Below are 114,077 nucleotides of genomic sequence, written 5' to 3'. Positions count from 1 at the left end.
CCGAGATTCTTGCGGTTGCGCACGGCGTTGCGCCGAAGCCTGTGCAGCTGGATGGAATTGACGCCGCCGGGTACGTCAGCACCTTGAGCCCGGAGCAGAAGAGTTGGGTCCTCTCCGCACTCGAGCGTGCAGTTTCCGACAGCGACACTTCGGAGTTGTACGAGTTGTGGGAAGAGAACGGTCCGGAAGACCTCGCAGCTTGGCGGGCACCGATCCTGAGCAGATTGGCCAGCCTCAAAACGGTGGGGTAAGCGTCACTAGTCTGCAGTCCCTTGCTTACTCGGAGTTCGACGAGGACAGACTCCCCTTGACGTACCGGGTGGTGTCGTCAGCGAGGATCTCGGCGAGCCCGCTTTCGATACCGTCCAGTGCTTGCGCGGCGACGTCGGCAGGATCGATCTTCTGTTCGGCGGGTACGCCAGCGGCCATGTCGGTATCCATGTATGCGACATGCAGTGCCGATACGGAGATTTTGCGCGGCGCAAGTTCTTCTCGAACGGCGTCGGTCATCGCCCAGGCCGCTGCTTTCGACGACGCGTAAGACCCGAGCGCGGCTGGATGGAACCAGGACAGCACCGACAGAACATTGAGTATTGTTCCGCCGTCGTTGTTTTCGATGACAGGAGCAAACGCCCGGGTCACGGCGAGCGGGCCGTAGAAGTTGACGTCCATCTCTCGTCGAATGTCATCGATGTCGCCCCCGATCAAGGGCGCCGAGGTAGAGATACCTGCGTTGTTGACCAGCAAGGTCACATCCGATGCGATTTGCGCGGCGGCGGTTATCGATTCGGCGTCCGTCACGTCCAACCTCAGGGGGATGACACCGGGTAGATCGACAGATTCCGGATTGCGCGCAGCCGCGTACACCTTTGCGCCGCGCTCGACGAGTCCCGCAGCCAGATGGCGTCCGAGCCCGCGATTGGCTCCTGTGACGACCGCAACCGTCTTGTTCAGGTCCATGATTCTCCCAGAGTTGTGATTGCTCGTGACATTTAGATTGTGAATCAAATCTAAGTATCAGCTAGGATAGATGTCAAGTGAAATCCAAACTGGAAGGCGTTGTGATGGGCCGCGTATCGCAGCAACAAGCGGAAGAGAACCGTCGGCGCGTCGTGGAAACCGCAGCCCGACTGTTCCGAGAGAAGGGCACTCACCTCAGCGTCGCCGACCTGATGAAGGCGTCGGGGCTGACCCACGGTGGCTTCTACAAGCAGTTCGCGTCCAAGGACGCTCTCATCGACGAAGCGACCACCCACGCCTTCAAGGAACTGGCTCAGCTGCACTCTGCGGGACTCGAAGAGTATGCAGGGCAACGTGACTCCGCCCGAAAAGCTTTGATCGATACCTATCTCTCGGTGGCGCATCGCGACAACCCGGCAGACGGATGCCCCGCTGCTGCGCTCGCCGCCGACATGGCGCGCGAGCCTGCAGACAGCGAGGCCCGTCGGGTTTACACGGAGGGAGTGGGGGATTTTGCCGCAGCTCTTGCCGACGACGAAGCTGTCGGTCTCCTCCGGCTCTCCACCATGCTCGGTGCACTGGTTCTTTCGCGAGCTACCAAGGGTTCCCCGCTCTCCGAGGAGATTCTCGATTCCGCGCGCGTCGAACTGATCAGAGGGCTTCGAGAGCCGCTGTCATCTTCTTGACGGTCTCGGGTGCCCCTGGCCGCGAATCCCGCTTTCACGAGGTCCAGTGCTCGCGGTTCCGAGAGTCGGACTCTCGATATGTCGATTGAACGCTCTAGTTGATTCCGACGACTTCCTGGGCGATCGCTGCGAGTCTTGCCTGGGCAGCGGATACGACGCCGTGTCGGTTCTTGTGCGCTTCCTCGTACGCAACGATGTCCCGCACCTGTGCGGCGTCGGTCAGTTCCTTCACGGCGGAGACGGCTTGGGTGACGTTGAGTTCGTCGAAGTCTTCGATGGGAAGTTCAGTGGGGTCGAGTAGCCCACTCGACTTCCGTACCGAACGGAAGACGTCGGCGGCACCGTCAGCACCTTCTCGGCGAGTGACCTTCTCAGCCGTGGCGATGGCCGCATCCCTACTGGCCGAGAGTGTTTTCACAGTCACGTCACCGGCATATGCGCCCCAGCTGATCAGCTCACCCAGTACCGGCGGTGAGGTGCGAACAGCGTCGATGGCACGGTCGAGACTGCGGGTGGACCAGGAGACCGGAATGTTGACCAGCCGTATCGCCGCGCCGGTGGCAGCTTGCATCGGTGTGCGGCGCAAAGCTGCCGGTCCACCGAGTGCCTCTTCGGCCAAGACAGTCGTGAGCCAGTCCACGGTCGCGGAGTGTGCAGCGATGAGGCGGTCGGCCAACGCCGCGACGGTCTGATCGCCGCCGGCAGTGGCCAGGGCCTTGAGGTAGCGGGAGCGGTCGAGGAGTTGATGTTCGAGCGCAAGGTCTCCCAATACCGCTTCGTCGAAGGGCTGAGCCTGTTCGACCATCGCTTTCACTCCGGCTGTCGCGCGTCCGATGAACGGACCGACCAATTCCGGCACGCCCCCCAGATCGCGAATCGTGGACTCTATGGAACTCGCCCTTTCACGGCCGTTCTCTGCGTTTTCCGTCAATTCGCGTCGAACAGCCTCGGTTCTGGCCTGTGCGACGCGCGTTTCGGCGACCTGGATCTCGGTGTGCGTCAGACCGAGGAGGATGCGTAACTGGGTGATCAAGGCGGACGTGGTTTCGGAGTTGCTCATATCGGGGTCGTCCCTTCGTCGGTGCGTGCTTTACGTGATGTTCAGCTTCTGCTCGACGAGTGCTCCGCGGGTCGCGGAGCCACCGCCGCTACGCGGGCTACCCCGACCTACCGCGTAGTAACCACAACGAACAAGTGGGGTCGACGCACCGAGATCGTCGGCGCCAGGATGAGTGAGACCCCGGCCACCCCGAGGTTTCGATTTCTATTCGGCGGGAAGGAGGCATGTGCAGTGCATCCATCCAGAAGCCCGCGAGAAACTGCGTCACCCGAGGAGTATCGATATGCCGGACCAGTACGCAATGCAGGACCCGACCACGCGGTTCCCCGCTCCTGTGCGTGAGCGGCAGGCGGAGATCGCACACCCCGGTCTCACCGCAGACATGATTTCTCCTCCCGACCACGGTGAAAACACCTATCGAGGGAGCGGTCGACTCGAAGGAAGGCGTGCGATTGTCACCGGAGCAGATTCGGGCATCGGACGTGCGGTCGCGATTGCATTTGCCAGAGAAGGTGCGGACGTTGTCCTGAGTTATCTCGACGAGGAAGAACAGGACGCTCGGGAAACCGCTCGCTGGGTCGAGGAGGCAGGTCGCAAAGCCGTCTCGGTGCCGGGAGATCTCCGAAGCGAGGAACATTGTTCTGCTTTGGTCGAAACCGCGGTGCGTGAACTCGGCGGACTCGACATCTTGGTGAACAACGCCGCGTTTCAGATGGTGCAGATGGGCGGCATCGCCGATATCACCACCGAACAATTCGACCGTGTGATGAAAACCAACCTCTACGCACTATTTTGGCTCTCCAAAGCAGCGATCGCGCAGATGGAGCCCGGATCGACGATCGTGAATACCTCGTCCATCCAAGGTGCGTCCCCGTCGCCCGAGCTGCTCGATTACGCCACGACAAAGGCGGGCATCATCGACTTCACCAAGGGGCTGGCCGCCGATGTCGCACGGAAGGGAATCAGGGTCAATGCCGTTGCACCTGGACCGATTTGGACGCCACTGATTCCGGCGACGATGCCCAAGGAGAAGTTCGAGACGTTCGGGGACGACGTTCCGCTCGGGCGGGCAGGTCAGCCGGCCGAGCTTGCTCCCGCCTATGTATTTCTCGCCTCTGGCGAATCCAGTTACACCACTGGGGAAGTCATCGGCGTGACGGGTGGAAAACCGCTCACCTGAATGTGCGACTAGACAAGGCGTACGACGACGGCGTAACGGTCAACCGTTGTCGAGGCCCGCGGCGACCATCGCTGCGGCGGTCTCTCGTTCGGAGAATGAGCCCTTCTCCAGACCCCGGATGACGCCGGAGCGATCAGCGGGGGAACGGTTTTGATTCAACTTCGCTTTTCCGTAGACACGGGCCACGTGCAGTTCGATCCCCACAATCCCTCGCAGCTGCGCATCGACGAACTGCGGCGGCGCGTCGGTGACCTTCCATTCGTTCTCACGGCCGGATTCATGTCGAGCTGTCAGTGCGGTGACGTGCGCACGCAGCCACTGCTCGTCGTCGTGCGCAACCAGTTGGCCGTAGACGTAGAGAACTTCGTAGTTCCACGTCGGGACGACCTTCCCATGGACGCTCTTGCTCGGGTAGAACTCGGGGCTCACGTAGGCGTCGGCGCCGGGGAGGATCACCAGAGACTCCGATGTCCCGGTGTATCGCCAATGCGGATTCGTCCGGGCGAGATGCCCCTCCAACACGTTTCCTTCGGCGTTGTACAGCAGTGGCATCGACGTGACTTCGAGGGTCTCGGGGCCCGGTGTGACCAGGTGTCCGAATCCACCGGCGTGGAGAGAGTCGGCGACCGCGTCGTCGGAGAGGCGGAATTGTCCGGGCAGAATCATGTGTCTCCTCACAGATTTTTTGTCATGTGACAATGTGTCACAGCGTGGAGGTTTTGTCATGTGCTAATAGAGTGAGCCTGTGACCAGCACTGTGGCGGACCAGGTGAGGCTCTATGTCGTCCGCGGGACAGCGGGCGAGATTTCCGAGGGCATTCGCAATCTCATCAGTGCTGGGGTACTGGCTCCAGGGGATGCGTTGCCGCCCATACGGGCCTTGGCCGACGATCTCGAGGTTCACCGGAACACAGTTGCCGGAGCCTATCGCTTGCTCGTGGCGGCGGGAGTTGTGGAGACACAGGGCCGGCGCGGCAGCTTCGTGCGAGCCATACCGTTCCTGGAAGGAGAAGGCGGTATCGCTCTTCCTGGCAGCGTGGATCTCGCCAGCGGAAATCCTGATCCGGCATTGCTGCCTGATCTCAGAGCCTCGTTGGACCGGACCACTTACACGCCCCGGTTGTACGGCGCCGCAGCCACCGAGCCTCTACTCGATTCCTGGGCACGTTCCTCGATCGAGGACGAGGTTCTAAGGCCGTGCTCGATCACCATCACCAACGGTGCCGTTGACGCGGTCGAGCGACTGTTGACCGCTCATTTGACCCGAGGTGACGCCGTCGCGATCGAGGATCCGTGCTTCCTGGCGAGCATCGGAACGCTCAAAGCCAACAGCTTCCGAGCGGTACCGATGGACATCGACACTTCGGGTATTACCCCGCAAGGGCTGCTGCGTGCTCTCGAAAGTGGTGTGCGCGCGATTATTTGCACCCCTCGTGCGCACAACCCCACCGGGGTCAGCATGAGCGCCGACCGAGCGGCGATTCTCGGAAGCATCCTGGCCGAGTTCCCTCACGTTCTGGTAATCGAGGACGATCACCTCTCTGCCGTGTCCAGCAATCGGTACTGTCGGCTCGCTCCGATGAGCACGACGCGGTGGGCGCTTGTTCGTTCCGTGTCGAAATTTCTCGGGCCCGACCTGCGCGTGGCAGTGGTCGCCTCGGACCTCGACACCGGCATTCGGCTGAGCACTCATCTCCGGTCGGGCGCCAACTGGGTCAGTCACCTGCAGCAGCGCTTGAGTGCTGAACTGCTGAGTGATCCGACGGTGATCGACGGCCTCGCCAATGCTCGCGCTGTCTACGAGCGCCGCCGAACCCTTCTGAAATCTGCACTGTCAGAACATGATATCGAGGTTCCTGACACTTTCGACGGACTCAATGTCTGGGTTCCGCTGGATCGGGATTCCGAACCGATTGTCGAGCGACTCGCCGAGTCTGGCTGGCTCGTGCGGGACGGAAGTCAGTTCTCGGCGACGCCGGGTCAGTGCCACCGGGCACTTCGTGTGACCGCCTCCACCATCACCTCTGACCAAGCACGCGAGTTCGCCAGTGCCCTGGCTGAAATATTGGCGAGCCCGTAGTTGTCCAGCTGCACTACGGTGCGAATCTGAGTCTCTCGCTTCTCGACGAAACTACCGGCGACGGCTGGATCGATAGGATCGGTTCGAGCGACGACGAAGGGTGTAATTGTGGCGAGGGCGGTTGTTGTCGGTGCGAGCCGAGGTCTTGGTCGTGCTTTGATCGAGGGTCTGAGGAGCGATGGCGACGAAGTTCTCGGCATATCGCGTCGGCGTCCTGACGGGTTCGACGTCTCCGAGTGGATCGAAGCCGACCTGACCGATCCTGTTACGGCAGCGAATTCGATCGATCAGGAGCTTGTCGGTGGTGTAGATACCCTGATCTGCAACGTCGGAATTTGGGAAGGGGATGCCTTCACTTCCGATTATGCGTTCACAGATCAATCCGATGTCGAAATGCTCGAAATGATCAACGCCAACATCACGGCCACAATTCTCCTGCTCAAGCGCCTGATCCCGAGAATGATCGGCCGTCCTCGACCTCGGATCATCTTGACCGGGTCCACCTCGGGACTCCCGCGAAGCGGTAGGCCGGAGGTTGCGTTCGGTGCATCGAAGTTCGCGATCAACGGCATTGCCGACGCGTTGAGAGAGGGCTATCGGAAGGACAGACTCGCAGTGACTGTCCTTCATCTCGGATATCTCAATACAGAAGACGGACTCGACGTGCCCCGAGACGTCGCTGCCGCCAGGGGAGAGGGATCTCTGGTCCCGGTACATGACGTTGTGGATACGGTGCGCTCGATCTCGAGTTTGTCGTCTTCGACGTCAGTGCGGGAAGTAGTCCTCACTGCGATCGACGATCCGCGATTCTGATTTGCGGCTGTCGACTCAATCTGGTTGCTGAACAGACGTATTCAGAGAATCTAGACCCCGATCAAGAAGTAAGCTCCGGTCAGATACGTCAGGGTGAGGCCCGCCAAGGTCCACGCCATGTACGGCCGGATGTAGAGGCGCCGCAGGCGGTGCAATCGCAGGGAGGCTCGCAAGAACGCGCCCACGGTCCCGAGCAGCAACATCAGGCTCGGGACGAAGACCGCCAGTCGGCGATCCTTCTGTGAGCACAGCAAGGTGTCGGTACCGAAGCATTCGCCCCGCCGGGAGCCCAACCACACGATCGCGATAACCAAAACCGCGGTAGCCAGAACGACTGACACGCCGTACGTCAGGGTTCGCCTGTTGATCTTTCGCTCTCGACGCTGAATTACATCTGACGCGTCAGAACTGTCGGTCATCACACCGGCTCCTGTACATCGCACCTCACTTCGTGGATCGGCGGTGGGAGAGGGCGTACAGCACTACTCCGACGGCCAAGAGTAATGATGCGCGTAACCACGTCGCAGCGCTCTGCTGGGTGAGCAACGCAACGCACGTACCGAGAGCGAGGATCGGGAAGATGATCGGCGTTCGGAAGTGTTTGTGTTGCACTGCGTCACGGCGCAGAACCAGGACGGCGATGTTGGTGCTGATGAATACGAAAAGCAGCAGGAGTACCACCGTCTCCGCCAGGGCTGACAGCGATCCGGTGACGCAGAGAGCCATGGCAACTGCTGTGGTCGCGATAATCGCCACCCAGGGGGTCCGTCGCTGCGGCAGTACCCGAGCGAAGACGCTCGGGAGCAAGCCTTCCGATGCCATCCCGTATGTCAGCCTGCTCGCCATGATCATTGTCAGCAGTGCGCCGTTGGCGACGGCGACCAACGCGATCAGGCTGAACAGGCGAGGCGGAACGCCGACGTCGGCAGCTGACACAACTTCCAGCAGTGGCCCGGAGGATGCGGCAAGTTCGTCGGCGGGCAGGACCACCGAGACAGCCAGGCCGACAAGGACATAGGCGGCGCCGGCTGTCAGTAATGCTCCGAACAGTGCGCGTGGGTAGACCTTGCTCACGTTCTTCACTTCTTCGGCGACGTTCGCGGACGTTTCGAAGCCGACAAAAGAGTAGTACGCGAGGAGTGCCGCAGCCAGCACCGCGAGTGCAGGCGATCGGCTGTCGTCGAACTCCACGACGCGGCTCAGGGTTCCGTCGCCGCGCCCGAGAACTATGCAAGCGAGGACGACAACGAGGACGAGCCCGGTGACCTCCACGACTGTCATGACGACGTTGGCGCGCATCGACTCCTTGATGCCTCTGGCATTGAGAAGTCCCACCAGGAGCAGGAAGACGAGCGCCGCTGGAACGGTTGGGACGTCGATGAAGGCTTTGAGATAGTCGCCCGAGAATGCGAGGGCGAGTCCCGCCGCACTGGTTACGCCGGCCGCCAGCATCGAGAAGCCGACAAGGAACGAGATCAGTGGTTTCCGATACGCCCGTTGGGCGAAGACGGCTGCGCCGCCCGCTCGCGGATATTTGGTGACCAGTTCGGCATACGACGTTGCTGTCAGCAATGCCATGACGAGCGCTACGAGCAGTGGTACCCAGACGGCTCCACCAACTTCACCGGCGATGACGCCCACCAACGCGTAGATACCGGCGCCCAGAACATCTCCGAGGATGAACACGAAAAGGAGTGGGCCGGTTATCGCCCGGGTCAGAGTGTTCGTACCGCCGCCTTCGTCGCGGCGTGCGGTTTCGTCCACGTTCTCGGCCCTCGCGGCGCGTCGCATGTGCAAGGTTCATCCTGTCTTCATGGTGACGTGCCGCCACCTCAGGAGCAGTCATGTACCCATTGGCCGAGGTTTCAAACGTAGGTCGCCCGCCTTCCCGTGCTTTGCTTGTAGGGGAATCGCAGAAGTAGTGACTGGAGGACGAAGTGGCCGAAACGACGGTTGCCGCGGTGATGGACGAGTTGGCTGCTCTCGAAGATCCGAAGGCGCGTGCGGTGAACGAGAAGCACGGTGACGATCACGGTGTGAACCTCACAAAACTGCGCGCTGTTGCGAAGCGATTGAAGACTCAGCAGGAACTCGCACAACAGCTTTGGGCGACGGGCGATACCGCGGCGCGATTGTTGGCCCTTTTGATCTGCCGCCCGAAGGCGTTCGAGCGTGACGAGTTGGATGTCATGTTGCGAGAGGCCCGCACTCCGAAGGTGCAGGACTGGCTCGTCAATTACGTGGTGAAGAAGAACCCGCATGCCGAGGAGTTGCGGGTGGCCTGGACCGCTGACCCTGATCCTGTGGTCGCTAGCGCCGGGTGGGCTCTGACCACCGAACGTGTCGCGAAGAAGCCCGAGGGACTTGACCTTTCAGGGCTACTCGACGTCATCGAGGCGGAGATGAAGGATGCTCCTGACCGCCTGCAATGGGCGATGAATCACTGCCTGGCTCAGATCGGGATCGAACATGCCGAGTACCGCGCCCGGGCAATCGAGATCGGTGAGCGACTGCGGGTGCTCGAGGATTACCCGACTCCACCGAACTGCACCTCGCCGTTTGCGCCCATCTGGATCGCGGAGATGGTGCGACGACAGAGGGCAAAGTAGAGCGCACGACAACTGAGGGTAGGGTTACCTTCGTGCTACGTTAGGCGCCGTCACCCGCTCGGGGTGTCTGAGCAGGTCGATCGACCGGGAGGTCCTGGCGTGGCAAGAATTTTGGGACGAGGGCTGTCAGAGCGACGACGTGGTGGCAGCCGTGTCCGCCGGATGGTGGCCGTCCTGGCGGCGTGCGGCCTGGCGGCCGGAATGGCGGCCTGCAGCAGCAACGGCGACAAAGACAGCACCGACGACAAAGACAGCACCGACGACAAAGACAGCACCCGGACTTCATCCGCAGTCGACGCCGCGTTCCCGGTGACGATCACGTCGGCCCTCGGCACGGCCGAGATCAAGGAGGAGCCCAAGCGGGTCGCAACCTGGGGATGGTCCAATCAGGACGCCCTCCTGGCGCTCGGCGTCGTCCCGGTCGCGATGCCCACTTTCTCTGGACCTCAGTACGGGGCCGACGCGCAGGGCATTCTGAAGTGGGACGCCGAGGCACTCGACAAGCTCGGTGGCGAGCAGCCCACCTTGTTGTCGGGTGACGGAACGGGCGAAGCACCTGTCGAGCAGTTCGCCAAGGCTGAACCAGATCTCATCTTCGCCCCGTACTCCGGGCTCACTCAGCAGGAATTCGACGCACTGTCGAAGATCGCGCCGGTGGTTTCCTTCCCGGACGAGCCGTGGACCGCGTCGTGGCAGGACCAGGTGACCATCGCCGGTCAGGCGCTGGGTAAACAGGCCGAGGCCGGCACGCTCATCGACAAGACCAACGCCGCGATCAGCGCGACGGCTGCGAAGAACCCTGCGTTGCAAGGTAAGACCGTCACCATCGGACTCCCGAACAGTCCGAGCACCTTCGCGGTGAGTAAGAACGCCGACGTGCGTGTCGAGTTCCTCGAGCAGCTGGGTCTGAAGAACGAGCCGACGATCCAGCAGGCCGATCCCGCCAAGGATCCCGAGGCCGTGTACTTCGAGCTGAGCACCGAGCAGGCGCCGCTGATTGCGTCTGACGTGCTGTTCGTGGTGGCCTACGACAAGGACTCTCTGAACGCGTTCCTCGCCGAGTCACTGGTGGCAGCTCAGCCGGTGATCGTCGATGGGCGTACGGCATCCACCAAGGACTTCAGCGTCGACAAGAACTTCGCGTTCGGCGGACTGACGGTCCTGACCATCCCGTACATCCTCGACGACGTCGCCACAGTTCTGAACACCGCTGCCGGCAACGTCAAGGGCTGACCGGCCCGCTAGCGGGAAGTTCGAAACTGTGTCCGGTACCGCTGTGGGCTGGTGCCGACCAGGTCTCGGAAGCGTTCGCGGAACGTGGTGACGGCATTGAATCCGACCTGTCCCGCAACACGTTCGATCGAGTGGTCGGTAGTCTCGAGCAGAAATTGCGCTTGGCGGAGCCGTGCGTGATGGAGCCACTGCAACGGCGTCGTACCGATTTGTTCCTGGAATCGGCGGTTGAGCGTGCGAGTGCTCATCGTTGCCTTGGCCGCGATTGTCGTGATGTCGAGTTGCTCCCCGAGGTTCTCTTCCATCCAGTTCAGTAGTGGTCGAAGGGTTGTCCCGCTGGGTACGGGAGGCTCGTGGACGATGAATTGTGCTTGCCCTCCGGCACGTTCGAGCGGCATCACACTCAGCCGCGCCGTGTCGGCGGCGACCGCGGACCCGTAGTCCTGACGGACCATGTACAGGCACAGGTCGAGTGCGGCCGCGGCGCCGGCGGAAGTCAGGACGTGCCCGTTGTCTACGTAGAGAACGGCGGCGTCGACGTCGATAGCCGGGTGCCGGCGGGCCAACTCCGACGCAGCCGCCCAGTGCGTCGTCGCGCGAAGTCCGTCGAGCAGGCCTGTATCGGCGAGGGTGAATGCGCCGACGCACAGTGAGGCGATGCGCGTGCCGCGATCCGCGGCAGTTCTGAGGGCTTCGATGATCTCGGGGTCGATCGGCACATCGAGATCGGCGGTGCCCGGGATGATGATCGTGCTGGCCTGGGCGAGACGTGACAGTCCGTGCGGTACGCGCATCGTGAACGTTCCGGTCTCCACCTCCTCGGTGAGCGCGCACACGGCGGTCCGGTAGGCCGGTGCGCCTGAGGGAAGCCTGCATCGTCCGAAGACTTCGAGGGGTGCTGCCAGGTCCATCGGCACCACTCCGGGCAACGCGAGAACTGCAACGTCATGCATGTCTGAAACGTAGCGTATGTGGCGCGAGATTCTGTGATCTCGTGTCGTGAAATATCCTCTCAACTGGTATTTCGTAGAATATGTGAGGTTGGCTGAAAGCCGTCGAAGGTTGGCTTTCAGCCGTCGCCGCTGAGGTCAACTTCCTCCTACTGTCGTAGGAACAGCGACGCGCACAGGAGCGCGTCGCACAAAATCGGAGGTTGCAGTGCACGCGCAGATCGTGTTGTTCGACGGATTCGATCCCATGGATGTCGTGGGTCCGTACGAGGTGCTCTACGCCGGGGGTCTCGCCAGCGGTGGGGCGTTGAGTGTCGAACTCGTCAGTGCGGAGGGGCCTGGGACCGTCCTGAGCGGAAGTGGTGAACTCGCTATGACCGCCACTGCAACCCTCGATGTCGAACACGCGGATCTGATCATCGTTCCCGGAGCATCGGGTCTCTTCGAACCCGATGCGGACCAGCCGGGCACCAGTTTGCCGGAAAGGCTCGCGGCCACAACGGAAACCGAACTGCCTGTCATGATGCGGCGTGCACTCGACGATCCTGGTGTTCTTGTTGCGACCGTCTGTGGAGGATCTTTGGCGCTGGCGATGGCGGGGCTTCTCGAAGGGCGCCGCGCCGTGACACACCATCTTGCCGTGGACGCACTGGCGGCCGGCGGCGTTATTCCGATCCAGGCGCGGATCGTCGACGATGGTGACCTGATCACCGCCGGCGGTGTGACATCCGGTCTCGACCTTGGCCTGTACCTGTTGGAACGATGCCTCGGGCCCCGGATAAGTCTCGAGGTCGAAGCGCTCTTCGACTACGAGCGTCGTGGAACGGTGTGGTCGGCCAAGGGCGCCGAGCCTGTAATCACCTTCGCCCCGGACGCTGCGTGAATACGCTTGTGCGTACCGAAACGCGAGAAATCTCATGACCGGAATCCTGCTGTCCCTCCACGTGATTGCGGCCATTCTTGCCATCGGCCCCGTCGCTGTGGCGGCGAGTATGTTCCCGGTGGCGAGTCGCGCCGCGCTCGCCGATCCGGACAGCGCCAGTGTTGCGACGACGGGCATGCTGCATCGCATCGTTCGGGTGTATGCCACGATCGGCGTTGTCGTTCCGATGCTCGGTGTCGCCACCGCCGTCAATCTCGGAGTGCTCGGTGACCTGTGGATCCTCACCTCGATCGCACTCACCGTCGTTGCCGCCGTGATACTCACCGCGGTCGTGCTTCCCGCCCAACGGCTGACAATGGCGGCGATCGAAGGAACCGGGTCCGTTGTGGATGTCGCAACGCGGCTCACCCGTCGACTGGGCACAGCGACGGGGATCTTCAATCTGCTCTGGGTCGTTGTCGTCGTGCTGATGATCTTTCGGCCAGGATCGACAACCGGCGTGTGATCCGAGGCGATATTTCCCGTGTCGGAGACAGCGACGCTTGACCTTGACACAGTGACAAGGACTCCAATGGTCGACGAAGGAGGTGGTTGTCGTGAACACAACCAACCATGGTGGGCAGAATGCTCACCTCGTCGACGCATTGGCCGCGGCTGATCCCTCGGTTCGGCTGCGCGCCGCGCTCGCTGTCGGCACGCGCCCGGACCCTGAGCTGACGGATGCCCTGATCGATCGGTGCGCCGTCGAGCCGGACTTCTTCGTCCGCGACATGCTGACCTGGGCATTGTGCCGCTTGCCGGCCGAAATTACGGTGCCGAGGCTGATCCGTGAGCTCGGGTCCGATGGTTCGCAAGCCCGCAGTCAGGCGCTCCACACCTTGTCCAAGATCGGCGATCCGATCGCGTGGCCCGAGGTCTCTGCGCTGGTGCACGACCAGGACGACGAGGTCGCGCGCAGTGCGTGGCGCGCCGCAGTGGCACTCGTGCCGGCAGGAGTCGAGGGTGCACTCGCAGCGGATCTGGCGACCGAACTCGGGCGGGGCGAACTGCAGATGCAGCTCAGTCTGAGCCGTGCTCTGACCGGGCTCGGCGAGGCTGTACTCCCGGTGCTCGACGCGGCCGGAATGAGCCCGAATCCGCGTGCCCGGGCGCATGCTGATGCTACAAAGCAACTCTGGCACGACCCCGACGGTGGGTTCGCACTCTCACACGAGTTGGCGAAGCGCGTCGCGGCAATCGGCCCGGACGCGTAGGAAGGGGAGACGGATGTTGATCGGCGAGGTCTCGCGGCGTTGTGGTGTCAGCACACGGATGCTGCGTCACTACGACACCTTGGGACTGGTGAAGCCGACGGGCCGCACGTCCGGCGGTTACCGGGAGTACTCCGCCGACGACATCCGTCGACTCTTCCACGTCGAGAGCTTGAGGACGTTGGGGCTCTCGTTGAACGAGGCCAAGCGTGCACTGGACGAACCCGACTTCGCGCCGGCCGATTTGGTGGGTGAACTCATGCAACACACTCGGCAACGGATCGCGGCGGAGGAGGAATTGCTGACCAAACTCGAAAGGGTCGATGCCAGCGCCCCTTCGGAGTGGGACGACGTCCTGCGCATGGTCTCGCTGTTGCGTGCACTCGAATCCGAGTTCGCTGCTCATCGTCAGCAAGCGATCCTGTCGCAGGAGCTGAATGCGGCGTTGCCCGTCGACGCACTCGTCGAGGCCATCCTGTCGGAGAAGGATGCCAACGTGGCCGGAGCGTTGCAGTGGGCGTTGGCGAGGACCGAAGGTGCGGGCCTTGCAGGTCTCACGAAGGGGCTCGAATCGGAGGACGTCGAGGTTCGACGCCGCGCGACGTCGGCCATCTCCGGGATCCACACCGAGGAAGCAACTCGGGCGCTGAAGCGAGCTCTCGATGATTCGGACGCGATAGTCCGCGCTGATGCCGCTCTCACCCTCGGATCTCGCGGAGAGGCCGTCTCGATGCCCGCTCTCCTCGAGATGGTCGCCGACGGGCGACGCGACGTCGAGGCCGGAGAGGTGCTCGGTCTTCTCGCGGAGCACTCACCGACAAGCGGTGAGGTCGTCGATGCCGTGCAGGCAAGACTCGACGGCACTGACGACGCCCCGACGAGGTTGCGAATCACGCAGGCACTCGCTGAGATTCCCGGCGCGGCGGCCCGGGAAGCGCTCGCCCGGCTGACACGCGACGACGACAAGACGGTCGCGTCCACGGCAGCCGCGATCCTCGAGATGCGGGACCGTGGACCACGCCGGCGCGAACGACCGCGTATCGGGAACTGAAATCGGAGAACTAGGGCACCTCTGACAAATGCGGGCCCGGGTGGTCAGCGCCGCAACGATTTTGCCGCGGCGTTGCCCTTCAACGCTGCACAGAGCAGGACAAGGAGCACCGCTAGAAACACGACTGTTGAGGCGACAGCCGACACCACAGATCCGAAACCTGTCACGACACCGATGGCGACCTGCATGCACAGTCCCACTACGGCTGTCCACACCGTCCGGCGTAGAAGGGGCCACGCAATCCGATGGGCCAATTGCCACGCCTCGGGGCTCGAGATCGTCGCCTTCGTGCGTATGCCGACAACGGGATTCGGTTCATCACCGACGACTCGCGGAAGAATCCCGGCAACGAACGCGAGGACAAGCGTCGACGACGACAGCGAGGCCGTCAGACCCAGTAAGTCAGGCGATCCCACCCGTCCAGCCCCCCTGTCGGCAGATTTGACACAGCGGACATTCCAGTCTGGGGTGCCGCTGGGACACATCCGACTGTATGCGAACGAATGTATGTACTGCTGATCGGGTGACGCACTTTCAGGCTTTGTCGGATGAGCAGTGGACTCGATCTCGGACTAGTTTTCAGACAAGCCCTAGTGTGGATTGCCTAGGCAGAAAAGGTTTCCCGCCGGATCCGCCAACACGTGCCGGATGATCCGCCCGAATCAAGTCGAGGTGAACCGTATTCCTTTGGCTGTGAGCCTGATCCATCTCAGGCAAAGCCTCGAAGCTGCTGCGCACCCGCTGCGCGGTGATCAACGGATATGGTCTCTCACGTGGTGGATCAACGGCGAATGAGTTTGCGACGCAGGTACCTGAGCCTCGGTCTTGGCGAACTGGCCGCCGCGGGAGTGTTTGCCGCCGTGGCTGTCAGCGTCGTGATGCCTCGGCTCGAAGGTCCGAAAGACTCCGCGGCGCTGTGGTCGGCGCTGGCCCCAATGCTCGTGGTTCTCGTGCAAGCGGGTGTCTATTGGCTGCTTGCCCGAGGCTGGGTCGAGCAGGCGCCGATGCCTGCCCGCCTCGCGGCGCTCTACCGTGTGTTTCGGGTCCTCGACATTGTCGTCTTGGCGGTCGGTCTCCTCGGCGTGCTCATTTGGCTACCAGATCATTTCGTCACTGCGGCGGCCATCATGGTGGTGTGGGCTTTCGGCGTCGTCGAATACGTCAATTACTTCGTGGCCCGTCTCGCTTATCCGCTGCGGCGGTGGCCGTTCGAGGTCGGCAAGTTGCGGAGGCCCCAACTTGTGCACGACCTGCATTCGGCGCGGTGATACCGGCGATGAAGCCTGCCTTTGCCGCAACGGCAAAATTTGATGCGGGATCGGAGTGAATTCGGAAGGATCGGTTCTGCCCACCCAGGAATGAAGCCTCTATGTCGTTCTTCACCGAGTAAGGAGAACCACCATGGCAGCGTCGCGTCGCAGCCGCCGTGATGCCCCACCACCCCGGTCCGGAAATAGCGAGGTCGATACGCTACGCGCGTTTCTCGACTACTTGCGTGATTCGATCGCTGCCAAGGTCGAGGGTGCTCCGGAACCTCAGGTGCGCACCACAATTGTTCCGTCTGGGACAACCTTGCTCGGGCTGGTCACTCACTTGACCTTTGTCGAACGATCGATGTTTCTCGCAGAAAACGTGACGGATTGGAAAGCGACGTTTCAGCCGTCATCGGAAGACAGCGTGGACGGTGTCGTCAGTCGCTATCGCGAGACGGTCGAGCGTGCCAACGCAGTTCTCGACGGATGCACAGATCTTGCCGCGCCCATCCCGCGACCGGGGGCGAAACGACCCGCTCCCAGTGTCCGCTGGGCGCTCGTGCACATGATCGAAGAGACCGGGCGCCATGCCGGGCACGCTGACATCCTCCGCGAACTGATCGACGGTGCGACCGGCCGGTGACATCGCAACAATAGTTAGAATCCGTCGGTGCAAGTGGCAGATCCTGGACGACAACCGTGGCGGTGAGGTCTTCCATCTCGCCCACAGCTTCCGCGATTCATCGAGGCAGATGTCCACGACCGCCCACTGGTACAGCGTCGACAGTTCCGTCGGGAGTCGTTACTTCCCAAGCTAGTCCGGTGGCGGCCGAGGGAATGAGCCCGTCGATCCATTTGGCCACGACACCGACGACAACTTTCTCGAGTTCCACACGTGACCACTTTCGCGGTCGATGCGGAACCGGCGGTTCCCAGCCTTCCTCGCCCCAGATCACGCCGAATAGCTCTCTCTCGTAACCGATTTGCTGATTCAGGCTGAATGCGTCAGGACCCTCGAATCGTGCCCATACGCCGAATGTTCCCTCGCCGTCCTGATCGACCGAGACATCGATGACGATCCCTTCGGTGCGCGGGGTTGCCGCGTGGTGAATCGCAGCCAGTCGATCGCTCACTACCGCCGACACGGTATCGAGGACAGACCTCAGCGCGTCGCTGTACTCAGCAGGTTCCATCGGCACAGGATATAGAAATTCAGGCAATCGACTTCGAAGTCAGTGCCCCCGACATGGCCGCCCATTGAAGAAGAATAACCGTCTTACCGTCGACGATTTCTCCGCCGGAGATCATGTCGTGTGCCGTGTCGAACGGCAACTCCAGGACTTCGATGTCCTCGCCTTCGTCTGGCACCCCGCCACCACTGCCGGTTCTGTCCGCCGGGCTGTATCGGCCGGCGTAGAAATGCACTCTCTCGGTGACGGATCCGGGGCTCATGTACAGATCGAACAGATGCTGCACCTCACCGATCGCGACGCCGAGCTCTTCGCTCGTCTCTCGCCGAATGGCTACTTCCGGCGTGTCGGCATCGAGCAAACCGGCTGCGGTCTCGATCAGCATTCCGTCGGGGTGTGCGTTGACGTAAGCGGGAAAGCGGAATTGCTTCGTCAACAGGACGGTGCGCCGTTCGGGGTCGTACAGCAAGATCGTCGCGCCGTTCCCACGGTCGTAGGTTTCTCGTTGCTGTGTCTCGAGAGTGCCGTCCCGTCGCCGGTACGTGAAGGTGCTGCGACGCAACACATGCCAACCGTCTGAGGTGACCTCGACTCGTTCGACCTCGACGTTCGGATTACCGTGCAGCCCGAGACCTGTTCGGTCGAGGCCGGTGCGACCCCGGCTGTCCGGAACGTCGACGCCGGCACAACCCGCCGTTGCAGTCGGGTGTATCAGCTTGTCGCTGTCAGGTTCGGTCATGTCATCCACCGTAGCGAAGATCGGCACCTCGCCGTTATTGGGCAACAACAGCTTCAGCGTTGAGCGGCGTCGCGGCGGAAACTCTCAGTCCAACTGAGAAGTCCCGCCCCCGTCCGGAGACGGGAGCGGGACTCGGGTGTCAGCGAACTCGGCAGCGCGTCAGACTGCTTCCTTTGTCGCCTGCGCTGCGAGGGTGAGCGCGATGTCGACGATCATGTCCTCCTGACCACCCACCAGACGGCGGCGTCCAGCTTCGAGCAGCAGTGTGCGAACGTCGATTCCGTAGCGCTCCGACGCAGCTTCGGCGTGGCGCAGGAAGCTCGAGTACACGCCGGCGTAGCCGAGAGTGAGGGTTTCGCGATCGACGCGGACCGGCCGGTCCTGCAGTGGTCGGACGATGTCGTCGGCGGCATCCTGCAGGGCGAACAGGTCGCAGCCGTGCTCCCACTCTTCGATGTTGGCGACGGCGATGAAGGCCTCGAGGGGGCAGTTGCCGGCACCGGCGCCGTGACCGGCAAGCGAAGCATCGACGCGGGTGACGCCGTTCTGCACTGCGACAACGGAATTGGCAACCGAGAGTGAGAGATTCTCATGGGCGTGGATACCGATTTCGGTGCCCTCGTCCAGGATGTCGCGGTATGCACGAACACGATCCGCGACGTCGTTCATCACCAGACGTCCACCCGAGTCGGTGACGTAGACGCAGTGCGCGCCATACGATTCCATCAACTTGGCCTGCTTGGCCAGTTCTTCGGCAGGCGCCATGTGGCTCATCATCAGGAAGCCCGAGACGTCCATGCCGATCTCGCGGGCGGTTTCGATGTGCTGCGCGGAGACGTCGGCCTCGGTGCAGTGCGTGGCAACGCGAACCGAGCGAACACCGAGGTCGTAGGCATGCTTGAGTTCACTGATCGTGCCGACACCCGGAAGTAGCAGCGTGGTGAGACGAGCGTGCTCGAGTACCTCGGCCGCTGCTTCGATCCATTCCCAGTCGGTGTTCGAGCCGGGGCCGTAGTTGAGCGAGCCGCCGGCGAGGCCGTCACCGTGTGCTACTTCGATCGCGTCGACGCCGGCAGCGTCGAGAGCTGTGACGATCCGCTTGACGTCGGTGGGCGAAATGCGGTGGCGGACAGCGTGCATGCCGTCACGAAGGGTGACGTCCTGGACGAAGATCTTGCGGTTGCTCACTTGGTTGCTTCCTTCTGCTGGGCGATGCGCTCCGCGATCTGCATTCCGGCGGACGTCATGATGTCGAGATTGCCGGCGTACGCAGGCAGGTAGTGTGCCGCGCCCTCGACCTCGAGGAACACCGACACCTGGTGGGTGGGGCGATTGCCGTCGACGAGCAACGTCTCGACCGGCTGGTCGGCCGGGATCTCGGTGATCTGGACTTCCTGCTTGAGGCGGTAGCCCGGGACGTAGGCCGAGACGTCGCCGACCATCTTCTCGATCGACTGACGGATCTCGTCGTGAACAGCCGGATCCGGTGCGTCGACGAGGCAGAAGACCGTGTCGCGCATGATGAGCGGCGGCTCAGCGGGGTTGAGGATGATGATGGCCTTGCCGCGACGAGCGCCGCCGACTGCCACGATCGCCTCGGAAGTGGTCTCGGTGAACTCGTCGATGTTGGCGCGCGTTCCGGGACCGGCCGACTTGGAGGCGATGGACGCGACGATCTCCGCATACGCCACCGGGACGACCCGAGAAACAGCGGCAACCATCGGGATGGTGGCCTGGCCGCCACACGTCACCATGTTGACGTTGGGTGCGTCCAAGTGCTCGTCCGCGTTGACGGCCGGTACGACGTACGGTCCGATCGCGGCAGGCGTCAGGTCGATCATGCGCTTGCCGAGGGGAGCCAGCCGCGCGTTGTTGGCCACGTGAGCCTTTGCCGAGGTGGCGTCGAAGACGATCTCGATCTCGTCGAAGTTCGGCAGACCGACAAGGCCTTCGACGCCTTCTGCCGTGATCGGCACGTTCAGACGCGCCGCGCGAGCGAGGCCGTCCGACGCGGGGTCGATACCGACCATCGCGCCCATCTCCAGATGGTCGGAGTTACGCAGCACCTTGATCATCAGATCCGTGCCGATATTGCCCGATCCGATGATCGCGACCTTGACCTTGCTCATGCGTTGTCCTCTTCGCTGGAGAAACTGGTGGTGACGGAACCGAGCCCGGAGACGGTCACGGTGACTTCGTTGCCTGCGGTGACCGGTGCCATGGGGCCGAGAGCGCCGGACAGGATCACCTGCCCTGCGGTCAGCGGCTGCCCCAACTCACGTGCAGTGCGGGCGAGCCAGACGACGGCTTCGATCGGATCGCCCAGGCAGGCGGTTCCGACGCCGGTGGACACCTCGGTGCCGTCGACGGACATCGACATGACGACGCCGGCGGGTTCCACCTCGTCGAGGGTGCGTCGTTCGGTTCCCAGGACGTACACGCCCGAGGACGCATTGTCGGCGACGGTGTCACCGAACTTGATGTCCCACGACTCGATGCGGCTGTCGCAGATCTCGATCGCGGCGACGGCGTAGTCGATCGCACCGCGCACCTGCGCACTGTCCAGCGGTCCGTCCACGAGGTCGGCACCGAGCACGAAGGCAACTTCCGCTTCGACCTTGGGCTGGATCAAACGGCTCATGGGGATGGCGCCGCCCGCGGGGAACTCCATGTCGGCGTACAGCACGCCGAGGTCGGGCTGGTCGACACCGAGCTGCTGCTGGACTGCCACCGAGGTCAGGCCGATCTTGCGGCCTACGACCACGGCCCCCGCCTGCCGACGGATTTCGTCGACGCGGCGCTGGACGGCGTAGGCGGCGACGAGGTCGTCGGCGCCGATCAGATCGCGCACGGGCGCGCAGGGAGTGCCGCTCGCGATGGCGGCTGCGAGGCGGTCCGCAGCAGCTGCGATGTCGGTCTCGCTAGCTGTACTGGTATTCGTGGGCTGGCTCATGGCCACTACTTTCGCCGCGGCACCGAGATTGCGCCAGGGAACTGTCTCACTCAGCGATACGCTGGGGAGGTGACTGGCAGCGCAAACCTCGACACCGTGCTCGGCAAGGCGGTGACGATCCTGCGCGCCTTCCGGGCCGACGACCACGTGTTGCCTCTGGCCACCCTGGTCCAGCGGACGGGCCTGCACAAGGCGACGGTGCACCGCCTGGCCAACGAACTGGTCGCGAACCGGCTACTCGACCGTATCGACGGTGGCTACCGGCTCAGCGGCGGCCTCTTCGAACTCGGCATGCTCGCCTCTCTCGAACGTAGCCTCCTGGAGATGGCGATGCCGTTCCTCCAGGACCTGTACGAGCGGACCCACGAGACAGTCCACCTGGGGGTCCGTGACGGCCACGACGTCGTGTACGTCGCGAAGATCGGCGGACACCGGCAAGCCAACTCGCCGTCCCGGACCGGCGGCCGGATACCGCTTTATTGCACCGCGATCGGCAAGGCGCTCCTGGCATTCTCCGACAACGAGTTTCGCCGCGAGGTGCTGTCGGAACCGATGACGCGCCGAACCCCGCACACAATTGTTGCGCCCGGCATTCTCAATACCCAACTGAACCGAGTGGTCGAGACCGGTATTGCGTTCGAGCGCGAGGAATCAGCGCCGGGTCTCGCGTGCGTTGCAGCGCCGGTTTTCGGAACCAACGACAAACCCGTCGCCGCCATCAGTGTCACCGGTCCCACCAGTCGCTTCGTCCCCGAGAGCCAGGTGTCCTACGTTCGCGCCGCTGCCGAAGGCCTACACAGCACCATCGCTCGCCGCGAACGACTGCGGTGATCTGGCCGTCCCGACCCGGACGAGCCCGGTCAATGCGTGCGGCAATGGCCCCTCGTGTAAGACGCCGAGACGTTGGGTTGCGCGGGTGAGGGCGACATAGAGCTCCGAGGCGCCACGTGGACCGTCGGCGATGATTCGCTCCGGTTCCACGACGAGCACGGCATCGAACTCGAGGCCCTTCGTTTCCGAAACCGGCACAGCGCCGGGCACACTCGCAGGTCCGATGACGACGCTCGTACCCTCGCGTCCGGCCTCGTCCTGATTGAATTCGTCGATGGCGGAGGCTAGTTCGTCGGCGGAGATTCGCTTGGACCACGGTTGGACCCCGCAGGCGCGGACGGACTCGGGTGGCTGGACGTCTGGCGCGAACTCGGCGAGCAAGGCGGCGGCGACGCTCATGATCTCGGCGGGGGTGCGATAGTTCACCGACAGGGATCGGTAGATCCAGCGGCCGGGAACGTACGGCTCCATCATCGTCGCCCACGAGCGAGCACCTGCGGGTGAACGTCGTTGCGCGAGATCGCCTACCACCGTGAAAGACCGGTCCGGGCAACGGCGCATCAGGACTCGCCAGTCCATCTCGGACAGCTCTTGTGCCTCGTCGACCACGATATGCCTGTACGTCCAGTCTCGGTCAGCAGCAGCGCGTTCGGCGAGCTCCCGGGTATCGCGTTCGACGAAACGATCCGCCAGGTCCTCGCCGTACAGCATGTCCTGGGCGAGGAGATGATCCTCGTCGTCCATCAAGTCTTCGCGACTGATCATCATGTCCAGCACGCCCGCTGCATACGCAGCCTCGTCGCGGCGTTCACGTTCGGCACTCTGGTCGACGGGCTTGTCCCGGCCGAGCATGTCCACCAATTCGTCGAGAAGCGGAACGTCGGACACCGTCCAGGCATCGCCCTCTCGGCGCAACAGTGTCTCGTCTGCGCCTGCCTTGCGTAGGCGTTCCGGCGAAGTAAACAGCTGTGTCAGTAGCTCTTTCGGTGTCAGGATCGGCCAGAGTGCGTCGAGTGCGGCGGCAAACGCGTCATTCTCCGCCAACTCTGCGGTCAGATCTGCGCGCACTTGTTCCCAGGCTTCACGGTCACTGCGTGTCAACCATCCCTTACCGATCCGCGCTATCGCCCGCTCGGTCAGTGCCCAGGTGACGATTTCGGTGAACACAGTCCGAGCGTCGTTGTGGGGGAGTCCGCTCGAACGAGCTTCTTCTCGGGCCCATTCCGCAGTTTCGGCGTCGATTCGCACTGTGACGTCCGCCAATTCGATCAACAGTGGGTTCTCGGGCAATCGTTGGTGATCGGCAATCGCTGCGCCGAGAACGTCCAGGATCTTCAGCGAACCTTTGAGCCCAGCGGCCTCCGGAGTGTCCTCGGCGGTGACGCGTAGACCGGGAACGAGATCACCGGTGGTCATGAACACCACGTCGGACTCGCCCAGTGAGGGCAGTACGCGGCCGATGTGGTTCAGGAACGCCGGGTTCGGCCCGACCACGAGAACGCCGTGACGTTCCATTCGCTCACGCTGCGTGTAGAGCAGGTAGGCGACGCGGTGCAAGGCGACGACGGTTTTCCCGGTACCGGGGCCACCTTCGATCACCAGCACCCCGGGGTGTTCGAGTCGGACGATGTCGTCCTGTTCGGCCTGGATCGTGGCCACGATGTCCCGCATTCCCTCACCGCGGGGTGCATTGACTGCTGCGAGCAAGGCGGAATCGCTGTGGGTGTCGTGTTCCGCGCCGTCAGGGCGCCCGAGTACCTCGTCGGTGAAATCGACCACGTGTCGACTGCGTGTGTGGAACTGACGGCGTCGACGCATGTTCTCCGGGTTTGCAGCGGTGGCAACGTAGAACGGGCGAGATGCCGGCGCCCGCCAATCGAGCAGCACCGGTTCGTAGTCGTTGTCCGCATCGAGAAGGCCGATTCGGCCGATGTACGAAGTCTCACCCGACAGCGAGTCCAACCGGCCGAAGCACAGGCCGTTGTCGGCTACGTCCAGCCTCTTCACCTCTTTGGCGAGCGCGCGCACCTCGGCGTCGCGTTCCATGAGTGCTTCGCCGTTTCCGCGCAGAGCGGTGTTGTACCTGCCCTTGACTCGGGCGCGCTCCGCATCGAGGCGAGCGTAGAGCCCCTCCACATAGTTCCGCTCGGATCGCAGTTCTTCTTCGTATCCCTGGGTTGGCACGTGCCCTCACTTCCGCTGGCTGTTCCGATCCCGTAGTGGGTCGTGCGGGATCGGAAGAGCCATTCTGCGGCACTACCCGGGCCTTGCCGCAAGGCCCCCGGTGCGATATACATTGATAGTGGAAGGGAGTGTCGATCCTCCCCCGGCTTTTTCCCACAGATCCTCTCGCGACCCCCCAGCCTGATGCACGGCTCCCAGCCTGGTCGATGTTTGGACCCCGAGTGTCACGGGTACAAATCCAGTGACCGGTGTTCCAAAAACGGTTCCCCTCATGAACTTACGTGGATCGAGGGATTGTGAAGGCGATACTGGCAACGGCCGCGAGCATCCTTCTGGTGGTTGCCTTGGCCGTCGCCGTCTTGCTTCTCCTTTCCGGATCACCGCGCGAAGGTACTTCGCACGAGCTCGCCGATACGGTTCACACGATCGGTGGGAAGCCGACAACCTGCACCGAGTTGTTCGGTGAAACATGCAGCTTTGCTTTGCAGTCGGACTACAACCAGTGGGGACAAAACCTCGAGGGTTTTGTCAATGCCGGGATCCTCGGACCTTTCGCCCGCAGTATCGGCTTCGTGGCGGAGGCGAAACTGAGCTTGCAGGCATGCGAGGTCAGCGCAACCGCCGGGCGGACGATTCTCGATTTCTACACTCTCGCCGAGATCGACCACCCCACGGCCACCACCACCGACCTCTTCCCCTTCTGGAACGAGTCCCGCCAATTCCTGTGCCCGGTAAACAGTTTCTGAGAATGCTGTTTGCTATTTGAGATGTTCGAGACGCATCGCTCGATCGGAGCCAGGTTGGGCGCAAGCGCGCGAATCGTGGACAGCGTTCCGCCCACGGGGGGATCGGTCTGTAACTGGCTCATGAGCACTGAATAACACACGAGAGTGAACGGCACTCCCCTCGGTGGCCGCTTCTTGTACGCGTTGCGGCGTGTCGGTGCACGGATGTTTATGCGAATTTCGACGGGGTAGGGCCTTCTGTGGGGGATTCCTACCTGTGTGGGATTCCTGAGCAACAATCCGAAACGTATTGGAGGGTCAACGTGCCAGATGACAAGAGCGGTCCCAGCGAGGGAATCAAAGGCGTCGTAGAGGACGTCAAGGGTAAGGCCAAGGAAGCCGTGGGTGCGGTTTCCGGAAACGACAGTTTGACCCGAGAGGGCCGCGCCCAGCAGGACAAGGCCGAAAGCCAGCGAGAAGTCGCGAAGAAAGAGGCAGAAGCCGAGAAGGCTCGCGCAGAAGCGGCCGCGGACGAAGCGCGACAGAAGTCCGAGCAATAGCCCTGACGCACTCGTCACCCTCGGCCTGGGATTGATCCCAGCCGGGGGTGAGTCGTGGCTCCGCGTTCAGTTTGAAATCTCTACTTACATAAGGCGTAACAAGATTCTTGCGCCCAGCATGACGATCAAGAGGAGCTGTTCGATGCCTTCATCTCAGTCCGTCCCAGGTGCACCGGCCCCGAAAGCGCCGGACCTGAAAGAGCCGGTCAAGCCTCGACAGCCGTTGCCGCCCAAGGATGACCAGCGGCAGCCGGAGGTGCGTACCGTCGCGGGTGCCGAGGAGAAGGTGAAGGGAAACGGTCGCGGCCAGCGGGGGGAGTACCTCACCACCGCAACCGGTACACGTCTCTACGAGACCGACCACTCACTCACTGCCGGCGAGCGCGGCCCGACTCTTCTTCAAGACCACCACCTGCGTGAGAAGATTACACACTTCGATCACGAGCGAATTCCGGAGCGCGTCGTCCACGCCCGCGGGGCGGCCGCACACGGAACGTTCCTGGCGAATGGCGCGGCCGAAAACATCTGTAAAGCATCGGTGTTCGCTTCCGGTGCTCGAACCCCGGTGTTCGTGCGGTTCTCGACGGTGCTGGGTTCACGAGGTTCGGCGGACACCGTACGCGACACACGCGGTTTCGCCACCAAGTTCTACACCGACGAAGGTGTCTTCGACCTGGTGGGCAACAACATCCCGGTGTTCTTCATCCAGGACGGCATCAAATTCCCGGACATCATCCATGCCGCGAAGCCCCACCCGGACCGCGAGATCCCGCAGGCGCAGAGCGCGCACGACACATTCTGGGATTTCGTGTCGCTGCACACCGAGGCCACGGCGCACACATTGTGGAACATGTCCGATCGCGGCATCCCGCGCTCCTATCGCATGATGGAGGGCTTCGGTATTCACACGTTCAGGCTCGTGAATGCCGACGGCGAGACGAATCTGGTGAAATTCCACTGGAAGCCGGCCGCCGGAGTGCATTCACTCGTGTGGGAGGAAGCGCAGATCGCCGGCGGTGTGGATCCGGATTTCCATCGACGCGATCTTGCCGACGCCATCGAGGCGGGCGCATATCCGTCCTGGGATCTGGGCGTGCAGGTGTTCCCTGATACCGAAGACGAAATGTTCGAAGGCATAGATCTATTGGATCCCACCAAGATCGTGCCCGAAGAACTCGCGCCGGTTCAGGTCATCGGAACGATGACACTCGACGCCAATCCGACGAACTTCTTCGCCGAGACCGAGCAGGTTGCATTCCATCCGGGTCACTTGGTTCCGGGTGTCGACATCACCAACGATCGTCTCCTGCAGGCACGTTTGTTCTCGTACCTCGACACCCAGATCACGCGACTCGGTGGCCCCAATTTCGATCAGATCCCGATCAACCGGCCTCACGCGCCTGTCAACGACATGCTTCGCGACGGCTTTCATCAGGACGGTGTACATACCGGAGTTGCGCCGTACCATCCCAATTCGTTGGACGGTGGGTGCCCGTTCTTGGCCTCGGCGGAGAGCGCGGCCTATATCGAGGTGCCCGAAGAAGTTTCAGGGCGAAAGGTGAGGCAGGCGCCGGCATCGTTCGACGATCACTTCTCGCAAGCTCGACTCTTCTATCGCAGTCTCTCCCCTGTCGAACAGGAGCACGTCGCGCAGGCGTATACCTTCGAATTGGGTAAGTGCTACGAGGAGAACATCAAGACCCGGAATCTGGGCATCTTGGCAAATATCGACGCGGGTCTCGTGTCGATCGTCGCAGGGGGGCTTGGCCTTCCGGTTCCCGAACCGACCGAGCCGTTGAGTGATCCGGAGCTCAGCCCTGCACTGTCCCAGGTTGGTGCGGAATGGCCGGTAGACGGAAGGATCATCGCACTACTGGTCGATGAGAACTCCGATCTCGAAACGGTTGTCGCCGTTCGAGACAAGATCTTCGACGCCGGCATGGTGCCGCTGATCCTCGGCCCGCACGGCGGAACCATCGGGGACGGTGACGACGCGGTGACGGTGCAGCGAACGTACCTCACAGCTCGTTCGATCGAATTCGATGCAATCCTGCTGAGCGGCGACGTTTCTCGGATCGGCGAGGGCAAGTTGGATCCACGGGTGGAGACTCTGCTGAACGAAATGTATCGTCACAGCAAGGCAATTGGTGGTTGGGGAGAGAGCATGAGTGCGCTGGCTGCGGCCGGTATCGACGAGTCTGCATTGGGAGTCGTCGTCGATGCAGACGCGGAAGGAGCGCTCGCCTCGCTGGCTCAGCTTCTGAAGACGCACCGCGTGTGGGGGCGTTTCGAGGTGCCGCCTACATCCTGAGTGCCGACGTACGTTCGAACCTGCGGTGTGGCCGAATTGCCAGTTCGGCCACACCGTCGGAGTGAAGACGAGTGAAGGGACGAAACAGTGGCTCGCAAGGACTCACAACCTCAACTCAAGGATCAAGAACTCTACGAAGAGCTACGCGAGAAGGGCGATTCCAAGGAGAAGGCGGCCCGAATCTCCAATGCGGCCGCCAATCGAGGGCGGTCGAATGTCGCCAAGTCCGGCGGACAATCCTCGCCGTACGAGGAGTGGACAGTCGACGAGCTGAAGAAACGTGCCAAGGAACTCGATCTGCACGGCTATTCGAAGCTGAACAAGGGTGAGCTGATCGAGCAACTCCGCACTCACTGAGCTGTGTTCTGCTCGAGTCGTATTCTGCTTGTGCAGAATACGACTCGAGCGGTCGGTTCAGTGCCCTTCTTGATCGAAGAGTTCCTGACCTTCCAGTCGTTTGACCCGTCGGTGTTCCATCAAGATGGCCAGTGTTCCGACGATGAAGGACACCACGCACACGACGCCGGCAATGACTGCCCAACCACGAAATCCGTAACCTGCTGCCACCAAGGTCAATCCGAGTGTTGCCAGACCCAGCCCGATCAGCAGGTATCCGGGATAGTTGCGACCGTCGCTGATTGCCTCCCCTACGTGCGATCGATTTGTGTGTTCGTCATCTACCGGTGAACTTTCGCTCGCGTTTGTCACGGCACACTCCATCCTGAGCTCATGAAGACTTGCGATTCTTCGCTCGTCGTCGGTCCACAGGGCAACTACCCGATCGGTGACTGGATGAAACGGTTGGAGTAGTGCCGAAAGGGGTAGAAGGTCGTACGCTCGAAGTATCGGAAGTGGATGAAAACCGGTGCGAGGAAGGCCTATGAACGCGAAGCCGACTCCCGACATATTCTCGGTAGGTACACCGACTCTCGGTGTCGAAGAGGAGTTCTTGCTCTGCGATCCGCAGACTGGACATCCCGCTCTGCGCAACTCCGAGGTTGCTGCCGCCGGGCGGGAACTCGGTATCTCGCTGCAACTCGAACTCACGCGCTGTCAGGTGGAGACGTCCACGTCGATCGGAAACCATATTCGTGATCTTCGTGATCAACTCTGTGAGTCGCGTGCCGTCACCGCCGACGCCGCTGCCCGTGTGGGTTGTCAACTCATCGCAGTCGGGACGCCGTTCTACGATCCGCCGGTAGACGAGATCACTCAAACGTCGCGATACCAGCGAATGGCCGGTCAATTCGGAGCGATCACCGAAGGTGTGATGTGTGGTTGCCACATTCATGTCGGTGTGGAAGATCGAGAACGATCGGTCCAGATCATCAACCATCTGCGCCCATGGTTACCGACCTTGTTGGCACTGACGGCGAACTCTCCGATCAGCGCCGGTCGCGATACCGGTTATGCGAGTTGGCGTTACGTTCTGTTCGGCCGATGGCCCAGTTCGGGTCCGCCGCCCTACTTCGAGTCCGTGGCGCACTACGAAGATGCTGTTGCAGCAATGCTGGAGACAGGGGTCATTCTCGATCCACACATGGTCTATTGGGATGTGCGCATGTCGGATCACCTTCCCACCGTGGAGATTCGGATCAGCGACGTGCCCGCCACCGTGGAGGAGACGATGACTCTGGCCACACTGGTGCAGGCACTCGTCGGTACCGCATCCGCCGCGATCACGAAAGGTGAAGCAGCGCCTGCCGTCGATCACGAGCTACTCCGCGCGGCTTGCTGGCGGGCGGCGCGTGACGGACTCGACGGGAGGTCGCTGGACGTGGAATCCGTGCGCTTGCTGACTGCACACCAGGCGGTTCGGCAATTGGTGGATCACGTCGAACCTGCGTTGACTGCATTCGGAGAATTCGAGCAGGTCACGGCCTCCTTGGACAAGGTGTTCAGTAACGGAAACGGGGCGATCGTGCAGCGCCGTCAACTCACGCGTCGGTCACGTGTAGCTGATGTGATCGACGAGTGCGCTCGACGCACTTTCGAAGGGTGCAGTTCGCAAGGGGGCAGTGAGCTGTAAGGCACGGTTGGAATGGGCATTCGAGAACTTTCAATGTCTTGTCGAAGTCACCGATCGGACTGCAGGAGGAGGAACATATGAATGGCGATCCACGACCCGAGCTTCCGTCGGACAAGGATCTCGACGATATGTGCAGGCAATTGGCTGCGGCAGTAGAGGAACACGGTCTGTCGGTGGCGACGGCGGAATCGTTGACTGCCGGGAACATCGCCGCACATCTGGGAAAGGCGCCGGACGCCGGATCGTGGTTTTGTGGTGGGATCGTCGCGTACACCCGCGAGGTGAAACATTCCGTACTTCATGTTCCGGACGGGCCAGTGGTCTGCGAAGAGGCAGCCAGGGTCATGGCGCACAGCACCGCCACTCTGATGGGTGCGTCGCTGGCGCTGGCCGTCACCGGTGAAGCCGGTCCTGATACCCAGGAGAACGTTCGACCCGGAACTGTGTGGTTCGGAGTCGTCGACCATGGGACCGCCGAAACGGAGAAGCAGGTTTTCTCGGGCGACCCCGAAGCTGTCCTCGGTGCAACTGTCGAGCACGCGATCCAACTACTTCTGCGTCACGCATCCGGTCGCCACACACCGAGTTCGAGAGTTGTGAACTAGTCGAGTTTTCAACTCTTCGAACGGTTCTTCTTGTGACGACCTGTGTGTTTCGCAGGCGCCTGCGCGGTTGGAACCAGATGACCGTCGGCCGTGTATTTTTCGACTACGAGGTTCTTGCTGACTCCTCGGTTCGCATCCACTGCGCAAGTGATTGCTTCCTTGTCGGAATTGAAAGGTTCCTCGGTCGAAGAGCCGTCGGGCATCGTGATTTTGTACCGATCCATACATCGACTATTGCGGGTTGATCCGTCTCCGACAACCCGAGTTCACGGAAATATCGGTCTGGGAATCAGGCGGATCAGCGGGTCCAATACTCTTCGGGACGTTGACCCGGACGGAATCCGTAGTGTGCGAGCATCGCGGTCGCTTCCGGAAAATTGGCTGCCAGAGCTTCGGGCACATGTGCATCGCTGCCGAATGTCACCGCTTTACCTCCCTCTTCGCTCCACCATTGGGGTATCCAGGGCCACAGCCGACGGGTGTTCATCTCGAGGATCCGGTCGCTGTCGGCGATGGCGCGCATCGCATTTCGGAATCCCTCTTCGAATCGACGGGGATCGAAAGGTCCGGCACTTTCGATCGGCCATGCACGCACCGCGTAGTCGATATGGGTGAACACCTCGAAGGTCCGAGAGTCAGCCACCATACGCGGGATCTCATCGAGGTATGCCCACATGACTTCGTCGGCGCTCCACTTTCGAAACAGAGTGTTCGGTTCACTCCGATCGTCGCCGACTTCGAGCGTGTGCAAGGAACCCAATACCCGGTCGATGACACCGAGATCAAGGAGGTGCGACGCCTGCGCTTCGTGCAGGTGCGGTTGTCCGAACTCGACGCCGGTGAGTATCCGCAATTCAGGAAAACGGTGTCGGCATCGTTCGATGCTGTCGAGATAGCCGTCGACGTCGAGGATCGGTGCGCGGACATAGCCGTCGGTGCTCAGCAGGTGATGTTGATGGGGCATCAGATCTGCGGCGGTTGTGCGCCACCGAGCATCGAAGTCGAGATGCTCGGTGAACACCAACGCCGGCAATCCGATTGCTTCGGCACGCGCGCAAGTCTGTTGCATTCGTCCGGATGCGTGCGACAGCGGTCCACCGGTGTCCCACGACCACTCGCTGTGAACATGACTGTCCGCGGGTAGTTGCATGTTCAGTTCGTACCAGAGCCGGGAGTTTCGGGGGGCGGTTAAAGCTCGGACTGTCGCGCGAATTCGCTCTGTGCAGTGGTTCCCCAGATCTCGGAGGACTGAGTCTCGGGCTCGCTGTCCAGCTTTCGGACGTCGTGAATGAACTCCACACCGTGCAGTTCGTCGGACGGAACCGACAGAAGCTTGCACGTGGTGCTGACGAAGAATCGCTGGACATCTTCCAACTCGAGACGCCCACCGGGCCGGTACCAATGCGCGACCCCGGTACACATCTCGAGTATCGCGAGTCGGCTCAATGCCAGATCTTCGATGTCGAAGGCGCCCACGCGTTGTCCGCGTTCGAGGATCTGTCCGAAAAGTTGCTCGTACTCGTCGCGCAGGGTCTGCAACTCGATGCGGTTGTCTCCGGTCAACCCGCGCATCTCGTACTCGGCGACGCGGGCAGTCAGTTGGTTGACGGCGGTAATGCCGACGTGTGACGACACCAGGCCGGCGAGCTGGACTACGGGATCGGCGCTTCGGCGCATTGCCCGCTCTCCCGACTGCGTCAGCTCGTCGAGGCAGGACCGAATGATCGAGGCCAACAGTGACTCTTTGCTGCCGACGTAGTGGTAGAGCGTTGCCGAGTTGATGCCGGCTTCGGCTCCGAGCTCACGAATGCCGGTGGCGGCGAATCCTTTCGTCGCGAACAGCGTGACTGCCGCCCGTTGAACGCGCCCCAGGTCCATGATCCTCATTTCGGTTGGTTGCCCAATCATGCTAGCATCGCCGCCGAAATCGACCGGCTGTCAATCAGTCGATTGATAGCTGTTTGTGAACTGGCAAATTGCATCTCAAATAATCAATCGATCGATTGAAATACGCTTGACTGTGCCCTGGGTCACTGCATAGTCTCCTTGTCGAGCCTCCCTCTCGGTGCGAGAGCTAACAGGGCACTCCATACAAGGAGCAATGACATGAACGACGCGAATCCCCCATCTCCCGCAACTGTCGACAGGCCTGCCCTGCGGCGTGTGGCCGGATCGGTTCTGGTCGGCACCACGATCGAGTGGTACGACTTTCAGATCTACGGCGCCTCCGCCGCGTTGGTCTTTGCGCCGCTGTTCTTTTCGGGCGCAGACCCCGCGCTGGCGACAATTCTTTCCTTCGCCACCTTCGCTGTCGGCTTCCTGGCGCGGCCACTCGGCGGTGTTGTGATGGGCCACTTCGGCGACCGCATCGGACGCAAGAAGGTCTTGGTGCTCGCACTTCTCTTGATGGGAGCAGCGACGTTCCTGGTCGGCGTCCTTCCGACCTCCGCCCAGATCGGTGTGTGGGCCCCGATTCTTCTCGTATTGCTGAGACTGATTCAGGGCTTCGGCGTCGGGGGTGAGTGGGGCGGTGCAGTTCTGACTGCTGTGGAATACGCACCCAAGAACCGCCGCGGTTTCTACGGCAGTATGCCGCAGGTCGGTGTGCCTGCTGGCCTTCTGCTGGCGACGGCCGTCATGTTCGGCACCAAGGCGCTCACCGGGGACCAATTCCTGGTGTGGGGGTGGAGAATTCCCTTCCTGCTGAGTATCGCGTTGGTCGCCGTCGGGCTTTACATTCGCACCGCGTTGGAAGAGACTCCCGCATTCGCTCGCGTGAAGCAGCAGAACACTGCGGTCAAGATTCCGATGGTCGACGCGTTCAAGAACTACCCTCGTCAAATCATTCTTGCCGCAGGTTCGATGATCAGCACGGGCGCTTACTTCTACATCCTCAACACCTACAGCCTGACCTACGCCGATCAGTTCGATCTGCTGTCCGGAAACCTCATGCTCGGAGCGGTCATGGTGTCCGCGCTCGTTGCAGTCATCTTCATTCCGATCTTCGGTCAACTGTCCGAAAAATTCGGCCGACGCCGGATCCTGATGGTCGGCATCACCGGCATGGGAGTGTGGGTCTTCGTTGCATTCGCCGCGATAGATACCGGCAACTTCTGGATCACCACCGGCGCATTGGCAGTCGGCGCATTCATGCTCAGCATCTCGTACGGGCCGCAGGCGACGTTCATCGCGGAACTGTTCGACGCACGGGTGCGGTACAGCGCAGCGTCCATCGCTTTTCAGATCGGGGTGCTCTTGGGTGGTGCAATCGCGCCGATGGTTGCCGCCATGTTGGTTCGCGCAACCGGTGGATCGCTTGCGGTCGCTGTGTATATCGCTGCCCTGTCTGTTATTTCGCTGATCAGCGTCTACTTCGTCCGTGACACCGACCTCGACGAAGGAAGTCGCGACATGTACATCGATGACAACGGGGCGTATCTGCCGCCGGTCGATCAACGCTCCACGGTTGTCAACTAATAGAGGAAACTTCAATGATCACAAAGAGTTTCGAAGAGATCTCTGTCGGAGACATTGCGGTGACGGACCCGCGGGTCGTCACCGAAGACTATGTGCGAAGTTTCGCCGACCTCACCTGGGACCGCCATCCCCTTCACCTCGACCCCGACTACGCGCAGCAGACGCGCTTCGGTCGCCAGATCGCCCACGGTGCCCTCATGTTGTCCACCTTGCTCGGTCTGGTGGAGTTGGACCCCCGTTACCTGCAGTGCTTCTACGGGCTCGATCAGGTCAGATTCCACCGGCCGACTTACCTCGGCGACTCGGTGCATGCGGTGTCGGAAGTGCTGTCGGTGCGCCCTCGCTCGGACGGTGAGACCGCGATCGTGACGTCGAAAGGCTCACTCGTCAACCAAGACGGAGACCTTGTCTTCTCCGGCGAATTCTCATTCCTGGTAGGCGAGACCCATTCCCTCGACCTCGAAGTGGGTGCTCGGTGAGTTCTCGGCGGCATATGTCATGGTGGCAGGACCTCGAAGCAGAACACTTCGAATGGGCTGTGCCAGAGCACTTCAACATTGCGCACGCATGTGTCGATGTACAGAATCCCGATGATCTGGCCCTCGTCGTAGACACCGGTGGGCACTGGGCGCGGTACACATTCGGTGAAGTCGCCACGATGAGCCGAAAGTTCGCGACCGTGCTCGCGGATCTCGGCCTGGTCTCAGGCGATCGCGTCGGTGTGATGGTCCCACAGGGAATCGAGGTTCTGGCGACACATCTGGGCGCCTTCCGATCCGGAATGGTCACCGTTCCACTTTCGGTCAAGTTCGGATCGGATGCGTTAGTACATCGGATGCGTGACTCCGGCGCGAAAGTTCTTGTGGTCGAGAAGGACTGCTATGAAAGAGTTGCCGACGGAATCGGTGAGATACCGGGTCTCGAAGCCGTAATCGTGGTCAGAAGGCTCGATCGGCTCTCCGATTCGACGCCCGTGCAAATCCTCGATTTCCACAGCCTCGTCGACGATGCCGCAGAAAGTAGTGAACTGGTAGCCACGGGCCCCGATTCACATGCCATCATCATCTACACCTCAGGGACGACCGGGAATCCGAAAGGCGCGCTCCACGGGCACCGAATTCTCCTGGCGCACATGCCCGGTATGCGGACGGCGTTCGACAATGCTCCGCAGCTGGGAGACGTCTTCTGGACGCCGGCAGACTGGGCCTGGATCGGTGGTTTGTTCGACGTACTGTTCCCCGCACTTGCGTTGGGGTGCCCCGTAGTTGCGACGCCCGACAAATTCACGCCTTCGCGTGCGGTCGAGATTCTGAGCCGTCACAAGGTGACGGGCGCCTTCATTCCTCCCACTGCCCTCAAGCAGATGCGAAGCATCGGCGTCGACAAGACTGCTGCGCGTGGTATTCAGCTGCGGGCATTGGGAACCGGTGGTGAGGCACTCGGTGACGCGCTGCAAGCCTGGGTTGCGAGCACTCTCGGCGTAGCTGTCAACGAGTTCTACGGGCAGACGGAAATGAATCTGACCATCGGCACGTCGCGGTCGAAGTGGAGTCCCGCCAGCGGTTCGATGGGCCGCGCCTTCCCCGGCTTCGAAGTCACCCTCCTCGATCCACTCGGCGAGCCGGTCGAGATTGGTGAGGTAGGCGAGATCTGTGTGAAGGCAGGCAACCCCGGACAGTTCCTCGGATATTGGAACCAGCCGTCGAAGACCGATGAAAAGGTGTACGACGGTTGGATTCACACCGGTGATCTGGGTCGGACTGATGACGCCGGGAACTTCTGGTATCAGGGACGTGCCGATGACGTCATTTCGTCCGCGGGGTACCGAATCGGCCCCGGAGAGATCGAAGAGTGCCTGCTCTCGCACGACGAGGTAGCCATGGCAGGTGTCATCGGTGTTCCGGATCCGTTGCGCGGCGAAGCGGTTCACGCTTTTGTCGTACTGTCCGAGGGGTCGAACTCCTCGGAGGAGCTCCGTCAGGAGTTGCAGACCCACGTGAAAAGTCGCCTTGCTTTCTACCAGTACCCGAGGGAGATCACGTTCATCGACAGCTTGCCGCTCACCACTACCGGCAAGATCCTCCGACGTGAACTCCGAGCGCTGGCCACCTCCGCGAACGGACTCGGCTAGCAGAGGGCTACATGTTGGGTAGGACCACGACGAAGAACCAGCCGCTCAGTGCCAGACCGATGAATCCGGTGAAGAGGCCGACTATTGCATCCCATGGCAGCTGGCGGGCATTCGAGAGCAGATGCCCGCCAGACTTCTTCGGGTGACGTCGGAGCGCGAAGATTCCTGTTGTGATCGCGCCGACGCCCAGCAGGATGCCGAAGCCGAAAGCCCAGAACAGGAGTACCGACAGCGCGCCGAGCATCTCCGACCGCTCACTCCAGCGTGCGATGCGCTGTGTTTCGGTGGGCGGAGGCCACTTGTGTGAAGGCGACAGAGCTGCTCCGAAACGGCGGGTGTGGTGACGAATTGACTGGTCGCTGAGAAACATTGTCCACCACGCCTGGAGTTGAGTCGATGTGCCGCTGGTATGTACTCGTCTACCCCGTCTTCGCGGATATATGCCGCTGATATCGAGGCTAGGTGCTTGCCGCTTCTTCCCAGGAGTTTCCGTTCCACACGATGGAGATGGGGTATTCGTTGTTGACCCCGTTTTCCCAGTAGTCGATGACGCCGTGGCACTCCGATTCGAGTTCGATCCAGCCGATGCTGAATCCCCCTCGAAGTACGCGTTGAGCCCGGCGGTCGATCTTGTCCAGTGAACTGCAGAGTCCTCGCACGCGGGAGTCGATCCAGCCCGCAGAGGCATCAAGAACGGTGATCTCGACGATGCTCGCGTCGCTCAGCGGAATCTCGATGAGAAGCTCGCCGGAATCTCGTATCTCTCGGGTCGATCGATTCTCGTAGGCGTGCAACAGCTCTCGCGGTTCGAACAACGAAGGGTCGCCGTCGGACCGTCGAGACCAACCGAAACGCTGCACGGACACATTGTCTCCCACGAATTGCAGGAATGTCATTCGATGTGAATGAGGCCGTCCAGGGCGTCCAGTACCCGGTCCAGCCCGAACTCCCAGGCCGCCTCGGGGCTGTACGGGGAGTTCTTGGCCTCGCCGGCCGCCCCTCCGACTCGCTGCGCCAGCGGGAAGTCGTCGCCGAGATAAGCAGCCAGACGCTGGTTCCAGGACGACCACACCTCGGCCATGTCGGCTGCTCGGGGGTCAGGGCGCCGCGCTTGCGCCGAGGATCGGGCGAAGTCGGCGACAAATGTCAGGGCGGAGTCCCGGTCGATGTCGCTCAGTCCCGTGCCGTCGAAGGCGTGAAGTTCGTGGTCGTACTTCGCGATAGTTCCCGGACCCAACGCGGAGCGCTGATCGGAGATGTCCAGGAGCCACCAATGCTCCGTATAGAGGGCAAGTTCTTCCTCGGCGACCCGACGCACACGTTGGCGCCAGGTCATGTTCCCGTACGGCAGGAGTGGGCTGTGTCCGTGTACGGCGTCGACCATGAGCACCAGCAGATCGTCGCGGGATCCGACGTGGGTGTACACCGCCATGCCCGAGATTCCGAGTTCGGCGGCCAATCGGCGGACCGTCACGGCGTCGAGGCCGTCGGTATTCGCGACGGAGATCGCGACGTCGACCGCCTGTGAGGTGGTGACCTTCGCTCGCGGGCCGCGGGTGCCACCCTTCGGCGCGAGGGGGTGATCGCGCCAGAGCAGGTCGATCAGTTCGCGTGCCATCAGTCGTCTCCAGAAATCGGGAATACCTCAACGGTGGTATACCTTATACGGTGCATACTGTATGCACTGCATAAGGTTTATCGATCATGGGAGGCCCACGATGAAAATCACCAGCACTGCTCTGTCCTTGAACGTCGCCGACACCGACGCATCGGCAGACTTCGCGAAAACCCATTTCGGTTTCACCGAGGCCATGGCCGATGACGGCTTCGTTTCCCTGAATCATCCGGATGCCGGGGTCAACGTGGTCTTCCTGCGCACCGGGCTCGGGACGTTCAAGCCCGACTTCGTCGCAGGTCCGGCCGGTCAAGGCTTGCTCATTGCATTCGTGGTCGACGATGTCGACGCCGAGTTCGCCCGCATCGCTGCTGAAGGTGCCTCCGTCGTCACCGAACCGGAGACGGAACCGTGGGGTGAGCGTTACTGCCAGTTCGTCGACGCCAACGGAATCGTGTGGCAACTCGTTCAGTGGGTGTGAAGAACCCGAGCGCTCGGCTCCGCGGCGCGCGGCACAGAACGTAACCAGAGGGCGCGTTCGACGGACTGGGCTTGGAAGCGCTGCGGTGAGATCCCGTGCGCAGTGCGAAACGCTCGGCTGAATGCGGGCAGGTGCGCGTAACCCAGGTTCCTCGACACCGTGCCGGGTGCAACCCCGAGTTGGAGTTGGGTGCGTGCCTGGGTCATCCGTGAAAGCGATCGCCACTGCGGATACGTGGTGCCGGTTTCGATACGGAACTCCCGGCGCAGCCTGGCTGCGTCAGTACCGAACTCTTGCGCCCACTCGTCCAGAGTGCGAGGGTCGGCCGGGCGGGCGGCGGTCGTCGCTGCCAGTCGTGTGGCAATCGAAGCGGCGGGCGAGGTGTTCGAAACCGGTTGTGCAAGAGGGCCGGTGGCGATGATGTCGAATGCCATGGCGCTGTCGTGGCCGCGCGGGCGCAAGGGCGTGTATGCGGCGACGAAAGTGTGCAGCAATGCCAACTCGTCAGCGGGGGAGAACTGCACGGTCTCGAGGGCGTCGGCAGATACGGTCGACCCGTTCGAGGAACGGAAGCCGAGCGGCAGAAGCAGTGAACCAGTCGGAACCGTGACGGTATTGAGGACGCCTGCAGGAAGAATCATGGCCTCTCCGGTGCGCAGTTCCCAGCTGCGGTCCGCGACGTCCACCCGGGCTTGGCCTCGGTAGACCCACACGGCGACGTGGGCGCCGTTGACGCGCGGCCACGTCGCATTGGCCGGTATCGGCGGCGCTGTTTCCCCGGGCTGCCTGGTCTCTGCGAGCATGCGGACCAATGCTTGATCGTTGTCGGTGTCCACGCTGCGATCGGTTGGACCGGAGAGGGCCCGGCGGCGATAGTCGCTCGGGCTCTCTCCCATCTGGGACCGGAACGCACGCGTGAATCCGCTGCCCGTTTCGAAGCCGACTTCGTTTGCAATCCAACCGATCTCGCGGTCCTGCTTCAGGTACTCCAACGACGCGGCGATCCGAGCTCGAAGCCGCCAGCGCGTGAAGGTGAGGCCGGTTTCTTCCACGAAGTATCGCTGGAGCGTTCGAATGCTGATCCCGGCACGCTTCGCGAATTGTGCCTCGGTGTCGTCGGTGCCAGGTGTTCGCAACAGGGCGTGCGCGATCTCGAACGCTTCCCGTGATTGCGGCAATTGCGGCAGCGAGGTGGCCCCGTCGTCGGCCCGGGTAATCATTTCGAACAAGGACGACGGGTGTGCAGCGTCGCCGCGCAGATAGCCCAGGTTGTGAACGAACTCGTGGATCAGTCTGTCTTCCCATCCGGGCGGAACGCGCAGACGCGTCACGGTAGCCGGCCCGGCGCTGACGCCGTTCGAGGGCGGAAGCAGGATGGGAAACGCGACGGATTCCGAGTCCGTCTCCATCGAATATCGCACGCCCGCCGGGATCCACAGCAACTCGCCCGCCGGCACCTCGTAGACGGTCGATCCGGTCCTGACGCGTCCACTACCTGCGAGAACCCAGAACAACAGCGGTGAGCGGCCGATGCTTGGCTCGGTGCGGCAGGCGCGGATCGGCCCCAAGTCGATTGCGTCCGACCTTCCCGATAGTGGTAACACGTTGGCGCTCCTGGACAACCCTTGCGACTTAAGTATGGCTAACTTTACCTCTGCCGACTGCGTTCGCAGCGGCGCACTCTCGTATCTTCAGAAAGCCACATCTCATGCGCAGATCTCTACGCCCGACGGCGGCAGTACTCGCCGCGGTCGTCGCCCTCGCTCTTGCCGGCTGCTCGAATTCGTCAGGTAGTGACACCGGAACCGAGGGCACCCAGGAAACCTCCGGGGCCACCGAGGGCTGGCCGCGCACCGTCGATCACGGCGGCCGTAGTACCGAGATCACTGCAAAGCCGACTCGGATCGTGTCCACCTCGCCGTCGTTGACCGGCACGCTGCTTGCGATCGGAGCGCCGGTGGTCGCGAGTGCGGCGACAACGCCGTCGGGAATGACCGATGACCAGGGGTTTTTCTCCCAGTGGTCGGGCGTGGCGGCTGATCGTGGCGTCGCGGTGCTCTACCGAAATCTCGAGCTGGACCTCGACGCGATCGAGACCTTCGAGCCCGATCTGATCATCGGCTCCGCTAACGGCGGCGACTCGACACTCGACGCCTACTCACAGCTGAGCGACATCGCACCCACTGTTCTTCTCGACTACGGCGCCAGCTCCTGGGAGGAGCTCGCTGATCAGCTCGGGACTGTCACCGGACTCGAGAGCGAGGCCGCCAAAACCGTCGACGAATACGACAGCTGGGTCACCACCCAAGCCGCGAAGATCAAACTTCCCGAGCAGCCGGTGACGGCACTGGTCTACATGGGTGCCGACGGTGTCTGGACGTTCCGAGCCGACAGCCCGCAGGGCAATCTGCTGGCCTCGCTCGGCTTCACCTATGCCGAGCCCGCCGAGCAGTTTGTCGCTCCGGACAAGCGGGGTGCCTCCGGCGTCGCGATCGTCAGCTCCGAAAACATGTCTGCCGCACTAGACGGGGCGCAGACGCTGTTTGCCGTCTCGATGGGGCCCAAGGACGTGGAGAAGCAACTCGCGGCCGACCCGCTCCTTGCGAATCAACCTGCGGTCAAGGGTGATCGGGTATACGCGACGGGAACGGCAGCCTTCCGTCTCGACTACTTCAGTGCAAAGCAGACGGTCGAGTCGCTGGTGTCCACGTTCGGTGGATGACCGCGTGGGTGTTTCTGTGCAGTCCCGGACCGAAGCGCCACCGCGGTCCGGGACGGCCGCGCGTGCGGGGTTGTTGGTCCTCGTCTCCATCGTTGTAATCGTGCTGGCATCCGTCGGCGGACTCGTCATCGGCTCACGCAACATCCCCGTCTCCACTGTCCTCGATGCAGTTCTTTCCTACGACGCCGGTAACAACGAGCACCTGATTGTGATCGAATCACGTTTGCCTCGAACAATTCTCGGGCTTGTGGTCGGGGCCGCGCTCGGACTGGCCGGCGCGCTGATGCAGTCGATCACCCGCAACCCTCTGGCCGATCCGGGACTACTCGGTGTGAACGCCGGAGCATCAGCAGCAGTCGTCATTGCGATTGCCTATCTGGGGGTGACTTCGGTCGGCGGCTATCTGTGGTTCGCGCTTGCCGGCGCGGCCGTTGCCTCGGTAGGTGTGTACATGTTGGGGTCGGCGCATCGCAGCGCCGCGACCCCAGCGCGCATGGCGCTTGCCGGTGCCGCTGTTGCGACGGCGATCACGGCTCTCACCAGCATGGTTCTCATAAGCAACGAGGCCGCATTCAATCAGTTCCGATTTTGGGCAGTGGGTTCGTTGCAAGGCCGCGGCGGAGACGTGATCGTCACTGTTCTGCCCTTCGTCATCGTCGGTATCGTGTTGTCGTTGTTGCTGATTCGTCCACTCAACGCAATCGCGCTCGGCGAGGATGTCGCCAAAGGGCTCGGTGCCAGCACCGGACCCGCACGGGTCGGATCCGCTGTCGCAGTCATCCTGCTGGCAGGGGCCGCAACTGCGGCGGCTGGACCGCTCGGATTCGTGGGCCTGGCTGCGCCGCACATCGTGCGCGGCGTCGTCGGGCCGGATCTGCGATTTCTTCTGCCGTGCGTGCTCGTTGTCGCCCCGGCATTTCTGCTCTTGGCCGACGTTCTCGGTCGCGTTGCCACAGCGCCGGGAGATCTGCAGACGGGGATCGCCGTGGCGGTGCTCGGTGGCCCCTTGTTTGTTGCGCTTGTTCGCTCGCGGCGGGTGGCGTCGCTGTGAATGCGATTGCAGCGCAGCCGGTTCCACCGCTGTTCCGCGGTTGGGTGGTTCGAATCGGGTCGTACTCGTGGCGGATAGTTCCGCGAGTGCTGTTCGTAGCCGTGGCAATCAGTGCGGCATTGGCGGCGCTCTCGTTTGCCACGCTGATGTATGGAACCCTGGATCTGTCCTTGGGTGAAGTATGGCGTGCCCTGCACGGCGAAGGCGCCCCAGCGGCGGTTCGGTCCGTCCAGAATCGCAGGCTGCCGCGGCTGATCACGGCGATCGGCGTGGGCGGAAGCCTCGGTGTGGCCGGCGCGGTTTTCCAGACGCTTTCGCGCAATGTTCTCGGCTCGCCGGACATCATCGGTTTCACCACCGGCGCTGCGACTGCAGCCGTGGTTCAGATCGTCTTCTTCGGAGGCGGGGTACTGCAGACCGCGGGCGCCGCTGTTCTCGGCGGCATGCTGACGGCGCTTCTGGTGTACGCGCTGGCACGCAAAGACGGCGTCAGCGGCGGTCTTCGACTTGTCTTGGTCGGTATCGGCGTGGGCGCGATGCTGAGCGCCGTGATGTCGTTCCTGGTGGTGCGTGCGGATATCGACGACGCCACCGTTGTGCAGCAGTGGACGGCCGGCTCGCTGACCGGGCGCGGTTGGCCACACGCGGTCAGTGTTGCGATCGCCGTCGGTGTTCTCGTTCCTGCTCTCGTCGTGGTGTCCCGGCGCGTCACCATGATGGAGATGGGCGACGACGCTGCGTCCTCGCTCGGGATCTCCGTGGAGCGATACCGATTTGCCGGCATTCTGCTTGCGGTCGCGCTCACCGGCGCGGCGACCGCGGCCACCGGCCCCATCGCATTTGTGGCGCTCGCCGCTCCCCAGATCGCACGACGGTTGGCACGGCGCAGCGGTGTTCTTGTCGCGACTTCCTTCCTGCTCGGCGCAGTTCTGCTGGCGGGCGCCGACTTGATCGCGCAAGCGGTCGAGGTCGGTCTCCGCACTCCGGTCGGTCTCGTCACCAGTCTGCTCGGTGGTGCCTATCTGATCTGGCTGCTCGCTCGTCAGGCCTGAAAAAACTCGCTACGAAAGAGATTCATGACTACTGCCACCCCAACATCGCGGCTGCGTGCCGAGAAGATCGAACTACGGTACGCCGATCGAACCATCGTGGACGAGTTGAGTCTCGAGATCCCCGATGGAGGGTTCACCGTCGTCGTCGGACCGAACGGGTGTGGCAAGTCGACATTGTTGCGTGCGCTCGGCAGAATGCTCGCACCTCGATCGGGTCGTGTTGTGCTCGACGGTAACGATATTCGGTCCTATCGAAACAAAGAAGTCGCCCGGCGAATCGCCCTGTTGCCACAGTCCCCGCTCTCTCCTGGAGCGATCAGTGTCGCAGACCTCGTATCCCGCGGCCGATATCCGTATCAGAGCATGCTGCGCCAGTGGTCACCCGAAGACGAGCATGTTGTCTCCGAGGCCCTGAATGAAGTCGGAATGCGATATGCAGCAGACCAATTGGTGGACGAGCTGAGTGGGGGACAACGTCAGCGGGTATGGATCGCCATGACGCTTGCGCAGCGCACCCCGGTGTTGTTGCTCGACGAACCGACCACCTTTCTCGACATCGCACACCAGATCGAGGTTCTCGACCTCTGTTCCCAACTCCACCAGTCCGGTCGAACATTGGTCGCGGTCCTGCACGACCTGAACCTCGCGGCCAGATATGCCACGCACGTAGTTGCCATGCGGTCCGGAAAAATTGTCATGCAGGGCAGTGCCTCGGACGTCTTCACCCCTGAGTTACTGCGCGAAGTCTTCGACCTCGAGGCGCTGGTTCTCGAAGACCCGGAAACCGGACGGCCACTTGTTGTTCCGCGTGATCGAAGACCTGTCAGTCAGCTACCCGTCCACAACTGAACCACCGATCAGGAGATATCAATGACTACCGCATCTCGACCTGAAGAAACTGAAACGTCTGCGTCGGCAAAGGCGCCACGCGGAGAAGACCACGACCGCGGTCTCAACGACGTGGTTGCCGTCGTCGAACGCGTCGAACGGCCGACCGAGAGCATCTTGCGCATCGCCGTCCAGTTGACTTCGTCGGCGGACGACCCGAATTGGTTGCGGCCCAACGTCGCATTTCGCATCCAGCTCGGTCCGCAGTACGGCGACGTCTCTCGCGTCTACACGGTGCGCACCTGCAACGCGCCGAGCAGTTCGATGACCTTCGACGTAGTGCTGCACGGCCACACCAGCCCGATGATGAGGTGGGCCGCCGACCTGCGTGTGGGTGACACGTTCTCACTCACCGGTCCTCGCCCGCACTTCCTCGTTCCCGAGATCGCTGGTCGCCGCGTCGCACTGTTCGCCGACGACACCGCGATACCTGCCCTCTATTCGATTCTGCTTCAGTGGCCCGAGGGACTGACCGGCGTCGGCTGGGTCGCCACCGGTGACGCCGAGGCTTTCGCGGAACTACCCGTGATCCCCGGCCTCGAGCTGCACCATGTCGAAGATGGCCTCGCCGAGTACGCCGTCGAACTCGATAACCCAGGAGACTACGCGGTGTGGGGTGCCGGGGAACGGGACGAGATGCGAGCCATTCGAGCGCATTTCCGCAAGACAGTCGGCCTGGCGAAGGACGATGTAGTTGTCTTCGGGTACTGGAAGCGAGGGGTCAGCACTACCGAGATAGATCAGAACCGACTTCGGAACTACACGAGCATCCTCGAAAACGGCGGCACGCTCGCAGACATCGACGATCTGGCAATCGGTATCTGATGCGACTGTTGGATTCGTCAGCCCACCGCGTGTTCTTCCGGCGCCAGGGAATTGCCCGGTGCGATGTTCGAGCAGTTGTTCGGCAACTGATTTCCGTTGAAACGGTCGTTGAGCCAGGTGATGGCGCCGGGGAGCCACAGCGCGCCACCCGGAACGTGACTGATGGTGTCGTACTGGTCGTACTGGATGGACAAACCTGCGTCGCAATAGCGAGTGGCGAGTGAGCGGACGTCCCCGGCAACCATGACTCCGTCGCCAGGGCCGACGCCCGGTCCACCTGGCTGGGTGCCCTCGAGGGCTCCGTTTGCGGCTTGAGCGATGAACATCGGGATGGTGGGTATCGGCGCGTTGCCCATGTTGATCTTGTTGGCCACGTCGACGTACTCGGGCACCGAGTTGGGGTTCGCATACTCTGGTTTGGCAAGGTCCTGCCAGGTCACCCCCGGGTACTGCAGGATGACGTTCCCGATCGAGGCATCCTCGATCCGAGGTAGGAGTTCGCGTCCGCGATCGCCGAGATACGGGTCGAAATCTATGTCGTAGGCACGGGCAAGTCCGACGACCGCCATCCCGACAACGCCTGCCCAACCGATGCTTCCGTTTGCGTACCGGAGGTTGTTTGCCGGGTTGACCAACAGACCACCCTGGGCGGCGCCGATCAGGTCCTCGTTGATGTCCGGGGCGTAGTCCGGCGCGAGGATGGACGCCCAGTTGGTGGCGATTGCTCCGCCCGAGTATCCCATCAGACCGATCTCGGCTGAGTCGGAAATACCTGTCTCGGATGTGTTGCGAGCGGCACGGAGGGAGTCGAGAGTCATCATTCCGTATTCGGGTCCTGCCGCGAAGTCCGCGTTCGGGCCCTCGGTGTCGGGAATGACGACGGTGTAGCCCAGCGCCAGTAGAGGACCGAACATGACGGCTTCGCCGGAAGCGAAAGTCCCGCCGAAGGCGACATTGCGCCCGCTGGCGGTAAGGCTGCCGATCGGGGTGTCCCCCGCGATGGCTCGTGACGGCCCGTCTTCTGGGTTCATTGAGTCGTAAGCAGACTGAAACGAGACGACTTTGTCCGGCTGGGCGTTGGGCGGTCGAAGTATCGAGGTGACATTGGCAGACGGCCGGCCGAGAGCGTCGGTCGACCGGTAGAGAACCTGCACGGCCTGCAGCGGGGTGGGGATGTTGACGACGTGATAGGGCAAGGTTCTCGTTTTGAGCACGGCCCCAGGCTGATACGACGACAGCGGTGCCGAACCGTCGTACTGATAGAAGGAATCCGCCGACGGTTGCGCGGCGACAGTAGGTGCTGTGATGCCTGTGAGTGCAATGGCTGTCAGCGCCACCACTCCCTGAAAGAGAATCTTTGATGCCACGATCGACCCTTCGGTTTCGTATGTCTCTCGGTACTTGACGGGCTGGTGTGATGACGACCACACGCTATCTTACTTTTGAGTAATAAACGAGAGGCTTGCGCTGGTTGTTTGAATCATGCATGGACGCAATGTGATTGAGATCTTTGAAGTGGCCTTGCTAATTCTGCTCAGGATGCCATGTGTACGATACGACTAGTAGCTGTCGCGACGAGCTGCTGCCTTGGGCTGTTCCGGGTCGTCCGATTCCGGGAAATGTTCTGTGCTGCACGGTCTTGAAGGACGAAGGAGTGGACATGGGTAAGCGCGCTCCCGATGACGGCGTGTTTCGAGACTCGGCCGGCGCCCAGGCTGGACTGCTCACTCCTCCGAGCGGTGCACGTAGCGAGGCGGCCCACGAGAAGGCCCTTCGGTCAGCGGAAGCGCTTCTGAAATCCGGGGGAATGAAGGCGGCGACCATCGATGCGATCTCCGAGCAATCGGGCGTCAGCAAAGTCACGCTGTATCGGCACTGGCCGTCGCGGCAGGCGATCGCCGCTGAAGCGTTCGGTGTGCTCATGGCCCGGCACTTGACGTTTCCGGAGACCGACAGTGCGCAAGACGATTTGAACGATTACCTCGAGGACATCGGAAGGTTCTACCGAGGTCCACTCGGGTCGATCTTTGCCGAACTTGTCGGCGCGTGTGCCAACGACCCGACGACGGCTGCATACTTCCGTACCTTCTTCCTCGACGAACGTCGTCGCGGCTTCGCCGAACTGATTCGACGATGTGTTGAGTCCGGATACTTCCGCGACGACATCGAGATCGAGGAAGCGATCGATCTCTTCTTCGGTCCCTTGATCTACCGGATGTTGGTGGGGCACGCGAGTATCGACGACAACACGGTGCGCTCGATCATCGATCATGCAGTTCGTGGACTCCGGAACGGTGTCTAAAGGGGATATTCGCTGAAATCCTTTGTGCTGGAGAGGGTACTGCCCTCTCCAGCGTTGCGCGATGTGTGTCAACTCGGCACTGTCAGCTGAGCATTTTCAGCACGTTCTGGTACTCACCGTTGATCTCGGCACGACGAAGTGGCTTGGCCGCTTCGACCACAATCTCTGTGGCGTTGTCGTCAGCTTTCAGTAGAGCAATGGTTTCTTCGATGTAATCATCAAGGGGTAGAGCCGATTCCGAGTTCTCCTGGTTCATCAGTGTGGTGCGGACGCCCGGTGGGATGAGTTCGATGCACTGGATCGAAGTATCGGCGAGTTGAACGCGCATGCTCTCGGTGAAGAGATGAACGGCAGCTTTCGTGGCGTTGTACGTGGGCGTGATGGGAAGTGGGACGAAGCCGACGGCGGATGACACAGTGACGATGGTGGCGGTCGGCTTCGTCAACAGATGCGGAATGAACTGGCCGACCAGTCGAATAGTCCCGAGTAGGTTCGTCGTGATCGTTCGTTCGGCGACGTCGAGGAAGTCCGGGTTCTTCAGGTCCTCCGGGTACATGATTCCCGACATCGTCACAAGGACGTTCAGATCGGGAAAGTCCTCCGTTACGGATTCATACGCCGTTCGAATGGATTTCGGGTCGTCTACGTCGATGACGACGGTACTGATCTTCGGATGCTTGCTCGAGATCTCTTGCAGCAGAGTGGATCGCCGTCCACCGATGATTACCTTGTTCCCCTCGTTCTGCAATGCCACTGCAAGTGCGAGCCCGATACCGGAGGTTCCGCCGGCAATGAAGATGGTATTTCCCGAGATATTCAATGTGTGTTTCCTTGGTTTGTCGTGGGCGTCGACGTGGCGACAGTGATGGATTTGAGTTGGGTGTATTCGTTGAGCGTCTCGAGGCAGAACTCTCGCCCGAGACCGCTTTCCTTGAATCCGCCGAAGGGGACGCCGCCTCCCAGATTGAAGTACTGATTGATCCAGACGCAGCCCGCATCGAGACGGTCCGCGGTTTCCATGGCGTTCTTCAGGTTCGAGGTATAGATCCCAGCAGCGAGTCCGTATGGAGTGTCGTTGGCTTCTGTGATCACTTGCTCGTAATTGTTCCACTTGAGGACGCACAAAACAGGTCCGAAGATTTCGTCCTGCGCAATTCGCATCGAGTTCGTGACCTCCAGAATTGTCGGTTCGACGAAGTTTCCGGCTTCGAATCCCGGCACTACCGTTCGTTTGCCGCCGGTAAGTACTTGTGCGCCTTCTTCGATTCCGGAATTGATCATCGAGATCACACGATCGGCATGTTCCTTGTGGATTAATCCACTCAGTTCGGTGTCCTCCTCGAGTGGTGGCCCGACTCGCAATGATCGGAATCCTGCGACGAGTTTTTCCACGAAGGCGTCATAGATATCCTCGTGGATGAAGAGACGTGTTCCGGCCAGGCAGGATTGGCCGTTGCACATGAGGACACCCGCGGTGGCATCGGCGACCACTGCATCGATGTCCTCGATATCAGGAAACACGATGCTGGGACTCTTGCCGCCGAGTTCGAGAGTGGTCGAGATCAGCCGTGAGGCTGCGGCGTGTGCCACGAGTCGGCCGACTTCGGTGCTTCCGGTGAAAGCGAGTTTGCTGACTTTCGGATGACCGATCAGGGCTGCGCCGGCCTCTTCGCCGAGGCCGGGTACAACATTGAGAACGCCTTTCGGGAACACTTCGGCGGCGATCCTCGCCAGTTCCATGACTGAAACACAGGCATTTTCATCAGGTTTGAGTACGACGGTGTTTCCGGCAGCGAGAGCGGGAGCAATCTTGAATGCCGTCATCACAACGGGATCGTTCCAGGGAATGATCTGTCCGCATACGCCCAATGGCACTCGCTTCGCGACCAGGTATCCCGATGCCAACTCGCGGCCGAAGCCATGGTGGGCCAACGAGATTGACGCAAAGTATCGCAGGTGTGAGACGGCGGCTCGATAGTCCTCTCGCATCTCCCTGATATGCCGCCCGGTATCCCTGCACTCGAGTTGGGCAAGCTCTTCGGTTCGATCCTCCACGAGCGCGGCAAACTGCAAGATTTTTGCGGATCGTTCTTCAGTGGTCAGGTTCGCCCATGCAGGAAATGCCCGCCTGGCGGCTTCGACCGCATCATTGATTTCTTCTGCCCCGCATCGGGACAGTGTGGCGAGTAGAGCGCCGGAAGCGGCGTCACGCGCCTCGAAGGTGGATGTGCCGATGGCTCGGAACGCTCCATCGATGTACGCACCGTATTCACGAACTGCTTGACCTTCCATGGATCCTCCTAGATCGGTCAATCGGTGAAGTTCGAAGTGTACTGTACGTTTCGTACACTTGTCGATGGTTGCCTTGCCGCGCATGGATGGCGTTAGCAGAAAGAACAGCTAGAACAGTGTTCTGGTCACATCGTCAAGGCGTGGCTCCAGCAATTTCAGCCGCCTGCTTCATAGCCCGTGAGACGTACCCAGTGCCGATTCTGACGCCGCCCAGCCACTCGGTGAGGCGCGCCGCCTCGGCATCGAGAGAACGTCGCGCAGACGCTGACACGGTCTCGAGCAATCGGACGTGCACCACACCGGTTTCGTCTTGGATCCAGCACCCCACGACGCGACCGTCGACCCAAGCGGTGGCGCCGGCATTACCGCGGGTGTCGAAGAGTTGGTTGCGGTGCGGGCCGAGGTAGAAGTCACGGTTCTTCCACCCCATGACCGTCGGGTCGAGCACCGGTAGGAGTGCCACCCAAGGACCTGGATCAGGCACCGTGGCGACGTCATCGGGTAGCAACCAGCCGGTGTCGCCTCCGTCGAGTGAGACTGCAACGGCGTCGAGTTCGGCGAGGGCGGCCCGGACGACCGTCTTCGTCGAGCCCAGCCACCAGACGATGTCGTCTTCCGTGCCCGGTCCGAAGGTGTAGAGCCAACGGCGGACTATTTCTCGATAGCCGTCTGCAGATTCGAGATCGAAGGGGGCGTCGTCGAGCCAGTGTCGAGTGAGAGTCCACAGTGGGCGTGAGACGGGGAAGCGGGCGGTGTTGGTGCCGCGCATGATGTCTGCGGTCGCCCCGAGATGCGTGAGAACCCTGGGTGCCGACCAGATTTCACCTGCCGAACCCTCGACCTTGACGTCTATCATCGGCACGGCCTGACGAATCTCTACCGCTGAAAGCCCTTCAGGCCTATCGGTGAGCAACTTCAGTACTTCCATCCGTGCGCGATCGAGCCAGTCGTTGCCGTCGACGGCGAGTCCGGCCTTGACGACATCCTTGGCCATTCGTGCCCGCTCGGTGTTCGCGACGCGGGCGGACGCACTCGACCACGCGGCCGGCAGCAAGTCGCGGGGAAAGGTGAAGAGTGTACGGCGCATTGCCAATTGCTTCACGAGACTGCGTTGGTCGTACAGGGCGCGGTCGACGTCGGCGGCGTCCACGGACCGAACCCTCGCCCAGCAAGACAGATAGACCGTCGCTGACTCGGTGGCGTGCAGTACCGTCATCGCCCGCGTGGCAGCTTCCGGCGAATCGACGTGAAACATTGGCTCCAGCGCATGACGTACTCCTATGCGAGCACGGCGTTCGTCGTCGGAGACATGGCGCATCAGGCCATCGTGCCACAGTCCAGGTGCGTCGTATCAGCTAGTTGCACGAGGGTTCGGTTGCGCCAGTAGTCGTCGTGTCGGAGATGTGTGATTGCACCCGGGGTGGTCGCGAAGGTCGCAAATCCTGCGGCGTCGACGGGAATCTGTAGCCAGGCGGAGACGACGAATGTGTGTGCAAAGCCGTGGGTTACGACGATGTGATCGTGATCGAGATCGTCCATCAGTTCGCACATGCACTCGTGAACCCTTGATGCGATGTCGCGGCGGGTCTCGGCACCGGCAACGGGGCCACGGTGATCGAGGCGGTTGTTGTCAGGGGCCGGGACCTGCCGCTGGGCCAGCCACGAGTTCGGGCGTCCTTCGGCTTCTCCGAAGCTGATTTCGCGCAATCGAGTGTCTGTTGTCGCCGGAGCATCGAGTGTCCGGGCGATGATCGTGGATGTCTCGGTGCACCGTTCGAGGTCGGACGAGGTGATGCGGACCGCGCGCGAAGTTCCGGTGCGTCGTCGTTTCAGTGCTTCGGCGATCAAACCTGCATCGCGCCGACCAGCGGGGGTGAGAACCGAATTGTGCCAACCGCCGACTACGTCCTGCGCTGTGTGTTCGGCATGAGGATGAGTGACGACGTAAAGATCCTGCACGAGACCCCTTTTGCTTACCCGACTTTTTCCGGCAACAGTATTCCAGGGTTGAGGATTCCACGGGGATCCCAGGAGGATTTGATCAGCTGCATTGCGGCAATGTCGGTTTCAGTGCGCCCCAGCGATATCCACGGCGACTTCGCGCGGCCTATCCCGTGCTCGGCGCTGATGCTTCCATGGTGGACGGCGACGAGTCGGAACACCGTATCGGTCAGTTCGTGTGCGACCCTCGGCTCGGCATCCAGAAGGTTCACATGAATGTTTCCGTCGGCGAAGTGCCCGAACAGGATTGGCCGCACGAGGGGGAATCGTTGTGCCAGGCTTTCTCGGAGGTTGTCGATGAACATTCCCATCACGGACAAGGGGACGGAGATGTCGAGCTTGACTACCGGCGTCGTCGACGACGCGCTGATGCTTTCGGTATGGCTTTCCCGCAGAGTCCACAGTTTTCGAGCCGGCCCAGGCTCGACCGTCGCGTCCTCGATGAGGTCGGCAGAGTCGGAGAGTACTTCGAGGAGCGACTCTTCCGTTTCGCGCGGTGATGACACCTCGATGAGTGTGTACATCGGTGAAGGGGTGCCGAACGGGCGACGGGCATCGGTGTGTGCGCAGACGAGGGAGATGCCGTCGTCGGTCATGATCTCGGCGGCTTCGACGGTCAATCCGCTCTGACGCACGCGATTACACAAATGAAGCGCTTGATCGACTTCGCGTACACCCGCGAGCACGACCTGGGTGTCGGTCGCCGGGGTGACCAGCTTCATCAGGACCTTGGTGATGACTGCGAGCGTTCCCTCGCTGCCGGCGAGAAGTCCTGGAATATCGTATCCGACATTGTCTTTGACGAGTGGAGTCCATCTACTCAGCACCGAACCGTCCGCGAGCACGGCTTCGATACCGAGTATCTGTGCGCGTGTATTTCCGTATCGGACCATGCGCGTCCCACCGGCGTTGGTTGCGACGATGCCGCCGAGTGTTGCGGATTCCTTTGATGCCAAATCGATTCCGAAGCGGAGACCGTGTGCAGATGCGGCCAGGTCGGCGCGAGCAACGGTCACGCCGGCGCCGGCCGCGATTGTCCGACCGATGGGGTCGACGGCTTCGATCGTCTCCAGACGTCTGGTACTCAGCACCACGGACCCAGCCGAGGCGATCCCACCACCGACCAGTCCGGTGTTGCCGCCTTGCGGTGTGACGGGAACCCCCGCGTCGAAGCATGCTCGAAGAACCGCAGACACTTCGGAAGTGTTGCCGGGGCGGATGACCGCGATCGCGTCGCCGATCCAACGTCCCGTCCAGTCACGTGTGTAGCCCTCGATCAGTTCGGGATCGGTAAGCACATGCGTGTGGCCGACGATCTCTGCGAGGGCGTCGATAAGCCTCGCGTCTGTTGCAGGTTCAGTGAGTGCTCGGGGATTCATGTGCAACCTTGTGATCGTTCGGGTGACAATTTTCGGGAGACAGACGGTGGATCAACGTGAACTCGATCCTCCGACCTCAGGTGATGCCGTGTCCAAGACCAAGTAGTGACACCACCATCTGTTTTTCTTATAATCGCCGTATGAACCTGCAGCGTGCCCGTTATCTGATCGCTCTGTCGGATCATGGGAGCTTCACTCGAGCCGCTGCGAACGTCCACGTCGCGCAATCGGCCCTCAGTCAGCAGATCAAGGTTCTCGAGCGCGAACTCGGAGTTCCGCTGGTGGATCGTCGGGGTCCGCAGTTCACCTTCACGGAAGCCGGCAAGGTGGCGGTACGAGAGGCGCGCTTTTTGATCGGGTGTGCGGACCGGGCGGTCGAACGAATTCGGTTGGCCGCGCGCGGTGTGGACGGAGAACTGCGCATCGCGTACACCCGTTCGTGGGCGGGCGGCGCAGTCGCGGATCTGGTCAGCACCTATCGAAGGCTCTACCCGGGCGTCGAAGTTGTCGTTCATCGTGGCACTTCGGCACAGACTGTCGACCTCGTCCGAACCGGAGCCGTCGACATCGCGGTTGTTCGCCCGCCGCTCGATGAAGACGATCGAGAACTTCCCCTGATCGTCCTCGACACCGAACCTATCCTGGTCGCTGTGCCCGTGGATCATCCGTTCGGAGATCGAGCGACGCTCGAACTCGGAGATCTGGTGGACGTCCCCGTTGTGTTCTGGCCGGAGGCCAACGCCCCGGGGATGTATTTGCGTACGCTCGAACAACTTTGGCCAAACGGGGCGCCCAGCATCGTTCGATTCGAGGCCGACGACGAGCAGGTGCTGCATGCTGTCTCGGACGGGGTGGGTATTGCGCCGATCCCCCAGGGCAGAGCGCGGATGCTCCGCATCCCGGGTGTCCATCTATGTGAGATCGCCGGTGAGCAACCAACTCTCGACGTGGCAGTGACCTACCGGCCGGATAATCCGAATCCGGCGCTTGCGCCGTTTGTTGCGCTCGCTGAACGCGAAAGATCGTCAACCACTGCGTAGTACCTGTGATGCGCGGTGGGTCCTATCCGCCATCGAGGACCAGCATCATGGCCGTTGCGCGTGCTCGGTTCTCGATGGAATCGACGTGGAATCCGACGTGCTGGGACAGTTTCGCCAATCGGTGCGCGACGCTGCTGTGGTGAAGATTCATGGAATCTGCTGCGGCCCTCAAGGTTCCGGACTGCAGGTATGACCTCAAGGTTTCGAGTAGTTCTAACCCCTGTTTGGTGTCGCCGATCTCTTCGGCACGAACCAGATCCGGTATTCGCGAGTGATCGATGTGTGGTCCCGGCGCCAGGAGGTTGAGGGCGCCGAGATTGTCGGCGTTCACGATCGGTGTTGTTGCCGACGCCTGTGTACGAGCGAATCGTGCAGTGCTCAGTATTGTGCTCACTTCGGAAGCGGGAGCAGTCAAAGATATTCCGGCGCGAATGAATGACGACAGCGCGGCCTCGGACAGCTCGGGTGTCGCCGCGAACGAACCCGTCACGAGATTCAGATACTCGCCGTCAGCGTCTATCCCAGTGGCTTTGCCAGGTTTGTAATCTGGCGAAATGACAAGGTGTGCAGCACCTTCGGCCGTGCCTGAGACTGCCTTGGTTGCCATTACACGGACTGGGGTATGGGGTTCGATACCGAGACCGGCGCAGGAGGTGAGCACCGCGAGTTCATCCATCGGGAACAACAGATTTCGAGTGTGCTCGGCTTCGGTAGGCAGGCGTCGCGGTTGCAGAATTATCGCTGCGGTCAGGGCCATCCGGTCGACGAGCATTTCGTCGAGTGGCAAGCTGGCCCCGGGTCGTTCGATCCATACCGTTCCGAGAACCTCGTCGTCTACGGCAATGTTTCTGGTCATGCTCGGTGGGAGCTGAGGATCGGGTGACCAGCGGCCGCGCGGATCGCAACGGCGCAAATTCTTCTTGCTTCTGCCGCGCTCGACGATCTCGATACCCACGACGCAGTCCGCCAACTGCGCGCTCGCACGAAGCAAAGACGCGGTGTCGGAGCCGTGCCGCACGAGGGCGTCGAAGTAATCGATGACACGTACCAGGCCTGCCGAGTCTGCATCGAGCTCGGCAAGCCGGTACATCAGTCCTTGCATCTCGCAACGCTACGAGACCGGCGAGAGCGAACGCAACCCTCTCCTGAGCGCAGTGAGGGCTTCGGCGGCACCTCTTTCGCTGACCGCGGCGGTCGCGACCAGTGCCGACCCGTGAAAGGTTCCGGGGAAGGAATGCAATTCGACGCTGACTCCCGCTTGCAGCAGCCGAAGGGCGTATTCGATTCCTTCGTCGCGGAGCGGGTCGAGTTCCATGGTGGACAGGTAGGTCGGCGGCAGGCCGGTGAGGTCGGTAGCCCGGGACGGCGCAGCGTAAATGGACACGTCAGGATCTTCGGGACCGGAATACGACTCGCCGAGATAGTACTTCCACGACAGGATGGCGTTAGGGCGGTGCCACAAGGGGGTGTCGACGAAGTTCGTCATCGAGACCGTCGCCAGGCGGTCGTCGAGTTCAGGGATTTCGAGGAATTGGAAGGCCACGGGCACAACGCCCTCGTCACGGGCTTTGAGGACAGTGCCTGCGGCCAGTCCACCGCCTGCGCTCTGCCCTCCCACTGCGATGCGGCGTGGATCGACCCCCAGCTCCTCGGCATGGGCGTGGATGTAGAGGAGTGCGGCGTAGCAGTCGTCGACGGGGCCGGGGAAGGGGGTTTCGGGGGCGAGGCGGTACTCCACGTTCGCAACGGCGAATCCGAGTTCCCGCGCCACCTCGACGCAAAATGGATCGCTGGATTCTGCGGTGCCGATTGCGAATCCGCCGCCATGGATCCAGAGCAGAACGGGGACAGGGCCGGCAGTGTTGTCCGGGGTGAAGAAACGAATCGTGACCTCCGGATCGCCGTCCAGGCCGGGTGCCGACAGTTCACGAAGCGAGACTCCGTCGAATGACAGGTCGGCCAACATGGTGCCGACCAGAGCGTCGTAGGTGGCCCGTGCGTTGGGGAGGTCAGCGAAGTCCACCTTCGGGAGCATGGTGAGTGCCGCGGCGAGTTCGGGGTCGAGAGTCGGGAATGTTGTCATGCACCCATCATCGAGCCTGAATGTGGCCTACGTCACCAGCGGCTTGTAGGAAATCGGAGAGTCTCCCTCCGACACCCGTCGGATCTCCCTAGGATGACGCCGGTGGACAGGGTACATCTCGGGGTGGGTTCGAGCGATTCGAAAAGTGGGGCACGGATTGGTGGACGACCTCCGCAGGTTTTCGCTGGTCAGGCGATTCTGCATTCGCACGAGTACCTTCTGACGCTCGAGGCACACACGGCGCCGTGGCTCGGCGCGCGAGAGCTTTCGGTCTTCATCCGTCGAGGTTTCTCCATCGGCGACGACGACCTCGAATACCCGGACATCGGGGTTAGGGCAGTCCTGCACCCCTCGTCGTCACGAAGTGCGGAATCGGCGGGCAGCCATGCGGGCCTTGGCAGCGCGGCGTTGATCAGGATTCCCTCGGACGACGAGGTGATGCCGTTGGTGTTGATAGCTCCGCAACCGGTGCTCATTCAGAACGAACCGTCGTATGCCGAATCCGTGGAGGCGGATGGACACAGCTTCCTGTTCCAGATCAACGAAGAGGGGTGGCCGGTGGTTGCCGAGTCCCACCCCGATTTCGTAGAGGAGTACCTATTCGGTTACGGGTCGGTGTATTTCTACGGGAGCACTGACGCGACCGGGCTCGTTCGCGAAGTTGTGCCGGGATTTCTCGACTTCTGACCGGCCCGACGGCCCGTCCGCCGATACCGTGGGCAGCGTATCGCGACCGGCGGTTATGTCCTCGGAAAAATTGTTTCGGAAGTTTGTCGATCGGTGAGTGCGCCGTTCGACGTGTAAGCAGAGGGACCGAACAGAGCGGTCCACGAACGAAGGAGATTCTCATGAAGTACATGCTGATCATGCGTTCCACCGATGAGGCTATCGAAGCATCCAAGGACATGGACTTCGACGAGATCATCGCGGCGATGGGGCAGTACAACGAGTCCCTGATCAAGGCAGGTGTCTTGCTGGCCGGTGAGGGACTGGCGATGGAGGAGGGATTCATCGTCGATTTCGAGTCCGATCCTCCGCTGGTCTCCGACGGCCCGTACGGGGAGACGAAGGAGTTGTTCTCGGGATTCTGGATCATTCAGACGTCGACCAAAGACGAAGCCTTGGAATGGCGAAGCGCTGCCCGCTCGGGCCCGGAAGCAAGCTCGAGGTACGCCGCGTGAGCGAGATGTCGGACTTCGATCAGGACAACGAGTACATCCAGAAAGAGGCAGGCTGGCGTGAAGAGCTCGGTACCGATCGTCCGGTCGCAGGCTGACCATGACCGACGAGGCGGTGCGAGAAGAAACGAGAAAGGCTGTCGACGCGGTCTGGCGTATCGAATCCGCGAAGATTGTCGCCACGTTGACTCGCACCGTCGGAGATCTTGATCTCGCCGAAGATCTGGCCGCGCAGGCTCTGCTCGAAGCCGTCGAGCAGTGGCCCGCGACGGGGGTTCCGAGAAACCCCGCTGCCTGGCTGACATCTGTGGCGACACGACGAGCGATCGACGGGTGGCGACGACGTGAGAGGTTGGACGAGCGCTACGCCCACTTTGCGCGTGAACTCGAGAACGACGCTTCACATTTCGACGACGTCAGCTGGGATCCGGACCGCATCGACGACGATGTCCTTCGCCTGATGTTCATCGCCTGCCATCCCGTGTTGAATCGAAAAGCGCAGGTGGCGTTGACGCTTCGGGTGGTGGGCGGTTTGACCACGGAAGAGATTGCGAAAGCGTTCCTCACGCCGACGGCGACGGTGCAGCAGCGGATAGTCCGCGCGAAGAAGGCGCTGACCGCTTCGAAAGCGGTTTTCGAAGTTCCAGGGCGAGAAGAGTTTTCGAGCAGATTGAGCGCGGTCCTCGGAGTGCTGTACCTGGTGTTCAACGAAGGCTATGCAGCCAGTTCCGGGGACGAGTGGATGCGGGCGGAGCTCAGTGCTGAGGCTCTGCGGCTCGCGCGAATACTCGCCGAATTGGTCCCCAGGGAGTCCGAGGTACACGGCCTTGTCGCTTTGATGGAGCTGACAGCCTCGAGATTCGGCGCTCGGACAACCTCGACCGGTGAACCCATCCTGCTGGCTGACCAGGATCGGACGAGGTGGGATCGCCTACAGATCTCACGTGGGCTTGCCGCGCTGGAACGAGCTGACGCCGTCGGGCGTGGACGAGGCCCGTATTGCCTGCAGGCGGCGATTGCCGAATGTCATGCGCGAGCAGCAACTTTCGAAGACACCGATTGGAAGAAGATAGTCATCCTCTACGAGGCTCTGGCGCAACTGGCGCCATCGCCCGTGGTCGACCTCAATCATGCGGCGGCGGTATCCATGGCATACGGTCCTGGCCCTGCGCTCGAATTCGTCGACAAGCTTGTCGCTTCAGGTGAACTGGCCGACTACCACCTGCTTCCCAGCGTTCGGGGGGAGTTGCTCAGTCAGCTCGGCCGATCCGAGGAGGCTAGAACCGAACTCCTCGAAGCGGCTCGGCTGGCCGGGAACGAGCGTGAGCGCGCTGTGCTGGTCGCGAAAGCCGATGCGCTGCTGCCGGATCGGTAGTCACGCGATTGTTAGTCACGCGATTGTTAGTCAGGGCTGAGTCGGATCATCATTCGGCACCATGGGCGGCATCCCGACTCCGTAGGGATCGAGCATGTCCGATACACGTCGACCCCACCGTTCATGCGCGGACTGACGGGTCATTCCCGCTGCGCGGCCGATGGTTGACCATGTTGCGCCGAATCTACGCAGGCTCATGACGCTTGCCGTCGAATCGATACCCGCGGCGAGCTGAATCCGGAAACAGGCCAACTGCCACGCCATCTGACGCTGCGCCGGGATGTCGGTGTCCTTCTCTGCCTCCCACTCAGGGCTACCAGGTAAAGGATCTGTTCCGACAATCTTGTCTGCCTGAGTGCCGGCCTCGGTGATCGCGGCGTTGACCGTGGTGATCGCGGCGGTCTCGATCTTCGCAGTCAGGGCGCGTTCGATCAGGTCTTCCATGAGAAGTTCTCCTTTCGTCAGGACCAGCCTGACAGGCGCTCTTGAATTCTGTCAAGAGTCCCCTGACGGACTTTGAGTTTAATTAATGCACGATTTATTTGTGTACTATCTAAATGGTCTCCGGTTCTGTTGACCGTCGTCGAAGGGTTTGCTGGTGAAAATCGTGGTTTTGTCGTTCCTGGTGGCGTTGACTTTGATGACGGTCGGGATCATCGCCGCGCGCAACCGCAGCACTCGACCTGCCGTGACCGGGGCAGTTACTGCGGCGTCAACGGTTCTCGCTGCCGCCTGGACACTTTTTGCCGTGGCCTTCGTATTGGCCTGATCGTGCTGCAGTGCCGATGCGCCGGTAGTGGTGGTGAAGGAACTTCGCAGCAGGTCAGATGCGTTTTGTGTGCGGCGCGATGCCGCATACTCTGGCAGACGTGGCAATCGCTGAAACAGACAGAAATTACGGCGGAAGGTCGGTCGCGGCTCGCAAGGCCGAACGCCGTTCCCTCTTTTTGAATGCTGCTCTCAGCGTGTTTGCAGACCAGGGGTATGCCGGAAGTTCGGTGGCGGATATCTGCGCGTCCGCGAGTCTGGCCAGAAGGCAGTTCTACGACGAGTTCGGTAGTCGCGAGGATCTACTCCTCGCGCTGTATGACCAGATCCAACTCGACGCCAGAATTGCAATGGTCGACGCACTCGATGCAGAGCCTTCGGTCAATCTCCGTGACAAGGCAGCGACGGCCATGGCCGCCTTCGTCGAGTCGGTCGGAAGTGACCCACGACGCGCACACGTTGCCTTCATCGACGTCGTAGGTGTCAGTCCCCGGGTGGAAAAGCATCGTGTGGACCAACGTTCGGTCTGGGCAACATTTTTCGAGTCGATCATCAAAGAGATCGTGGGCGAAGATTACGAACCGCCAGGTGGTTACCGGTGGGCGTCCACCGCCTTCATCGGCGCGCTTACCGCGCTGGTGCACCAGTGGAGCACTGCGGAGCCTCGTCCTCCCGTGTCGGTACTGGTCGATCTGATGACGGTGCTCTTGAATGCGTTGATCGACGACGCGCCCCTTCACACCGACGAATAGGTCACGAACACCAGGGGATTGTAATCCAGCCCACAACGCTCTACTCTCGTCCTCAATGTGTTAGACACTCGCATCTAACTTGTGTGCTCGTGATGAGAACTGCGGCAACACAAGGCAATCTGTGCTTTTCCGGGGAGGAATTGGTATGGGACGACGCTGGACAACTGACCGACAACGCGGGGGCCTCGCAATTGCCGTGATTGCAGTAATCGGGCAGATCGGACTTTCGGCACCTGCCTCAGCGGCCCCGGATGAAGGTGTTCCCGCCCAAATTCAGGTCCAGCCTGCCCTGCCGCCTGCAGTCGCACCGCCTTTGCCTGAACTGGACCAGGCCTTCTATGAACCGCCTGTCGAGGTCGTCGAATCCAGGGAACCGGGTGAGATCATCGCCGCTCGTGCGGTGAATCTCGGTACTCTCAACCTGATTCCGACCAACGTGGATGCGTGGCAGATCTCGTATCGATCCAATAATGCTGCGGGCGAGGCGATTCCTGCTGTCACCACAGTTATCAAGCCGCGTGGCGACACTCGCGATGGGGGCCCGCGCCCGCTGCTGTCCTTTCAGATGGCAGAGGATTCACTCGGAAACTACTGCGCACCTTCGTATGTCATGCAGCAAGGCGCGTTGCCGTGGCTGGTGACGGGCGCTGCGACCGGTGGGGCTCAATTCCTCGAAGTGCAGGCGGCACTGGCGCAGGGTTGGGCATTGTCGGTGCCCGATCATCAGGGACCCAATTCTTCCTTCGCCTCCGGCCCCGTCGCGGCCCGGATCACGCTCGACGGTATTCGTGCTGCTGAGAACTTCGAACCCATGGAGCTGCAAGGGCGGTCAACTCGCGTAGGGCTGCTCGGCTACTCGGGTGGATCGATTCCTACCGGTCACGCAGCTGAAATACGGCAGGAGTACGCGCCGGAACTGAATATCGTCGGAGTCGCCGAAGGTGGTGTTGCCGCGGATCTCGGCGCTTTGCTCGACAATGCCAACAACGCTCTAGGGGCCGGGATCGTCGCTGCCGGTGTAATCGGAGTGAGCCGAGAAGATCCTGAACTTGCAGGCTTCATCGATCAGCACATAAACCCTGCCGGCCGAGCGCTTTTCGCTGCCAAGGACAACCTGTGCATGCTCTGGACGTCGGCTGCAGTGCCCTTCCTCAATATCAAGGGCTTCCTCGATGTCCCGGGAGATCCCGTCCAACACCCCACGGTGAGAGCTGCGCTCTCCCGAGCTGCCATGGGTAAGTCGGTTCCTGACGTGCCGATGTACATCTATCAGTCGAATCCCGACTGGTTGGTGCCTGTTGGCCCGGTGAACAAACTTGTCGATACCTATTGCCAAGATCCTTCTGCGAGTGTCGTTTACACCAGAGACCACTTCAGTGAGCACGTCAGCATGGAAGTCGTCGCATTGCCGAGTGCTCTACTGTGGCTTCGTGATCGGTTCGCTGGTGTGCCTGCTCAGCAGGGATGCAGCACCTTCGACGCTGGATCCATGGCGCTTGATCAGAGGACCTGGCCAGTCTGGGTGGATGCGGTTGGTGAACTCGTCGCGGGACTGTTCGGCAAGCCGATCGGGACCTGACGGGTGACGTGATTCTGCGGTGGTGAGGAATTCTCACAAGGGCAGCGTGTTGCACTGACTGGACGTTATTTCATTGATCGGGCCTTGAAGATGGTGTCTTGTCACCAATGGGTTCCTTTTACCGACGAAAGGTTGCGCGATGACAAAGCTGTTGTTTGCGGTCACTTCTGCAGATCACTGGACGCTGAAGGACGGAACACCCCACCCGACCGGGTACTGGGCGGAAGAACTGGTCGAGGCGCATCGCGTTTTCGTCGACGCCGGCTACGACATCGTGATCGCGACGCCTGGCGGTAAAGCTCCCGTTGTGGACGAGGGAAGCCTGGCGCCCGAGGTGAACGGCGGGCAAGAAGGCGCCGACCGTATGCGCAAGTATATCGCCGATCTGCAGCCGGTGCTCGATTCGCCGGAGATTTTGGAGAACGCCGATGCTGCCGATTACGACGTGGTCTTTGTACCGGGTGGACATGGACCGATGGAGGATCTTGCGGTGTCGGCATCCTTCGGTGAGCTTCTCGTGAACTTCTTGGACGCGGACAAGGTGGTCTCGGCGGTCTGTCACGCGCCGGCGGCACTCCTGCCGGCCCAGAGACCCGATGGAAGCTGGCTGTTCGACGGCTATCAGCTGACCGCGTTCACCAACGAAGAGGAGACGCAGGCTGGTCTGGCGGACAAGGCTCCGTGGCTGCTCGAAACTCGCCTACGCGAATTGGGCGGCAAATTCTCGAAGGCCGAGGCGTGGTCGCCTTATGTCGTGGTGGACCGCAAGCTCTACACCGGTCAGAATCCGGCGTCGTCACGGCCTCTCGCCGAGCGGATTGTCGCCGACTTGGGCTGAGCATGTTTTTTGGCGCCGCATCGAGGTCTCCTCGATGCGGCGCTGGTCCGTGTTCTGTTGTCGCCAAAGAGGTTTGACCTCTCAGGTTTTGAAGGTGGTGTTCGCCGGCCTGGGTTGCTGTCCGGGGTCGATCGAGGGTGGCGGGATGAACCACGGTTTGTTGTCGACACCGATCCGAATCGCCCATTTCCCGACGAACCCGGCTTTGCGGTGCATCAACCGATGATGTGAACGGCACAGCAGGACCAGGTTGTTCATCACCGTCGGGCCACCATTGGCCCAGTGCCGGATATGGTGCGCATCGGTCCAGGCAGGCACACATGTGCAGCCGGGGAAGGCGCAGCCTTTGTCCCGGGCGATCAACGCCACTCGCTGTTCGGCGGTGACCAACCTCTTTCCTGGTTCGCATCCAAGGGCGTGCCGTGATCGTCGAGCAGCACGGTGGAGAGGAAACAATCACACCCGAGAAGCCTGGTCTGCGACACCGACAGCGGTCCGAGCCAGGGCATGTGCCCGACATCAAGATCCGACAAGTCCAGATCGGGTGAGCCTTCGTCGTCCACATCAGAAGGCGACGCGGCGCAATCCCGATGCTCCGCCAGATCCCGAGCATTGATGTGCACGTTCACATGCGGGCGCTGACCACCGTCGGTGCCGGTTTTGGCGCAGTCGAGGTACCGGCGGATCAGTTCGGTGAACCCATCCGCGGTCCGTTTCGCCGCCGACCGAGAATCCGGGGTTCCGTCCGGTGCCGGGGTCGGCATCGTCAGATTCGACAACGCGGAGAGCAGCATTTCCCCGGTGAGGGCATCGAAATCCCCACGCACCACCACCCGACCATTGAGCGTCGACGCGATCCGCAACTCGTTGAGATCGACATCTTCGGCGGGCGGGATCTCATCCGATTCGAACAACCGCTCCAAGGTCGCGATCACGTTCCGCACCTTCGTCGTTGTCGCCTCCACCCCCGACGCGGCAGCGAGCAACAAATCGATGCACTTCGGTAGCGCCTCCTCCGGCATGCCTTTAGGTGGTGATTCACAGAACGCCACGATCAACACAGCATGCTCGAACGAGCAATCCCCGCCATCGAACCGAGCCGCCACCGCCGGAAACGGCCGCAAAGCAGTACCCAACGCGGCGATCTTCTTCCCGTCCCGAACCTGCAGCATCGTGTTGGCCGCCAACCAGGACCCCACTCCGCGGCTGGCAATCACCTGATCATCCGGGCGCAACGACAACTCGTCCACCACCGCCACACGCACAGCCTCGAGGCGCAGAATCTCCGCACTCGCCGACACCGCAGCAGCGCGCAACTCTGCAGCAGACAACTGCCACAACCGTCCGCGTAACCCCACCGCAGAACCCGACACCACGTCCGACAACAAGACACTCATTGAATCCCCCGATCCCCTCCCCAAAGGATACTCGAACACGCGTTCGAGTCAAGAGGGAATTAGGCGAGGGCGCGAAGGAGTGGAGTGGGGTCGGCGACGACGAACAGATGGCCGCCTCCGTTGATCTCTTCGAAGCGAGAGTCGGGAATCAACGAGTGTGCCCAGCGGGCTACTTCGATGGGTACGTTTCCGTCGTCGGTTCCGTGTAGGAAAACCGTTGGTACCGAGATCGATTGGAAGAGTCCAGGCACCTCGAGGCGATACCGAGCCAAGTCGACAACCCCTGCGGATCCACCCTGTGCGATCCCTTCGGATGAATCCAACTGGAGAGCGGGGCGATGTACCTCGTCGGTCATGACGGCCTGATCGGCGGCCGGCCAGATCGAGACTGAGTCGCTGCGTAGCTTGGAGAACACTCCGGTTCCTGCGAGCATTGCGCCGGCCACACGGGGAGCCCAGGTGGCGGCAAAGTACAACGCAGATACCAGTTTTATTCTGCGTCGCAAAGTATCTCGCGGTGCCCCGGGGATCATGGCGCACGCCAGCACCAGTTTCGAGACTCGTTCGGGAACGGCTGCAGCGACTGCGAGCGCGTAACCGCCGCCTCCGGAGAAACCCATCAGTGTGGTCGAGTCCAACTCTAGGTGATCGACCAGGGTGACGTAGTCGTCGTCCCAGGAATGAAATCCCTTGTCCGTGTACGGATCCGTGCGTCCGAAGCCGGGTCGATCGGGGACTATCAGCCGCATGCCTGCCGTCGAAGACGCGTTGTGGAGTGAGAGCCCTTCGTATCGGCTGCCAGGTGATCCGTGGGCCACGACTACCGGGTGGCCAGTCGGATCGCCGTACTCGCAGAATGCGATACGACGCCCCGACGCGTCGCGAATTTCGGTTGTGGTCACGCTGCTCGTCATGATGTGGTTCCTTGCTGCGCGATCGACGCTACACCGTCCAGGATGAGGGCGACTCCGAACTCGAACCTTCGGGTGGGATCGTGATGAAGTGCGAACACCGATGCCTCGCGTCGATCGGCAGGTGCGCTGTCGAAAGCGCCGCGTCCCAATTGAATTGCGACGTGTCCGGTGACGAAATCATGCAGCGCGCCGTATGCGTACGTGGCCTGCTCGTCCTCGAGGCCGGCCAAGGAAAGGGCGCTCACGACTCGGTGGGCGGTATCGTCGGCCCCGGGTGCTTCCAGTGATGCCTGCCGATGGGCTTCCAGGACCAGGGGATGGCGCATCAGGAGATCGTGGAGGCCGTAGGCGAACGTGCGGGCAACCCCGCGCCAGTCGGTCGGCCAGTCGATCGACGAGACGGCTTCGCCTACGAGAGTCGAGATCAGATCTCGCCTCAAGGCGTCGATACCGCCGGTTGTGCGGTGGACGGACATCGGCGATATGCCGAGTCGTTCGGCGAGCACTCGAAATGACACCGCATCCAGGCCGTCCGTATCGGCGATCTCTGCCGCGGCATCAAGAATCTGTCTGTGACTCAATGCTTTTGGTCGACCAGCCCTTGCAGAGCTGGTGGATTCGGATACCATGCTGACAACAATAGCGATACGCGTATCGAAATTACAAGTGTCCATCGACCTCCAAGGAGCGCTGCCCGATGACCGATCTCCATCAACTGTCTGCCGTCGAACTTGCCGGTGTGATCGCCGCCAAGCAGGTCTCGATTCCCGAAGTCACCAGGTACTTCGTCGACCGTGCGACCACTGCCGATGACGTCGGCGCCTTCACGACGATCGCCGGGGAGCACGCTGTCGCCCTCGCCGAACAAGCGCAGCGCAGGTTGGACGAGCGGGACGCCGGGCCCCTTCCGCGTCTGTTCGGCGTTCCGACGGCAATCAAAGACCTCGACGCAACGCGCGGCATTCGCACGACCTTCGGATCGGCGCTCTTTCGCGACTTCGTGCCGGACGCTGACGACGAGATCGTCGAGGCGATCCGAGAAGGTGGGTTGATCGACATCGGTAAGACGACGGTGCCCGAGTTCGGGGCAGCCTGTTACACCGAGCCGGAAGTCGCTCCGCCTGCTCGCAGCCCGTTCGATCGCACGCGGAGTGCCGCCGGCAGCAGTGGCGGCGCTGCTGCCGCCGTCGGCGCTGGTCTGGTGCCGTTTGCACAGGGAAGTGACACCGCCGGTTCGTTGCGTTCGCCGGCAAGTACGTGCGGAGTCGTTGGCCTCAAGCCGAGCCGCGGTTTGATCACGATGGGCGTGGCGGGGCATGACAACTTCGGATTTGCGAGCAAGGGGCCGATCGCCCGGACAGTTCGCGATACCGCTGCGCTGCTGGACGTTCTGGCGACGCGACCCGGCGCCGGAACTATCCACCCGCCTCGGCCGAAGTCGTTCGAAGAGTTCGTCGTACAGGCTGGGGGAGTTCAGGCCCGCCCCTTGACCGTCGCTCTTGCTCACGGATCGGTCTCCGGCGGAGCCGTGGATGCGCAGCTCTCGGCTGCTGTATCGAAGGTTGGGTCTGTGTTGGAGGGTCTGGGTCACAACGTGTTCGAGCGACCGCAGGCTCGCGATGACATTTTCATCGATGCTTTCGTCAAGATGTTCTCGTCTTTGGCGGGAACCAAGCCGATCCCGGAGGAGTACGAACACCTTCTGCGTCCGATAGTGCAGCACTTGCGAGTTCAAGCAAACCAGGTGTCTTCGGGTGAGCTGGCCGCGGCAATCGGAATTGTTCAGGCCTGGGCGCGGCGATGGAGTCTCGACTACGCCGACGCCGACCTTGTTGTCACTCCGACTGTGACGAAGCCGCCGCTTGCGATCGGGGAGTTGCGCAACGACGAAGATCCCGCGACCGAACTGATCGACATGGTCGCTTTCACCGGAAACACCGTCGTCGCCAATGCAACCGGTTTCCCGTCGATCAGTCTGCCACTCGGTTGGACGGAAGACGGCGTTCCACTCGGCGTGATGATCTCGGCGAAATGGGGTTGCGACGCGGAATTACTCTCTGCCGCTGCAATGCTCGAGGCCGAGATGCCGTGGAAGGATCGGTACCGATTCGACCGCGCAACCGTGCTCTAGTTCGGGAGCGGTACCCGGTCGCTCGCCGATGCGAACCCCAACCACGTGTGGCGGTTACCCCACCAGCACCACCCGACTTTCGGGGCGTTGCGGTTGTCTTTGCCGTCGCGACCGGTTCCGTTGCTGATCCACACGGCGGGAGTTCTGGTGTCGAAGGATCCGTCAGGTTTGCGCAGTCGGGAGCCGATGGTCATGAAACACTTTCCGCGTTCGAGAATGTCGGGGCGCTGCAACAGCCAGTGGATGCCTTCGGTAAGCGTCAGCGGCGTACGGTGTGCGTCGACGATTGCGGGCAATGCTTCGTCCGGGCTCCAGTTGGCCAGGTGATCCCCGCGGTCGACTCCACTGAGCAGATGTAATGAGCTTTCGGGCAGCGTTGCCTGCTCGGTGGGGGCGAACAGATCGACGTCCGCCATGTCGACGACTATGAATCCGCGCTTGTTCTCGAGCTCGAGCAGCGGAGTCAGAACTGAAGCCGGAGCCAGTTTTTCGTGCACGGTGAGTAGTCCGACATCACCGTGCCCGGTTGCGGCCTCCCTGACATCGCCGGCAGAAAGTCCGGCCATCTCGTGAACACCGAGTTCGATCAATCGCTCGGCCTGCTGATCGATGGGCGGGAGGTCGAAATGCATACCTGCGATCCTACCGATCGTGAGCAGAGCGATCGGAGGGTTCGGCCGCGAGGGAAGTCGGCCACGCAACGCCCAACGCGCGCATGATGAACGGGACGGTGGTCGCTACGACGGCGTCCACTCGGTCGCCGGCCATGAGCATCGGGCGTCGGCTTTCCACGCAGGCGAGGATGAGTTGCGCGGATGCGGCAGCATCGGAATCGACAAAGACACCGGCGTCGACACCTTCCTGGACGAGCTGTTCGACCAGAACCGACAGCGGGACAATATGTTCGAGGAAACTTTCGCGATCCTGCGCTGACAACAATTCGACCAACGCGATTCCTGTGAATCGTTGCAGTGAGAACTCGACGAGTGTCAGTTTGACGAGGATTTCGAGTCGGTCCACAGGATTCTCGCGGTCCGCGAGTTCACGCTCGGCCAGGAGTAGGAATCTATCCATCTCGCGGGTGGACCAGGCGAGCAGTAACGCGGATTTGTCGGGGAAGTAGTTGTACACCGCTGTCCGCGAGACGCCGGCCGCCTGGGCCACCGTCTGCAGCTTCACGTTCTGCCAGCCCTGCTCGTGAAGTTCGCGAATGAACGCGTCCAACATGGCTTCTCGGGTGGCGATTTTGTGCTCAGCGGTTGTCGCACCACCGGTCAACTTCGGCATGGTCGATCCTCCTGGGTCTGATTCACGGTCACGGGGAGGTCGAACAGGTCCGCAACAAGGCGCGGATCACCTTGCCACATCGAGACGGGTGCGAGCATCATCTGCTGCGCGATCGAGCGTACGGATCGGCAGACCTCTTGTTCTTCGGCGAGTGTGAGCGTCGTGCGTTTGCGCAATCGCTCCATCTCCGCGGTAGTGAGATCAGTGATCCATTCCTCAGCTGCAAGCGAGAGGGGTGAATCCGGTGTCACGACCGATCCAACTCGGCACTGGAGAACCGCGAAGTCATCACGGACAGCGTGATGACGGCGACGACCGAGACGGCGTGTGCCGCCGCCAGCCAGAGCGACTCGGGTGCATGTTTGTGAAGGGTGGGCGCCATCAGCATGGCCATGAGGAGGGCGAGACTCGACAACATCGCGGGACCGTTGGGGCGGCCGACAAGCAGGCTGACCAGAAGAACGAGCGCGACGACGCTGCACGCCACATCTACAGGCGGGTACGTGGCCGGAACGATTCCGCTGACAGTGTCGGTGAAGTTCAGCCCGATCGACACCAATTGCGCGAGACCTGTCGCGCCGGCCAACCAGGCCGTCCAACGTAGTCCGTGGAGTCCGGCTTTCCGAATGCCGGTCAGGGTTCCTTCGGCGGATTCCCACGCTTCGGACGTCGGTGTTGTCACGGCTACTCCTTTTTATGACGAGGTGTCGTCATAAAGTAGCAGTACGCGATCGCGAGATTCTTGCCGGTAGGTGACTGGCCTGCTTCGAAGGGATAGCGTCGAAGTACCGGCCGAAATGACAATCGCGGGGAGGTGGCTCGATGACGACCTCTGCCCACACGGATCGCCCCCCGTCGAAACAGAGTTGGTTGGCGCGCGCAGCCTTTGCGGCCCTGGTTCTTGCAGTCGCGGTGCTCCTGATCTTCGCCGGACTGAAAACCTTGACCATGCTGATCCTGGGGATCGGTGGGGTGGTCGTGTGCGTCGTGGCCGTGTACTGGTTTCTGACGACCCGCGGATTCCTCCGCTGGCTCTCGTTGGCCGTGGCGGTTCTGACGCCGATCGTGGTGCTCACGTTCCTGGTCCGAGAACGCCTCCTGTGGGTGGTGCTCCTCGCGATCGGATTGTTCGTCGTAGCCGGTATCTTCGCTCGCACCGCTTTGGAGGGGGAGGAGAAGGAATTGCCGGTTGTCGAGCGACCGGCACCGCCGCCCGTCAAACCGTTCTTCGTGATGAACCCGAACTCCGGCGGTGGCAAGGTCGAGAAGTTCGACTTGAAACGCAAGGCCGAGGAACGGGGGGCCACGGTCGCACTGCTCGAGGGGCCCGAGAAGATCGACGTGACGGCCTTGGCCAGGCAGGCGGTCGCGGACGGCGCCGACCTACTCGGTGTTGCCGGTGGCGACGGAACGCAGGCACTGGTTGCTGCTGTCGCGGCCGAACACGACCTGCCCTTCCTCGTCGTCAGCGCGGGAACGCGCAACCACTTCGCCGCGGATCTGGGGCTCGATCTCGAGGATCCGTCTCGGTGCCTCGACGCGCTCGTCGACGGCGTCGAGGTCACGGTGGATCTGGGAAATGTCGGCGGTCGAACTTTCGTCAACAACGCATCGTTCGGGGCGTACGCCGAGGTAGTCCAGAGTCCGGAGTACCGCGACGCCAAGACCAGCACCTTCTTGCAGATGCTCCCGGATCTCCTCGCCGGACGTGCCGGAGCGGTGTTGACCGCGCGCTCCCCGAGCGTGTCCGCGGTGGGTCCACAGGCTGTGCTGGTCAGCAACGGCCCGTACGAGATGAACGACCTGGCGGGGCTCGGTCATCGGCCGCGATTGGACCGGGGCACTCTCGGAATCGTCGCGATCTCCGTCAGCAGTGCACGTCAGGCCATCGGGTTGCTCCATCGGGCGCATCAACACGGTCTGGCTCAGGGCACCGGATTCGAGGTGATCGTCGACGCCGACACCGACGAGATTCCGGTCGGCGTCGACGGCGAGGCGCTGGTGATGCCAACTCCGGTCAGATGCACGGTCAGTCCGCAGGCGCTGAGGGTCAGAGTCCCCCGAGATCGACCGGGCATCCGTCGCCCCCGGCACGCCTGGGATCTGGTCCGGTTGCGAGAGTTGGCGAAGTTCAGGCGATCCGGCGCATGACCTGACCGACGGCCAGGACTCCCTGCGGATCATGCGTGTCCGCCAAAGCGCTCAGCCAGTGAGCGGTGTCCTCGTCGTAGGTGCGGGCGATCTTCTCCGGGTCGACGCTCGGCGCGAAGTTGGGCAGTGCATGCCCGTTCGTCCATGGCGCCATCGTTCGTCCGAGAGTCTCGGCGTGCGGGACTACTGCGTCGACCATCGGTGGGGCAAGAACTCCGACGGTGAACAGCGAGAAGGCAGCGTCACGATGGCAGAAGGCGCTGCGGTGCTCAGGTTCCCGTGCGAGGGCGCCCCCGAGGAGACGTAATTCGACGACGGTTTGGGGTGAACCGGATCCGGGGCCGGCAGCGGCCAGCAATGCGTCGACGGCCTCGTGTGACAGCTCGTTGGTCAATGCCGTGGATTCGTGCGTCGGCATCGGGTCGACGGGATCGGCGTGCACTGCCCCGAGGGCGGCATAAGGCAGCACACCGAGTGCGTCGATCAAGGGTGTTGCGATTGAACGGATTCGGTCGATCAGTGACTTGGCATCGGATTCCTCGGCAAGACTTGCGAACCTGACCGCGACGGTGAGCCTGCCGGCCAGCGGCGGCGGAACCTGTGGAAGGGGTGGAAGTTGCAGAAAGGCAAGAGAGGTCGAGCTGTGCTCAGGCAGGTCGGCGCACCAGTCCAGCCAGGCATGCGCGACCGCGCTTGCATCTGCGCCGTCGAAATAGAGTGCACCGCCGTAGAAGTGGGTGACCGGTAGTAGGTCGATCTCGATGGCTGTGACAATGCCCAGTGTGGCCTTGCCGCCGCGCAGTCCCCAGAACAATTCGGCATGTTCGTCGGGGGTGACATGAATGAGTTCGCCACTGCCGGTGACGATGTCGAACGAACGAACGTGATCCGACGAGAGCCCGTACGTGCGCACCATCGGGCCGATGCCGGCGCCGGTGAGGAAGCCGGCGACTCCGACCGTGGGTGAAGAACCTGCCAGTGGCGCCAAGCCGTGGGGTGCGGCAGCGTCGATGACGTCCTGCCAGATCAAGCCCGCGCCGATTCGGGCAGTGCGGTTTTCGGGGTCGACGACGCACTCCGTGAGCCTGCCGGTGTGGACGAGGAGAACGTCACTGCCGAGAGGGACCGCGCCGTGGCCGGTGCGCTGAACACCGACGCGCAGACCCAACTTCGCCGCGAATCGCAGAGTTGCGGCAATGTCTTGCGCGCTCTCGACTGCCACCACAGCGCCAGGCGCGACGGGAACCGCTGCATTCCACGGAATCGCCAACTCGTATCCCGTTTCGCCAGGCAGGGAAACGGAGCCGGTCACCTCTGCGCGCAGTGATTCGACCGCGGCGTCGAGCGTGGGGGTTTGAAGGTTCATGGTCTTCCTTTCCTCATCCGTCTTTCGGTCAAGGGAAGGATGTCCGAACAGGCTTGGGTGGTTCTTGACGTATGTATCCCGAGCGGATCCAAGTTTTATCCAAGCGCATTCTCGCAGTTCAGGGCCATGTCGATCGCGCTCGTTCAGCTACGCCCCGCATGCCGAGTGTCTCCGATTCGGCCGCCACTTCCGTCAGCTCCCGTTCACGTTCGGCGGACGGCTCTCGAAGCTGCGCCCGAAGCAGTCGACAGCGCAGCAGTGTTGGTGCTCCACCGGAGCCAGTTGCGATCTTCTCGGCCTGATCCAGGAGAGTCGATGCCTGCTCGACGTGACCGAGAAGCGCGTGCAGCCGAGCGGAGGCTTCGGCGACCGAGCCCAGTTCACCGACATGGCCCACCGTTGCGATGCAGCCGGTGTGTGGCGCGAGAAGTTCGATGAAGGTGTCGGCGTATTCGACCAGTTCCAGATCTGCCACGACGCGTGCAAGTAGCGTCTGGTGTCCCAATGTCGTCCACGTCTGTGGCCCGCGATTGATCAGCCACTTCTTGATGCCTTCGGAAGTGGCCTCGCGCTCGCCTCGGGCGGCGTCGATGGCGATGGTCCACGAATCAGGTTCCACGACACCGGGATCAGATTCGGCCAACGCACCTCGCTCCCATTCCAGAGTGTTGAACGCCAGATCTGCGCTGCCAGCCGTGTACAACTCCGTTTGCAGATGGATCTGCCTGGCCGTCTCGTACTGCCGGCGGGCGTGCGCGAAGTCTCCGTACCATTCGGCGAGAGTTGCTTCCATCCAGCGTAATTGGACCCGAACCACCGGGAGTCTCAGTAGCTCGCAGCCGATGATCCCCTGCCTGACGTGTTTGACGGCGGCATCGACATTGGCCAGATTCATCTCAGTCATGCTCGCGACGGCGTGTGCGACGACGCTGTCGACACGCGATTGTTGGTGCGGCAGTTCGAAAAGCTCGCGCAGTAGGCGCATGGACTCCGCGCTGTGCACCGCGACTCCGGAGAAAAGCAGAATCCGTCCGAGCAGCGCGTCCGCGATCACATCCGGATCGTCGAGTTCGCGGGCGATGTCGAGAGCACGGGCGCTCCATCGATTCGGGATCTCGGCTTCGGGGTGGTAGCAACTTCCCACCGCCAGCGCAGCAAGAACCCGTGCGTGAGCTGACCTGTCGTTCTCGACCAAGGGCTCGACCGCCGCGAGCCGTTCGAGCAGTGGTCCCGGATCGGTACCGTAGGAAACCCACGGCCAGGCACCGGCGGCCCGAAGTAATGCGCCTGCCAGTCGTCCGACGGCGGAGGTTCGCCCCTCCCGAACAGCCTCGAGGAGACCGGCATTGACGACGTCGAGAACTGTCTGCCCTCGACCTGCGCGGGCGAGGGCCTCGACTCTGGCCACCAGCAGGTCGTCCCGATCGTCAGCGGATTGCTGGGACACCGGAAGTAAGTCGAACGCGCGGACAGCTGCCTCCCACCACTCGGCCGCGGTCTCCGAACTCCACCGATCGGTCGCATCCTGAGCTGCAGCCGTGCATGCCTCCAGAACGACGAGTGGATCGACCAGGGGAAGTGCCGACATCAGATGTTGCGCGCGGCGGCTCAGCCGGTCCGGATCGGAGGAATTTTCGAGCACTTCGGCAACTCGGGCATGTATCCGCTGGCGACGAAGCGTGGGTATCGCTTCGAGGACTTCGTCTCGGAGAAGGCCGTGAGCAAAGACGTAACCGCCGTTTGTCGAGTCCGCGACGATGATTCGTTCATCAGCAGCCGCGTCGAGATGGTCGGCGAGAGTGTCGACATCGAGACGGGTGGCTGCGGCCAGTGTGTACACCTCGATGGCGTCGCCGATAACTGCGGCAACCCGAAGAGCGTGCAACACTGCCGGTTCCACTGCGGCAAGCCGTCGACCGAGGACAGATCGAACGGCGACGGGGATGCCGTCGCCGAGTCGCTCGTTCCGGGGAAGCCTGGCGTACTCCGAGACGAACAGCGGGTTGCCGCCGGTTCGTTCCGCCAGGGTTCGCGCCTCCGCGTCGTCGAGCGTGTCCCCGGAGACGCACCTTGCGAGTGTTGCAACCTCGCCCTGCGCGAGCGCCGGCACAATCATGGTTCGGTTTCCTTCGCCGTGGAGTACGGCTTCTTCGAACTTGCGCACTGCCGGCCCGACTTCCGAGTCTCGGAGCGTCGACACGAACCAGACTCTGGTACTGGTCATTGCGCCGACCAGGTAGGTCAGGCAACGAAGGGACGTGGGATCGGCCCATTGAATGTCGTCGATGACGACGGTCAACAGTGCATCTTTCGCCGCAGCTTCGATGGTGGTGCGAACCCGTTCGTAGACGGCAAATCTCGCTTCGTCCGGATCGATGTCCGTCGGCGGCGTCAGTACGAAATCGGCGTCGGCTCCGAGTTCCCGAACCAGTCGGCGGATCGGCCACCACGGCGGCGTTCCGTCGTCCTCCGGGCAACGTGCCCAGACGGTGGCTCCTCGAATGGACGTTGTTCTCGACGAACACTCCTCGGCGAATCGTGTCTTGCCGATGCCGGCGGGGCCGGTCAAGATCAACCAGCGAGGCGAGCCACGGCGAACGTCGTCGAGCATCTTGTCGGCGACAGTCGTCTGAGCGTCGCGCCCGACGAACAAGCGTGAGGAATCCGTCTCGGGCATCGCTGCTACGGCGGGGGGAGAAGCCGGGACCGACACTTGTTCGGCCCCCGTCCATCCCGGAGTGCGCGGCCAGGCGGCCAGGCCGGGTTCGTGGCGCAGGATCGCGCCTTGCAATGCTGTCAGCTCCCCGCCGGGCTCCAGTCCCAGCTCGGCGTCGAGCCGAGACGCGTGTAATCGAAACTGTTCCAACGCTTCCGGTGACCTGCCCGCCCGATGCAGGGCAACCATTCGCAGCCAGCAGGTCCGGTCGCGGAACGGGTACTCGCTACAGAGTTGAGCAGCTTCGACCAGCGCGGGTGCCAGGCGCCCGAGAGCCAGAAGCGCCGTTATCCGGGTCTCCCGGCACTCGGTCCGCACTTCCTCGAAGGCTGCGGCTTCCACCTCCACCCAGTGCGCGTCGTTCAGGTCGTCCAGAAGCTGCCCCCGGACCGAGGCGAGGGCACGGTCAGCGGTCGTCAAAGCCTCCTGCCACCGTTCGTTCTCAGCGTGTTGTCGCGCCGTTTCGGCGTCGTCGAGAAACACCGACAGATCGACGTCTGCCGGAGCGACCTCGAGGACATAGCCCGGCGATTGACGCACTATCGGTGACGCCGTACCGGTTTCGACGCGTAGCGCTCGGCGCAGGTTGGAGATATACGCCTGGATGCTTGCCATCGCACTCGCCGGTGCGTCGTCGTGCCAGAGAGCATCGATCAGCCGGTCGGTGGAGACGACGCGACCACGGTTGAGCAGTAGAACGGCAAGGACCGTTCGTTGTTTTCGAGGGCCCAGATCGATCACGTCGCTCGTCGCCGGACCCCGTGCGACCTCCAACGGCCCGAGCAGTCGATAGATCATCCGTTTCCCCTCGTACCTGCGGACGCAGGACGGTTCGATTCTAAGGAGCGAAATTCATACATGCAGGACAAAACGGTCAACTAGTTCTCGTCAACATCTGCTCGGATTCCTCGGAAAGAGTCTGGTTGACGCTGGTAGTGCGCAGCGTCGCCGCACAGACCAACGCACCGAGAGCTGCGATGAAGGCTGCGACAAACAGAGCCAACCGAAGTCCACCGACAAAGTCGTCCGGTGATCCGCCGGGCAGCATCGACTGCGCCGGAAGGAAGGCGCCGAGCACGGCAACCCCGACTGCGATGCCGGTCTGCCGGAACGCGTCGTTGATCCCTGCGGCCAATCCGGAATGGTTCGAAGTGCTTTCGCCCAGAACCAACCCACTCATGACGGGGTTGAACACCCCGGCCCCCACGCACGCGACAACAAATCCGGGAAGTATCGCGTACGGCGAACTGGTCACGTCGACGACGGTCATCATGACCAGCCCCACCGAGACGAGTAGAAGCGAGCACGTCAACGAGACCGAGACGGGGATGCGCCCGTCCAATTTCGCGGTGGCGCCCGCGACGACGAACATCGCTATCGTCGCCGGTAGATACACCAGGCCGGCGTCCACGGGAGACAGATGCAGCACGTTCTGCAGGTAGATGGTCGTGTAGACGAACACCGCGAACAGGGAGGCGGAGATCGAGAACGCTGCGATCTGCGCTCCGGCGAAGGCCCGATTGGCGAGCAGATGCGGGGGCAGCATGGGCTCGGTGGTACGAAGCTCGTGCAGGGAGAAACCGATCATGGCGGCCGCGGCGATCACCGCGGCGATCATCGGCTGCGGCTCGAACCACCCATCCTCGTTACCGCGTAACAAACCGAACACCAGAGCTGCCAGGCCGGTGGACACCAGAATCTGCCCGGGCACGTCCGCGCCGCGAGGTCGAGGATCGCGTGACTCGGGAACCCACCGCACCGTCATCGCCAGTGTGATCAACCCGATCGGAATGTTGATCAAAAAGATTGCGCGCCAATCCAACAACTCGGTGAGCAACCCGCCCACCAGTGGGCCGACGGCAAACGCGCCCCCGATCGTGGCGCCGTATGCAGCCAGAGCAGTCGCGCGCTGGGGACCCTTCTCGAACACGTCCGCCAGCAAGGCAAGTGAGCAGGCGAAGAGTACGGCACCGCCGATACCCTGAGCGGCCCGCGCGAGGTCGAGCACCCAGATGTTCGGCGCCAGAGCGCAGAACAGAGATGCCGTGGTGAACCACAGAATGCCGATGATGAAAACATGGCGTCGACCCCGTCGGTCTGCCCACGATCCGGCGCTGAGAACCACCGTCGCCAATGCCAACGTGTACGCGTCGATCACCCATTGCAGGGCGCCAACTCCGGTATCGAGATCGGATGCGATCGACGGCAGGGCGGTGTTGACGACGGCGATGTCGAGCATGAGCATTGCGGTGCTCACGCATACTGCCAGCAAAGTGGCTCGTCGTACTGCGGTGTTCTTCGGGGTGATCGGTGCGGTCATGGCCCGTCCTGATGGTCGAAGGGGTGTGTACTCGGAACACCCTGCGCTCCGACGCTTGGGACATATCGGGCGAAATGCTTGGAACCCGCCTGGTTGATAACTGCCGTGTTACTCGGAATCCGTCACCACCTGCTCGGTCGAATACGCACTCTCCCAACGGTTAATCTCTGGTCATGGAGACCAGCCAGTGGGTGCGACGGGTGTTGGTGGTGGAAGACCAACCACTGATGCGTGCGCTCGTCGGTGACACGCTCACACACTCCGGGTTCGTGGTCCGTACGGCCGGATCGGCGGTCGAAGCGCTCACGGAGTTCGACGGATTCGATCCTGACCTCTTGGTCACGGACATCGACCTTGGCGTGCGGCCGAACGGCGTCGATCTCGCGAACATCGTCACCGTGAAGGCTCCGCATTGCGCGATCGTGTTCCTGACGAACTACCCCAACGCATCGACAGCGCCAGGTTCTGCGGGTGTGCCGCCGAAATCGCTGTTCGTGGACAAGGCGGCTGTCCAGTCGGCGGATCAGTTGATCGGCGTAGTGGAGGCCGCGTTGACGGAAACCGAGCCACCGACGCTCGGGAGTGATCCGGACTCCGCCTTGTCGAGCCTCACCAGATCACAGCTCGATCTTCTGCGTTACATCTCGCTCGGGTGGTCGAACAGCGCAATCGCAGCGCATCGTGGGTCCTCGATCCGAGGTGTGGAGAAGCTCATCGCGCGCACTCTCGAGAGCCTGGGATTGACGCACGATTCGTCCACCAATCCGCGAGTGCTTGCTGCGAGTATCTTCATCCGCCATTTCGGTGTGCCCGAAGTGACCGACTCGGTGTGAACCCGCGCGAGTGGTGGCTTCGTCTCGGTGATCGGAACATCGTCACCAAGTGGTCCTGGATTCTGACGCTGCCGTTCGCGGTGACCGTGATGGCCAACTACTACCTGTGTACCGGGGTGCGCGAAGTAGGCTTGATGGCAGTCGGCGCCTTCGCGACCCACTGCGTTGTCGGGGTGATGCTGCTGATGGCGAGGGCTGTTCTTGCAGCACACCGATCGCAGCTCGCAGCCCTGGCCCTGTTCGCAATGATCGGCGCGATCCGCCCGTTCGTCCTCGACGCGATCACCCGCTCGCTCGAACTCCCCGTCGACCCCAGACCGATGCTCGTCCGGGTGGGACTCAACGTCGTGTGCAGCGTTGTCTTCTTGTCGTTGACCGCCGTACTGGTAAGCGCTCTCCGTGACCGCCTCGCGCTGCAACGGAGTTTGAAGGTTGCCGGGGCCGCCGTCCAACTCCAACAGACCCGAGATCGATTCCGCCTCGACCAAACCCGTGCGCAGTGTCGGCGAGAGCTCGAGCGCAGTATCGAGACAGTCATGCACGCGGTTGCTGAAACGGAACTCGAGGGAGTACGAGGAGCAGCGCTCTTGAAGCGAATCTCCGACGACGTGGTTCGCCCGATGAGTCATCGACTGTTCCGGGAGATTCCCCCGATCGAATCACCGACGCCGACTGTGCGGCTGACGGCGAGAGATCGACTGATCGGCGTCGTACGCAGCGTTGAACCGGCGCCACTGTACGTACCGGTGTTCGCGTACACGGCACTGGTGACCGTCTACCTGCTCACGACTTACGGCGTGACGTTCACGGCGGTCCAGCTCGGCGTCGGTTTCTGGCTCTTCGTCGGTGGCAATGCGTGCGCTCGCCGAGTTGTCAGCAGCGGAGACGGCCCTCTGAGACGGATCGCGACTCTTTCTGCGGTGTACTGCTCGAGTGCGCTGATCAGCAGTACCGCGACGTGGCTGCTCCTGACGGTGTTCGGCCGTACCCCGACTTTCTATCTCTCGTCGATGGCCGTCTACCCGTTGGTTGCGCTGTCCGTCTGCCTGATCAGGGCTGCGGATACGCAGCGTCAGGACGAGGAGCGTCAACTCCGCAGTGCCCTGAGCCTGCAAGCGCTCGATGCAGCTCGTATCCATGCCGAGCTCATGCACACCCGACGTGGACTGGCCAGGTTGTTGCACTCGTCGGTGCAGGGCGAACTCGTAGCGGCCGCATGGTCTTCGGGCGCCGTTGCCGGTCGCCCAGTCGATGTTGCGGCAACCATTGCCCACATTCTCGACGGCTTGGAAAGCGACCTGTCTGCGTCATCCGATCAGCCGGCTGACTCCGATGCCCGAAAGCGTATCGATGATCTTGTCACGGTGTGGCGCTACGCAATTCCGGTCGTCAGTCACGTCGACGACGAAGTCTGGGCGGTGATCGGTTCCGGCTCCGCTCGGCTCGACAGCGTGGTGGAGATCCTGTCGGAGGGACTGACCAACGCCGTGAAACACGGTGCAGGAGGGCCCGTCTTCCTCGAGGTGACACTCGCCGATGCTCGGGCGGTAGTAGTGCGGATCAGTTCGCCGGGTCGGCTGCCGGTGGCACGGGACTCAGGGATCGGGCTTGAATCGCTCGCCGGTACGGTAACGTCCCTCGAACTTGTCGAAGAGGAAGACCGGGTGGTCCTCACAGCCGTGCTTCTGTGACACCGTGAGTGGCGATGTCGTGGAGGCCGAACGTTTCGCCAATGGCCGGATTGGCCGCTTGTACGGTCGCAGAAATGGAATCGATTACTGCGCAGCTCATCCCACTCGCCACCGGCGTCGTCATCAGCCCGATTCCTCTGGTTGCGATCATCGCGATCCTGCTGTCCACTCGGGCGAAGGCAAATGCATGCGCGTACACCGCGAGCATCGTGCTGGCCGCGACAGCGATCACAGCAGCGACGGCACTTTCGACCACCGGAGTGGAATCGAAGTCCAGCGGCAGCGCGCATACCGTCCAGACGGTGTTCGCCGTCGTGTTCACTGTCGGTTTTCTGGCGCTCGCATACTCGAGTTGGCGTAGCCGTCCGAAAGACGATGCCGAGCCGGCGATGCCGTCGTGGCTGGCGCAGATCGACTCGATGCAACCGGCCAAAGCCGCGGTCCTGGGACTGTTGTTGACCGTACCCAACGCGAAGAACCTGCCGCTCGAACTCAAGGCAGGTTCGATCATCGGTGGCGGGCACCTCGGCTGGGTATCAGTGGTCGCGTACTCCGTTCTGTTCGCGGTAGCGGCGTCCATCGCCTTGATCGTGCTGTCAGCATTGGCTGCCGTGCCCTCGGCGAAGGTGACCGATGCACTGAGCGCCACCAAAAGCACTCTGATCCGCCACAATGCAGCAATCATGACCGTTTTGTTCCTGATGCTGGCAGCATTGGAACTCTCGCACGTTGTCGAAGCCCTGTCGAAGTAGCAACTTGTTTTCGAGGAGAAATCGAATGACGATCACACCCAGCGAAGCGCCGGTAGTCGAGACAACGTACGGGCCGGTTCGAGGATCGACGGAAGGCTCGGTGTCGAGTTGGAAGGGGATTCGTTACGCGGCACCTCCGGTCGGTCCGCTGCGATTTCGCGCGCCGGTTCCGCCGAAGCCATGGACCGAGGCCCAGGACGCAACAGAATTCGGGCCGTGTGAGCCGCAAAGTCGACTCGCGATGATCCCGCTCGGTGAGAACGTTCCGATGGACGAAGACTGCCTGTTCCTCAACGTGTGGGCACCGGGCCCCGTCGGTTCTGATGCGCCGGGTAAACCGGTGATGGTCTGGATTCACGGCGGAGCGTATTTCCGCGGAGCGTCCAGCCAACCACTTTTCGACGCAACCACATTGGCTGAGAACGGCGACGTTGTCGTCGTCTCGATCAACTACCGCATCGGTGTGTTCGGCTTCGTCGATTTCTCGTCCTTCAATTCGAGTGAACATACCTTCGAGCCCAATGTCGCTCTCCGCGACATGATTGCAGCGCTGCAATGGGTTCAAGGCAACATCGCGGCTTTCGGTGGCGATCCCGACAAAGTGACGTTGTTCGGCGAGTCGGCAGGTGGCGGCGCGGTGACGACGCTGATGACCGTCCCGTCCGCTCGCGGCCTGTTTCATCGCGCTATTGCCGAAAGTTCGCCCGCCACTTCGGTGTACGGTAGTGAGCGTGGTGAGATCGTCGCGAAGCTGTTTCTCGAGATCTTCAGCGGCGGAAGCGATCTGGGTCTGTTGCGGTCCACGTCTGCCGAAGACTTGATCGGGCCGTCAGACGAACTGTTTGCTCGCGTCCCCCAGGAGACGCCTGGCACTTTGGCGTTCGCGCCGATCGTCGACGGTGATCTGCTCCCTGACTACCCGGTGCGCGCGTTCCGTCACGGCAATGCACACCCGATTCCGCTGATCATCGGAACCAACAAGGACGAATCTTCGCTCTTCCGGATGATGAAGTCGCCGTTGATGCCGATCGATCCCGTCGTGATCACGTCGATGTTCGCGGAGATCGCCGACGAGCATCCAGGACTCGAGCTACCGGATCATTCTCAGATCGAAGGCGCGTATTCGGGACTGTCCAAGCTGGGCGCCGGTCTCGGTTTGACCCGTGATTTCGGATTCCGGCTGCCTACGTTGTGGATCGCCGAGGCGCACAGCAAGGTTGCGCCGACGTGGTTGTATCGCTTCGACTACGCGCCGCCGATGCTCAAGGCGCTGAAGATCGGTGCGACCCACGGCACCGAACTTGCCTACGTCTTCGGCAACATCAACCACGGGGCACGAGACATCACCTACAAGTTGGGTGGATTGAGCGCGGCGCGTCATGTCTCTGAGCGCATGCAGGCGAGGTGGTTGGACTTTGCCAGAGCTGCAGGCGATTACGACGCCGGGGACGATCGCGAACTGGGTGCGGACCCGGGGTGGCCCACTTACGACACCGACACGCGCTCGACACTGTTGATCGACAAACGCGATGCCGCCGTCGCTGATCCCGACCGCGAGATCCGGGAGGCGTGGGGTGAGACGGTGATTGCATTCACCTGACGGTTCAGCCCTGCTCCAATTCGGCCAGGTAGTGCGAGACGGGTCCCACGGTGAGCATTCCGCTTCCGGCGCCGGCTATTTCGGCGGCGGCAGGTAGGAGCGCCGCTCGCGCACGCTCCTTGGCTCGACGGTCGCCGACTGCAGTGGCAGCTGCGGCAGCCATGCACCACAGTGCCTCGGAGAGTAGGTCTTCGGGCGGGTCCGGCAATGCCTCGACGGCCTTCGCCGCTTCGTTCGTCTGTCCCTGTGCGCTGAGCAGGTGTGGCCGGGCCCAGGGTTCGTACGGGCCCCACTGCGTGGTCGGGTCGAAAATCGCCGGCAGTCCCCGCCATACGCGGAGGGCGAGAATTGCGAGAGGGAGTATGCCGTCCGCGAGACCCGGCATACCGGAATCGGAAAGATTGACCGCCGCAGCTTCGTACAGCTTCTCGCAGTGCGCGGCCTCCGCGCCGGCAGCGGCAGTACGCACAGCGCGAAACCAGGTGGTGAACACCGCTGCCAACGGGCGTTCGTGACGTCCGGCCAATCGATCAACCGTCTCGGCATGTAGCTCGGCTGCATCGAATTGCCCAAGGGCGCTGAGGGCTTGCATGCGGATCAGATGGCCGAGGATCTCGAAGGTAGCCAGGCCGTGTCGAATGGCGAGGTCGACCAGTTCACGGCCGATGTCGTCGCGCTCGGAGGCCAGACCGGTAGTCCAGAACGTCTGCATGAACAATCCGTTCAGAGCGAAGGCCAAGAGCCCTGGATCGTCGAGAGCGCGACCGATCTGTACTGCGGCACGGGCACATTCGAGACCGTGATGACCGGGCAGTCCGCGCGATTCGAGTGCGATTGTCGCCAACAGTCTCGCCCGAGCGGGTTCGTTGCCGGCCGGAAGTCGATCGAGAGTGCGCTGAGCGGCCTCGACGATCTGCGTAGCCTGCCGAGGATCGTCGGATCGCGTCCAGATCCCGGGCACGTCGTAATTGCCGATGATCCTCGCGGTGAGTTCGACGTCGTCCAATTGTTCAGCGGCGCTGATGATTGTCAGTCGTTGGTTTCGGGCAGTCTCGAGTCCGCTTCCGCCCGCAACTGCCAAACTTCGGAGGAGGCCGACGGTTGACTCCAATCTCGATCTCGATCCTGCCGCTACGGTCCGGTCGTACGCTGCCGAAACCTGACTGAAGATCTGTTCTGCCCCTGCAGGATCCAGGCGGGTTTCCCGGCGGAGAATGTCGGACTCGAGGTCGTTCAGTCGTGGACCAGGGTCGATGCCCAACTCTTCGGCGAGTAACTTCCGTGCGCGACGTAGGACTGCCAGAGCATCGCCTTGACGATCGGACCGGTACAGCGCCAGAGCGAGTAGTCGCCAACCCTCCTCGCGCCAAGGGTGTTCCGTCACGTGGGCATCCAGATCGGGAATCGCTTCGGCAGCTCGCCCGAGATCGAGCTGCGCGGATGCCAAGCGTTCGACGGCAGTCAGACGCAGTTCCTCCAAGCGCGATCGCTCCGTTCGGGCCCAAGGCTCGTCGGCGAACTCCGCGTAGGCCGGCCCTCTCCACAGCTGTCGCGCGGTTCGGAGCAGTTCGAGTGATTGCGCCGGCGTCGAATCTGCGGCTTCTCGCACCAGTCTTTCGAATTCCCAAGCGTCGACCGCGTCGGGTGCTGCATGAAAGGCATAACCGGGCCCTTCGGTGACAATGACTTTCGGCTTCTTTCGCGGCGCGCGATCCGGTTCGAGCGCACGCCTCAATGCGGAAACGAACGTACGTATTGCGCTGGTAGCGCCGGACGGAGGATCGACCCAGAGGTCGTCGACAATCACGTCCACGGGAACAACACGTCCGCGGGCGACGACGAGACGAGCGAGGACCGCTCGGTGTCGTGGACCCTTCAGATCGATCTGGTGTGAAGACTCGTTCCACGCGACCACGGGTCCAAGCACTCCGAAAGCCGGGGCTTCAAATGTGTGGTGTCGCATTTCCCCACGCTATCGCGCTCATCGAATGCTCATCGACTGCGGCGAAGCTGATTGCCATCACCCCGACCTGCCATCACCCCGACCAACGAGAGCGACCGATGACTATCACCATTCCAGGCTTCGACTACCAGCAGATTTCCACAGCAGACGGAGTGCGGCTCAACGTCGCGGTCGGCGGAAGCGGAACACCACTCGTCCTTCTGCACGGCTTCCCTCAGACTCACCTCATGTGGCGTCACGTAGCCACTGCCTTGGCGTCGGATCACACCGTCATCTGCCCGGATCTCCGCGGATACGGAGCCAGCGACAAACCGGTCGAGGAAAACCCGGACACCTACTCCAAACGAACAATGGCCGCCGACATCGTCGAGGTGGCCAGGAAATTGGGACACGAGAAGTTTGCCCTCGTCGGCCACGATCGTGGCGCACTGGTTGCCGTCAGAGCGGGGCTGGATCATCCGAATGTGATCACGCAACTCGGCTCGCTGGACGTGCTCCCCACCCTGGATATGTGGGACATCCTGCATGGATCGAATGCTGCTGTGGCGTTCCATCTCTATCTCATGGCTCAGCCACCTGGTCTTCCCGAGCAGATGATCAGCGCCAGCGCCGACGCGTTCTTCGAGTACTTTCTCGACGTGTGGACGCAGAACCGCGAAGCGATTCCGGTAGACGTGCGGGCGGAATACCTGCGCGCCTCACGGGAGGCGGTGCCGTCGATCGTTGCCGATTACCGGGCGTCGGCAGGCATCGACATCGAACACGATCAGTCCGATCGGGAGGCGGGCAACCAACTGCACATGCCGGTCACGGTCGTTCAGCAGGACTGGGGCTCGATGCTCGGCTACGACGCCGAGGCCCTGTGGAAAGCGTGGGCGCCCGATCTCGAGCACCGCACGCTGTCCGCAGGTCACTTCATGGCAGAAGAGGCGCCTGCCGAAGTGGTCGAGGCGATCCGGACCCTACTCGAGAGGTAGTTTTGACGCTTCTCGGCTGTCGAGGTACTGGCGAGCGCATCACGTGCGTCGCGAATGGACGAGGGGGATCGATGGGTTTCTCGCTGCACTTCATACGGGTGACGAAGGACGTGCAACTCGATGTTGATCGGGCGGCGGTCGCCGCTTTCCTCGATCAGCACGGGCTGCGCGTGGTCGAGAGCCCGTACGGAGGCGAGATCGTCGACCGTGACGACAGGGCATTGACGATCGACGGGGCCTTCTCCGACCTTCATCTCGACTCGCTCGAGCAGAGCGATCCACTCAGTGGTGGAATCTTCCACGCGACGCTGTCGCCTGCCGAGTGCGCGTTCGTCTACGACCTCTGCTCGGCGGCTGGGTTCCTGATCGTCAACCCTCAGGGTGACCCGACGTTTCTCGTTCCCCAGCGCAATCACGAGCCCGACGACGTTTCCGAGTTGGAGGACGTCGTCTGGGTTGAAAGCGCCGAGGAACTGGCGCGGGCGCTCACCGGTGGTTTCCAAGCGTTCCGCGAGTTTCGGGACCGCGTGACAGGACGAGCCGCCGGTGCCGAATGATCGGGGCCCATCGGGTTGACGAAGGTCGGGTTCTACCGCTTGACCCCGGCCGCCAAGTCGTCGACGAGAACCTTGGCGGTCAAGGCGTATCCCGCGGCCTTGTAGTAGTCGAAGGGAATCACTCGACCAGCCTGCGCGGCGGGCAGACGCTGCCACGTCGGCGAGGTGTACACGCTGCCGGAGGCGCTGCGATCCAAGGCGAAGATGACGTCGGCTTCTTCGAGACGGTTGAACTGCTCCGATCCGAGCATCACGCGAAGGTCGGGGCCTTCACGGAGCACCTCGAATCCCAGGTCCTCGGCGACGGCGGTGCGGAAATCGTTCTGGAACCACGCGATCTGATCCTCCGCGGCGGCGACGAAGGCAACCTTCTTGCCGGCCATCAGCGGTTCGACGGTCGGGCGGACCTGAGCTACATGGGCGTCGTACTCGGCGAGTACTTCTTCGGCGCGATCGCTGCGCCCGATGCCGGTGAGGAAGTCCGACATGACCTTCCGCCACTCCGGGGTGAAGTCCTTGCCGACGGGCAGGACCGGTGCGATCTGCTGCATCCGGTCGTTGCCGTACGACCCGGTGTCCCACCAGCCGGCGCTGAGGACGAGAAGGTCTGCGCCGAGAGTCGAGATGTATTCGAAGTTGGGATCGGAAGCACCTTCGGCGAAGATCTCGACACCCGTGGCATCCGGGACCTCACGGCGTAGGTGTTCGGCTGCGCCGGTCGGGTAGGCGGTCACCGGGTATCCGGCGAGGATCGACAATTCGAGGCCGTCCCGCGGGTCGAGGGCAACGACGTTCTGCGGGTCCGTCGGAATGATCAGCTTCTCGTCGCCGCGCGTGAACTCGAAGGTCTCCGCGTTCTCGGGCGTCGAACTTTCCGTGCTGCCGCAGGCGGCGAGAAACGCGGCCGCAGCGACGCCCGCGCCGACGCCGAAGAAACCGCGTCGCGTCAGGTTGTCCACGATCGCCCAGTAGTCGCGATCGGTCGTGGAGGGAGAAAGGAGTCGAGTCATGCTTGTTAGGTTAGCCTTAGGGGCTGTCTTCGGGAATGCTGAAACAGCTCCCGCGAACGCCAAGAAATACGGCGAACACGCCAGCACAGAGAGTGTTGTCCGCGTCACCGGCAGGTCTGATTCACAACCCACTTTCGACCTCTGACGTGCATGACGTCACAACCGGCCGCCTCCTCGATCGCGATTTGGCCCTGATCGCGCCGACTATGCTGAGTTGACCAGCAGTACGATTTCGGAGGTTGCAATGCAGATCACCAGCGTCGGCCACGCAGGATTTCACATCCAGACCGAGGCCGGATCCATCCTGTGTGATCCATGGGTGACCCCGACGTATTTTGCGTCCTGGGTGCCGTTCCCCGACAACACAGAGTTGGACTGGGACGCGCTGGGCAACTGCGACTACCTCTACGTCTCGCACCTGCATAAGGACCACTTCGATCCGAAGAATCTGATCGCGCACGTCAACAAGGACGCCACAGTCCTGCTCCCCGATTACCCGGTGCCGGACCTCAAGCGTGAACTCGAGAAGCTCGGCTTCCACAAGTTCTTCGAGACGGAAGACTCCGTCAAGCACACCGTCAGCGGTCCCAAGGGCGATCTCGACATCATGATCATCGCTCTGCGCGCTCCCGCGGACGGTCCGATCGGTGACTCGGGCCTCGTCGTCTCGGACGGGGAAACCACCTGTTTCAACATGAACGACGCCAGGCCCGTCGACCTGGACCCGCTGACCGACGCCTTCGGGAAGGTCGACATCCATCTGCTGCAGTACTCGGGCGCGATCTGGTACCCGATGGTCTACGACATCCCGAAGGGCACCAAGCGCAACTTCGGCAAGCAGAAGCGTCAGCGCGGCATGGACCGCTGCCGCAACTACATCTCCCAGGTCGACGCTGCCTGGGTTGTCCCGTCGGCCGGCCCGCCGGTCTTCCTCGACGACGACCTGCGTTACCTCAACGACGATCACGGCGACGAGGGAAACATCTTCCCCGACCAGATCACGTTCCTCGAGCAGATGCGCATCAACGGCAACGATCGTGGTCTGCTGATGATCCCCGGCTCGGCCGTCGAACTTCGCGGAAGCGAGAAGGTCGCGCTGACGCATCCCATCCCGGACGCAGACGTCGACAAGATCTTCTCCAACAAGGCCGAGTACATCGAGAAGATGGCGCAGAAGATGGCACCGGTCATCGCCGCGCAGAAGGCCACGTGGGCTCCGGCCGAAGGCGAGCCGCTGCTCGACGGTCTCAAGGCCAAGTTCGAGCCGATCATGGCTCAGTCCGATCTGATCTGCGACGGAATCGGCTACCCCGTCGGACTCGTGATGGGAGAGGAGACGGTCGTCCTCGACTTCCCGAAGCGGATCGTTCGTGAGCCCATCGACGGAGAAGGCAAGTACCGCTACGGCTTCCGCATCGCTCCCGAACTGGTTCGCACCGTTCTGCGCGACGACGAGCCCGACTGGGTCAACACCATCTTCCTGTCGACACGCTTCACGGCGTGGCGCATCGGTGGGTACAACGAATTCCTCTACACGTTCTTCAAGTGCCTCACCGACGAGCGCATCGCGTACGCCGACGGCTGGTTCGCCGAGGCCCACGACGACAGCGCGTCTATCGAGTTGGGCGGGTACGAGATTCAGCGTCGTTGCCCCCACCTCAAGGCGGACCTGTCGAAGTTCGGTGTCGTCGACGGCACCAACCTCACCTGCGATCTGCACGGCTGGCAGTGGGATCTCGAGACCGGCCGCTGCAAGACGTCCAAGGGCCACGAGCTGCGCACCAGCAAGCTGAGCTGAACCGAGCTCGTCGGGTGACGGGATACAGCAGGTCGCTGATCGGCCTGGCGACAGCGCTCGCCGGTTTGGCCGGTTACGTCGACGCGCTCGGATTCATCACGCTCGGTGGGCCTTTCGTTTCGTTCATGAGCGGCAACATGACGCAGGCGAGCGTCGCATTTGCCGACGGGGTGTGGTCGACCGCGAGAGTTGCCGGCGGAATCATCGTGCTCTTCCTCCTGGGAATCGCGCTGGGAACCGTCGTCACCCACTTCACGGAGCGCTATTCGGTCCGGGCTCGCAAGGTCACGGTGCTCGCGGTTGTAGCCGGGCTGCTGTCCATCGGTTCGGTGATGAGCAGCCTCGACGTCACCCCCGGCGCGATCTCGGCGATGGCCTTGGCGATGGGAGCCGTCAACTCGGTGTTCCAGCGCGACGGCGAGGTGACGATCGGTGTCACGTACATGACCGGTGCGCTGGTCAAGATGGGCCAGCGTCTGACCGGAGCCTTTCTGGGTGGCCCGAAGTGGGCGTGGCTGCAGCACTTCGGGATGTGCGCGGGGTTGATCGCGGGCGCGGTGGTCGGTGCGCTCGTTCATCGGTGGATCGGTCTTCACGCTCTGTGGCCCGCATCGGCGTTCACGGTTGTTCTGATCGCCGTCGCGTGGCGGGTCTCGCCCCCGTCTTCGGCAAAGGTGTAGAAAGAGCCAGACACAAATCCGGGGGTACAGGGGGAAGCAGTGGACGCTCTGATCATCGTGGTGCTCGGTCTGCTCGGAATCGTCGCGGCCTCGACGCTCGGAGCGCGGATCGGAGTCGCAGCACCGTTGATTCTGGTGATGGCCGGGATCGTTGTCAGCCTCTTACCATTTGTCCCAGCAGTGGACATCGACCCGGAATGGATTCTGGCAGGCGTGCTTCCGCCACTGCTGTACTCCGCCTCGGTCTCGATGCCGTCGATGGAGTTTCGGCGTGAGTTCGGTGCCATCGGTGGGCTTTCCGTTCTGCTCGTGGTCGTGAGTGCGCTTGTTCTCGGTGTGTTCTTCTCCTGGGTGATACCAGGACTCGGTATCTGGTGGGGCATTGCACTCGGTGCGATCGTGAGCCCGACGGATGCCGTCGCCACGTCCATCGTCAAAAAACTCCCGGTCTCGCCGCGGGTGGTGTCGATCCTCGAAGGCGAAAGCCTGCTCAACGACGCCACCGCTCTGGTTCTGTTGCGTACTGCCATCGCCGGGGCCGCCGCATCGGTGTCGCTGTGGAGTGTGTTGGGCAAGTTCGCTTTTGCCGTCGTCGTGGCCGCGGTCATCGGAGTTGTCGTCGGCAAGGTCAACCTGATGGTTCGCGCCCGTGTCACCGATTCGACGGTCAACACGGTCATCTCGTTCACGGTGCCGTTTCTGGCGGCGATCCCCGCCGAAGAGTTGGGTGCGTCAGGATTGGTTGCTGCCGTCGTGGCCGGGCTCGTCACCGGCTACGACGCTCCTCGGAAGCTGTCACCGCGACACCGGTTGTCCGACTCCCAGAACTGGCGCACAGTCGAATTGGTCCTCGAAGGTGCGATCTTCCTGGTGATGGGCCTCGAACTCTCGTCGATAGTCGACGATGTCCGGGTCGACCACGAGGGCATATCCACGGCGGTCTTCGTGGCGGCGGGTGCACTGTTCCTCACGATCTTGGTGCGGGCTCTGTACGTGGCCCCGCTCCTGCGAGCGCTCCAAGCGCGGGCGAATTTTCGTGAACGCATGAAACCCAGACTCTCCGACATCGCGAATCGCCTCGACAATCCCGAGGATTACCCGCCAGACGAACGACGCAGCAGGCGCCGGGCACCTTCGGCGAATCAGATGGAAAGGTTCAAGGTTCGGGTTCGGCGGACGGTTGCCGATATCGACTACTACCTTGCTGCGCCGTTGGGATGGCGTGAAGGCACGATCGTCATCTGGGCCGGCATGCGCGGGGCGGTCACTCTGGCTGCAGCGCAGACTCTGCCGGAAGACACCCCGAGTCGATCGCTCCTGATCTTGGTTGCGTTCCTGGTGGCAGCAGGCTCGTTGATCCTTCAGGGAGGAACGTTGAAGCGCGTCGTAGTGGCGACCGGTCCGGCAGCGCAGGACCTCACCGAATCCGAACTAGACGAGCATCGCAGGTTGCTCGACCTCCTCGAAGATGCTGCTGCGAGTGTCGTTCCGCCAGAGGGTCGGTCGAAGAAGAGGATCCGCCTCGACGTGATCGACGCGCAGCGTCAGGCACTGCTCGACGCACGTGACGATGGCGTGTTCGACGCACGGATGCTCGGATCGGCACTTGCCGCGCTGGATGCCGATCAGATCAGCCTCGAACTCAAGGGCGGTCCGGACGGTTGATCACGTGCACAGTCTCTTTCGAGCGGACGTCATCATTGCCCGCGTGATCACGCCGTGCAGTACCTGAACGGGTGCGAAGTAGATTCGGCCCGCGCGGTTCTTCAGCTCCACGGCGGTGACGACGTGCAGGAGGCCGGCGTCGTTGTCGGCCTGAACCGAGGCGACGAATCGTAGGTGTTTCTCGTCCGCTTCGATGAGGGCCTCGCCGTCGGCGATCTTGTCGACGGCAAAGGTGTCGGGGCGTCCCTTGGCGATGCCGAGCAGTCCGACTATCCGCTCCCTGAGCCAGAACATCGCGAGGACGGGTGCGGGGACATTCCTGACGTCGAAGACTCCCTGCGCCCACTCCTCGGATGTATGGGTCGGAACAGACGGGATGGTGATCGTGGTGGCTTCTGCCCAGTCCGGTGCAGGCATTGCCTTGAAAGCGAGTGTCATTTCGTCCTCCGTACGGTGCCGTATGGAACTTACCCATACGGTACCGTACGGAGGTGACGAATGCCCGCGCCCGACTCTCTCGCGACCAGTGGATCGATGCAGCTTTCCAGGCTCTGACAAGCCATGGGCCTGATGCAGTTGCAGTGGAAAAGGTGGCGCGCACGCTCGGATCGACCAAGGGTTCCTTTTATTGGCACTTCGCCAACCGCGACGAATTGCTGCAAGCTGCGCTCGGCCGGTGGGAAGTTTTGGCAACCGAGAGACTGATCTCCTCCGTCGAGTCCTCTGGTGAACCGGCGGAGGTGAGGTTGCGTCGTCTGGTGGATTCGGTCACGACCGGATTGGCCGGTCGCCGTGCGGAGTTGGAACTGCTTGCCGGGATCGGCCATCCTTTGGTTTCGGCGGCGGTTCGACGTGTCACCGAGCGTCGAGTTACCTACATCGTGACGTTGTTGGTCGATCTGGGGATGGGCAGGCAGAAAGCGGAACATCGTGGCGTACTTGCCTATTCGATGTACCTGGGGCAGATGCAATTGGTACACAGTGCGCCCGATGTGGTTCCTGGCAGCGGTGCGGACGCTCAGGCGCTCGCCGACGAGTTCGTGAACATGGTTCTGGCCAGGTAAGTCCGCCGTCGAACGCAGCGTGATCTGCGCATCACCCTGCGCTTTCAGGTGAGGGACCACACATTGCGCGTAACCCATAGTTACAGATACTTTGAGGTCAGCTGAAGTGGGGTGCCGGATATGTCGACATTTCCCGGAGGCGCAAAACCGTTTCACGACAGGAAGAAAGGTGACTCACCATGAGCGTTGTGCTTATTTCGTTGCTGGTCGCCGCTGGACTCACCGTGCTGGCCACCAGTGACGGTGCCGGTCTGGACTTCGGGAGTCGGCAGCTGAACCGCCAGTTGAAGACCCGCACGCACCGGTAACCCCGGAAATCGGCCGGCTCCACGCGATACTTCGCGGAGCCGGCCGATTGCGTTGCTCCGGTCAGTTCACTCCGAGATCTACCAGCCAGGCCCGGGTGCTGCGGGCGACGATGCCCAAGGCAACGGCAGAACCCGTCGCGGAGTCGAACGCGACGCTGTCGGCAGATTCGAGTCCCGTGTAGAGCTGGGAAACCCCGGCTGCTGCGCCCCCTCCGATGATCGGCGCAATCGACGCACCGAAGGCATCGGGCGTCACGGCTTCGAAAGTTACCGTGCGCGAGAAGTGTTCGGCGAATGCCTCGGCGAGTTCGATGCCGGTGATCGCCGGAATCTGTCCGATGTCGACCGCGTCCGGTGCTACGTCGAGAGTCAGGGCCGCAACGGCTGCATCAGCGACGTCGAGATGTGAACTCCATGCGACCGCGAGATCGGCACGTAGTGGGTAACGCAGGACCCCTTCGTCTTTCACCCCCGACAGCACGGTGGGCAGAAGAAGATTCTCGAGGAACAAACGCGGGGTCAGGACGGTCACCGCGATACCTTCGGCGCGGAGTCCGTCGACGAGCTCGGAGAGAACGGGTGTGTTGGGACCGGCAAGCGGCGAAGTAGCGTCGCCGGTCACCGTGCCGCTGGTAGAGATCACGAACCGCGAAGGACGTGTCACTCTTGCTGCTGCCAGAACGTTGTGGGCGTAACCGGCTAGCGTCTCGGTGTCACCGGCGAGTGGCAGGTGGAAGAACACCCCGTCTACCCCGCGATAAGCGTCGGCGAGAGAGTCGACTGACGCATTATCCGCGACGACGGTGTTCGCACCCTCGAACGTCTGGTCGGGGTTGCGGGTGATTGCTCGGACTTCGGCACCTGTCGATCCGGCGAGAGCCGCGACCAATCCCGCGAGAACGGGAGAACCCTGTGCGCCGGTGGCGCCATGCACTGTGTAAGTCATGACGCCTATAGTTCAGATTGGGAACCAGTTACTTCAAGTGAACTAATGGGGAATCGATGAGTGAATCAGGTCACGTGCTTCCGGAGTGCGGCGTCGCGCGCTTTCTGCTGGTTCTGGACGGACCGTGGGCAACGCTGATCGTTCGTGAGCTCACGCACGGCCCGATGCGCTTCACGGAACTACGACGCGCATTGCCCGGCATCAGTCCCAGGACACTGTCCGCCAGGCTCAAGCGATTCGAGGAGTTCGATCTGGTGACCCGGACTGCCTACGCCGAGGTGCCGCCGCGAGTGGAGTACGAACTCACCGCGACGGGGATGGAACTGCGCTCCGTGCTCGAAGCGATGGTCGAGTGGGCGGATCTGGCACTCCCCGTTTCGTGACCCTGCCCTCAGTGCGGGCCCGAAAGTCCAACCCGCAGAGCGCCGCAGGCCTCGAACATCGCATCTTGACCGGTATGGCCGACACCGGTGGTGTTGACGAAGGCATGGATCAATCCATTGTGACGCCTGAGTGCAACCGGGACTCCGGCCTCTCGCAGCCGGTTCGCGTATTCCTCACCCTCGTCGCGTAGTGGGTCGAAACCGGCGACGGCAACGTACGCCGGCGGTAGGCCGGCCAGGTCCGGAGTGAGCAGCGGGGAGACTCGCGGGTCGAGGGCCGAAGCGCCGCCCGACAGGTAATGGGCCGCATACCAGTCGAGTTGGGCGTCGGTGAGAAAGAAGTCGGTGCCGAACATCTTGTGCGAAGGGCGCTTCGACGAAAGGTCCACCCAGGGGAAGAAGAGCAGTTGGAATACTGGTTTGACGTCGTCTTCGGTCGTGGACTGCGCGACGACGGCAGCCAGGTTCCCGCCCGCGCTGTCTCCGCCTACCGCAATGGATTTCGGATCTGCACCCAGATCTGTGGCATGCTCGACGCAGTACCGGAATGCGGCGACGGCGTCATCGACCCCGGCGGGGAACGGGAACTCCGGCGCTAACCGGTAGTCCACCGACAACACACTGACCTCGCCGTGGCGGGCCAGGAAGCGGCACACACTGTCGCCGCTCTCGAGGCTGCCGAGGACGAACCCGCCGCCGTGGAAGTACACCAAAAGTGGAGCGGGCGTTGAGACTCCGGCCGGGCGATACAGCCGAGCCGGAATCGCGTGATCCCCGGCCGGGATCTCGAGGTCACGTACCGTCTCGATGTCGATGGGCGTACCGCCGAACAGTCGCGATTCGGCGTCGATCTGAGCCCGTCCCTCTTCGACCGGAAGATGCTCGAAGCTCGTACCTTCGACCGCTGAGAGCAATCGCAGCGCAAGCTGGATCTCGGGGTGCAGAGTCTGCCCGTCGATCTCCTTCGGCTTGCCACCGAGAATGCGCTGCGCGCCGGTCGGTAAGGCGCCGACGACATCGAGTACCACCCGCGCAACACGATCTTGGACAGACATCTTCTCCGTGGACATACTCGCCTTCCGTCGGCTGATCACCCGTCGCCTGTACGTTACGAAAGAACTGGACAAATATCCAGGAATCTCGACGCTCGCGATCAGCTTGCCGGCGTCACCGTGACTGTGGCGGGGCCCGCGTCGTCCGCGGTTTCCACTGTGAGAAGACGGCTTTGGGGGTTCCAGTTCACGATGTCGGCGCCCGCGACGTCGACGCCGCCGGGAAAGCCGCTTTCGGGTAGGTAGATCTCGGTCGGTGCCGTCACTGCGGGGTTCGGGGTGAACGTCAGCTGAAGGCGGTCAACGGTCGAGGACCATTCGGTGGGTGTGCCCGCGACGGCTCGCGGATACGGCTTGTTCAGGGTGTCGACGAGGAGTGTCTGCGATCCGTCCGGCAGGTACGGGCCCCAAGGACCTGGATCACTGGACCAGTAGGAGACACCCGCACCGAGTTCTCGGGCGGTCGTGTAGACGCGGTCGATGTAGTCGGTTGCGCCGGGCAGTGTTGTGTCGAGCCCGAATTCGCCGAGAATGATCGGAACGCCGCCGAGTACGTTGCCTGCGATGTGTTCGACGCTGTCGCGCCAGGTGTCGATGGTCGCGTCGGTGAGTGTGCGTGAGAGGCCGGAGTATCCGTCACCGAGGTCGAGGGGCAGCGGGTACAGGTGTGGGCAGTAGGCGATTCGCTGTTCGCCGGCTCGTGGGTCGTTGATCTTCGTGAGCCCGCTGGGGACACCTTGGTTGACGCCGACGGCCTGCGGGGCCACACACACCCAGCTGTCCTGATCAACTTCCCTGATGGCGTTGGTGGTTCGCTGATACAGGGCAGCGAGGGGCCCACCTTCGAAGGCGGGGCCTTGGAGGGAACCGCCCCACGGCTCGTTCATCAGGTCGTATGCCACGACGGTGTCATTGCCTGCAAAACGTTCGGCCACCGCCTGCCAGGCGTTCGCGTAGTGCTCGACCAGTTCGGGATGTTGGCCGGTGGTGTTCCAGAAGTTGTCGAATGCACGCATCACACCGGGTTGGACGTAGTACAGCTCCCAGCGGTCTTGAGGGGTGACCGGAAGGCCGTCCATGTATGTCGCCCAGGCCGGCGCGCCGTTGCCGATGTTGCCGGCGCCGTTGCCGCTGTTGCCCTCTGGTGTGATCGCGCCGGAGTAGACGTCCTGATGCATGTCGAGCATGACCTTGTAGCCGCGCTCGGCGTACCAGCTGACCCGGTCCTCGACGCGGTCCAGATATTCCTGGTCGTACTGTCCCGGCGCTGGCTCCACCGAACGCCAGGAGATCAAGAAACGCACGAAATTTGTTCCCATGTCGGCATGTTCGCGCTCGAGATCGGCTTCGGTGAACTTCGGCATGCCGTCGGGTGCGCTCTTTGCGCTCGACGCCGTGTTGAACCCTCGCAGGATCAGGGAGCGCCCGGCGTCGTCGGTCAGGTACGACGGTGGCACCGACGTGCCATCGGCGCTCCCCGACGTGGGCAGGCTGCCCTGAGCCGCGGCAATTCCGCCGCCCAGTATCAGTGAGCCCGCGACTATCAGTGCTGAGAGCGGGATACGACGCACGGAAACTCCTTCTGGGTGTGTGGATGGATTGACTTGTCCGAATGGGGATTCGGCCCTGGGCTTGAACGCTCGGTGTCGATTCACGTCGGTTGGCTTACACTGGTCCGCCCGTTTTCGATGTGTCCGACGAGCACGCGCTTGAATTCAGGATCTTCGTCGACCGTCACGGTGGCCTGATACCAGCCGTCCACCGACGCCACTGCCCACCGGCCGCGTGCGCCGGCAGCGAGCTTCCGTCGGTCTCCGTCGACGTCGACGGAGAGTGCACGACTTCCGGAATTGTTCGCGGTCAGTACAAGCGCGCGCGTCCCTGCGTCGATGGTTGTCGAGACGTCGAGCGAGGCTGCCGCACTGTCTGTAGCTCCACTGAACTCGCGCCTGAAACCATTGGGACCCAACAGGGTCAGGCTGTAGACGCGATCACTGAGCGCAACGGTGTCGTCGACCTCGCCGACGACGTCGTAATGCCGTGGCTCGTCGAACTCACCTGCGTACGGGTACATGGCCAGGTGCGTTGATGCGGCGCCGGTATTGACCAGATGGACCGCCAACGAGCCGGTTTCCGGGTTCACCGTCGTGTAGGCGTCGGGCTGATAGGGAAGGGCCCGTGCTGGTCGAGTGCCGCTTTCCTGCAGAGGCATTCTCTGTTCGGTGGGCGGGGTCGGTGTCCACCGCGGTTCCAGCGGCGGAGTGGGTTGCGGGCGCGCCAACGTCGGCCGGCTACGCGGGTTGGCGAAGTCGAACACCGACGTGAGGTCGCCACTCACCGTGCGTCGCCACGGGTCGATTTCCGGTTGCGTGATTCCGAACCGCTTCTCCAGAAACTGTGTGACAGACGTGTGGTCGAATACCTGCGAACAAACGAAACCGCCAACAGTCCACGGCGAGATGATCGTCATCGGCACCCGCGGGCCGAGACCGAGCGGCTGATTACCGACCCATTCGGCTTCGACCGAGCGCGGTGGTCGAGGTGGCGGTACATGGTCGAAGTACCCGTCGTTCTCGTCGAAGTTGACGATCACGGCCGTCTTCGCCCACAGATCCGGATCGGACGCGATGGCGTCGAGTACTTGATAGAGCAGTGTTGCGCTCGCCGCAGGTGACGAACCCGATGGATGCTCCGAATCCACCTCGGACGGAACGAGATAACTGACTTGCGGCAGTCGGCCCGACTCGACGTCCTTCCTGAACTCGGCGGCCAGTGTGCCGGGCCGGGATCGGTACAGTGCGCGATCGTAGAGTTGGCGATCAGCAGGCGACAGTTGGTCTGCAGCATTCTCGAGGGCCAGTGCCGCTGCGTCCTGGACCGGCGCCGGCATCGACGGCAGGGCGAGATAGAACCCGGCCAAGGTCTGCAGTTCGTAGGGGAGCAGGCTTGGCCGACCAAGCAGCCCTGCCGCCACTTTCTTGAAGGCAGTGAAGTATTCGAGGTTGTTGTCTCCGAAGTTGTCCCACTCTTGGTAGGTCTTCCAGGAAATGCCGGCGGACTGCAACCGCTCGGGAACCGTCGTCCATCCGTAGCCGGCGTGCCAGGGGTTGTAGGCCGCATTGGTTACAGCTCTTCCCTCGGGGCCGGGCGGATCCGAAGGCAGGACCGACTCGGTCGGATTAGGCGAAAGTGGCTCGTATCCGGTGTATCCAGAGACCCAATAGTTCCGGTTGGGGCTCGTCGATGTCGGTACGGAGCAGTGGTAGGCGTCGCAGATCGTGAACGCGTCCGCCAGTTCGTAATGGAACGGGATGTCTTGCCGGTCGTAGTACGCCATTGTCGTACTGGTTTTTGCCGCGATCCAACCGTCGTGCCAGCCGTCGGCGAGTGCGGCATGTCCGCCCGCCCAGCTGTGGTCGAGTCCGGTCACGTTCTGGGTGTCCATGCGTTGTGCCGCAGCGGAATCGCGGATGGGGAAGGGGAGCACAGGACCGGTAGGACCGGGTTGTTCGAAGACGCTGTGGCCGCCGCGCAGACGCAGCGCATTCGGATCCCCGAATCCGCGAACACCCCTCAGTGCGCCGTAGTAGTGATCGAAAGATCGGTTCTCCTGCATGACGAGGACAACATGCTCGATCGAATCGAGCCCGCCGGAGTTGACGGGTGTCGCCAGTACACGCTGAAGCGACGGCGGGAGAAGGGAAGTAGCGGCGACTGCAGTTGCACCGACCCCGGCGGCGAGAAACGACCGTCGAGAAAGAGAATTCCTGGACACTTGTGCTCCATCGATAAATCAATCAGTTCTATGACCACGGCCGCAACAGGCTGCTGCCGCTGCTCCGAATCGGTGCAGCGGCAACAGCGTCGAGAAGAATTCGATCAGGAACCGAAGAGACCGCCCAGTGAACCGAGGCTGCCCGAACCGCCGTTCCCGCCGTCGTCAGGCGCAGCAGAAACCTTGACGACGGATTCGTCCGACGCGGACTGTGTGAATCCACTTCGCCCGGCGTATGACGCCTTGATCCGATGATCGCCCGTCGATGCGAAAGTGTGCGTCAGTCGCGCCACTCCATCGACTCCGACGACAACGGGCTGTCCGATGGGTTGGTCGCCGTCGTAGAACTGAACCGAGCCCCCGCCGGGGTTGGGGGTGACCGTCGCGGACAGTTCTGCCGCGACATTCTGCTTGGTCGTCGCGGGAGCTGCCAGTGAGGTCGAGGTGGTGACATCGGACGGTGCGGGATCAGACACGGTGACCGTTTGAGCGGATGCCATCGACGGCATGAATCCTGTTGCGCCGGAGTAGTAGGCCGAGACGGCATGAGATCCAGCCGAGGTGAAGGCATGTTCCAGAGTGGCTTTGCCGTCAGCGCCCACCGGGATCGGAGCGCCGATATCTGCAGCGCCGTCCTTGAACTGGAGAGTGCCACCGGCGGGTGTCGGCGTGACCTGCGCCCTCAGCGACACCGATATGCCCGTCTTCGCATCGGTAGGAACGTTCACGGCAGTGTCGGTCTGCTTGACGACAGGTGCAGCAGTCACCGTGACCATTGCCTCGGTCGAGTTGGAACTCTGGAATCCGTTGACTCCCTGGAACGTTGCGGAGACCCGCGCGGTTCCGGCGGTGAAGAAGGTATGCGGTAGCCGGGCAGTGCCGTCGGCGCCCGGAGTGACCGGTGTACCGACGTCGGCGCCGTCCACCCTGAACTGCACGTTTCCGTTGACCGGAGCCGGATCCACCTTTGCGACAAGCTCGGTCGGTGTGCTGGCTTGGATCGAGCCGGGCATCTGGATTGTGGTGGTTGTCGGTTGGCTGACGTAGATGGTGGTCAGGGCCTGCCCACCGGCGTTGAGGCCGGAGTTCCTGTTGTCCCGCGGGGAGCAGTTGTAGCGCTCCCAGTAGTTGACTGTGAAGACATCCTTTTCGCGCTGGACGAATGTGAGCGCATTTCGGTCGTCGTCGTAGTTGGCGGAACCGGGATCGGAAACCCTCAGCGAAGGCTTGATCTCGGTACCGGCCGCACCGGCTTTGACCGTGACGTCGACTGCGGGGAGTCGGAACTTGGTGTTGGCACCGACGATGATGCCGTCACTCGATCGAACTGCGGAGGACGGACCGTTTCCGGTGGTTCGATTCGATCCGGAGATACGCAGGTGCGTACCGGATGCCGATGGATTACCGCCGTCGTCGATCCGTGTGACTGTCGGAGTGGCACTGTCGGATCCGAGGCCGTACGCACTGTCCGCCACAAGCTGGGAACTCACGAATTCGACGCCGGACGGGATGTCGAAGTCGTACTTGATCCGGGCCCAATGCACGACTCCACGGCTGGCATGGCCGCCGCTGTTTGTCTTCATCTCGTTCGGCTGCACGCGGTAGGTGACGGTCTCACCTGGTGCCGCGGTGGTCGGCGCGGTGATGGTGACTCCCGAGCCGAGTGTCTCGTTGAACGTGATCGGGCTTGCCACACCGTCCATCTCGCGCACATGGCATGCAGTTGTGAAGGCCACGCTCTTGGTCTCGGGGGCAGCCGAGGCGATCCCGCCGCCGACGATGGAGAACAAGCCGCCGGCCAGTACCGAGACGGTTGCAATCGCAGAGCCGCGTAGGAGTTTCGAGTTCATCGTCGAATCCTGGTTTCTGTTCACAGTTTTCACGACCCGAATCCGGGGGTACCAAGGCTGCCGAGGCTACCGGTGCCAGGCTCGGGCTCGGACGGTTCGACGACGTTGATCGTCACGGCGCCCGACATCGACTCCATGAAACCGGCCGATCCCGTGTAGTATGCCGTGATGTTGTGGTCGCCCGCTGTTGTCATCGTGCGGTTGGCCTTTGCGACGCCGTTGACGACGGCCACCGGAGCGCCGAGGTCGACCCCTCCGTCACGGAACTGCACTGTTCCTCCCGACGGCCACGGAGTGACCGTTGCCGTCAGTTCCACGGAGTCACCGACGACGGCCTTACCGGGTGCGTCGATTCGCGTCTGTGTCTGAGCGAGGCTGGAGTCGACGTTGATCACGGCGAGCGGCCGGCCGCCGGCGTTCAATCCGGCCGAACGATTGTCGCGTGGTGAGCAATTGGTGGTCAGCCAGTATTTGACGCCGCCGAGCAGGGTCTCCTGCTGCAGGAAGGTCAGGTAGTTGGCGGCACTGTCGTAGGAACCCGAGTTGGAATCGGACACGCGCAGCATGGGCTTGATCTGGGTGCCGACAGCCCCTGACGTGACGGTGACGTCGACTGCCGGGAGCTGGAACGTCTTTCCTCCACCGACCTCGATTCCGCCGCCGCCGTTGTCGTCGGTGTTGGGTCCGTTGCCCGCCGTGATGTTGTTGCCGGAGATACGAAGATGCGTCCCACTCGGATCGGGTGAACCGGCATCGTTCACCCGCGTGATCGTCGGGGCGACCCCACCCAGATTCGAGCTGGTGCCGGCCACGATCTGCGCCCCCACGTAGGAGGTGCCAGCAGGGATGTCGAAATCGAACTTGAGACGCGTCCAGTTCACGACGGACCTGAGGTCGTAACCGTCCTTGGGGACCGTCATCGGCTTGGGCGCGAGGCGGTATGTGAAGGTGGAGTTCGGCGGGACCACGGCCGGCGCACTGATCGTGACGCCGGAATCACGCGTCTCGTTGTGTGTGATCGGTCCGGGGAACTGCCACCCGTGGCACGATGCCGTGAACGGAAGGTCCACATCAGCGGCGGACGAGACTCCGGCTCCGCCGATCACGAGGGCAACGCATCCGGTCAACGACGCGGCCACCCCCACTCCTCGGCGCATCAACGTCGACACCATTCACATTCTCCTTGAGTAGCGCTCGACAAGATCGAGCTCTCGGCTTGAAGCCGGGTCCGGGAACCGGCCTCGAGCTGACAGAGAATCGAATACGTCTCGTCGTTTGCTCACTACCAGCTCAAACCCTGGAGAGGAGTAGAACACAGAGCGAGCCGCAAAATATGCGATTCGGACAAATTGTTGGACAAACGTCCAACCGGTGAAATTTCTCCACTTCTCCGACCGCTCTGCACTGCTTTAACGTGGCGTGAAGTGGGCCCGGTAAACGGTCAGGCGATCGCGCGGCGCATCAGGTCTGCCGTCTCCTTGTTGAATGCCACCAGTGTGACCGTCTCGACCTCGGTCTTCGCCGCGCGAATCGCTGAAACGGCCTGTCGGACGGCATCTTCCTTCGGCCAGCCGTAGACCCCTGCCGAGATCAACGGAAAGGCGACGGTACGGGCGCCGATCGAGTCGGCCACGGCGAGGCTGCGGGTGTACGCCGACCGAAGCAGACCGGATCGGTCCTCGGAGCGCGAATACCTCGGGCCGACGGTGTGAATCACGGCCTTGGCGTGCAGCTTTCCGGCGGTGGTGGCTACGGCCGCACCCACCGGCAGGCCGTCGGGAAGGCTGGTGTTGCGCAATACCTCGCAAGCCTTCAGGATCTCCGGTCCCCCGGCACGGTGGATCGCGCCGTCGATACCGCCGCCGCCGAGGAGCCTGGAGTTGGCCGCATTGACGATGGCGTCGACGGTCAGCGTCGTGATGTCACCTTCGACGACTGTAATAGCGGGCATGGATCCTCCTGGGTACCCGACGGCTGTGTGTCCGACGGACGCGTTTCCGACTGCCGTGTTCCAGAGTTCACGCTTCGGGCGAGCCCACGGCATAGCCGAGCGTACGTCGTAGGGATCACGTCCGATCAACATCGAGTATCGCGCTGCAACCGACGGCGTGCGACTGTGCGCCTGAACGCAATGGAGGAGTACGCGCTTTCCCTCGGCCCGCAACGCCTGGACGGTGCGCGCTGCGTCGTCGAGAACGAACTCGAGGTTGGCGTTGGAATCGTGACCGTCGTCGACCAACCAGAACTCGACGTGATCAGGGGAGACCTGTCGTGTTCCCATGCGGCACAGGCTGACCACGGCGTCGTAGTCTGCAGTGGACACCGCATCGACGCCGCCGAGCATGACGCCGTCGTCGTGCGGGTGCGTCGTCAGGTGGTGGGTTCCGCGAAACCTCGAGTAGTCGAGTTCTGCCGTCGACGGCCATCCGTTCTTGTCGTCGGTACCGCCGCGAGCAGTCTTTATTGCCAGGCGAATCAGATCGGAGGAACGGTATCCCGGCCAGCCATGCATGATTCGGCGCCAACGGGCGGGAACCGCCGACGCTCCCCAGCGGGCGCCGAGGAGGCCACCCGCGATGGCCGCCGTCGTGTCGGTGTCCCCGCCGGCTCTTACTGCTGCTTCCAATGCGTACTGGAGGTGGCGAGCATCGCCATTGTCCGTGGAAGTGATTGCCCACCAAGCAGTCTGAAGTGCATGCACCACCCAACCGTTCTTGGAGAAGTCCTGCGGGTTCCCGGTTTCGGCCTGATCGAGCAGCGGGCCCCAGTATTCGGCGACGTCCTGATCGGCAACGGAGAGGAAGCCGCGAACACCGTCGAAGTTGCCGGCGACAACGGCATGGCGGATGGCATGGGTCCACAACTCGCACGCCTGTCCGGCACGCGGGTCGTCGTGCGTGAGTGAACTGATCCGGTGCGCTGCCGACCTGGCACCTTCTGCATCGTCCAAGTAGGAGAGGGCGACGGGAGCAGTCCGCATGAGCGAGCCGTTGCCGGCCTTGCGGCCGCTGATCGCCCGCGCACGATCCGCCATCGCCGCTGCGCTTTCGGAGCGGACGGACAACACTGCTCGCGTCTGGTTGCCGATGTCCGCGGGCTTCGAGTCGTACCACCGGATGAACTGTGCTGCAATGGCATCGAGACCGTCAGCGCTTCCGATGTCGATTCCGGTAGCGGCCACCTCGGCGATCGCAACTGCCATCGAGGCGTCGTCGGTCCATTCTCCCGGCGCCCAGTCGAACGGGCCGCCACCGATCATGTCGATCGTGATCTCGGCCTTCGGGTAGGTGAATTCGTAGCCGGCGCCGAGTGCGTCTCCTGCTGCGGTGCCGAGCAGAACGCCGGCCGCTCGATCGGACTGCTGTGCGGTGAGTTTCATGGCTACCTCTTCGGTTCGCGATGATCGTTTGATCAACTTTGCGCTAATCATAGATCATGTTTGAGATAACATGCAAGGGTGAATAAATGGACAGACACGAGCGGCAAGGGATTGACGGACTATCCGCGTCCGTCTGTGGCAGTGGACGTCGCGGTGCTGACGTACAGCGGTGGATCTCTGAAAGTTCTGGTGGTTCGGCACCGTCTCGGTGCACTGGCGCTACCGGGAACATTTCTGCACGAACGCGAATTGCTCACGGCCGCAGCCGATCGTGCTCTGTCGGTCAAGGCAGAGTTGGCCCAGACGAGCTTCCACCAGTTGGCGATCTTCGACCGACCGGACCGCGACGACCGTGGATGGGTTTTGTCGGTCGCACACACGGCTTGCCTACCGGAATCGGCACTGCCCGATTCGGCGCTTCTCGTCGATGTGTACGACGACGAGGCAGTGAGCGGACTCGCATTCGATCACGCCGACATGGTGCGACTCGCGGTCACGGACCTACGCACGAGGTATGCGTCGTACGTGGATCCGGACGGATTGTCGGGCGGGACGTTCACCGTCGCCGAACTTCGGGGACTCTACGAGGTGATCTTCGATCGTCCGTTCCAGAAGGACAGCTTCCGCCGGCAGGTGTTCGACGCGCTCGAAAGTACCGGCGAGATGAGCAGACCAGGTAACGGCCGACCCGCCGAGACGTACCGGAGGCGGGGTGACGGCGCACTGACTGCGCAGGCAATGGCATTTTTGACCGGATGAAGTGAAACGAATTCTTGCAGTTCTGCTGACCTGACTCGCTGAGCTGGGTAATGTCCGATTGATGGGTGCAGTTTCGAATGAAGCCGAGTCCAAGATTCCGACTGTCGTGTGGGGTACCGGCAACGTCGGGCGTGCATCGATTCGCGCTGTGACAGCCAATCCGGCCCTCGAACTTGTCGGCGTCATCGTTGCGAACCCCGAGAAGGTCGGGCGAGACGCCGGTGACCTCGCCGATCTGGGAGTGCACCTGGGCGTCGCGGCTACCGACGACGCCGATGCCGTGCTCGCAGCGTCTCCCGGCGCGGTGGTCTACGCGGCGTCCGGCGACATCCGGCCCGACGACGCGGTTGCCGACATCACGCGGGCACTGGCCGCCGGAGCTGTGGTGGTCACGCCGTCCGTATATGCGCTGTACGACCCGAAATCTGCGCCTCCCGAACTTCGTGATCCCGTCGAAGCTGCTGCCAAGGCGGGCGGCGGCGCTCTGTTCGTCTCCGGTATCGACCCAGGCTGGGGCAACGACATCCTGCCGATTCTCGTCAGCGGGCTCGCGGGGACAATCGACCAGATCCGGTGTCAGGAAATCTTCGACTACACGACCTACGAACAGCCGGATTCTGTCCGCTACCTGATCGGGATGGGTCAGCCGATGGACTACGAACCTCCCATGGTCGCGCCGACCGTACCCACCATGGTCTGGGGCGGGCAGATTCGGCTCATCGCCCGGGCACTCGGGGTGGAACTCGACGAGATCCGCGAGACCTTGCTGCGCCGCCCGCTCGAGGAAACCGTGTCGACCGAACATATGGGGGAGTTCGCGGCCGGCACCCAAGGCGCACTGCGATTCGAGGTTCAGGGAATCGTCGGCGGGGAACCCCTGATCGTGATCGAACACGTCACGCGTATTCATCCGTCCTGTGCCCGCGACTGGCCGCTCCCGCCCGACGGCGGCGACGGCGCGCACAAGATGATCGTCGAAGGACGACCACGAATCGAGATCAACGTCGAAGCCACCGATGAAGGTGGAAATCGCGCGGCCGGTGGAAATGCCACGGCCGTAGGACGTCTCGTCAACGCAATTCCCTGGCTACGTCAGGCTGAACCCGGTCTTTACGACGCGCTGGACGTTCCGCTCACACCCGGCGTCGGCAAGCTCGGTGCCCGAAACTCGGAGGTACTCACATGAATATCGACATACCCGAAGGCAAGAATCCGATCGGCTACGTGTGGGGAGAGATGGTCCCCGGCATCGGACCCGCGGCCGCCGGGTTCTCCCAAAAGGTCTACACGGACGGCACTCTCGGACTCCGCGAGTTCGAGGCGGCCAGGCTTCGGATCGCTCAGATCAACGGGTGCATCTTCTGTCAGGACTGGCGCACCGAGCGTGACGGCGAGACTGTGGAGTCGACGTTCGATCAGGCTGTCACCGACTGGCGCACCACCGATGCCTTCGACGACAGGACACGCCTCGCTGCCGAATACGCCGAGAGATACGCCCTCGACCACCACGGGCTCGACGACGAGTTCTGGGAACGCATGACCGCTCACTATTCCCAGCGAGAAATCGTCGAGTTGAGCATGTGCCTCGGATCGTGGTTGGCCTTCGGCCGGCTCAACCACGTCCTCGGCCTCGATACTCAATGTGTGTTGCCCGGTAACTGAACTAGTTGCCCAGCGTCGTCAGATCCGGGTAGTTCGAGACCTCCCAGCCGCCGTCGACGACCAGACTGGTTCCGGTGATGTACGAGGCGTCGTCGCTGGCGAGATAGAGGCAGGGGCCCGCGATCTCGTCGGGAGTTGCCGCTCGGGACATGGGGATTCGGCTGAGAAACATGTCGCGGGCGGGTTCGTAGTTCATGACCGGCGCGACCAGTGGCGTGTCGACCAGGCCGGGTAGAACGGCATTGACCCGGATCCCCGACGCAGCGAGTTCGATCGCGGCATTCTTGCTGAACATCTCGACCCCGGCCTTGCCTGTCGCGTACGCGCTCCCGTAGGGGCTCGGCACGTGCGCGTTCAATGAGGACACGTTGACTATCGCACCACCGCGACCGTGCTCTCGGATATGCCGCGCTTCATGTTTGGTGCAGAGGAAGACGCCCTTCTGAACCAGGTCGATCGTGAAATCGCAGTCGGCCTCCTCGAGGTCGACGATCTGCCCCACCCTCGACGCACCGGCAACGTTGAAAGCCAGATCGATACCGCCGAATTCCGCCGCCGCCGCGGCAAGGGCCTCGGCAACATCGGATTCCTTGGTGACGTCAGTGGGAACGGCGAGGAAGGCCCCGCCGTGCTGGGAGGCTATCTCTTTCAAACCCTCTGCAGCGATGTCGATTCCAGCTACCTGTGCGCCTTCGTCGATAAGCCTTAGTGCGATGGCTGCACCGATACCTGATGCTGCTCCAGTGACGACTGCTGTTTTCCCGGCAAATCTGGACGTGTTAACCTCGGGCTTTCACGGTAATTTGCGGTAAACCCGTGTCACCAAAAGAGATTGGTGCCCTTACCTGGGATAATTCGACTTGCGACAGTTGAAAAATTCCAGAAACAAGGAGCACCAATCTGGTGAGTAAGTCTACTTCCTCGTACCCGAAACTCTCCGTCGACACCGCCGGCAGCGCTCTCGTGTCACAAGCCGGAGCGATCATCTTGATCCGCACCGCCGAAAAAACCGGTCTGACCACATCTTTGTCCGAAGCTTTGTCACCGTGGCGCAAACCCGCCGCCCAACACAATCCGGGCAAGATCATTCTTGACCTCGCGCTCTCCCTCGCAGTCGGTGGTGACTGCCTCGCAGACATCGCAACCCTGCGCGAACAACCCGCCGTGTTCGGCCCGGTTGCATCCGATTCGACGGTTTCCCGGCTGATCACAGGTCTCGCAGCCGACGGACCGGCCGCATTGTCCGCGATCAACTCCGCCCGCGCCGCAGCCCGAAAAACTGCATGGTCCTACGCCGGTGAACACGCACCCGATCACCACATCGATGCGCAGCGACCACTGATCATCGACCTCGATGCCACCCTAGTGACCGCACATTCAGAGAAAGAAAACACAGCACCGAACTTCAAGCGAGGCTTCGGTTTCCATCCACTGTTGGCGTTCGTCGACCACGGAGAACACGGCACCGGCGAACCCTTGAGTTTCCTCCTTCGGCCCGGAAACGCCGGATCGAATACCGCCGTCGACCACATCACTGTGACCAGGCAAGCGTTGGTACAGTTGCCGTTCCGAACATCCGGTGCGGTCGGAAAGAAGATACTGATCCGCACCGACGGCGCCGGCGGCACTCATGCGTTCCTCCAATATTTGACCGCCCGAAAGCTGTCGTATTCAGTCGGGTTCACCTTGACCGACGCGATGGCCGAAACAGTCGACGACATTCCCGACGACTTGTGGATGCCGGCTCTCGATTCGAGCGGCGGCATCCGCGACGGCGCCTGGGTCGCGGAACTGACCGGCCTCGTCCAGTTGTCGGGCTGGCCTGCAGGAATGCGGCTCATCGTCAGAAAAGAACGACCTCACCCCGGCGCTCAACTGCGGTTCACCGACCGAAATGGTCTGCGACTGACCGCATTCGTGACCAACACTTCTGTCGGGAGCCTGCAAACCTTGGAACTACGGCACCGCCGCCGGGCCCGCTGTGAAGACCGAATCCGAACCGCCAAGGACACGGGCCTGACGAACCTCCCCCTGCACGGGTTCGCCCAGAATCAGATCTGGTTGGCGATCGTCACCCTCGCCGCCGAGCTGACGGCCTGGATGCAAATGCTAGCGCTGACCAGCAGTGACGCACGCCGGTGGGAGCCGAAACGACTACGCCTACGACTGTTTTCGATTGCCGGGCGCATCGCCCGGCACGCACGAAAAACACGTCTGCGGCTGTCTCGGAAGGCGCCGTGGTCCAATCTTGTCGCCTCGGCGTTGGCCAGACTCGACGCGTTGCCGGCACCGACCTGAACCGGCGAATCCTGTTGGAACGAGCGGAAAGAACACAAATCCGGAAAGTGGAATCCGGCAGCATCCCGACTGCACACGGGTCGGTCTGTCACATCCGGATACTGATTCGGGCCGAGAAACACCATCGGCGAACCGATCAGCCCGGCAGCGGCTTCTCACGCAAGATTGAGGTTAATGGGCACCTGCTTTCAAGAACTTTCCGGTTCGGCGGTTGCCGAGAACGGGTGCTGCTTCTCCGTCGCCGAAGACGTACTCGCCGCCGACGAACACTGCGGTGACGGTCTGGTCGTTGCGATTGACCATGCGGGAGAGGTTGTCGTACTCCACAACCGGGCTTTCCGCGTACGCGTCGAGCGAATCGTCGAGATGAGCGGGATCGATCACAACCAGGTCGGCGCGATCACCTAATCGAAGGTGCCCGGCATCGACGTCGTACCACTCGGCGAGTTCACCGGTGAGACGATGCACCGCTGCCTCGACGGTCATGAACGGACGGCCGACCTTTTGGGCATCGTAGACACGTCGTAGTAGGCGTAAGCCGAAGTTGTAGAACGCCATGTTGCGCAAATGCGCTCCGGCGTCGGAGAACCCGAGTTGGACGCCATTGTCCTGGGCGAACTTGTCCAAAACCTCCGGCCGGTGGTTCGAGATGGTTGTGCGCCAACGCACTTTCGTGCCGTGTTCGAGGACCAGATCCAGGAATGCATCGACAGGGTGGAGGCCGCCACGTTCGACGCCGACCTGCCCGAAGCTCTTGCCGACCAGGGATTCGTCGGGGCAGGACACGATCTCGGCGTCGAAGAAATCGCGATGCCAAACTTTGACACCGAACTTCTGGTCGTAGTCCTTGCGGAATTGTCGACGGTAATCCTCGCTCTGCATGAGGACGTTGCGTTCCATCTCGTCGGTCAGATGCAGTGCTGCAGCGCCAGATCCGAACTCCTCGAAGACAACCAGGTCGATGCCGTCGGCATATACCTCGAAGGGAACTGGCAGGTGCTGCCAGCGCAGGTCGCCGCCGAGTCGATTGACCAAGTGTGCCAGTGGGCCGAGTATCACCACGGCCAACTTGTTGGACTTGATGTCGGCCGCCGAAAGCATGCTCGTCTTGAGTCGCTTACGCCAGATACCCGCGCTGGAGAACGCCATCGCTCCGGTACTCATCGGGTTGGAGAGGTCAGGTCCGGCCTGAAATACCCGTCCCCGACGGCGCAGGATCGCATTGAGTCGGCGTCGTTCTTTCGTGGTTGCATACGTCGACGGCAGCGTGCGTGAGCGGCAGGTCTCGCCGTCGAGTTTGTCGAACAACAATTGCTGACTGGACATCCCGACGAATCCTGCGTCGAGAGCTTCGGTCAACTGTGCTTCCATCGACGCGAGTTCGGCGTCTGTGGGATGGACGTCCTTCCTGGTAGCACGATCCAGTCCCATCTCGGCGGCCCGCATATCGGAGTGTCCGATGAAGGCTGCAACGTTGGGACCTAGCGGAAGCGCCTCTAGTGCAGCAACATACTCGCTCGCAGAGTTCCAGGTCTTGGCACGGTTGAGTGCGTCGACGACGTGCTTACGCGGAATTGCCTCTACTCTGCCGAAGAGATCACCCGCGTCGGAGGGGCTGGCGTGAATGGTGGACAGGGAACACGATCCGACAAAGATCGACGTGACCCCGTGTCTGAGAGATTCGCTCAGCGCCGGGCCTTCGAGGATCTCGACGTCGTAGTGAGTGTGGATGTCCACGATGCCCGGGATCACCCACTTGCGTCTCGCGTCGATGACACGGGGACAGTCGGTTTCGTCGAGTGGATCGAGGGAGATGGCAGTAACCAACCCATCGCGGATACCCAGATTGCGGACAGCTGGTTTGGCCCCGGTGCCGTCGAACCACAGACCGTTGTTGATCACGGCGTCGTAGGTCATGAGAGAACCACCTTTGCACGTATCGTTTTTCCGGTTGCATTGCGGGGCAGAGGAGTTGTGCTCAGTTTCCACTTCACCGGCACCTTGAAGTAAGCCAGTCGTTCGGCGACGTAGTCGCGTAGTTCTTCTTCGCCGGCGGCTCCCTCACTCCGCAAAACGACGACGGCTGCAACTTCTTGGCCGAGGTCTGCCGAATCAATGCCGATCACAGCGCATTCGAGTACGGCGGGATGCTCGTCGATGGTCTGCTCGATTTCGAGAGGGTAGACGTTCTCGCCGCCGCGCAGGATCAGATCGGACCGGCGACCCGTCAGACGGAGCCGGCCGTCCTCGAACACTCCGAAGTCGCCGGTTCGGAGCCATCGATCAGGACCGATAGCGGCTGCAGTCGCGGTCTCGTCGTTCCAGTACCCCAACATCACATAGGCGCTGCGCGCACAGATCTCACCTTCCTCGCCGTCGGGGACTGCAACACCGAAGGGGTCGCGCACCTCCACGCTCACCCCGATGATCGGCCGGCCGAGAGTTCCGGGGAACGCGGCAAGTTCCGGTGGTGTGGCAACTGAAATGCCGGTGGAGGATTCGGTGAGCCCGTAGCTGTCGACCAAGGTGTGCTGCGCAAAAGGCAGTCGTGCGCGCAGTCGGTCCTGCAAGGCCGGAGATGACGGCGCAGACGCGAGCGCAAAGGCGCTCAGTGAGGTCAGGTCGTACTTCTCGAGACTGCCGTACTCGAGGAGACGGGTTGCCATGGTGGGGACCACCGCCCAGTTTGTGACCTTCTCGCGTTCGACGAGGGAAAGGACTTCGTCGACGTCGAAGGCGCCCTGATGGATGACCACCGCTCCGCCCGTCGCGAGTCGTGGGATCGCCAGGTTATGCAGGCTTGCAATGTGAAACAGCGGCGCGGTCAGCAGATACCGCAAGTCACTCGGTCGGCCGTCGCTGGGTTTGCCGGTGAACGCCGCAGCGAGGCGATCGCTGTAGCGGTGGTAGTCGATGACGGCCAACACGTTTCGGTGACTGTGAACAGCCCCCTTGGGGCGGCCACTGGTTCCGCTCGTGTACAGGATGCCGGCCGGATCGTCCTCGTTGACGGAAGTACGGGGCAGTGTCGATCCCGAATACTTCTCCATCAAGGTAGGTAGATCTTCTTCCATCGTGAGTACGGGAACATCGGTGTTCAGTTCGGAAAGAATCTGCGCGCGTTTGGCGTCGGCGATCACCACTGTGGGGGTGGTGTGATCGATGCCGTACGCCACCTCGCGGGCCACCCACCACGAGTTGAATCCGACGGCGATGGCACCGAGGGACTGAGCCGCCCAGAAGGTCATCACCCATTCCGGCGTATTGGCAGCAAGTATGCCGACCCGATCACCCTTGCGGACGCCGTACCGCTCGCGCAGCGCCGTCGCCAATGCTGCTACGGCCTCGCCGTGCTCGAGGTAGCTGAAGCGTCGGTCCTTGGTCACCAGATAGTCGCGTGATCCGTAGTCGAAGGATGCAGCGAGCACGTCGCCGAGTGCCTTGTCGCGGTTCTTCATGACGGGCATCGAACTGCCCAGTACATCCTCGACTTGCATCTCGAAAGGACCACCGGGGCCGGTCAGCCCGGCCATGACGGACGCGATGAATGCTTGTGTATCAGCGGAAGTAGTCACGTGAAGTGCCTTTCGAAGATTAGGGTACGAGCACTGCGCGTCCGGTGACCTTGCCGTGTTCGAGACGGTCGAGTGCGTCGCGGGCATCAGCGAGGTCGAAGCGGGCTACTTCTACCGTTACCAGACCGGCCTGTGCCAGGGCGATGGAATCGACGAGGTCGTTTCTGGTGCCGCCGTAGGACTTCCGGATCGATGCGCCCCACGGCCAGCCTGGTCCGCCGGCAGCTTCGGCAGTGATTCCGGGGTTTCCGCCTCCGAGACCTACCATGCGATACGCGCCGTTCGGCGCAACCGCTTGAACGGACATCTGTGCAGTTGCGTCGATACCGACGAAGTCGAAGATGACTTCTGCGCCTCTGGCCGATGTGAGGTCGAGGATGTGCTGCGCGGTGTCCGGTCCCGATTCGAGCGTGATGTCGGCGCCGCAACATTTGGCGAGATCGAGTTGATCCTGTCCGACATCGACGGCGATGATGCGCACGGCACTGATTGCGCGAAGTATCTGTACTGCAACGTGACCGAGTCCGCCGACGCCGATCACGACGGCGGTGGCACCGGGCTGGAGATGTTCGCGGGCACCGCGAATGGCGTGGTAGCTCGTCAGCGCTGCATCGGCGAGTGGTGCGGCCTGCAGGAAGTCGAGGTCGCCGATGGGTACGAAGGAGCGAGCCGGGATCTTGACGTACTCGGCCATCCCGCCCTCAGGGCCGAGTCCGGGGCAGGGCGGCATCGCGGTGCGTCCAGCGGCGAGGCACATATTCTCGTTGCCGCTCATGCATTCTCGGCACTGTCCACATGACCAACAGAGGTAGACGACGCCACGCTCTCCGACGGAACGGCCGTCGACGCCACTCCCGACGGCTTCGATCGTTCCGGCAATTTCGTGGCCGATAGTCAGCGGTTCTTCGCGCATCTTGTACGGAAAGTGCAGGAGATGGAGATCGGAGTGGCAGATTCCCGCTGCGCCCACCCGAATCAGTAGTTCCGACGGGCCGACCTCCGGGACCGGCACGTCGTTGATTTCCAGGAGCCCGGGCCCCATGAGCTGGGCTGCCTTCATGAGCTGACCTCGGAGTTGTATGCGGCGCTCAGGTACGCGTTGCTGCGGTCGGATCCGATCAGGCCCGGTGCCATCTTGTTCATGACGTAGGCGAAGGTCATCCGTCGGTCCAGATCGTTGACCAGCATCGAGCCGCCGATACCTGCCCACCAGCAGGTGCGTCCGTCGGGAATCAGTGGCGCGGTAACCGGATGTGGCAGTCCGTAGCCGATGCCGAACTTGAGTGGTGTCATGATCCCGAGATCGATACCGTCGGCTTGGATCTCGAAAGATCAGGTCGATGGTGCTCTGCGAGAGCAGCTTCCGGCCGTCGAGCACACCACCGTTCGAGATCAGGGATTGGACCCGAGCGATAGAACGTGCGTTGCCGTGGCCGTTGACTGCGCCGATCTCGGCTTCCCGCCAGGGTGCGGTGTTGACCTCGGGGTAGTCGAGCAGTGGGCAGGTCAGGGTCTTGATGAAGATGCTGTCCTGGTCGAGCGTGGACAGGTCGAACTCCAACGCGGGCGGCGGAACCATGGTGGCGATTCGACCGAAATGCTCTGCGGACGTGCCGATATGGAAGTCGGCTCCCAGTGGACCGGAAAGCTCTTCGGCAAAGAACCTGCCGAGAGTTCGCCCGTCGATGCGACGAATGACCTCACCGACGAGATGGCCGTAGTTGATCGCGTGATAGCCCGACGCCGTACCCGGGGTCCACCAAGGCTTCTGGGTAGCGAGGCGAGCGGTGGACGCCTCGAGGTCGTAGATGTCCGTCAGTTCGATCGGGCGCTCCCAACCGGAGACGCCAGACGTATGCGACAGGAGGTGGCGAACTTCGATGTCTTCCTTACCGTTTGCCGCAAATTCGGGCCAGTAGTGAGCAACTTTCTGGTACACGTCCAATTGGCCGCGTTCGACCAGCAGGAGCGCACACAGGGCCGTCATGGTCTTGGTGATGGAGAACGTGTTGACGATGGTGTCGCTGCCCCATGGAGTGGTACGGGATTCGTCGGCGTACCCGCCCCAGAGATCGACCACGGATTCTCCGTCGACGGTGATGGCAACGGAGCCGCCGAGTTCTTCACCGGATTCGAGTTGAGCCTCGAAAGCCGCTCGGACGGCGTCGAACTCGTTGTCGCAGTGACCGTTCACCACACTCATGCGCGATCCGCCTTCTCGAGTTCATGTGCTGCTGCACGCGCGGCAACAGGTAGCTTGTTTCCGGAGGCCGCAGCACGCTTGGTGCCCTTGGCGATTTCCTTGTTCATGTTGCGGACGTAGGGATCGAACTCGAGCTGAATCGTGTGGCGTGGTGACTTGTAATAGGGGGCGAGGAAGTACGCCTCGTCGGCTTTGGTGATCTCCTGCATCTCGTTCGCGGACGGCAGTTGGTATTTACCGGTGAGGTAGGCCGCGACGAGCTTGCTCTGCTGCTCGGCGAAGTTGACGAGCGTCGGCATGGGCTGCGCGAGTCCCATGAAGAAGAGGTTGTCGATTCCGGGCTTCATCATTCGTTTGAACAGTGGGAATCGGTTGTCTTTGTCCGGCAGCAGATTCGGATCACTGAAGAAGGGGAAGCTGATGTTGTAGCCGGTGGCGCAGATGACCACGTCGACGTCCTCGGCGGTGCCGTCCGCGAAGTGAACCTGCTTTCCGTCGAGTTTGGTGATGGCAGGCTTGAAGGTTATGTCGCCTGAGCCGGCGCGTCCGAGGAACTCGCCGCTGGCCGAGGGGTGGGCCTCGAAGGGGCGGTGGTCCGGCTTCGGCAGACCGTAGCCCTCCATGGTTCCCAGGTTCTTGCCGAGGAATCGACGACTCAGGAACAGTCGTAGACCACGCGGCATCCAGGGCGGGGTGATCAGTTTGTCTCCCGGCACGCCGCCCAGGTATTTCGGCAACACCCACACGCCGCGGCGCGCCGAGACGATGAGCTTGTCGGCGAGGTATCTCTGCCCCAGTTCGGAAGCAATGTCCAAGCCGGAGTTCCCCATTCCGACCACGACTACTTTCTTGCCGCGCATGTCGACCGGGTCGAACGGGTCGTTGTAGCTGTGGCTGTGCATGAGGACCCCGTCGAACTCGCCTGGGTAGTCCGGGATGTTGGGATCCCAATGATGTCCGTTGCAGACCATCAGGACGTCGTAGGTGCGAACTTCGCCGTCCGAGCGCGTGATGGTCCACAGCCCGTCTGTATCACGTTCTGCTGCAACAA

Annotated in this window: 108 protein-coding genes and 4 pseudogenes (2 of these 112 only partly in view); 56 read left to right on the top strand and 56 right to left on the bottom strand. The window is 62.2% G+C overall.

The features are described from left to right. Positions 1–251, top strand: the 3' portion of a protein-coding gene (locus AOT96_RS09215) for a DUF4259 domain-containing protein (protein ID WP_003942974.1). 154 nt of this gene lie to the left of the window's left edge; the window shows 251 of its 405 coding nt (coding positions 155–405); its start codon lies beyond the left edge, outside the window; the stop codon is at positions 249–251. Between the two features lie 25 nt (positions 252–276). Here the strand turns inward: AOT96_RS09215 and AOT96_RS09210 are convergent, their stop codons facing one another. After that, on the bottom strand, positions 277–960 hold the full coding sequence (locus tag AOT96_RS09210; protein WP_058038455.1) for an SDR family oxidoreductase: 684 nt from the start codon (positions 958–960) through the stop codon (positions 277–279). 77 nt (positions 961–1,037) lie between these two features. On the opposite strand from AOT96_RS09210, the gene AOT96_RS09205 reads away from it, so the two are divergent. Next, a complete protein-coding gene (locus AOT96_RS09205; RefSeq protein WP_214660268.1) occupies positions 1,038–1,646 on the top strand; it encodes a TetR/AcrR family transcriptional regulator in 609 nt (202 codons plus the stop codon). A gap of 94 nt (positions 1,647–1,740) precedes the next feature. Here the strand turns inward: AOT96_RS09205 and AOT96_RS09200 are convergent, their stop codons facing one another. Beyond that, a complete protein-coding gene (locus tag AOT96_RS09200) occupies positions 1,741–2,706 on the bottom strand; it encodes a hypothetical protein (RefSeq protein WP_065351622.1) in 966 nt (321 codons plus the stop codon). A gap of 283 nt (positions 2,707–2,989) precedes the next feature. Here AOT96_RS09200 and AOT96_RS09195 point away from each other — a divergent pair, with 283 nt between their 5' ends. Then, entirely contained in the window at positions 2,990–3,886 is an 897-nt protein-coding gene (locus tag AOT96_RS09195) for an SDR family oxidoreductase (RefSeq protein ID WP_007735622.1), read from the top strand. 39 nt (positions 3,887–3,925) lie between these two features. Here AOT96_RS09195 and AOT96_RS09190 read toward each other — a convergent pair whose 3' ends face one another. Continuing rightward, a complete protein-coding gene (locus AOT96_RS09190) occupies positions 3,926–4,552 on the bottom strand; it encodes an FMN-binding negative transcriptional regulator (protein WP_030537447.1) in 627 nt (208 codons plus the stop codon). Between the two features lie 79 nt (positions 4,553–4,631). On the opposite strand from AOT96_RS09190, the gene AOT96_RS09185 reads away from it, so the two are divergent. Next, entirely contained in the window at positions 4,632–5,966 is a 1,335-nt protein-coding gene (locus AOT96_RS09185) for an aminotransferase class I/II-fold pyridoxal phosphate-dependent enzyme (RefSeq protein WP_231917419.1), read from the top strand. Between the two features lie 108 nt (positions 5,967–6,074). Continuing rightward, positions 6,075–6,779 carry an SDR family NAD(P)-dependent oxidoreductase gene (locus tag AOT96_RS09180; protein WP_042448150.1) on the top strand — a complete coding sequence of 235 codons (705 nt, stop codon included), beginning with the start codon at positions 6,075–6,077 and terminating at the stop codon, positions 6,777–6,779. 50 nt (positions 6,780–6,829) lie between these two features. On the opposite strand, the gene AOT96_RS09175 is transcribed toward AOT96_RS09180, so the two are convergent. Together AOT96_RS09175 and AOT96_RS09170 are read right to left on the bottom strand one after the other, a co-directional pair. Beyond that, on the bottom strand, positions 6,830–7,198 hold the full coding sequence (locus tag AOT96_RS09175; protein ID WP_042448254.1) for a hypothetical protein: 369 nt from the start codon (positions 7,196–7,198) through the stop codon (positions 6,830–6,832). A 25-nt stretch (positions 7,199–7,223) separates the two neighbouring features. Beyond that, entirely contained in the window at positions 7,224–8,570 is a 1,347-nt protein-coding gene (locus tag AOT96_RS09170) for an APC family permease (protein WP_007735660.1), read from the bottom strand. A gap of 146 nt (positions 8,571–8,716) precedes the next feature. On the opposite strand from AOT96_RS09170, the gene AOT96_RS09165 reads away from it, so the two are divergent. Together AOT96_RS09165 and AOT96_RS09160 are read left to right on the top strand one after the other, a co-directional pair. Further along, the gene (locus tag AOT96_RS09165; RefSeq protein WP_030537444.1) at positions 8,717–9,388 is read left to right on the top strand and encodes a DNA alkylation repair protein; all 672 of its coding nucleotides are present in this window, start codon (positions 8,717–8,719) and stop codon (positions 9,386–9,388) included. 99 nt (positions 9,389–9,487) lie between these two features. Continuing rightward, positions 9,488–10,621 carry an ABC transporter substrate-binding protein gene (locus AOT96_RS09160; protein WP_231917418.1) on the top strand — a complete coding sequence of 378 codons (1,134 nt, stop codon included), beginning with the start codon at positions 9,488–9,490 and terminating at the stop codon, positions 10,619–10,621. Positions 10,622–10,629: 8 nt separating this feature from the next. Here AOT96_RS09160 and AOT96_RS09155 read toward each other — a convergent pair whose 3' ends face one another. After that, positions 10,630–11,574, bottom strand: a complete 945-nt coding sequence (locus AOT96_RS09155) for a GlxA family transcriptional regulator (RefSeq protein WP_003942841.1) — start codon at positions 11,572–11,574, stop codon at positions 10,630–10,632. Positions 11,575–11,779: 205 nt separating this feature from the next. Here AOT96_RS09155 and AOT96_RS09150 point away from each other — a divergent pair, with 205 nt between their 5' ends. From AOT96_RS09150 to AOT96_RS09135, 4 genes are all read left to right on the top strand, one after another. Further along, positions 11,780–12,454, top strand: a complete 675-nt coding sequence (locus AOT96_RS09150; protein ID WP_065351620.1) for a DJ-1/PfpI family protein — start codon at positions 11,780–11,782, stop codon at positions 12,452–12,454. A gap of 34 nt (positions 12,455–12,488) precedes the next feature. Continuing rightward, positions 12,489–12,959 carry a DUF2269 family protein gene (locus AOT96_RS09145; protein WP_003943264.1) on the top strand — a complete coding sequence of 157 codons (471 nt, stop codon included), beginning with the start codon at positions 12,489–12,491 and terminating at the stop codon, positions 12,957–12,959. Positions 12,960–13,041: 82 nt separating this feature from the next. After that, on the top strand, positions 13,042–13,707 hold the full coding sequence (locus AOT96_RS09140; protein ID WP_185744475.1) for a HEAT repeat domain-containing protein: 666 nt from the start codon (positions 13,042–13,044) through the stop codon (positions 13,705–13,707). Between the two features lie 13 nt (positions 13,708–13,720). Next, a complete protein-coding gene (locus AOT96_RS09135; protein ID WP_058226788.1) occupies positions 13,721–14,755 on the top strand; it encodes a HEAT repeat domain-containing protein in 1,035 nt (344 codons plus the stop codon). A 44-nt stretch (positions 14,756–14,799) separates the two neighbouring features. On the opposite strand, the gene AOT96_RS09130 is transcribed toward AOT96_RS09135, so the two are convergent. Next, positions 14,800–15,171, bottom strand: coding sequence for an SdpI family protein (locus AOT96_RS09130; protein ID WP_047272349.1), 372 nt, complete (start codon positions 15,169–15,171; stop codon positions 14,800–14,802). A 375-nt stretch (positions 15,172–15,546) separates the two neighbouring features. On the opposite strand from AOT96_RS09130, the gene AOT96_RS09125 reads away from it, so the two are divergent. Then, the gene (locus tag AOT96_RS09125) at positions 15,547–16,023 is read left to right on the top strand and encodes a hypothetical protein (protein ID WP_083197602.1); all 477 of its coding nucleotides are present in this window, start codon (positions 15,547–15,549) and stop codon (positions 16,021–16,023) included. 133 nt (positions 16,024–16,156) lie between these two features. Next, positions 16,157–16,651 carry a DinB family protein gene (locus AOT96_RS09120; RefSeq protein ID WP_064443541.1) on the top strand — a complete coding sequence of 165 codons (495 nt, stop codon included), beginning with the start codon at positions 16,157–16,159 and terminating at the stop codon, positions 16,649–16,651. Between the two features lie 97 nt (positions 16,652–16,748). Here AOT96_RS09120 and AOT96_RS09115 read toward each other — a convergent pair whose 3' ends face one another. The 5 genes from AOT96_RS09115 to AOT96_RS09095 all read right to left on the bottom strand — a co-directional run bounded on the left by AOT96_RS09115 (position 16,749) and on the right by AOT96_RS09095 (position 20,890). Further along, positions 16,749–17,201 (bottom strand): DUF6389 family protein, encoded by a 453-nt coding sequence (locus AOT96_RS09115; RefSeq protein WP_065351618.1) that lies wholly within the window; start codon positions 17,199–17,201, stop codon positions 16,749–16,751. A gap of 19 nt (positions 17,202–17,220) precedes the next feature. Next, the gene (locus AOT96_RS09110) at positions 17,221–17,937 is read right to left on the bottom strand and encodes an NUDIX domain-containing protein (RefSeq protein ID WP_065352805.1); all 717 of its coding nucleotides are present in this window, start codon (positions 17,935–17,937) and stop codon (positions 17,221–17,223) included. A 159-nt stretch (positions 17,938–18,096) separates the two neighbouring features. Continuing rightward, positions 18,097–19,077 carry a 4-hydroxy-2-oxovalerate aldolase gene (gene dmpG, locus AOT96_RS09105; protein ID WP_042448265.1) on the bottom strand — a complete coding sequence of 327 codons (981 nt, stop codon included), beginning with the start codon at positions 19,075–19,077 and terminating at the stop codon, positions 18,097–18,099. Positions 19,078–19,121: 44 nt separating this feature from the next. Beyond that, entirely contained in the window at positions 19,122–20,066 is a 945-nt protein-coding gene (locus AOT96_RS09100) for an acetaldehyde dehydrogenase (acetylating) (RefSeq protein ID WP_054825055.1), read from the bottom strand. Then, positions 20,063–20,890 carry a 2-keto-4-pentenoate hydratase gene (locus AOT96_RS09095; protein WP_064113555.1) on the bottom strand — a complete coding sequence of 276 codons (828 nt, stop codon included), beginning with the start codon at positions 20,888–20,890 and terminating at the stop codon, positions 20,063–20,065. The genes AOT96_RS09100 and AOT96_RS09095 overlap by 4 nt, the downstream gene beginning before the upstream one ends. Before the next feature lie 69 nt (positions 20,891–20,959). On the opposite strand from AOT96_RS09095, the gene AOT96_RS09090 reads away from it, so the two are divergent. Next, positions 20,960–21,721: an IclR family transcriptional regulator gene (locus AOT96_RS09090; protein WP_003942865.1), complete on the top strand. Its 762-nt coding sequence runs from the start codon at positions 20,960–20,962 to the stop codon at positions 21,719–21,721. Here the strand turns inward: AOT96_RS09090 and helR are convergent. Beyond that, positions 21,683–23,905 carry an RNA polymerase recycling motor ATPase HelR gene (gene helR / locus AOT96_RS09085; protein WP_083197601.1) on the bottom strand — a complete coding sequence of 741 codons (2,223 nt, stop codon included), beginning with the start codon at positions 23,903–23,905 and terminating at the stop codon, positions 21,683–21,685. The two genes, AOT96_RS09090 and helR, sit on opposite strands and share 39 nt — an antisense overlap. 281 nt (positions 23,906–24,186) lie before the next feature. Between helR and AOT96_RS09080 the strand changes: the two genes are divergently transcribed. From AOT96_RS09080 to AOT96_RS09065, 4 genes are all read left to right on the top strand, one after another. Then, the gene (locus tag AOT96_RS09080) at positions 24,187–24,651 is read left to right on the top strand and encodes a hypothetical protein (protein WP_223304477.1); all 465 of its coding nucleotides are present in this window, start codon (positions 24,187–24,189) and stop codon (positions 24,649–24,651) included. 302 nt (positions 24,652–24,953) lie between these two features. Next, on the top strand, positions 24,954–25,190 hold the full coding sequence (mbp1, locus tag AOT96_RS09075; protein ID WP_003943084.1) for a microaggregate-binding protein 1: 237 nt from the start codon (positions 24,954–24,956) through the stop codon (positions 25,188–25,190). A 142-nt stretch (positions 25,191–25,332) separates the two neighbouring features. Next, positions 25,333–27,501, top strand: coding sequence for a catalase (locus AOT96_RS09070; RefSeq protein ID WP_003943216.1), 2,169 nt, complete (start codon positions 25,333–25,335; stop codon positions 27,499–27,501). An 87-nt stretch (positions 27,502–27,588) separates the two neighbouring features. After that, positions 27,589–27,858: a DUF7218 family protein gene (locus tag AOT96_RS09065; RefSeq protein ID WP_003943161.1), complete on the top strand. Its 270-nt coding sequence runs from the start codon at positions 27,589–27,591 to the stop codon at positions 27,856–27,858. 57 nt (positions 27,859–27,915) lie between these two features. Here AOT96_RS09065 and AOT96_RS09060 read toward each other — a convergent pair whose 3' ends face one another. Continuing rightward, positions 27,916–28,221 carry a hypothetical protein gene (locus AOT96_RS09060; RefSeq protein ID WP_007735689.1) on the bottom strand — a complete coding sequence of 102 codons (306 nt, stop codon included), beginning with the start codon at positions 28,219–28,221 and terminating at the stop codon, positions 27,916–27,918. Positions 28,222–28,381: 160 nt separating this feature from the next. On the opposite strand from AOT96_RS09060, the gene AOT96_RS09055 reads away from it, so the two are divergent. Next, positions 28,382–29,530, top strand: a complete 1,149-nt coding sequence (locus AOT96_RS09055; RefSeq protein ID WP_051649630.1) for a glutamate--cysteine ligase 2 — start codon at positions 28,382–28,384, stop codon at positions 29,528–29,530. Positions 29,531–29,607: 77 nt separating this feature from the next. Continuing rightward, the gene (locus tag AOT96_RS09050) at positions 29,608–30,135 is read left to right on the top strand and encodes a CinA family protein (protein ID WP_007735692.1); all 528 of its coding nucleotides are present in this window, start codon (positions 29,608–29,610) and stop codon (positions 30,133–30,135) included. A gap of 298 nt (positions 30,136–30,433) precedes the next feature. Here AOT96_RS09050 and AOT96_RS09040 read toward each other — a convergent pair whose 3' ends face one another. Then, a complete protein-coding gene (locus AOT96_RS09040; protein ID WP_065351617.1) occupies positions 30,434–31,285 on the bottom strand; it encodes a PHP domain-containing protein in 852 nt (283 codons plus the stop codon). A 38-nt stretch (positions 31,286–31,323) separates the two neighbouring features. Beyond that, positions 31,324–32,022 carry a TetR/AcrR family transcriptional regulator gene (locus AOT96_RS09035; protein WP_225320187.1) on the bottom strand — a complete coding sequence of 233 codons (699 nt, stop codon included), beginning with the start codon at positions 32,020–32,022 and terminating at the stop codon, positions 31,324–31,326. 219 nt (positions 32,023–32,241) lie between these two features. Here AOT96_RS09035 and AOT96_RS09030 point away from each other — a divergent pair, with 219 nt between their 5' ends. The 3 genes from AOT96_RS09030 to AOT96_RS09020 are packed head-to-tail and all read left to right on the top strand — an operon-like array spanning position 32,242 to position 35,743. Further along, on the top strand, positions 32,242–33,612 hold the full coding sequence (locus AOT96_RS09030; protein WP_007735697.1) for an MFS transporter: 1,371 nt from the start codon (positions 32,242–32,244) through the stop codon (positions 33,610–33,612). Between the two features lie 14 nt (positions 33,613–33,626). After that, positions 33,627–34,091, top strand: coding sequence for a MaoC family dehydratase (locus AOT96_RS09025; protein WP_003943225.1), 465 nt, complete (start codon positions 33,627–33,629; stop codon positions 34,089–34,091). Between the two features lie 14 nt (positions 34,092–34,105). Continuing rightward, entirely contained in the window at positions 34,106–35,743 is a 1,638-nt protein-coding gene (locus tag AOT96_RS09020) for an AMP-binding protein (protein ID WP_065351616.1), read from the top strand. Positions 35,744–35,750: 7 nt separating this feature from the next. Here AOT96_RS09020 and AOT96_RS09015 read toward each other — a convergent pair whose 3' ends face one another. From AOT96_RS09015 to AOT96_RS09005, 3 genes are all read right to left on the bottom strand, one after another. Continuing rightward, positions 35,751–36,113, bottom strand: coding sequence for a hypothetical protein (locus tag AOT96_RS09015; RefSeq protein ID WP_225320185.1), 363 nt, complete (start codon positions 36,111–36,113; stop codon positions 35,751–35,753). Between the two features lie 88 nt (positions 36,114–36,201). After that, positions 36,202–36,639, bottom strand: a complete 438-nt coding sequence (locus tag AOT96_RS09010; protein ID WP_065351615.1) for a hypothetical protein — start codon at positions 36,637–36,639, stop codon at positions 36,202–36,204. Then, entirely contained in the window at positions 36,636–37,361 is a 726-nt protein-coding gene (locus tag AOT96_RS09005; RefSeq protein ID WP_007735703.1) for a TetR/AcrR family transcriptional regulator, read from the bottom strand. The genes AOT96_RS09010 and AOT96_RS09005 overlap by 4 nt, the downstream gene beginning before the upstream one ends. Before the next feature lie 100 nt (positions 37,362–37,461). Between AOT96_RS09005 and AOT96_RS09000 the strand changes: the two genes are divergently transcribed. After that, a complete protein-coding gene (locus AOT96_RS09000; RefSeq protein ID WP_030537422.1) occupies positions 37,462–37,839 on the top strand; it encodes a VOC family protein in 378 nt (125 codons plus the stop codon). Here the strand turns inward: AOT96_RS09000 and AOT96_RS08995 are convergent. Then, on the bottom strand, positions 37,827–39,443 hold the full coding sequence (locus tag AOT96_RS08995) for an AraC family transcriptional regulator (RefSeq protein WP_065351614.1): 1,617 nt from the start codon (positions 39,441–39,443) through the stop codon (positions 37,827–37,829). The genes AOT96_RS09000 and AOT96_RS08995 overlap by 13 nt on opposite strands. 104 nt (positions 39,444–39,547) lie before the next feature. Between AOT96_RS08995 and fepB the strand changes: the two genes are divergently transcribed. From fepB to AOT96_RS08970, 5 genes are read left to right on the top strand one after another with little or no spacing between them, the layout of a single operon-like run. Further along, positions 39,548–40,561 (top strand): Fe2+-enterobactin ABC transporter substrate-binding protein, encoded by a 1,014-nt coding sequence (fepB, locus tag AOT96_RS08990; protein ID WP_065351613.1) that lies wholly within the window; start codon positions 39,548–39,550, stop codon positions 40,559–40,561. Positions 40,562–40,565: 4 nt separating this feature from the next. Then, a complete protein-coding gene (locus AOT96_RS08985) occupies positions 40,566–41,612 on the top strand; it encodes a FecCD family ABC transporter permease (protein WP_231917416.1) in 1,047 nt (348 codons plus the stop codon). Further along, positions 41,609–42,664, top strand: a complete 1,056-nt coding sequence (locus AOT96_RS08980; RefSeq protein WP_080726583.1) for a FecCD family ABC transporter permease — start codon at positions 41,609–41,611, stop codon at positions 42,662–42,664. The genes AOT96_RS08985 and AOT96_RS08980 overlap by 4 nt, the downstream gene beginning before the upstream one ends. Before the next feature lie 24 nt (positions 42,665–42,688). Continuing rightward, the gene (locus tag AOT96_RS08975; RefSeq protein WP_065351611.1) at positions 42,689–43,513 is read left to right on the top strand and encodes an ABC transporter ATP-binding protein; all 825 of its coding nucleotides are present in this window, start codon (positions 42,689–42,691) and stop codon (positions 43,511–43,513) included. Positions 43,514–43,534: 21 nt separating this feature from the next. Beyond that, positions 43,535–44,377: a siderophore-interacting protein gene (locus tag AOT96_RS08970; RefSeq protein ID WP_042922913.1), complete on the top strand. Its 843-nt coding sequence runs from the start codon at positions 43,535–43,537 to the stop codon at positions 44,375–44,377. Positions 44,378–44,394: 17 nt separating this feature from the next. On the opposite strand, the gene AOT96_RS08965 is transcribed toward AOT96_RS08970, so the two are convergent. Further along, positions 44,395–45,744: a lipase family protein gene (locus AOT96_RS08965; RefSeq protein ID WP_065352803.1), complete on the bottom strand. Its 1,350-nt coding sequence runs from the start codon at positions 45,742–45,744 to the stop codon at positions 44,395–44,397. A gap of 293 nt (positions 45,745–46,037) precedes the next feature. On the opposite strand from AOT96_RS08965, the gene AOT96_RS08960 reads away from it, so the two are divergent. Further along, entirely contained in the window at positions 46,038–46,679 is a 642-nt protein-coding gene (locus tag AOT96_RS08960; protein WP_058038428.1) for a TetR/AcrR family transcriptional regulator, read from the top strand. Positions 46,680–46,761: 82 nt separating this feature from the next. Here the strand turns inward: AOT96_RS08960 and AOT96_RS08955 are convergent, their stop codons facing one another. The 5 genes from AOT96_RS08955 to AOT96_RS08935 all read right to left on the bottom strand — a co-directional run bounded on the left by AOT96_RS08955 (position 46,762) and on the right by AOT96_RS08935 (position 52,351). Further along, positions 46,762–47,499: an SDR family oxidoreductase gene (locus AOT96_RS08955; RefSeq protein ID WP_065351610.1), complete on the bottom strand. Its 738-nt coding sequence runs from the start codon at positions 47,497–47,499 to the stop codon at positions 46,762–46,764. After that, positions 47,496–48,971, bottom strand: a complete 1,476-nt coding sequence (locus AOT96_RS08950) for an aldehyde dehydrogenase family protein (RefSeq protein ID WP_065351609.1) — start codon at positions 48,969–48,971, stop codon at positions 47,496–47,498. Before AOT96_RS08950 ends, AOT96_RS08955 begins: the two co-directional genes overlap by 4 nt. Positions 48,972–49,104: 133 nt before the next feature. Next, positions 49,105–50,289, bottom strand: coding sequence for a winged helix DNA-binding domain-containing protein (locus AOT96_RS08945; RefSeq protein ID WP_065351608.1), 1,185 nt, complete (start codon positions 50,287–50,289; stop codon positions 49,105–49,107). After that, a complete protein-coding gene (locus tag AOT96_RS08940) occupies positions 50,289–50,930 on the bottom strand; it encodes a histidine phosphatase family protein (RefSeq protein WP_065351607.1) in 642 nt (213 codons plus the stop codon). The genes AOT96_RS08945 and AOT96_RS08940 overlap by 1 nt, the downstream gene beginning before the upstream one ends. 14 nt (positions 50,931–50,944) lie before the next feature. Continuing rightward, positions 50,945–52,351, bottom strand: a complete 1,407-nt coding sequence (locus tag AOT96_RS08935; RefSeq protein WP_065351606.1) for an FAD-binding oxidoreductase — start codon at positions 52,349–52,351, stop codon at positions 50,945–50,947. A 140-nt stretch (positions 52,352–52,491) separates the two neighbouring features. On the opposite strand from AOT96_RS08935, the gene AOT96_RS08930 reads away from it, so the two are divergent. After that, on the top strand, positions 52,492–53,391 hold the full coding sequence (locus AOT96_RS08930) for a LysR family transcriptional regulator (protein ID WP_003943243.1): 900 nt from the start codon (positions 52,492–52,494) through the stop codon (positions 53,389–53,391). A 22-nt stretch (positions 53,392–53,413) separates the two neighbouring features. On the opposite strand, the gene AOT96_RS08925 is transcribed toward AOT96_RS08930, so the two are convergent. Continuing rightward, a complete protein-coding gene (locus AOT96_RS08925; RefSeq protein WP_231917415.1) occupies positions 53,414–54,493 on the bottom strand; it encodes a helix-turn-helix domain-containing protein in 1,080 nt (359 codons plus the stop codon). A 9-nt stretch (positions 54,494–54,502) separates the two neighbouring features. Then, positions 54,503–55,474, bottom strand: a complete 972-nt coding sequence (locus AOT96_RS08920; RefSeq protein WP_007735725.1) for an alpha/beta hydrolase — start codon at positions 55,472–55,474, stop codon at positions 54,503–54,505. A 93-nt stretch (positions 55,475–55,567) separates the two neighbouring features. Between AOT96_RS08920 and AOT96_RS08915 the strand changes: the two genes are divergently transcribed. From AOT96_RS08915 to AOT96_RS08905, 3 genes and pseudogenes are all read left to right on the top strand, one after another. Next, positions 55,568–56,161, top strand: coding sequence for a hypothetical protein (locus AOT96_RS08915; RefSeq protein WP_042448198.1), 594 nt, complete (start codon positions 55,568–55,570; stop codon positions 56,159–56,161). A gap of 161 nt (positions 56,162–56,322) precedes the next feature. After that, positions 56,323–56,750: pseudogene (locus AOT96_RS08910) on the top strand (YciI family protein). Between the two features lie 2 nt (positions 56,751–56,752). Beyond that, positions 56,753–58,027: an RNA polymerase sigma factor gene (locus tag AOT96_RS08905; protein ID WP_007735736.1), complete on the top strand. Its 1,275-nt coding sequence runs from the start codon at positions 56,753–56,755 to the stop codon at positions 58,025–58,027. 30 nt (positions 58,028–58,057) lie between these two features. On the opposite strand, the gene AOT96_RS08900 is transcribed toward AOT96_RS08905, so the two are convergent. Continuing rightward, positions 58,058–58,471 (bottom strand): hypothetical protein, encoded by a 414-nt coding sequence (locus AOT96_RS08900; protein ID WP_065351605.1) that lies wholly within the window; start codon positions 58,469–58,471, stop codon positions 58,058–58,060. Positions 58,472–58,625: 154 nt separating this feature from the next. Here AOT96_RS08900 and AOT96_RS35660 point away from each other — a divergent pair, with 154 nt between their 5' ends. The 4 genes from AOT96_RS35660 to AOT96_RS08885 all read left to right on the top strand — a co-directional run bounded on the left by AOT96_RS35660 (position 58,626) and on the right by AOT96_RS08885 (position 61,964). Then, the gene (locus tag AOT96_RS35660; RefSeq protein ID WP_007735738.1) at positions 58,626–58,796 is read left to right on the top strand and encodes a hypothetical protein; all 171 of its coding nucleotides are present in this window, start codon (positions 58,626–58,628) and stop codon (positions 58,794–58,796) included. 58 nt (positions 58,797–58,854) lie between these two features. Further along, positions 58,855–59,547 (top strand): TetR/AcrR family transcriptional regulator, encoded by a 693-nt coding sequence (locus tag AOT96_RS08895; protein WP_083197600.1) that lies wholly within the window; start codon positions 58,855–58,857, stop codon positions 59,545–59,547. A gap of 145 nt (positions 59,548–59,692) precedes the next feature. Then, positions 59,693–61,126 (top strand): lipase family protein, encoded by a 1,434-nt coding sequence (locus AOT96_RS08890; RefSeq protein ID WP_143173062.1) that lies wholly within the window; start codon positions 59,693–59,695, stop codon positions 61,124–61,126. A 139-nt stretch (positions 61,127–61,265) separates the two neighbouring features. Further along, positions 61,266–61,964 (top strand): type 1 glutamine amidotransferase domain-containing protein, encoded by a 699-nt coding sequence (locus AOT96_RS08885; RefSeq protein WP_047272333.1) that lies wholly within the window; start codon positions 61,266–61,268, stop codon positions 61,962–61,964. An 81-nt stretch (positions 61,965–62,045) separates the two neighbouring features. Here AOT96_RS08885 and AOT96_RS08880 read toward each other — a convergent pair. From AOT96_RS08880 to AOT96_RS08870, 3 genes and pseudogenes are all read right to left on the bottom strand, one after another. Continuing rightward, positions 62,046–63,361, bottom strand: a pseudogene (locus AOT96_RS08880) (DUF222 domain-containing protein). 59 nt (positions 63,362–63,420) lie between these two features. Next, on the bottom strand, positions 63,421–64,275 hold the full coding sequence (locus tag AOT96_RS08875; RefSeq protein ID WP_065351604.1) for an alpha/beta fold hydrolase: 855 nt from the start codon (positions 64,273–64,275) through the stop codon (positions 63,421–63,423). Further along, complete coding sequence (locus tag AOT96_RS08870; RefSeq protein ID WP_231917414.1) at positions 64,272–64,904, bottom strand: TetR/AcrR family transcriptional regulator; 633 nt, start codon at positions 64,902–64,904, stop codon at positions 64,272–64,274. The genes AOT96_RS08875 and AOT96_RS08870 overlap by 4 nt, the downstream gene beginning before the upstream one ends. Before the next feature lie 68 nt (positions 64,905–64,972). Between AOT96_RS08870 and AOT96_RS08865 the strand changes: the two genes are divergently transcribed. Further along, positions 64,973–66,406: an amidase gene (locus AOT96_RS08865; protein ID WP_065351603.1), complete on the top strand. Its 1,434-nt coding sequence runs from the start codon at positions 64,973–64,975 to the stop codon at positions 66,404–66,406. Here the strand turns inward: AOT96_RS08865 and AOT96_RS08860 are convergent. The 4 genes from AOT96_RS08860 to AOT96_RS08845 are packed head-to-tail and all read right to left on the bottom strand — an operon-like array spanning position 66,403 to position 68,375. Then, positions 66,403–67,038 (bottom strand): DUF5701 family protein, encoded by a 636-nt coding sequence (locus tag AOT96_RS08860; RefSeq protein ID WP_047272329.1) that lies wholly within the window; start codon positions 67,036–67,038, stop codon positions 66,403–66,405. The genes AOT96_RS08865 and AOT96_RS08860 overlap by 4 nt on opposite strands. Positions 67,039–67,048: 10 nt before the next feature. After that, positions 67,049–67,693 (bottom strand): TetR/AcrR family transcriptional regulator, encoded by a 645-nt coding sequence (locus AOT96_RS08855; protein WP_054188290.1) that lies wholly within the window; start codon positions 67,691–67,693, stop codon positions 67,049–67,051. Further along, entirely contained in the window at positions 67,681–67,944 is a 264-nt protein-coding gene (locus AOT96_RS08850; protein ID WP_007730221.1) for a hypothetical protein, read from the bottom strand. The genes AOT96_RS08855 and AOT96_RS08850 overlap by 13 nt, the downstream gene beginning before the upstream one ends. Next, positions 67,941–68,375, bottom strand: coding sequence for a hypothetical protein (locus tag AOT96_RS08845; protein ID WP_054826733.1), 435 nt, complete (start codon positions 68,373–68,375; stop codon positions 67,941–67,943). The genes AOT96_RS08850 and AOT96_RS08845 overlap by 4 nt, the downstream gene beginning before the upstream one ends. Positions 68,376–68,515: 140 nt before the next feature. Between AOT96_RS08845 and AOT96_RS08840 the strand changes: the two genes are divergently transcribed. Beyond that, positions 68,516–69,844, top strand: coding sequence for a diacylglycerol/lipid kinase family protein (locus AOT96_RS08840; RefSeq protein WP_065351602.1), 1,329 nt, complete (start codon positions 68,516–68,518; stop codon positions 69,842–69,844). Here AOT96_RS08840 and AOT96_RS08835 read toward each other — a convergent pair. The 3 genes from AOT96_RS08835 to AOT96_RS08825 all read right to left on the bottom strand — a co-directional run bounded on the left by AOT96_RS08835 (position 69,825) and on the right by AOT96_RS08825 (position 76,246). Then, on the bottom strand, positions 69,825–71,210 hold the full coding sequence (locus AOT96_RS08835; protein ID WP_065351601.1) for an FAD-binding oxidoreductase: 1,386 nt from the start codon (positions 71,208–71,210) through the stop codon (positions 69,825–69,827). The genes AOT96_RS08840 and AOT96_RS08835 overlap by 20 nt on opposite strands. Before the next feature lie 118 nt (positions 71,211–71,328). Continuing rightward, positions 71,329–74,724, bottom strand: a complete 3,396-nt coding sequence (locus AOT96_RS08830) for a BTAD domain-containing putative transcriptional regulator (RefSeq protein ID WP_083197599.1) — start codon at positions 74,722–74,724, stop codon at positions 71,329–71,331. 76 nt (positions 74,725–74,800) lie between these two features. Beyond that, complete coding sequence (locus AOT96_RS08825; protein WP_065351600.1) at positions 74,801–76,246, bottom strand: MFS transporter; 1,446 nt, start codon at positions 76,244–76,246, stop codon at positions 74,801–74,803. Positions 76,247–76,419: 173 nt separating this feature from the next. Between AOT96_RS08825 and AOT96_RS08820 the strand changes: the two genes are divergently transcribed. From AOT96_RS08820 to AOT96_RS08805, 4 genes are all read left to right on the top strand, one after another. Beyond that, a complete protein-coding gene (locus AOT96_RS08820) occupies positions 76,420–77,079 on the top strand; it encodes a response regulator (protein ID WP_052417016.1) in 660 nt (219 codons plus the stop codon). Beyond that, positions 77,076–78,770, top strand: coding sequence for a two-component system, sensor protein (locus tag AOT96_RS08815; RefSeq protein ID WP_065351599.1), 1,695 nt, complete (start codon positions 77,076–77,078; stop codon positions 78,768–78,770). The genes AOT96_RS08820 and AOT96_RS08815 overlap by 4 nt, the downstream gene beginning before the upstream one ends. A gap of 74 nt (positions 78,771–78,844) precedes the next feature. Continuing rightward, a complete protein-coding gene (locus AOT96_RS08810) occupies positions 78,845–79,522 on the top strand; it encodes a GAP family protein (RefSeq protein WP_065352798.1) in 678 nt (225 codons plus the stop codon). Positions 79,523–79,547: 25 nt separating this feature from the next. Next, a complete protein-coding gene (locus tag AOT96_RS08805; RefSeq protein ID WP_065351598.1) occupies positions 79,548–81,122 on the top strand; it encodes a carboxylesterase/lipase family protein in 1,575 nt (524 codons plus the stop codon). A 4-nt stretch (positions 81,123–81,126) separates the two neighbouring features. On the opposite strand, the gene AOT96_RS08800 is transcribed toward AOT96_RS08805, so the two are convergent. After that, on the bottom strand, positions 81,127–83,049 hold the full coding sequence (locus AOT96_RS08800) for an AfsR/SARP family transcriptional regulator (protein ID WP_231917413.1): 1,923 nt from the start codon (positions 83,047–83,049) through the stop codon (positions 81,127–81,129). Positions 83,050–83,183: 134 nt separating this feature from the next. On the opposite strand from AOT96_RS08800, the gene AOT96_RS08795 reads away from it, so the two are divergent. Together AOT96_RS08795 and AOT96_RS08790 are read left to right on the top strand one after the other, a co-directional pair. Continuing rightward, entirely contained in the window at positions 83,184–84,062 is an 879-nt protein-coding gene (locus AOT96_RS08795; RefSeq protein WP_054825107.1) for an alpha/beta fold hydrolase, read from the top strand. Between the two features lie 71 nt (positions 84,063–84,133). After that, positions 84,134–84,619, top strand: a complete 486-nt coding sequence (locus tag AOT96_RS08790) for a hypothetical protein (protein WP_065351596.1) — start codon at positions 84,134–84,136, stop codon at positions 84,617–84,619. Positions 84,620–84,651: 32 nt separating this feature from the next. Here the strand turns inward: AOT96_RS08790 and AOT96_RS08785 are convergent, their stop codons facing one another. Continuing rightward, complete coding sequence (locus AOT96_RS08785) at positions 84,652–85,629, bottom strand: ABC transporter substrate-binding protein (RefSeq protein ID WP_003942949.1); 978 nt, start codon at positions 85,627–85,629, stop codon at positions 84,652–84,654. A 244-nt stretch (positions 85,630–85,873) separates the two neighbouring features. Between AOT96_RS08785 and AOT96_RS08780 the strand changes: the two genes are divergently transcribed. Genes AOT96_RS08780 through AOT96_RS08770 form a run of 3 tightly spaced genes read left to right on the top strand, consistent with a single transcriptional unit; the run spans position 85,874 to position 89,772 of the window. Next, positions 85,874–87,427, top strand: coding sequence for an MBL fold metallo-hydrolase (locus AOT96_RS08780; RefSeq protein WP_003942885.1), 1,554 nt, complete (start codon positions 85,874–85,876; stop codon positions 87,425–87,427). 14 nt (positions 87,428–87,441) lie between these two features. Next, entirely contained in the window at positions 87,442–88,107 is a 666-nt protein-coding gene (locus AOT96_RS08775; protein WP_065351595.1) for a YoaK family protein, read from the top strand. Between the two features lie 39 nt (positions 88,108–88,146). Further along, positions 88,147–89,772 (top strand): cation:proton antiporter, encoded by a 1,626-nt coding sequence (locus AOT96_RS08770; RefSeq protein ID WP_003943093.1) that lies wholly within the window; start codon positions 88,147–88,149, stop codon positions 89,770–89,772. Here AOT96_RS08770 and AOT96_RS08765 read toward each other — a convergent pair whose 3' ends face one another. Continuing rightward, positions 89,773–90,210, bottom strand: coding sequence for a DUF2867 domain-containing protein (locus AOT96_RS08765; RefSeq protein WP_065351594.1), 438 nt, complete (start codon positions 90,208–90,210; stop codon positions 89,773–89,775). It abuts the gene before it with no gap. A gap of 53 nt (positions 90,211–90,263) precedes the next feature. Here AOT96_RS08765 and AOT96_RS08760 point away from each other — a divergent pair, with 53 nt between their 5' ends. Both AOT96_RS08760 and AOT96_RS36325 read left to right on the top strand, forming a co-directional pair. After that, entirely contained in the window at positions 90,264–90,836 is a 573-nt protein-coding gene (locus AOT96_RS08760) for a TetR/AcrR family transcriptional regulator (protein ID WP_030536196.1), read from the top strand. A gap of 179 nt (positions 90,837–91,015) precedes the next feature. Continuing rightward, positions 91,016–91,144, top strand: a complete 129-nt coding sequence (locus AOT96_RS36325; RefSeq protein WP_003943237.1) for a hypothetical protein — start codon at positions 91,016–91,018, stop codon at positions 91,142–91,144. Positions 91,145–91,205: 61 nt separating this feature from the next. Here AOT96_RS36325 and AOT96_RS08755 read toward each other — a convergent pair whose 3' ends face one another. After that, positions 91,206–92,090: an SDR family oxidoreductase gene (locus tag AOT96_RS08755; RefSeq protein WP_030536195.1), complete on the bottom strand. Its 885-nt coding sequence runs from the start codon at positions 92,088–92,090 to the stop codon at positions 91,206–91,208. 56 nt (positions 92,091–92,146) lie between these two features. Between AOT96_RS08755 and AOT96_RS08750 the strand changes: the two genes are divergently transcribed. Then, entirely contained in the window at positions 92,147–92,473 is a 327-nt protein-coding gene (locus tag AOT96_RS08750) for a winged helix-turn-helix transcriptional regulator (RefSeq protein WP_019745900.1), read from the top strand. Positions 92,474–92,481: 8 nt separating this feature from the next. On the opposite strand, the gene AOT96_RS08745 is transcribed toward AOT96_RS08750, so the two are convergent. From AOT96_RS08745 to AOT96_RS36005, 7 genes and pseudogenes are all read right to left on the bottom strand, one after another. Next, positions 92,482–93,543, bottom strand: coding sequence for an alpha/beta hydrolase (locus tag AOT96_RS08745; protein WP_082845714.1), 1,062 nt, complete (start codon positions 93,541–93,543; stop codon positions 92,482–92,484). 83 nt (positions 93,544–93,626) lie between these two features. Then, positions 93,627–95,096: a cellulase family glycosylhydrolase gene (locus AOT96_RS08740; protein WP_065352797.1), complete on the bottom strand. Its 1,470-nt coding sequence runs from the start codon at positions 95,094–95,096 to the stop codon at positions 93,627–93,629. 80 nt (positions 95,097–95,176) lie between these two features. Then, complete coding sequence (locus tag AOT96_RS08735; protein WP_065351593.1) at positions 95,177–97,300, bottom strand: phosphocholine-specific phospholipase C; 2,124 nt, start codon at positions 97,298–97,300, stop codon at positions 95,177–95,179. A 104-nt stretch (positions 97,301–97,404) separates the two neighbouring features. Continuing rightward, positions 97,405–99,150, bottom strand: a complete 1,746-nt coding sequence (locus AOT96_RS08730) for an Ig-like domain-containing protein (protein WP_207624044.1) — start codon at positions 99,148–99,150, stop codon at positions 97,405–97,407. A 29-nt stretch (positions 99,151–99,179) separates the two neighbouring features. Further along, positions 99,180–100,322, bottom strand: coding sequence for an Ig-like domain-containing protein (locus AOT96_RS08725; RefSeq protein WP_007730280.1), 1,143 nt, complete (start codon positions 100,320–100,322; stop codon positions 99,180–99,182). A gap of 269 nt (positions 100,323–100,591) precedes the next feature. Beyond that, on the bottom strand, positions 100,592–101,101 hold the full coding sequence (locus AOT96_RS36010; RefSeq protein WP_231917453.1) for an O-acetyl-ADP-ribose deacetylase: 510 nt from the start codon (positions 101,099–101,101) through the stop codon (positions 100,592–100,594). Between the two features lie 633 nt (positions 101,102–101,734). Further along, positions 101,735–102,529 (bottom strand): annotated as a pseudogene (locus AOT96_RS36005) (ADP-ribosylglycohydrolase family protein); the annotation flags it as partial. A 78-nt stretch (positions 102,530–102,607) separates the two neighbouring features. On the opposite strand from AOT96_RS36005, the gene AOT96_RS08715 reads away from it, so the two are divergent. From AOT96_RS08715 to AOT96_RS08705, 3 genes are all read left to right on the top strand, one after another. After that, entirely contained in the window at positions 102,608–103,288 is a 681-nt protein-coding gene (locus AOT96_RS08715) for an NUDIX hydrolase (protein WP_003943269.1), read from the top strand. A gap of 61 nt (positions 103,289–103,349) precedes the next feature. Then, positions 103,350–104,474 (top strand): NAD(P)H-dependent amine dehydrogenase family protein, encoded by a 1,125-nt coding sequence (locus AOT96_RS08710; protein WP_065351591.1) that lies wholly within the window; start codon positions 103,350–103,352, stop codon positions 104,472–104,474. Beyond that, positions 104,471–104,950 (top strand): carboxymuconolactone decarboxylase family protein, encoded by a 480-nt coding sequence (locus AOT96_RS08705; protein WP_019745891.1) that lies wholly within the window; start codon positions 104,471–104,473, stop codon positions 104,948–104,950. The genes AOT96_RS08710 and AOT96_RS08705 overlap by 4 nt, the downstream gene beginning before the upstream one ends. Position 104,951: 1 nt before the next feature. On the opposite strand, the gene AOT96_RS08700 is transcribed toward AOT96_RS08705, so the two are convergent. Continuing rightward, positions 104,952–105,677, bottom strand: a complete 726-nt coding sequence (locus AOT96_RS08700; protein ID WP_065351590.1) for an SDR family NAD(P)-dependent oxidoreductase — start codon at positions 105,675–105,677, stop codon at positions 104,952–104,954. Positions 105,678–105,853: 176 nt separating this feature from the next. Here AOT96_RS08700 and AOT96_RS08695 point away from each other — a divergent pair, with 176 nt between their 5' ends. Continuing rightward, positions 105,854–107,248, top strand: coding sequence for an IS1380 family transposase (locus AOT96_RS08695; RefSeq protein ID WP_065351589.1), 1,395 nt, complete (start codon positions 105,854–105,856; stop codon positions 107,246–107,248). A 171-nt stretch (positions 107,249–107,419) separates the two neighbouring features. Here AOT96_RS08695 and AOT96_RS08690 read toward each other — a convergent pair whose 3' ends face one another. From AOT96_RS08690 to AOT96_RS08670, 5 genes and pseudogenes are all read right to left on the bottom strand, one after another. Further along, positions 107,420–109,165 (bottom strand): N-acyl-D-amino-acid deacylase family protein, encoded by a 1,746-nt coding sequence (locus AOT96_RS08690; RefSeq protein WP_065351588.1) that lies wholly within the window; start codon positions 109,163–109,165, stop codon positions 107,420–107,422. After that, the gene (locus AOT96_RS08685; RefSeq protein WP_065351587.1) at positions 109,162–110,823 is read right to left on the bottom strand and encodes a class I adenylate-forming enzyme family protein; all 1,662 of its coding nucleotides are present in this window, start codon (positions 110,821–110,823) and stop codon (positions 109,162–109,164) included. The genes AOT96_RS08690 and AOT96_RS08685 overlap by 4 nt, the downstream gene beginning before the upstream one ends. A gap of 19 nt (positions 110,824–110,842) precedes the next feature. Beyond that, positions 110,843–111,883: an NAD(P)-dependent alcohol dehydrogenase gene (locus tag AOT96_RS08680; protein ID WP_065351586.1), complete on the bottom strand. Its 1,041-nt coding sequence runs from the start codon at positions 111,881–111,883 to the stop codon at positions 110,843–110,845. Continuing rightward, a pseudogene (locus AOT96_RS08675) lies at positions 111,880–113,026 on the bottom strand (serine hydrolase domain-containing protein). Before AOT96_RS08675 ends, AOT96_RS08680 begins: the two are co-directional and overlap by 4 nt. After that, positions 113,023–114,077 carry the 3' portion of a flavin-containing monooxygenase gene (locus AOT96_RS08670; RefSeq protein WP_007730290.1) on the bottom strand. 334 nt of this gene lie beyond the right edge of the window, so the window shows 1,055 of its 1,389 coding nt (coding positions 335–1,389); its start codon lies off the right edge, out of view; it ends in the stop codon at positions 113,023–113,025. Before AOT96_RS08670 ends, AOT96_RS08675 begins: the two are co-directional and overlap by 4 nt.

This window comes from Rhodococcus sp. 008 (assembly GCF_001682295.1).
GTDB classification, from domain to species: Bacteria; Actinomycetota; Actinomycetes; order Mycobacteriales; family Mycobacteriaceae; genus Rhodococcus_F; species Rhodococcus_F qingshengii.
This window is presented reverse-complemented; position numbering and strand designations above follow the sequence as displayed.

What these genes read in the sequence shown, in the direction of transcription:
- AOT96_RS09210 (WP_058038455.1), bottom strand. Translation starts at nt 960, where the DNA reads ATGGACCTGAACAAGACGGTTGCGGTCGTCACAGGAGCCAATCGCGGG.
- AOT96_RS09200 (WP_065351622.1), bottom strand. Translation starts at nt 2,706, where the DNA reads ATGAGCAACTCCGAAACCACGTCCGCCTTGATCACCCAGTTACGCATC.
- AOT96_RS09195 (WP_007735622.1), top strand. Translation starts at nt 2,990, where the DNA reads ATGCCGGACCAGTACGCAATGCAGGACCCGACCACGCGGTTCCCCGCT.
- AOT96_RS09190 (WP_030537447.1), bottom strand. Translation starts at nt 4,552, where the DNA reads ATGATTCTGCCCGGACAATTCCGCCTCTCCGACGACGCGGTCGCCGAC.
- AOT96_RS09175 (WP_042448254.1), bottom strand. Translation starts at nt 7,198, where the DNA reads ATGACCGACAGTTCTGACGCGTCAGATGTAATTCAGCGTCGAGAGCGA.
- AOT96_RS09170 (WP_007735660.1), bottom strand. Translation starts at nt 8,570, where the DNA reads ATGCGACGCGCCGCGAGGGCCGAGAACGTGGACGAAACCGCACGCCGC.
- AOT96_RS09155 (WP_003942841.1), bottom strand. Translation starts at nt 11,574, where the DNA reads ATGCATGACGTTGCAGTTCTCGCGTTGCCCGGAGTGGTGCCGATGGAC.
- AOT96_RS09145 (WP_003943264.1), top strand. Translation starts at nt 12,489, where the DNA reads ATGACCGGAATCCTGCTGTCCCTCCACGTGATTGCGGCCATTCTTGCC.
- AOT96_RS09135 (WP_058226788.1), top strand. Translation starts at nt 13,721, where the DNA reads ATGTTGATCGGCGAGGTCTCGCGGCGTTGTGGTGTCAGCACACGGATG.
- AOT96_RS09125 (WP_083197602.1), top strand. Translation starts at nt 15,547, where the DNA reads ATGAGTTTGCGACGCAGGTACCTGAGCCTCGGTCTTGGCGAACTGGCC.
- AOT96_RS09120 (WP_064443541.1), top strand. Translation starts at nt 16,157, where the DNA reads ATGGCAGCGTCGCGTCGCAGCCGCCGTGATGCCCCACCACCCCGGTCC.
- AOT96_RS09115 (WP_065351618.1), bottom strand. Translation starts at nt 17,201, where the DNA reads ATGGAACCTGCTGAGTACAGCGACGCGCTGAGGTCTGTCCTCGATACC.
- AOT96_RS09110 (WP_065352805.1), bottom strand. Translation starts at nt 17,937, where the DNA reads ATGACCGAACCTGACAGCGACAAGCTGATACACCCGACTGCAACGGCG.
- dmpG (WP_042448265.1), bottom strand. Translation starts at nt 19,077, where the DNA reads ATGCACGCTGTCCGCCACCGCATTTCGCCCACCGACGTCAAGCGGATC.
- AOT96_RS09100 (WP_054825055.1), bottom strand. Translation starts at nt 20,066, where the DNA reads ATGAGCAAGGTCAAGGTCGCGATCATCGGATCGGGCAATATCGGCACG.
- AOT96_RS09095 (WP_064113555.1), bottom strand. Translation starts at nt 20,890, where the DNA reads ATGAGCCAGCCCACGAATACCAGTACAGCTAGCGAGACCGACATCGCA.
- AOT96_RS09070 (WP_003943216.1), top strand. Translation starts at nt 25,333, where the DNA reads ATGCCTTCATCTCAGTCCGTCCCAGGTGCACCGGCCCCGAAAGCGCCG.
- AOT96_RS09060 (WP_007735689.1), bottom strand. Translation starts at nt 28,221, where the DNA reads ATGGAGTGTGCCGTGACAAACGCGAGCGAAAGTTCACCGGTAGATGAC.
- AOT96_RS09055 (WP_051649630.1), top strand. Translation starts at nt 28,382, where the DNA reads ATGAACGCGAAGCCGACTCCCGACATATTCTCGGTAGGTACACCGACT.
- AOT96_RS09050 (WP_007735692.1), top strand. Translation starts at nt 29,608, where the DNA reads ATGAATGGCGATCCACGACCCGAGCTTCCGTCGGACAAGGATCTCGAC.
- AOT96_RS09040 (WP_065351617.1), bottom strand. Translation starts at nt 31,285, where the DNA reads ATGCAACTACCCGCGGACAGTCATGTTCACAGCGAGTGGTCGTGGGAC.
- AOT96_RS09035 (WP_225320187.1), bottom strand. Translation starts at nt 32,022, where the DNA reads ATGAGGATCATGGACCTGGGGCGCGTTCAACGGGCGGCAGTCACGCTG.
- AOT96_RS09030 (WP_007735697.1), top strand. Translation starts at nt 32,242, where the DNA reads ATGAACGACGCGAATCCCCCATCTCCCGCAACTGTCGACAGGCCTGCC.
- AOT96_RS09025 (WP_003943225.1), top strand. Translation starts at nt 33,627, where the DNA reads ATGATCACAAAGAGTTTCGAAGAGATCTCTGTCGGAGACATTGCGGTG.
- AOT96_RS09020 (WP_065351616.1), top strand. Translation starts at nt 34,106, where the DNA reads ATGTCATGGTGGCAGGACCTCGAAGCAGAACACTTCGAATGGGCTGTG.
- AOT96_RS09015 (WP_225320185.1), bottom strand. Translation starts at nt 36,113, where the DNA reads ATGTTTCTCAGCGACCAGTCAATTCGTCACCACACCCGCCGTTTCGGA.
- AOT96_RS09010 (WP_065351615.1), bottom strand. Translation starts at nt 36,639, where the DNA reads ATGACATTCCTGCAATTCGTGGGAGACAATGTGTCCGTGCAGCGTTTC.
- AOT96_RS09005 (WP_007735703.1), bottom strand. Translation starts at nt 37,361, where the DNA reads ATGGCACGCGAACTGATCGACCTGCTCTGGCGCGATCACCCCCTCGCG.
- AOT96_RS09000 (WP_030537422.1), top strand. Translation starts at nt 37,462, where the DNA reads ATGAAAATCACCAGCACTGCTCTGTCCTTGAACGTCGCCGACACCGAC.
- fepB (WP_065351613.1), top strand. Translation starts at nt 39,548, where the DNA reads ATGCGCAGATCTCTACGCCCGACGGCGGCAGTACTCGCCGCGGTCGTC.
- AOT96_RS08975 (WP_065351611.1), top strand. Translation starts at nt 42,689, where the DNA reads ATGACTACTGCCACCCCAACATCGCGGCTGCGTGCCGAGAAGATCGAA.
- AOT96_RS08970 (WP_042922913.1), top strand. Translation starts at nt 43,535, where the DNA reads ATGACTACCGCATCTCGACCTGAAGAAACTGAAACGTCTGCGTCGGCA.
- AOT96_RS08960 (WP_058038428.1), top strand. Translation starts at nt 46,038, where the DNA reads ATGGGTAAGCGCGCTCCCGATGACGGCGTGTTTCGAGACTCGGCCGGC.
- AOT96_RS08950 (WP_065351609.1), bottom strand. Translation starts at nt 48,971, where the DNA reads ATGGAAGGTCAAGCAGTTCGTGAATACGGTGCGTACATCGATGGAGCG.
- AOT96_RS08945 (WP_065351608.1), bottom strand. Translation starts at nt 50,289, where the DNA reads ATGCGCCATGTCTCCGACGACGAACGCCGTGCTCGCATAGGAGTACGT.
- AOT96_RS08935 (WP_065351606.1), bottom strand. Translation starts at nt 52,351, where the DNA reads ATGAATCCCCGAGCACTCACTGAACCTGCAACAGACGCGAGGCTTATC.
- AOT96_RS08930 (WP_003943243.1), top strand. Translation starts at nt 52,492, where the DNA reads ATGAACCTGCAGCGTGCCCGTTATCTGATCGCTCTGTCGGATCATGGG.
- AOT96_RS08925 (WP_231917415.1), bottom strand. Translation starts at nt 54,493, where the DNA reads ATGCAAGGACTGATGTACCGGCTTGCCGAGCTCGATGCAGACTCGGCA.
- AOT96_RS08920 (WP_007735725.1), bottom strand. Translation starts at nt 55,474, where the DNA reads ATGACAACATTCCCGACTCTCGACCCCGAACTCGCCGCGGCACTCACC.
- AOT96_RS08915 (WP_042448198.1), top strand. Translation starts at nt 55,568, where the DNA reads ATGACGCCGGTGGACAGGGTACATCTCGGGGTGGGTTCGAGCGATTCG.
- AOT96_RS08905 (WP_007735736.1), top strand. Translation starts at nt 56,753, where the DNA reads ATGACCGACGAGGCGGTGCGAGAAGAAACGAGAAAGGCTGTCGACGCG.
- AOT96_RS08900 (WP_065351605.1), bottom strand. Translation starts at nt 58,471, where the DNA reads ATGGAAGACCTGATCGAACGCGCCCTGACTGCGAAGATCGAGACCGCC.
- AOT96_RS08895 (WP_083197600.1), top strand. Translation starts at nt 58,855, where the DNA reads ATGCGTTTTGTGTGCGGCGCGATGCCGCATACTCTGGCAGACGTGGCA.
- AOT96_RS08890 (WP_143173062.1), top strand. Translation starts at nt 59,693, where the DNA reads ATGGGACGACGCTGGACAACTGACCGACAACGCGGGGGCCTCGCAATT.
- AOT96_RS08885 (WP_047272333.1), top strand. Translation starts at nt 61,266, where the DNA reads ATGACAAAGCTGTTGTTTGCGGTCACTTCTGCAGATCACTGGACGCTG.
- AOT96_RS08875 (WP_065351604.1), bottom strand. Translation starts at nt 64,275, where the DNA reads ATGACGAGCAGCGTGACCACAACCGAAATTCGCGACGCGTCGGGGCGT.
- AOT96_RS08870 (WP_231917414.1), bottom strand. Translation starts at nt 64,904, where the DNA reads ATGGTATCCGAATCCACCAGCTCTGCAAGGGCTGGTCGACCAAAAGCA.
- AOT96_RS08865 (WP_065351603.1), top strand. Translation starts at nt 64,973, where the DNA reads ATGACCGATCTCCATCAACTGTCTGCCGTCGAACTTGCCGGTGTGATC.
- AOT96_RS08860 (WP_047272329.1), bottom strand. Translation starts at nt 67,038, where the DNA reads ATGCATTTCGACCTCCCGCCCATCGATCAGCAGGCCGAGCGATTGATC.
- AOT96_RS08855 (WP_054188290.1), bottom strand. Translation starts at nt 67,693, where the DNA reads ATGCCGAAGTTGACCGGTGGTGCGACAACCGCTGAGCACAAAATCGCC.
- AOT96_RS08840 (WP_065351602.1), top strand. Translation starts at nt 68,516, where the DNA reads ATGACGACCTCTGCCCACACGGATCGCCCCCCGTCGAAACAGAGTTGG.
- AOT96_RS08835 (WP_065351601.1), bottom strand. Translation starts at nt 71,210, where the DNA reads ATGAACCTTCAAACCCCCACGCTCGACGCCGCGGTCGAATCACTGCGC.
- AOT96_RS08830 (WP_083197599.1), bottom strand. Translation starts at nt 74,724, where the DNA reads ATGATCTATCGACTGCTCGGGCCGTTGGAGGTCGCACGGGGTCCGGCG.
- AOT96_RS08825 (WP_065351600.1), bottom strand. Translation starts at nt 76,246, where the DNA reads ATGACCGCACCGATCACCCCGAAGAACACCGCAGTACGACGAGCCACT.
- AOT96_RS08820 (WP_052417016.1), top strand. Translation starts at nt 76,420, where the DNA reads ATGGAGACCAGCCAGTGGGTGCGACGGGTGTTGGTGGTGGAAGACCAA.
- AOT96_RS08810 (WP_065352798.1), top strand. Translation starts at nt 78,845, where the DNA reads ATGGAATCGATTACTGCGCAGCTCATCCCACTCGCCACCGGCGTCGTC.
- AOT96_RS08805 (WP_065351598.1), top strand. Translation starts at nt 79,548, where the DNA reads ATGACGATCACACCCAGCGAAGCGCCGGTAGTCGAGACAACGTACGGG.
- AOT96_RS08795 (WP_054825107.1), top strand. Translation starts at nt 83,184, where the DNA reads ATGACTATCACCATTCCAGGCTTCGACTACCAGCAGATTTCCACAGCA.
- AOT96_RS08790 (WP_065351596.1), top strand. Translation starts at nt 84,134, where the DNA reads ATGGGTTTCTCGCTGCACTTCATACGGGTGACGAAGGACGTGCAACTC.
- AOT96_RS08785 (WP_003942949.1), bottom strand. Translation starts at nt 85,629, where the DNA reads ATGACTCGACTCCTTTCTCCCTCCACGACCGATCGCGACTACTGGGCG.
- AOT96_RS08780 (WP_003942885.1), top strand. Translation starts at nt 85,874, where the DNA reads ATGCAGATCACCAGCGTCGGCCACGCAGGATTTCACATCCAGACCGAG.
- AOT96_RS08765 (WP_065351594.1), bottom strand. Translation starts at nt 90,210, where the DNA reads ATGACACTCGCTTTCAAGGCAATGCCTGCACCGGACTGGGCAGAAGCC.
- AOT96_RS36325 (WP_003943237.1), top strand. Translation starts at nt 91,016, where the DNA reads ATGAGCGTTGTGCTTATTTCGTTGCTGGTCGCCGCTGGACTCACCGTG.
- AOT96_RS08755 (WP_030536195.1), bottom strand. Translation starts at nt 92,090, where the DNA reads ATGACTTACACAGTGCATGGCGCCACCGGCGCACAGGGTTCTCCCGTT.
- AOT96_RS08750 (WP_019745900.1), top strand. Translation starts at nt 92,147, where the DNA reads ATGAGTGAATCAGGTCACGTGCTTCCGGAGTGCGGCGTCGCGCGCTTT.
- AOT96_RS08745 (WP_082845714.1), bottom strand. Translation starts at nt 93,543, where the DNA reads ATGTCCACGGAGAAGATGTCTGTCCAAGATCGTGTTGCGCGGGTGGTA.
- AOT96_RS08730 (WP_207624044.1), bottom strand. Translation starts at nt 99,150, where the DNA reads ATGAACTCGAAACTCCTACGCGGCTCTGCGATTGCAACCGTCTCGGTA.
- AOT96_RS08725 (WP_007730280.1), bottom strand. Translation starts at nt 100,322, where the DNA reads ATGGTGTCGACGTTGATGCGCCGAGGAGTGGGGGTGGCCGCGTCGTTG.
- AOT96_RS36010 (WP_231917453.1), bottom strand. Translation starts at nt 101,101, where the DNA reads ATGCCCGCTATTACAGTCGTCGAAGGTGACATCACGACGCTGACCGTC.
- AOT96_RS08710 (WP_065351591.1), top strand. Translation starts at nt 103,350, where the DNA reads ATGGGTGCAGTTTCGAATGAAGCCGAGTCCAAGATTCCGACTGTCGTG.
- AOT96_RS08705 (WP_019745891.1), top strand. Translation starts at nt 104,471, where the DNA reads ATGAATATCGACATACCCGAAGGCAAGAATCCGATCGGCTACGTGTGG.
- AOT96_RS08690 (WP_065351588.1), bottom strand. Translation starts at nt 109,165, where the DNA reads ATGACCTACGACGCCGTGATCAACAACGGTCTGTGGTTCGACGGCACC.
- AOT96_RS08680 (WP_065351586.1), bottom strand. Translation starts at nt 111,883, where the DNA reads ATGAAGGCAGCCCAGCTCATGGGGCCCGGGCTCCTGGAAATCAACGAC.